This window comes from Devosia sp. Root635 (assembly GCF_001427605.1).
In the GTDB taxonomy this organism is placed as follows: Bacteria; Pseudomonadota; Alphaproteobacteria; order Rhizobiales; family Devosiaceae; genus Devosia.
Window position 1 is genome coordinate 1 of the sequence record NZ_LMGZ01000012.1, and the last position, 110,659, is coordinate 110,659.

A 110,659-nucleotide genomic window follows, 5' to 3' on the forward strand; every position below is an offset into this window, starting at 1 on the left:
CTTCATGATGACCCATTCCAAATACGACCCCTACAATACCGACCACATGTATGTGTCGCAGTGGACGCTCGAATGCCGGGCCATCGCCCAGGCCTGGGGCCACAATCCGGGGCAGAAGATTCTCGGCGCGCCGCAGGTCTACCTGTTCGAGCCGCACCAGACCGAGCAGATGCACTGGACGCCCGACGTGTTTCTCGACATCACCGATGTCTGGGACAAGAARTGGGCCGCCATCCAGGCCATGGAAGGCCAGGAACACCTCTGGCACTACTATAAGAATGTAGCCGAGAACCGGGCCAACCATTTTACCCGCAATTCCGGCGGGCAGTCGGGTGGCCGGGCCGCCAAATATGCCGAAGGCTTCCAGTCGATCTATCCGCGCACCGTGGATGAACTGTGATGGCTGTCGTGGTCCAGAATATCGCGCGGGCCGACCAGTCGGTTATCGATCGGCTCGCTGTCTGCGGCGTTGCCACCGTGCATGAAGCGCAGGGGCGCAAGGGGCTGCTGGCCAGCCATATGCGGCCGATCTATGCCGGCGCGCGGCTGGCTGCCTCGGCAGTGACCATTTCGGCGCCGCCGGGCGACAACTGGATGGTGCATGTCGCCATCGAGCAGCTGAGGGCCGGCGACATCATGGTGTTGGCGCCGACCAGCCCCAGCGAAGACGGCTATTTCGGTGATCTCCTGGCCACTTCGGCACAGGCGCGGGGCTGCAAGGGGCTCATCATCGATGCCGGTGTGCGCGACGTGGCCGACCTGACCACGATGAAATTTCCGGTCTGGTCCAAGGCCATCTTCGCGCAGGGCACGGTCAAGGAAACCCTCGGCTCGGTCAATGTGCCGGTGGTCTGCGCCAATGAGCTGGTCAATCCCGGCGACATCATTGTCGCCGACGACGACGGCGTCTGCGTGGTGCGCCGCGAAGAGGCCGAGGCGGTGGCCGACAAGGCCGAAGCCCGCGTTGCCGCCGAGGAAGGCAAGCGCCAGCGGCTGGCTGCCGGGGAACTGGGTCTCGACATTTACCAGATGCGCGAAAAGCTCGCGGAAAAGGGCCTGAAATATGTCTNTTCGACGCGTAATCGAGGTCGAGGCGGTGGCCGAAAAGGCCGAAGCCCGCATGGCCGCCGAGGAAGGCAAGCGCCAGCGGCTGGCTGCCGGGGAACTGGGTCTCGACATTTACCAGATGCGCGAAAAGCTCGCGGAAAAGGGCCTGAAATATGTCTGACACTGGTACGCGCGTGATGTGGATGCGGGGCGGCACCTCCAAAGGGGGATACTTCCTCGCCGAGGACCTGCCCACGAATATCGCCGAACGTGACGCGCTGCTGTTGCGGATCATGGGCTCACCCGACCCCCGCCAGATCGATGGCATGGGCGGCGCCAATCCGCTGACCTCGAAGGTCGCCATCGTGAAGAAATCGGCGCGTCAAGGCGTCGATGTCGACTATCTGTTCCTGCAGGTCTTCGTCGACAAGCCCGTGGTCACCGACCAGCAGAACTGCGGCAATATCCTGGCTGGTGTCGGTCCCTTCGCCATCGAGCGGGGCCTCGTCGAGGCGCAGGACGGCACAACCGATGTCCGCATTTTCATGGAGAATACCGAGCAGATCGCGACCGCCTCGGTGGCAACGCCCGCGGGTCGGGTGACCTATGACGGCGTCGCCAGAATTGACGGCGTTCCCGGCACCTCGGCCGCCATGCCGATTGTCTTCGAAGACACGGCGGGATCGAGCTGCGGCGCCCTGCTCCCGACCGGCAATGCGGTCGACATTGTCCATGGCGTTCCCGTCACGCTCATCGACAACGGCATGCCCTGCGTCATTCTCGACGCCGCCGATTTCGGCATATCCGGGCAGGAAACGCCCGCCGAGCTGGAAGCCAATGAAACGCTGAAGGCACGGCTCGAACACATTCGCCTGACTGTCGGCCCAATGATGAATCTGGGCGACGTAGCCAAGAGCTCGGTCCCGAAGATGACCCTGGTCAGCGCCGCAGCAAATGGCGGCGCCATTTCCACCCGCAGCTTCATCCCCCACCGCTGCCACGATGCAATCGGCGTCCTCGCGGCGGTCAGCGTGGCGAGCGCCTGTCTCCTGCCCGAGGGCCCGGCCCGCAAATATGCGGTAGCCGGCGAAGGACGCGCGCGCAGCATGAGTGTGGAGCATCCCACGGGCGAATTCACCGTCATCGCCACACTCGACGAGGCGGGCGCGCTGGTCAGCGCGGGCGTGTTGCGGACGGCACGAAAACTCATGGACGGTCAGGCCTACTGACGCACACCAACGGGAGGGACGCATGGCGAGGCTCGCTTTCATCGGGTTCGGGGAGGCCGGCCAGGCCTTCGCCCAGGGGCTGCGACCCCAGCCCGGCTCCGCGCAAGCCTATGACATCGCGTTCGATACGCCAGAAGGCCAAGTCGAAGAGGCATGCGCCCACTTGGGCATACGGGCTGCCTCGAGCCCAGCCGAGGCCCTGGCAGAAGCCGATCTGGTCTTCTGCCTCGTCCCCACCGACCAATCGATAGCGGCTGCGGGAGCAGGCGCGCGACACCTTAAGCCTGGCGCAATCTGGCTCGACGGGTCTTCCAGTTCGCCCGGACGCAAGCGCGATGCGGCGGCAATTATTGATGGGCGCAGCGGCTACTATGTCGACATGGCGATCATGTCGCCCGTTCATCCTCACCTGCATCGCACGCCGGTCCTTCTCGCCGGCGGCGAGGCACACCAGACCTTGCCCCGCCTCGAAATGCTCGGCATGCATGCTCGTGTAGCCGGCGAAAGGGTCGGTGATGCCTCTGCGATCAAGATGGTGCGCTCGGTCCTGATCAAGGGCATCGAGGCCGTCACGGCCGAATGCATGCTGGCCGCGCGCAAAGCGGGCGTCGAGGGCGCCGTCCTGGCTTCGCTGGAAAGGTCGGACCCCAAGATAGACTGGGCCGCGCGCAGCACCTACAATATCGAACGGATGACCACACACGGGAAAAGGAGGGCAGCCGAGTTGCGCGAAGTCGTCGCCACGCTTGATGAACTAGGCCTGCCCAGCCGCATGGCCTCCGCAACGGCCGAGTGGGAAGACCAGTTGGGCGATCTGCAGCTGGACATTGGCGATGAAGACCTCCTGGCGCGGCTTGATCTGGTCCTGTCTCGCCTCACATGAAGCCAAATCTCCGGCACCTACGCGTCTTTTTGGCCGCCTGCGACTCCGGGTCCATCACCCAGGCCGCAAGCGCCTGCCTGGTCTCCCAACCCGCGGTCACCCAATCCATTCACAAGCTCGAGGAATTGCTCTCGTCCCGGCTTTTCGAGCGCACGTCGCATGGCCTCTACGCAACCGAGGCCGGCCGGACGCTCGCCGAGCGGGTGCGCCGAGCGCTCGACCTGCTTGACGTGGCTCTCGCAGACCTGGCGCCGCGCCTGCGTCTGACGGCCACCACGTCGCAGCTCACCGCGCTGGTGGCCGCCGTCGAAACCGAAAATTTCACCCTGGCGGCCCGCCGCCTCGGCCTCGCGCAACCCAGCGTGCACCGCGCCATCACCGACCTTGAAAAAGACGCGGGCAAGCTGCTTTTCGAGCGGACCTCTCGCGGCGTCGTCGCCACGCGCCCTGCCGCCAAGCTCGCCCAGGCGGCACAGCTGGCCTTCACTGAAATCGAACAGGCCGAGGCCGACCTGGGTGATCTTGCGGGCCGCGAAGTCGGGCGAATCGTCGTCGGCGCCATGCCCCTGTCGCGCTCCTCCATCCTGCCCGATGCCATAGCGCGCTTCCGCAAGCGCCGCGCCAGCCTGCCGGTGCGGGCTCTCGATGGCCCCTATGACGACATGATGACCGCGCTGCGCCGTGGCGAGGTGGATTTCCTCATCGGCGCCATGCGCAACCCGCCCCCGGTGGGCGACGTGGCGCAGGAGACGCTGTTCGACGACGAACTCATCGTTGTCTGCCGGCCCGGCCACCCGCTCCTCGCCCAGCCCCTGCCGGCGGCGACCGTGCTGGCCAGCTTCCCATGGGTCGTCAATATCGAGGGTACGCCGGCTCGCGGCATGTTCGACAAGGTCTTTGCCGACGCGCCGCGCCCGGCAAGCCTGGTGGAAACCGGCTCAATGGTGCTCATGCGCGAGCTGCTCATGGTGTCGGACCACCTGGGGTTCATTTCCCGCGTGCAGATCCGGTCCGACCTCCGCCATGGCATGGTCGTCCAGCTCCCATCCCGCCTCCCCGATACGTCCCGTCCCATCGGGCTGACATATCGCTCCGGCTGGGTGCCCACGCGGGCACAGAGCGAGTTCCTGGGCGATATCCGCGCCGCAACCCTCGACCTGGCCCGCTAAAGCGCGTTGCGATCTTTCAGATTCGCTCGGTGCGCTTTGGCGCTTGTTTTGCGCGTGTCTTTGTCCTGAAACCGGGACCACGTTCAGGAGACGCTTTAGCGGCCTAGAGTGTCTCGGGCCAGTAGAGCCGGGTGGGATTGTCCACCAGCAGGGCCTTGAGGCTGTCAGGCGTCGGGGCGATGATCTTGAGCAGATCGACGAGCTCACCATCGTCGGGCATGTGCACCCTGACGTTGGGATGGGGCCAGTCCGTGCCCCACAACACGCGATCCGGGAACTTATCGACCAGCAGGCGACCATATTCGGCAGCGTCGTGGAAGGGGGGGCCGGAGCGTGAAAGCCGCTCTGAACCACAGACCTTGACCCAGAACCGCTCGTCCTCCATCAGCTCCAGCAGCAACTGGAAGGCCACCTGGTCCGGGCCCGCGCTGGCGTCGATCCGGCCCATATGGTCGATGACGATGGGCAGTTGCAGTTCCCTCAGGAACGGCGCCAGTTCCTCGAGCCGGAACGCGTCGAAATGCACCACGATATGCCAGCCGAGCGGAATGATCCGCTCGACGATGGCGCGCACGTCGTCCTTGCCGGCCGCCTCACCCAGATGCGTCACGAAATTGAAGCGCACGCCGCGCACCCCGGCATCGTGCAGGCGCTGCAGTTCGGCCATGGTGACGTCGGCCGTCACCATGGCAATGCCGCGATAGTTGCCCTTGCCGGCGATCAGCGCATCGACCATGGCCGCATTGTCGGTGCCGTGGCAGCTGGCCTGAACGACCACCGAGCGGGCGATGCCGAGATGCCGGTGCAGGGCGAACAGCTTCTCCTTGGGCGCGTCTTCCGGCTGGTAGGTGCTGGTCGGGGCGAAGGGAAACACAGCGGCCGGGCCGAAGACGTGGCAATGCGCGTCGCAGGCACCCGGAGGCAGGACAAGTTCAGGCTTTTTGGGATTGGGGTGGAAAGGCAGAGCCATGAGGTCAATTGCTCGTGGGTTCTTGGGAAACAACAGCGGCTGGAACGGCGGGCGAGGAAACCACTCGGAACAGCACGGCTCCGAGGAGCAGAATGCCCAGACCGCGCGCGACCAGAGTAAGGGTGTCGGTGGCGTCCACCGGAGTCGGCCAGACAACCAGCAGTGAACCGAGCACGATCAGGGCCCGTTCGCCCCATGTGATGGTGCGACCCAGCCAGCCCGAGAAGCAGACCGTCATTGCTGAAATGGCGATGCCAGCCAGCACGATGGCCAGGGTGATCTGCACGCCATTGCCGATCATCAGGATGCCCGGCATGGTCACGAACAGGAACGGGATCAGCAGCTTGACGAAGCCCAGGCGGATGGATTCGACCGCCGTCTCATTGGCATCGGCGCCCGAAATGCTGGCAGCTGCATAGGCAGCCAGGGCCACCGGCGGGGTAATGGCCGAGACCAGGCCGTAGTAGAAGATGAACATATGCGACGAGATGGCGGGCATGCCCAGCCGCGTCAGCGCAGGGGCAACCAGCACGGCCAACAGCAGGTAGGCCGCCGAAGTCGGCAGGCCCATGCCCAGAACGAACGAGGCGAGCGCCGTCAGCAGCAGGATGGCCCAGACATTCCCCGCCCCCAGTTCGACGATGAGGCTCGACAGCATCAGGCCAACGCCGGTGAGATTGAGCACGCCGATGACCACCCCGGCGGCGGCGACCGCCGCCACGATGGGCATGACCGATGCGAGCGTATCGCGGCACACCTGGACAAGGTCGATCAGGCTGGGACGCGTCTCCTTGCGGAAGGGGCTGATGACCAGGGCCAGAGCAATGCAGTAGACCGCGGCGCGGGTCGGCGTCGTGCCCATGAACAGCAGGGCAATCATGCCGATGAGCGGCAGCAGCAGATAGCCGCGGGTCTTGAGCGTCTGCCCCAGGAAGGCGAGACCACCCGCCACGTCGCGCTCGAGATTGAGCCGTCCCGCTTCGAGGCGGATGGCGATCATCAGCGCCCCGACATAGAGCAGGCCCGGCACAAGCGCGGCCAGGGCAATCTGCGAATAGGGAACGCCGACGATTTCGGCCATGAGGAAAGCGGCAGCGCCCATGACCGGCGGCAGGATCTGCCCCGCCGACGAGGCCGCGGCCTCGATGGCGCCCGCCGTCTTGGCCGAATAGCCGACGCGTTTCATCAGCGGAATGGTGAACGTGCCCGTGGTCACGACATTGGCGACAGCACTGCCGTTGATGGTGCCGAAGAGCGTGCTCGAAAGAGCTGCGGAAAGGCCCGGGCCGCCCTGGATGCGGCCGGTCAGGCCGCGAGCGACATCGACGAAGACCTCACCGGTCCCCGTCTTCATCAGCAGGGTGCCGAACAGGGTGAACAGGAAGATATATTCGACCGCCACGCCCATCGGCACACCGAAAAAGCCTTCGGTTGACAGGAACAGGGTCGAGCTCAGGCGCGCCAGGTCATAGCCGCCATGGCCATACTTGCCGGGGATGAGGTAGCCGAACCAGGCATAGAGCAGCGCGAAGCTGGCAATGAGCAGCAGCGCCCAGCCCAGATGCTTGCGCACCAGCGTAAATGTCACCACGCAGAGGGCAACGAACATCACATTGTCGAGCGGATTGGACATGGCCCCGCGCGTGATGATGTCGAGATAGGAATGCCAGAGATAGGGTCCGGGCACGATGGCGACGACCGCCAGCGCATAGCAGACCATGCGGCCCGGTGCGGAGCGGGCCGACAGGCCAATGGCCAGCAGGCCCGCCGCTGACACCAGCGAATAGAACATGGAGCGGAGCAGCAGCGCCGTGATGCCGCCGTAGAAGGCCCCGTAGATCACGAGGACGGTGGTGGCGACCGCCAGCAGGGCGTAGAGGAGCGACACGGTGGTCGCTCCTCGGCCCGAGCCGGTCTGATGACGCAAGGCGAGCTTGTCGTGTGCTTCAGACATCAGGGACATTGCTTGGTCCGCCCTTACTGGGCCGCCTCATCAAAGTAGCGCTGCGCGCCGGGATGCAGCGGGATGGGCGTATTGGTGGCGGTGGGAATGGCAATCTCGGCCGCCTGCGGGTGGATCGTGGCGAGTTCGGCCAGGTTGTCGAAAATGGCCTTGGTGATGCCGTATACCGTTTCCTCGGGGGCCGAGGTGACAGTGAAGATCGTCGCAGGATCGTTAATGGCCAATACGGCCTCGTCCTGGCCGGCATAGGTCCCCGCCGGGATTTCGTAGTACTGGTAGAATGGGTACTGGGCGATCATCGGCGCCGCCGCGTCGGCATCGATCGGAATGAGATGCAGGTCACGCTGTGCACCCAGGTCGATGAGCGCGGCGGTCGGGGCGCCGGCCAGCACAACGGTAGCGTCGAGCGTGCCGTTCATCAGGGCGGCAGTGCCTTCATTGTAGGAAATGAACTGCACATTGGACGGATCGAACACGCCATGGGCCTCAAGCAGTCGCTGGCCCAGAACGGCCGAATTTGAACCGGGGGGGCCGAGATTGATCCGCTTGCCGGCAAGGTCGGCCATGGTCACGATGCCGGTATCGGCAGTTGTCGCGATCTGGAGCACGGCCGGATAGAGATAGGCCATGGCGGAAACCGGCAATGCGGCGTCGAACGGGCCTTCGCCAACACTGGCTTCATAAAGGGTCGAGCTGGACGAGAAGCCGAAGGTCATCTGCCCCTCGGCGACGCGGCGGATGTTTTCCACCGAGGCGCCCGTCACTTCGGCGCGGGCAGAGGCGTTGGGCAGGTGCTTGTTGAGCATGTCGGCCATGCCAGCGCCGATGATGTAGAACAGGCCGCCGGTGCCGCCAGTACCGATGGAGATACGCTCCTGCGCGGCTACAGGCGTCATGGCCAGGCTCAAGGCCATGCCGGCGCCGATGATGAGTTTCGAAAGTTTCACTGGTTTCCTCCCTAATGTGAAGTCTTGTGTGGTTGGTGTTCAGGCCGGCTGAGGCTGCTTCGCTTCCATTCCGGCGGACAGGTCGCGGAAGCTGGCAAAGCTCGCCGCGACGATCTGCACGACCGCCTGATCGCGGTCGTTCCCGTCGACGGCGCCGCCGGACAGGCGGGTGACGCGTTCGGGATTGATAAGGGCGTAGTAGAGAGCGCCCAGCAGGAACTGGCTCCGCCAGACCAGGTCGGCCTTGCTGGCACCGGGCAGGCAGCCGGCAATGGCGTCCATGAAAGCGTGGCTCGTGCTGTCGAAGGCGCCGGCGATGATCTCGCGGGCATCTGCATTGCCTTCGGCGGACAGCACGGCGCGCATGCGGGTAAACTCCGCGCCACCGCCGTCATGGTCCGAAGAAGACGAAAATGCCGGAATGACATAGGCCCGCAGAATGGCCATGAGCCGCTCTTCCGGATCGATCAGCCGCTTGGCCTCCCCAAGCAGTTCCATGCGTCGGCTGTTCATGGGCTCAGTGTGGCGCTGGTAGATTTCGCGCAGCAACACCGCCTTGGAGCCGAAGTGATAGGTGAGACTCCCGACATTGGCATCGGCCGCCTTGGCGATCTCGCGCAGCGACACGGCATTGTAGCCGTTCGAGGAAAACAGCTTCACCGCCGCAATGAGCAGCGCTTCGCGTACGTTCGCCCTGGTCATGTCCTCATCCAAATCTTGTACGAGCGCCCTTCTGTCTTGTACAAGTGTACAAATTGAATTCTAGAGTCAACAGGTTTTGTCGACGCGGTGGAAAGAGCCTCCAATGGGCCAGGTCCTCGCCGGCCTTTTCGATCACCAGCACAGACCGCCCCGCGCTCCGCGCCGCGATGGCCGCGCACAACGCCGCATTGCCGGACCCGACCGCCAGAACATCAACCGCCATTCATTTCTCCGGGGCCGCCCCGGACAGTTGCGAGTATGGGGAATTGCCGCCGCATGAGTTCGGGGACCACACGCGGGCACGATGCCTATCGCTCCATCGTCGAAGCCACGCGCCGTGGCCTCTATAAGCCGGGGGACGCCCTGCGCGAGGAGGAGGTCGCCGAGCTGGAGGGCATCGTGGCGCGCTTTGCTGCCCACCACGCCACAGAGGCCGAGATCATGCACCTGCGACAGCTAAACCATGCTTTTCGGAATGCCGGAACGGCCGCCGCCGCTTACGAGCACAACCGCAGCTTTCATACCCAGCTCTACGACGCCTGCCGTAGCCGTTATCTGCGTCAGACCGTCGAGGACCTGCAGGACACGATTGCCATTCTCCCTGAAACGACTTCAAGGATGGTCCAATGGCCCAGCAACTGGCCATGGATCATATCAGGGCGTCGCCCGCCGTCCGCCTTGAACTCATTCGTGAGCAGAAACAAGGTGATACTGACACCAGGAGAGCCCTCTGACCGGCATGTCCTGAACTGTCGCAAACTAGCCAATACTTATGCCGACGCCGCTGAATCGAATTGTTTCGGTTCAGGCGGCCGGATGATCATACCCTCCGCTCCGGAACGCGGCAAAACTGGCCACGCCGGGAGCCCAGGGAGAAGACCAGATGAAAATTCGCAAGCTGGCCGCATCGGCGGTACTGGCATTCATGGCTGCAGGTTCGGCCGGCGCAGCAGAACTCAACTTCGCCAATTTCATGGCCCCGACCAATCCTTATGAAGCCGGCGCCTTCCAACCCTTCGCGGCCATGGTCGCGGAAATGACCGGCGGCGAAGTCACCGTCCGCGTGCGGTCCGGCGGTGAGCTCGGTGCCGGTCCGGTGGAACAGTATAATCGTGCGCTCGACGGCGTGGCGGACCTCGCAATCGGTTTGCCGGGCTATACTGCCTCCACTTTCCCGATCACGCTGCTCTCCGAGTTGCCCGGTGTGCTCACCGAAGACACCGGCACTGAGACGCTCTGGAACAATATTGATCTGTTCGCCGACGAATACCGCCGCGTCGAGCTGATCGGCCTCTGGAGCAACGCCGAGAACGTGCTCTATATGCGCGGCGATGCAGTGCGGACGCCGGCCGATATAGCCGGCAAGAAAATCCGCGTACCCTCGCGCAATGCGGGCCTGATCGTTGAGAGCTGGGGCGGATCGCCCGTCTCCATGCCGGTCTCGGAAATCTACAATGCCCTGCAGACCGGCGTCATCGACGGCGCCATGATCGACGGCACCGCGACCGATGCCTTCAAGCTCGGCGAAGTTGCCGACTCCCTCACCTTTGGCATGAATACGACGATCTCGCCCTTCTTCATCGTCATGAACCGCGACAGCTTCGATGCTCTGACCCCGGAGCAGCAGACGGCCATCAAGGAAGCCGGCAGGCAGGCCTCGCGCCTCGCCAACACGACGCAGATCGATGCCGGCCGTGCCGGCATCATCGGCTTCGGCAATCTCGAGGGCAAGGAACTGATCGAGCTGACCGCCGATGAGGCCAAGGCCTTCGACGACCTTTCGGCCTCGGTACTGGCACAGGTCGTGGACGAGTCAACTGCCGCAGGACTTCCCGCGCAGGACGTCATCGACGCCCTGATGGCGCAGTGACGTGAGCGCTCCTGCAAGTCAGAATGCCGGGTGGCTGGTCCAGTTGGACCGGGCCACCCGGCTGGTGGCCGGAGCGGCAGGACTTCTGCTTTTGCTCCTGGTCACCCTCGTCAGCGTGGCGGTCATCGCCCGCTATGTGTTTGCCCGCCCCATAGTGGGCGTTAACGAGATCATCCAGATGGTCTCGATCGCCGTGGTGATGCTGGCCTTGCCGTGGTGCACGTCACAGGGCGCTCATGTTCGCGCCGACGTCTTCGACGAAGCCATCGGCCGCTATGGCCGGTTCATCGGCGATGTGGTCTCGCGCCTGCTCTCGGCCAGTGTACTGGCGGTGCTTTGCCAGCGCGCCTGGCTCAAGCTGCTCGACACGCTCGAATATGGCGACAAAACCAACATGCTGGGCCTGCCCGTATGGCCGCTCTATGGCCTTCTGGCCCTGGGCGTCGCGCTCTGCATTCCCATTCTTCTCGCGCAGGCGGCGGCTCTCGCCGTCGACTTCAGGAAAACATCGAAGTGAGCGGTCTCCTTATCGGCCTGGTCGGCATCGCCGCGCTTTTCGGCCTCCTCATCCTGCGCACGCCCGTCGCTTTTGCCATGTTGATTGTCGGCTTTGTCGGCACCTGGCTGGTCCGTGGCTTCGGTCCGGCCGGCGGCGTGCTCATCACCGAAACCTTTTCAACCGTCGCCAATGACTCGCTGATCGTCGTGCCCATGTTCATCCTGCTGGGCAATGTTGCTTCGGCCGCCGGCTTCAGCCGCGGACTTTATGACGCGGCGAACGCCTGGGTCGGACGCATGCGCGGCGGACTGGCCTCCGCCTCGGTTCTGGGCTGCGCCGCTTTCTCGGCCGTCAGCGGCTCCTCGGTGGCGACAGCAGTCACCATCGGCAAGGTAGCGCTCCCCGAAATGCGGCGCCTAGGCTACTCTTCAGGCCTGGCCACCGGTGCGGTGGCTGCGGGCGGCACTTTGGGCTTTCTCATCCCGCCATCCACCGGCTTCGTGCTCTACGCCATCCTCACCGAGGAATCGATCGGCCGCCTGTTCATGGCCGGCATTCTGCCCGGGCTGATGCTGACCCTGCTTTTCATGCTGACTGTATGGCTCGTCACCCTGGCAGACCCCAAGGCAGGCCCCAAGGGCGAGAAGCTCACCCTGCGCGAAAAGCTCGCGGCCACCGTACCGTCGGCGCCGCTCATCGCTGTCATCCTTCTCTCCATCGGCGGCATCTATGCCGGCGTCTTCACGCCGGTCGAAGCCTCGGCAGTGGGCGCTGCCCTCGTCATTATCCTCGCCTTTGCCCGCCGGGCGATTGGCTGGAAGCAGCTCTGGGAAGCCGTCACCGAGACCGTAAAAACCTCTGCCATGCTCTACATGATCATGGTGGGTGCCAATGTGCTCAACCCCTTCCTGGCGCTGACCGATATCCCAACCATGCTGGGCGAAACGCTGACCGGGCTGGGCCTTGGCGCTTATGGCACGCTGGCCCTAATTCTGCTCACATACGTGATCCTGGGCATGTTCCTCGACGGCCTTGCCATGCTGGTGCTCACTGTGCCGATGTTCTTTCCCATCGTGACCGGCCTCGGCTTTGACCCAATCTGGTTCGGCGTCGTTGTCGTTATCGTCATCGAGATGGGCATGATCACGCCGCCGGTCGGGCTCAATGTCTTCGTTGTGAAATCCGTCGCCGACGACGTTCCCATGGCCACGATCTTCAAGGGGGTCACGCCGTTCCTGATTGCCATGCTGCTGGGGCTGCTGCTCATTATTGCCATGCCACAGATCGCGCTGCTCCTGCCCAATTCCATGTATGGCTGAGCGGGAGCATCCCAACGAGCGTTGTTGCCACCCTCGACTCGGTGGGCAGCAAAAACCTGTTGCCAGGGCGATCGCGACAAGGTCCAGGCGATGGTCGGTTCCTGATCGACCATCCCAGCGGATGCGTGTTGGTGTTCCGCGACCCCGACGATGCTAGGGACGTGCGCGGCGCCGACACGTCCGCGGGAATGGTCTTCGACGGCCTGATACTTACCAGGGAGAGACGGCATCCCAATAGGCATAGTTTATGAGACGGTGGGCAAACCGAATTGTCCCGCCGCCGACAACAACCCTATCGTCCTCCCATAACAGGGAGGACCTCATGACTAACCTCATCCGGCGCAATACCGTCGTCCGAGCCACATTCATCAGCGCGATTGCAGCAGCCATGCTCACGACAACTTCCATACCGGCGACGGCGGCCGGGGCATTCGACGACGCCCTGCGCTTCGACGCTGGCGCTTTTGATACGCTCACCGTTGACCTCGACGGCCAAGCGGTGGAGGTGCGGCGCTATGAAGTCGTCTATGTCGGCAAGCCCATCGAGATGGACGCAATCCAGCCCTCCCGCGGCGTGCCTCCGAATGGCGCTCCCGACAATGGCGAAGGCCGACCGCTCGAAGACCCGCTCGCCTTCCACAAGATGATCGTCTACGTCCCGACGACGTCGGTCGACAATGCCGACAACGCCATCATTCTGCACGTCAATAATAGTGGCTGGTTCTCGAGCCCGGTGGCCGACCGCATCGAAGAGGGCGGGTCCTACTCCAGCACGAGTGACACTGACCCGATCGGCGCCGCCCTCCGCGCCGGCTACGTCATCGTCAGCGCAGGCACCCGCAGCCGGAGTGCATTGGCCGCCGATGGCACTTTTGCCGGCAAGGCACCGGCGCCTGTCGTCGACGCCAAGGCCATCGTTCGCTACCTCCGGTTGAACGACGATGTGATTCCCGGCTCCGCAGAACGCATCGTCATCTCCGGAACCAGTGGTGGCGGCGCGCTGTCTGCTGCCGTCGCTGCCAGCGGCAATGACGCCGACTACTATCCCTATCTGGCCGAGATCGGCGCCGCCGGCATCGATGCCGAGGGCAACAGTTCGCTGGCCGACGATGTCTTTGCGACCATCGCCTATTGCCCGATCACCGATCTGGGCCACGCCGACATTGCCTACGAATGGCAATTCGCTGGAATCCGCACGGCCCAGAACACTATCGCCAATGACTATACCGAGCTTGCGCAGGAAGCCTCGAAGACACTGGCCGACGCCTATCCTGCCTATCTGGAAAGCCTGAGCCTCAAGACCGAGGACGGCAGCCCTCTGACGTCCGAGACGATGCAGCAGGCTATCCTTGCGGCCGTGCGCCGAGAGACCGAGGACGCCATTGCCAGGGGCGTGGCCATTCCGGCCATCGGCGAGGATTTTGAGCTGCCCAACCGGGACCAGACCATGGCGGTCGTCAATGACTGGCTCACCGTCGAAAATGGGGCCATTGTCGACATCGACTATGAGAAATACCTGGGGTTCGTGACGCGAGCTGCCGCGCTCAAGATCGTCCCCGCCTTCGATGCCACGGCCAATACCGACCATGAAGGCCTGCGCGGCGAGAACTCGCTATTCGGCGGCCCCGATGTGCCCTATGCCAATTTCACGGATTACAGCTGGAACAATAACCAGGTCCAGGGTGACGGCGCCGGTCCGGATGACACCGGCCTGCAATGGGCTGACTATGTCGCCCAGGACGACGCCCTCGTTGCCGAGCAGCTGCGGCTGATCGATCCAATGTCACACCTCGGTACGGAGTCGGATGCGGCCCCATACTGGTACCTGCGGCACGGCATGATCGATCGCGACACCTCGTTTGCCGTCGAACTCGGCCTGTATTACGCCGTCCTGAATGACGAGACGGTGGAAGACGCAAACTTCAGGCTGACCTGGATGCGGCCCCACAGCGGCAATTACGACGTCCAGGAAGCCTATGCGTGGCTCGCGAGCAAGCTCGCAGAAGCCGGCAACCCCTAGGCGGCACATTGGTCAGATCGGTCGGCTCCCTGAGCCGGCCGACGCATCCCACCGTGGTTCGCAGACAGTCCGCAAGCGACCCCGTTGCAGCCATTTGACGTGAATTCCCAGAGCCCACAGGCGGCCATACTGGCCACCGCGCAGGTGGATCTCAGCGGATCAGTTTCGCCACGGCCCGGTCACCCGCATCGGGGCTTGCGGCCAGCCCGTTCGCCACACCCTGGCGATCGACCTCACTGCGGTTCTGGCTCATCTTCACTTTGCCTTCGATGCGGCTGATCTTCAGCCTCAGGCCGACGATACCCCTGAGCTGCGCCGCGATGAACGGCTCCGGCGCATCGTCCACTCCCCATGGATCGGCGCGGGGCGTCTCATGAAGCTGGGTCAACCGCGACACGGCATCATGCAGCCGCGCTTCGTCCATGAAGAATTCCACCGCGCCATAGGCGTGCACCGCGACATAATTCCAGGTCGGCACGACTTTGCCGTGCTCGCGCTTTGACTCGTACCAGCTAGGCGTCACGTAGGCGTCGGGCCCATTGAAGATGGCCATGGCCTCGCCAATCACCGGTGTTGACCACTGCTGGTTGGCCTTGGCGAGGTGGCCATAGAGCACGCCATGCTCGCCCTCGGTTTCGTCAAGGATCAGCGGCAACGGCGTGGCCATGATCCCATTGGGCGTCGCCGTCGCCAGCGTCGACAGCCGCGCCGCACGCATCAGGCGACGGAGTTCAACGGGATCGTCCTCGCGGAATGCCGGTGGCGAATACATCTACCCCTCCCTATTTGCCGAATTTTCGTGCGCCGGCGACGCAGACGATCACCGCGATCGTCACCAGCAGCATGGCTGGCGTCACCGGTTCGTGCAGCAGGCCCCAGGCCAAAGCCAGGCCGAAAAACGGCTGCAGCAATTGCAATTGGCCAACAGCGGCAATGCCGCCCTGCGCCAGGCCGCGGTACCAGAACACGAAGCCGATCAGCATGCTGAACAGCGAGACATAGGCGAGGCTCAGCCATGCTGGCGCCGCAATGCCAGAAAGGGTTGGCGGCCAATAGAGAACCGTGAGAAGCCCCATGACCGGCAGGGACAGCACCAGCGCCCAGGAGATCACCTGCCAGCCGCCGAGCGTTCGGGACAATTTTGCGCCTTCGGCATAGCCCAGCCCGCAGACCACGATGGCAGCCAGCATCAGCGTATCGCCCAGCGGCGACGCGGCCAAACCCTGGGACATGGCAAAGCCTGCCACCAGCAGGCTGCCGAGGATGGAAAAAATCCAGAAGGCCGGCTTTGGCCGCTCACCGCCCCGCACCACGCCAAAAATGGCTGTCGACAGGGGCAGCAGGCCAATGAAGACGATCGAATGGGCCGAAGTGATGTGCTGCAGCGCCAGGGCGGTCAGCAGCGGGAAACCGAGCACCACACCGAGCGCCACGATAACCAGCGACAGCAGATCCTGCCGACCCGGGCGACGTTCCCGGAAGATCAGCAGCAAACCAAGACCCAATATGCCGGCAATGGCGGCGCGGACAACGGTGAGGAAGACGGGATCGAATGCCTGGACGGCGACCCGCGTGGCCGGCAGCGAGCCGCTAAAGATGATGACCCCGATCAATCCATTGATCCAGCCGCTCGTCGATCGGTCCATTTCACACTCCATTGCCCACTGGATATGCGCGAAGTCGGTTGCCGCGCCCAGCTACAGTCCGGTACGATTGTGCCAAACTGTTATGGTATATGGAGCAGTACGGATGGATGTGTCGCGCATTGCCATGGTCATGGCGACGATCCAGCAGCGCATCGCAGGCCGCAGCCTGACCGTCGGGGCCAGGCTCCCTTCGGTGCGCAGCCTCGCCAAAACCCTCGCGGTTTCGGTGTCGACTGTGGTCGAGGCCTATGCGCGGCTGGCGGCCGAAGGCGTGATCCAGTCCCGGCCTGGCTCCGGCTTCTACGTCGCCGCGCATACGGCGCCGCTGGCTCTGTCCGAGGTCGGACCAAAGCTCGATCGGGCGGTCGATCCCTTCTGGGTGTCCCGGCAGTCGCTGGAAGCCAATGACAGTGCGCTGAAGCCGGGCTGCGGCTGGTTGCCGCCGTCGTGGCTGCCGGAGGACGCTATCCGCCGATCGCTGCGAACCCTGTCGCGCGCCGACAGCTTTTCGCTGTCGGAGTATGGCACGCCGCTCGGCCTGCCGGCACTGCGCCAGCTGATCGCGCGCCGCCTTGCTGAGCGTGGCGTCGAGGCTGCCCCAGACCAGATCATGCTGACCGAAAGCGGCACCCAGGCCATCGACCTGCTCTGCCGCTTCCTGCTCGAGCCGGGCGATACGGTGCTGCTTGACGATCCCTGCTATTTCAATTTCCAGGCACTGCTGCGCGCCCATCGTGCTCGTCTCATCAGCGTGCCCTATACGCCCCACGGGCCGGACACAACGGCGCTGGCAGCCGTGTTGGCCGAGCACAAGCCGCGCCTCTACATCACGAATTCCGGCATTCACAACCCCACCGGTGCGACGCTGTCGCCGGTGGTGGCGCATCGTGTGCTCAAACTGGCCGATCAGCATGGATTGACCATCGTCGAGGACGACATCTTCGCCGACTTCGAGGACAGCCCGGCTCCTCGCCTGGCCGCTTTTGACGGTCTCGATCGGGTCATCCAGATCGGCAGCTTTTCCAAAACGCTGTCCGCAGCCTCACGTTGTGGCTTCGTCGCTGCCAAACCCGATTGGATCGAGGGCCTCACCGATCTCAAGATTGCGACGAGTTTTGGTGGGGGCCGGCTCAATGCCGAACTGGCGCTGAACGTGTTGAGCGACAGCAGCTATCGCAAGCATCTCGAAGGCCTGCGCAGAAAATTGGCCAGGGCCCGACACGACGTCGGTCGCAAATTGCGCGCTTTGGGCATCGAACCCTGGATCGAACCCCAGGCCGGCATGTTCCTGTGGTGCAAGCTCCCCGATGGCCTCGATGCCGCCGATGTGTCGCGGACGGCCCTCGCCCACAATGTCGTCCTGGCACCGGGAAACGCCTTCAGCCTGGCCCAGAGCGCATCCAGCCAACTTCGATTCAACGTGTCGCAATCCGACGATGATCGCATTTTCGCGGTGCTGCAAACCGCAGCAATGCTGCGAACCTGGTGACCCGCATACGCCAGGCAAGAGCACTTGCGCCACCTCTGCCATTGCCCATGGCTCCGCATGTGCTGAGGGATGGATCACCCGGACGAGCCGGGTGATGACGATGGAGGGGAGGGTCTTGTGCGCGGCCTCGACGCCGGCACGACCTCGTCAGCGAGAAGGGACGCCGCCGAAGCAGGCGCGGCGGAGGGGCATTTTGCCCGCCATACCATGTTCATAGTATTCTTCCGGCGACCTCCGCGCGCATAGGGTCCGCCCGCCACGGGCCGGCGATGCCGGTTCGGCACGAGCGCAAGGGGACAGAATATGGACGGCACGGGCCTGCTGCAGACACTGACTGCAGCCCAGAGGGAATTGCTCATGGCGCATGCGCATAGGCGCATGCCGAGGCGGGGCGATGTGCTGCTGCGGGCGGGAGAGCCGAGCCATGTCTTCTTCATCGTGCTGCGCGGGGTATTGGCCGCGTCGGGCAATGGCGAGCTGACGGTCTATCGCGAAGTCGGGACCGGGCAAGCGGTGGGGGAACTCGCCTTTTTCTGCCACGGCGACCAGAGCGAGACGGTCACGGCCCTGCGCGATTGCGAGGTGCTGGAAATCTCCCACCTGGCCTATGCACATGCGCTGGAGGCCGATCCGGGGCTGGCCGCCGCCTTTCTTGGGCTCGTGGCCGCGAAGCTGCATCGCAAGGATGGGCGCCGCGAGCGCCGGCCGGGTGGGCAGCGGCGCGCCATCGCCTTTGTCAGGGGTGGGCACGAGCCGGTGCCGCCGGCCTTTTTCGAGCGACTGCGCCTTCGCCTGAGGCGCGAGGGCCTTGTGACGCTCGACCGGGCCGTGATCGCCGACCGGTTCGGCGGACGAAGCCTGGGCGATCCGGCCGTCACCGAATGGCTCGACCGCATCGAGCAGGAGGACGCGCCGGTGTTTTATTTCGGCGATGACGGGCTGAGCGACTGGACCGAATTTTGCCTCCGACAGGCCGACGAAGTGGTCATGGTCACCAGTGGCGACGCGCCCAAGGCGGAGTTGTCTTCCGTCGAAAGGCTGGTGGAGAAGCTGCATCCGCAATCGGCTTGCCGGCTGGTCCGCCTGCATCGGCGCCGCGCCGGCATTGTCGAGGGCACGGCCGCCTGGCTGGCGCGGACGCCGGTTTTCCTGCACCACCATGTCTCGCTGCAGGACAATGCCGATGTGGATGCGCTGATCCGGTTCTTGACCGGAAAGGCGGTGGGCTTCGTCGCTGGCGGAGGCGGCGGCTTCGGTCCGGCGCATGTGGGCGTCTATCGCGCCTTTCGCGAGCAGGGCGCGACATTCGATGCCTTCATGGGCACCAGCGTCGGGGCGGCCATGCTGGCCGGCTTCGCATTCCTGGGGGAACACGACACGCTGACAGCCGGCACCGAGGACATCTTCGTCAAGAGCCGCAGCTTCAAGCGGCTGACCTGGCCGCGCTATGCCTTGCTGGACCACAAGGCGTTCGATGACGCGCTGGCGCGCGTCTATGGGCCCGAAACGCGGGTGGAGGATTGCTGGAAGCCGTTTTTCGCCATCGCCACCAACCTGTCGGACAATCGCATGGAGGTGATCCGCTCGGGCCTGCTGTGGCAGGCGGTGCGCGCATCGAGCGCCATTCCCTGCGTGCTGCCGCCTTTCTATACGGCGGACGGCAAAATGCTGGTCGATGGCGGCGTCATGGATGACGCGCCACTCGGGCCCATGCAGCAGATCAAGGCCGGCCCCAACCTGGTGGTGCATTTCGGACGCAATGGCGGCCAGCGTTTCAATGTGTCCTATGCGAACCTGCCCGGTCGCGGCAAGCTGCTGGCAGCGCTGCTCAATCCGCGCCGGCGGCTGCCGCGGGCGCCGCGCCTGCTGAGCATATTGTTCCGCACCATGCTGGCGCATCAGCGCTACGACTTGCCGGTGACGCCACAGGACCTGGTGCTGACCCCGCCGGCCTTTGCCGGCGCCAATGTGATGAACTTCGACCGACATATGGAGGTGTTCGAGGCGGCCCATGCCTGGGCACAGCGGGAAATCGAGACCCGGCTGGGCAATAATGACGTGGCCACGGACGCGATCTTTCGTCGTGTCGCGGCGGACCAGGCTCCGGAGCAGGCTCCCCCGATGCAGGCGGTGGCATAGTGCCCCGCTCAGTCGGGCGCGATATGGGGATCGGGCGGTAGCGGCAGCAGGTCGGGAACGTCCCTATAGGCCTTGGCGTCGCAGCGCCGGGCGGCTTCTTCCACCAGCAGGCGTATGACTTCGCCGCCCTCGACCGGCATGATGGCCAGGGCCTGCAGCAGATGATCGCGAGCAGTTTCGTAGCGGCGGTCAGGCAGCGAGGTCATGGCGGCACTCCACGCCCCTCCCCGCCGCTACAATGAGCAGGAGGGGAGGAGAGGCTATTAACGGCCGGGACACAATTTGAGGCGGTTTGTAGGGGTGGCGCTTTGGGGCGCCGATATCGGGGGGAAACACTCCCCACCCTTGATCCAGCCATTCGGGCACAGCCCTCATGGCCTTGTTCACTCAAATCGCTCCACTGGAGCGATTTGACCCTTCGGGTCGCTCCAAGCCCTGAAGCATTGTGCCCGCCAGTTTTCGCGGGCATCTACGCCCGCAGCGTGCCGCCGGATGTCTTGGTGACGGCGGCGACAATGCCTGCGGAAATCCTGTCGATATCTTCCTCGGTGAGTGTCTTGTCCGAGGGCTGGATGGTCACTTCGATGGCGACCGACTTCTTGCCCTCGCCGACATGGCTGCCTTCGAAGACGTCGAACACCGTCACGTCCTTGATCAGCGCCTTGTCGGCGCCGCGGGCGGCGCGGAGAATGGCGGCCGCCGTGACCGCCCGGTCGACGACGAAGGCGAAGTCGCGGGTGAGCGGCATCAGCGCCGACAGATCGAGCGCCGGCTTGGTGCGGGTGGCTTTTTTCCGCGGCTCGGGCAGCGCATCGAGATCGAGCTCGAAGGCGACGACGGGGAAGTCGATATCGAGCTGGGTGGCCCAGGCGGGATGCAGTTCACCGAACCAGCCGAGGGTCTTGGGGCCCTGGGCGACGCGGCCGCCGCGGCCGGGATGGCTCCACGGCGCGGGTTCGGCGAAGAGCTGGACCTTGTCGATGTCATAGCCCAGCGCATCGAGCACGGCGCCGAGATCGGCCTTGGCATCGAAGACGCCCACGGCTTCGGGCTTGCCGGACCAGTGGCGGCCAGCACCGGTCAGCCTTGCCGTGCCGGTGCGGATGCCGGTGGCATAAGTGTGCTGGCCTTCGGGCGCATCGCTGAGGAAGACCTGGCCGACTTCGAAAATGGCCAGATCGGCAAGGCCGCGATTGGCATTGCGGCGGGCAGCCGCGAGCAGGCCCGGCAGCAGCGACGGGCGCATGTCGGTCATGTCGGAAGCGATGGCATTGGCCAGTTGCAGGCCTTCGCTGCCGCCGCCGAAGCGGGTGGCTTCGTCATGGCTGATGAAGCTCCAGGTGACGGCTTCATCAAGGCCGCGCGCGGCCAGGGCCCGGCGGGCGATGCGGCGGCGGTTCTGGATATTGGTCAGCATGCGCGGGGCGACATGGCTGAGGCGGGCCAGCGGCTCGACCGGGACATTATCGACGCCGACCATGCGCATGACCTCTTCGACCAGGTCAGCCTTCTGCGTCACGTCGGGGCGCCACGAGGGCACCTTGACCGAAAGCACATCGCCCTTGCCCGAAATCTCGAAACCGAGGCGGGTCAGGATGGCATTGATGATCATCGGCTCGACCGTGAGGCCAGTGAGGCGGCGCACTTCGGCAAGCGGGAATTCCACACCGGTATTGGGGAACACGTCTTCACCCGATATCGCCGGCTCCATCGGCTCGCCGCCGCAGAGGTCCATGACGAGGCGGGTGGCCAGTTCCAGGCCCGGCTCGGTCAAGGCAGGATCGACTTGGCGTTCGAGGCGATAGCGGGCATCGGAGACGATGCCGGTCTTGCGGCCGGTGCGGGCGACCAGTTCGGGGTCCCAGCTGGCACATTCCATGAAGACATTGACGGTCTCGTCGGTGGTGCTCGAGCGGATACCGCCCATGATGCCGCCGAGGCAGAGCGGCCCGAGATCATCGGCGATGACGGTCATGGTCTCGTCGAGCGAGTAAATCTTGTTGTCGAGCGCGTCGATGGTCTCGCCGGGGCGGGCATTGCGCAAAACCGGCTGGCCCACAATCTTGTCGGCATCATAGGCGTGGAGCGGGCGGCCCCAGCCGAGCGACACCCAATTGGTGATATCGACAATGGCATTGACCGGACGCAGGCCCACGGCGCGCAGGCGCTGCTGCAGCCAGGCGGGGGACGGGCCGTTCTTCACATTCGCAATATAGCGGCCACCGAATTTTCGGCTGGTCCTGGGCTCATCGGCCCCAAAAAGCTGCGGCAAGGGCGCAATGGGGCTCTCGCCCTTCGAAGGAACCGGCGACATGTCGGTGGCTTTGAGCGTGCCGAGGCCGAAGGCGGCCAGATCGCGCGCAATGCCGTAGACTCCGGTGGCGTCGCCGCGATTGGGGGTGATCGAGATATCGAAGACCACGCCATTGATGCCGGCATAGTCGGTGTATTTCACGCCGACGGGTGCATCCTCGGGCAGTTCGATGATGCCGTCATGATCGTTGCTCAGTTCCAACTCGGCATTGGAGCAGAGCATGCCATTGCTGACCTGGCCCCGGATATTGCCCTTGCCGATAGTCATGTCCTTGCCCGGAATATAGGTGCCAGGGAAGGCGAAGACCGACTTGAGGCCGGTGCGGGCATTGGGGGCGCCGCAGACCACGTCGATCAATTCGCCGGTGCCGGCATCGACCTTGCACACGCGCAGCTTGTCGGCATTGGGATGTTGCTCGGCCGAGACGATATGGGCGGTGACGAAGGCGGAGAGCGCCTTGCCCTGGTCTTCCATGCCTTCGAGTTCGAGGCCGACCTTGGTCAGCGTCTCGCCGATTTCGGTGGCGGACGCATCGGTATCAAGGTGCTCCTTGAGCCAGTCGAGGGTGAATTTCATGGTTTTGGCACCTTAGCGGAAATCGGACTTGCTGCCCGAAATGGGCGGCAGGGCATGGGAAATCTTGAACAGTTCGACGAGGACATTGGCGAAGCCATTGGCATCGTCGATAGCCTTGTGGGTATGGGCGATGTGGCCGTAAAACTCGGCCGGCAGCTTGCTCATGCCCCAATCCAGATAGGGCGCGCCGCGCAATGTGCCGGCCATGGTATAGAGGCAGATGCCGCCGCCGCGGAAAATCTGGCGGTCCTTGAACGGGCCGGAAAGCGCCCGCGTACCTGCATACTCATCGAGATAGTGGTCCATCCACAGCCCGTCGAAGATCATCGGCGCGGCGACGAAGACTTTTGGGCCGGGCAGGTTTTCCACCCAGTCGGCATAGCGCGGCATGACCTCGGCCGGGTCTTCGGCATTGGCCGTGGTCGCGGCCCAGGCCTCGGGCTGGGTGGCCCACCATTCCATGGTCTGCTCATTGGTGGTGCGGTCCGGGCGTTGGAGGAGTTGGGCCTCGAATGTGCCATGGCGCGTGCCGTCGGCCTCTATGGCGACCGAGGCAAAGCTCAGCATGGAATTGTGCAGCGGCGTCGGGCCGTCGGATTCGATGTCGGTGACGATGAAGATGGGCGTGGCGACCTGATTGTAGACCGGACGCCCGGCGGGCAGCACGGTCACCAGACGGAAAGTCTCGCAGACAATGTCCATGTCTGGCGAGAAGCCGCCATTGCGGGCGAAATAGGCCTCGTGGCCGGCGCGCCAGGCGGCGTAGTCGCCCTCGCCTTCGCGGTCGGTGAAATCGGGGGTGATGGCATCGAAGCGCCGCGTCTCGACGGAGAGCGTCTCGATAACCGCCGCTTCTTCGCCCGCCCCGTTGAGCACGATGTCTCGCCTTCCGGCCACGGGCATGGGCTCGCCAGCCGCGCCATAGTCGCGTAGCGCACCGCAGGTGGCGGTCTTCCTGCCGGCAAGCACCAGCGCGAGCAGGCTGTCGGCCAGCTCCGGCGCGTCGCCGAAGCTGAACCTGATCGGCTCTGGTCTGGTGCCCTGGTCAGTCACTTTAGCTGCTCAGCCCCCCAAACAGCGTCGGCAAATCCAGCGGCCTGAACCCATAGTGGTCAAGCCAGCGCTGGTCACCATCGAAGAAGGCGCGCAAATCCGGCATGCCGTATTTCAGCATGGCGATGCGGTCGATCCCCATGCCCCAGGCGAAACCCTGGTAGATATCGGGGTCGAGGCCGGCATTGCGGATCACATTGGGATGGACCATGCCGCAGCCCAAAATTTCGAGCCAGTCGCTGCCCTCGCCGATCTTCACTTCCGAGCCGGAGCGGTCGCATTGCACATCGACTTCCATGCTCGGCTCGGTGAAGGGGAAGAAGCTGGGGCGGAAGCGCAGGGTGACGTTGGGGATTTCGAAATAGGCCTTGAGGAATTCCTCGAGCACCCAGCGGAGCTGGCCGATATGGCTGGACTTGTCGATGACGAGGCCTTCGACCTGGTGGAACATCGGGGTATGGGTCTGGTCGCTGTCATTGCGATAGGTGCGGCCGGGCATGACCACGCGGATGGGCGGGTCCATGGCGGGGGTGATGTAGCTCGCCGCCGGCTTCTCGTTGGTCTTCTGCATGACGCGCATCTGCACCGGCGAGGTGTGGGTGCGCAGCACCTTTTTCACGCCATCGGCGCCCATCTTCATGAAGAAAGTGTCGTGCATCTCGCGGGCCGGGTGGCCTTCGGGGAAGTTCAGCGCGGTAAAATTGAAATAGTCGGTCTCGATATCGGGGCCTTCGGCGATGGAGAAACCCATATCGGAGAAAATGGCGGTGATTTCGTCGATGGTCTGGCTGACCGGGTGGATGCGGCCCCTGGCAGTGGGCGCGGGCCGCAAAGGCAGGGTGATATCGACGGTTTCGGCCTTGAGGCGAGCGTCGAGCGCGGCGGATTTGAGGGCGCCGCTCTTGTCCTCGATCAGGCCGGCAATCTCGGCCTTGAGCCCGTTAATGGCGGGACCGGCGCTCTTGCGCTCTTCGGGCGCCATGGAGCCGAGCGAGGCGAGGAGGGCGGAAACGCTGCCCTTCTTGCCGAGGGCCGAAACGCGCACGGCGTCGAGCGCGGCTTCGTCTCCGGCGGCGGCAATGGCGGCCGAAAGGTCGGCGCGGAGGGTGGCGATCTGGTTCTCGAGGGACATGGCGGTCTCGTGGGGCAATATTGCGGGCGGTTAGAGCATTTTGGGCGGGCAGAGTCAGGCCAAAAATCGTGTCTTGTGGCCCGATCTTGAAGTCGGCCTTCCCTCCCCCTTGAGGGGAGGGATCGAGGGAGGGGGTCGTTGGGTGATCCACCGATGGCCCCCCACCCCCGCCTCTCCCCTCAAGGGGGAGGGGAGCCGACGTTCAGCGCGCCCAAAACAAAACGCCCTGCGCCAGCCCTTTCGGGTCGGCGCAAGGCGTCAATTCGGGCCTCAGCGAAGCTGGGGAGTTAGGCGGTGACGCGCTCGTGGGTCGTCTTGTCGACGCTTTCGAGATACGCGAGTGCTGCCTTGGCCTTGGCGACCAGCACGCCGAACGCCTCGGGCTGGGTGATCGCGAGATCGCTCAGCACCTTGCGGTCGACGGCAACCTCAGCCTTGCTGAGGCCGTCGATAAATCGGCCATAGGTCAGCCCGTAATCGCGCACGGCGGCGTTGATACGCTGGATCCAGAGGGCGCGGAAATTGCGCTTCTTGATGCGACGGTCGCGGTAGGCATACTGGCCAGCCTTGTCGACGGCCTGCTTGGCGATACGGATCGTCGACTTGCGGCGGCCATAATAGCCCTCCGCAGCCTTCAAGACCTTCTTGTGACGGGCGTGGTTGGTAACGCCTCTTTTAACGCGTGACATGTGTCAGCTTCCCTTCAGCGTTAGCGGTTGTACGGCATGTACCACTTCACCAGACCTTCATCGCCCTTGGCGAGGATCTTGGTGCCGCGGTTGGTGCGGATGTACTTGGCGTTGTGGTTGATCAGGCGGTGACGCTTGCCGGCGACGCCTGCCTTGACACGACCGGTCGCTGTGAAGCTGAAGCGCTTTTTGGCGCCAGACTTCGTCTTCATCTTGGGCATTTTGCGGGTCCTTATAAGAGATCGGATGGATTTGGGCCCATCGCATTCAAGAACCGCCACGGCATGCCTTTTGGCCGGGCGATCCGGAGAAGTCGGCTCTATAGGGGGAAAGAAGGCCTATGGCAAGCCCCGGCCGGCCGCCGCGAGCATGGGTTGCAGGTGATCCTCGAACAGCAGGCCGGGATGGGCCGCCAGCGCCGCCTCGTAGCGGGCTTCGGCCTGGAGCGAGATGCGCAGGAACGCGGCGCAGCCTTCGGCTTCCTCGGCGGGGAGGCCATAATGGCCGGTTTCGAGGCGGCGCAGGATTTCGGTCTTGCTGGCGATCATGCCGGTGGCGACATTCTTGCCGTTGCTCATCGAGCTGGAGCGCTTGATATAGTCGTGCAGCGGCGTGCCCAGATGCATGGATGTCGGCGCGGTGCGGTAGAGCTGCAGCAGGAATTCGAGATCGGTCATGTTGCTCATGGTGGGGTCGTAGCGGCCATCGGCGCGGCGGCGGTCCCAGACGATCATCGAATCCATGGAGAGGCTGACCCATTTGTGGGTGCCGGCACTGAGCACGCGGTCCGGTCCGTCACCGACATGGCGCAGATGGGCAAAATCCTCGGTCATCACATCGAGGGCGGTCGAGACAATGCCGTGCTCGGCGAGCGCCGCTACGGCCTTTTCCAGCTTGCGCGGTTTCAGCCGGTCGTCGGCGTCGAGAATGGCGGCATAGGGCGCGGTGATCCGTTCCAGCGCCACGTTGCGGGCATTGGAGGCGCCGCGGCCGTTGCCGCCGCTGGACAGGAAGCGGATGCGGGGATCGGCTATGCCGGCTTGGGCCAGGAAGCGTTCATAGTCGAAGCCGTCATCGGCGATGAGCCAGAGTTCCCATTCCGCATGGGTCTGGGCCAGGGCGCTGGCGACCGTGGTGACGATGGTGGCCTGGGCGTTCCAGGCGGGGGTGATGATGGCGACGGTCTGATCCATGGCGGCACTCTTGAACGGGACACCGGCTTGTCCCATATCTCTGCTCAGGTGCGCGATGCCAAGATTTGACGGGTCCGCACCGATACGTTGCTTGATACTCAAGGACGGCGTGGATGTCGCGTATTTCAGTGTTTTCCGCTCCCTTTCTCCTCGGCTTCGACAGCTTCGAGGAGAGGATCGACCGGCTGGCCAAGTCCGCCGACGGCTACCCGCCCTACAATATCGAGCGCACGATAGATGCCGACGGCACCGAAAGGTTCCTGATTTCCATTGCCGTGGCCGGCTTTGGCGCCAGCGAGCTCGAAGTGCTGGCCGAGGACAACCAGATCGTGGTCCGCGGCAGGCAGAAGGACGAGCCCGAACGGGAATTCCTGCATCGCGGTATCGCCGCCAGGCAGTTTCAGCGTTCGTTCATCCTGGCTGATGGCATGATCGTGAAGGATGCAACTTTAGGGCATGGTATGCTCGTTGTTGCTGTTGAGCGTCCGCAGACGCCCAAGATCGCCCGACGTATCGACATTCGCTCAATATGAGGAAAGGGCCGACAGATGTTTGAAAAACGCAATGACGAGGCCGCAGCCGAAAAGCTGATCCACCCGCTCAAATCCCTGACGCGCGCCCAGTTCGCTGCGCTGGGCGGCGATGCCGTGGCCTATATGCGGCCGGTCAGCGGGGCCATCCTGTCGACCATGATCCATGACGCCGAATTCGACGCGGCGACGGAATACCAATTGCTCATGTCGGCCGATGGCACGCCTTTGCTGGTGACCGACACCGAAGATGCCGTGGCCGACTGGCTCGGCGACAAGAATCTGGGCCTGGCGACGCTGCACTGAGCGGCAGGCCCCACCGACATTGCTGGATTGCAGCATCACCCGGCTTGTCCGGGTGATGCATTTTCTGAACCCGGAAGATGGATTGGCCGGGCAATGACGATGATGGCGGGCACTGGCCGCGCCAGCGATCAAGCCGCGTAGTGCGTCGCGACCGGGGCCGTGAAGATGGCGCGAAGCTGCACCGGGTCCTCGGCGCGGCGCAAATCCTCGACCACGGCTTCGGTGCGCAGCAGCCGCGCCACGCGCGACAGGGCCTTCAGGTGATCGGCGCCGGCGCCGGTGGGCGCCAGCAGCATCACCACGATATCGACCGGCTGGTCATCGACCGAATCGAAATCGATCGGCTGGTCCAGCCGCGCCACGAGGGCCGTGACGCCCTTGAGGCCGGCTATCTTGCCATGGGGAATGGCAATGCCATTGCCCAGCCCGGTCGAGCCCAGTTCTTCGCGCGTGGTGATCGACTCGAGGATTTCGGCGGCCGCATGGCCGGTGATCTCCGCTGCCCGCTCGGCAAGGTCCTCAAATAACTGGCGTTTCGTTGTGACGCCCATGCAACAAAGCACGGCGCGCTCAGCCAGGATATCGGCCAATTCCATCAAGTCTGCCCTAGAATAAGCTACGCTGAATGTTGGCGTCGGGAGCCATCAATTCGTCCCGAGGGCTGGATCAATCCAGCCTATATTTCCGTCGGAGCGGCGGTAGACCACATTCAGCCCGCCATGTCCAGCGTGGCGGAACATCACAACCTGGCTACCGATCAGGTCCAGTTCCATGACGGCCTCCTCGACGCTCATCTGGCGCAGGTTCCTGGTGGTTTCGGCAATCACCGGGGGCGCGTAATCCTCGTCGAGTTCGTCGATATCGCCGGCAGCGCCGAACACGGTATATTGCGCGACCACGCCATCGGCATCGCCATTCATGCCGCGCGGACGCTGCTTGAGCTTCCTGTTGTAGCGGCGCAGGCGCTTTTCGATATTGAGCGCCATGACCTCGTAGGCGCTGGTGGCATCGCCCCCCTGGGCGCTGGCCTGCAGCGTCGCCCCGGAATCGAGGTGGACGACGCAATCGGCCCGAAAACCGATGCCATCGGGGGTGAGGGTCAGATGTCCGTCATAGCCGCCGTCGAAATATTTGCCGACCACGGCCTCGAAATGGTCCTGCGCCTTGCCGCGCAGGGCATCGCCGACATCCATGTTCTTTCCCGAAACGCGTAAGGTCATGGCTTGCTCTTCCTTCTGTCGTTCTGATGCGACGCAAGGATCCCGAAAGCCGGCTCCCGGTTTTCGGGATCACGTCTGCAGCCTGCCACTTGGATGTGGGTAGCCTGCAGCCACGATGCTAGCCCTGCGCGCGCCGCAGATGCAATGCGCAATGCCCCCCACCGGGTCGTTTATCCTTTGGACATCGCCACACAATGGCCTTAGCCTTCGCGGGCGGTTGAGGGGCGGGTGATTTGTTGGTGCCATGGACCCCGCGCCCGACGCGATATGCCGCGTTTTGCGGCTTGGGCCGCTTACCCACACCCTTCACCGGCCGTCACCCTCGGGCTTGACCCGAGGGCGTTGCACTTACGGAAAATGCAGCAAGTACAGAGCCCTCGGGTCAAGCCCGAGGGTGACGATCCGGGATGGGGAACGTGCTGTGGATTTGCGGGGGCAGCCGCAGGTATTCCAGCCTACCCCACCGCTTCCAGGTTTTTCTTCTGGCGCCGTCGGATCACGGACGAGGGGATGTTCATGCCCTCGCGGTATTTGGCGACGGTGCGGCGGGCGACGTCGATGCCCTGCTCTTTTTTCAGCATGTCGGCGATGGTGTCGTCGGAGAGGATGTCGCTCAGCGCCTCGGCCTCGATGAGCTGGCGGATGCGGTGGCGCACCGCCTCGGCCGAATGCTCGCTGCCGCCGTCGCTGGAGGCGATGGCGGTGGTGAAGAAGTATTTCATCTCGTAGAGGCCGCGCGGCGTCGCCATGTATTTATTGGAGGTGACGCGGCTGACCGTCGATTCGTGCATGTCGATGGTTTCGGCGACCATCTTGAGCGTCATCGGCTTGAGATGGGCGATGCCGTGGGTGAGGAAGCCATCCTGCTGGCGCACGATCTCGGCGGCGACCTTGAGAATGGTCTGCGCCCGCTGGTCGAGGCTCTTGGTGAGCCAGTTGGCGGTGGCCAGGCAATCGGACAGGAACGACTTTTCCGCCGGGTCGCGGGTCTTCTTGGTCACGCTGGCATAGTAGACGCGGTTGACCAGCACGCGCGGCAGGGTTTCGGTATTGAGCTCGATCTGCCAGGCGCCATCGGGCCCGCGGCGCACGAAGACGTCGGGCACCACCGATTCGACCGGACCGCTGTCGAAGGCCAGGCCCGGCTTGGGATCGAGCTGGCGGATTTCGCCCAGCATGTCCATCAGGTCTTCGCGGTCGCAGCCGACGGCGCGCATCAGGCCGGCCATGTCATGCTCGGCCAGCAGGCCGATATTGTCGAGCAAAGCCTGCATCATCGGATCGAGGCGGTCGCGGTCGCGGAGCTGGATGGCCAGGCATTCCGGGACGGTGCGTGCAAAGACCCCGATGGGATCGCAGCCCTGCAAAGCCTCGAGCACCGCCTCGATATCGGCCGGTTCGGCTCCAAGCTGGGTGGCCAGGGCATCGAGATCGGCGGTGAGATAGCCGGCCTCGTTAAGGCCGTCGATCAGGTGGCGGGCGATGAGGCGATCCGTAGCGGTGCGCAGAATCATGTTGGCCTGCGCTTCCAGATGCTCGCTCAGCAGGGGCCGGCTGGCGACAAACTGGTCGATATCGGGCGCTTCGCCGCCTTCGCCGGCGCCATTGCGGTCGAGCCGGCTCTGCGGATTGAGCTGGTCCTGCGCGCCCTGGTCGGGAAAGACGTTTTCGACCGCGGTATCGTAGCCATCGGCGATGGAGGTGGCATCCTGGATGCGCTCGCCGCGATCCACCGTATCCTCATAGGCACTGATTTCGGTGGAGCGCTCGGGGATTTCGGCCGGCTCGACCTCGCCCGGCTCGGCGCCGTCCTCGCGTTCGAGCAAGGGATTGCGCAGCAGTTCGGCATCGACGAAGTCGTTGAGTTCGAGGTGGCTGAGCTGCAGCAGCCGGATCGACTGCATCAGTTGCGGCGTCAGCGTCAGGCTCTGGGCCTGGCGGAATTCGAGACGCGGCGAAAGTGCCATTCAATCGGGACCCTTGGCGGATAGCGCTGCCGCCTCTGCGGCTTCCGGGGGGACCATGACTGATTTACGGGAGGCGGGCAAGCTGAAGGGCAAGTTCCGTGCCAAGTTGGAGAACGGGGTTATGGGGCGTGTCGTGCCACGCCCTCGTGGTTCGAGGCTCGCGATGGGCTCGCACCTCACCATGAGGGCTACTGGAACGCCGGGCTAAAAGTAGCCCTCATGGTGAGGTGCGCTTCTTCAACGCCTCGAACCACGAGGGCGTGGCACGATTCTAAAGCTCGAACCCCTCGCCCAGATAGACCCTTCTCGCATCGGGATCGGCGCTGATGGTTTCGGGGCGCCCCTGGATCATCACCTTGCCGCCATGGATGACATAGGCGCGATCGACCAGGCCCAGCGTTTCGCGCACCGCATGGTCGGTGATCAGCACGCCGATGCCCCGGCGGGTGAGCTGGCGCACCAGGCCCTTGACCTCGCTGACGGCGATGGGATCGACGCCGGCAAAAGGTTCGTCGAGCAGCATGAAGGCCGGATCGGCGGCCAGCGCGCGGGCGATCTCGACACGGCGGCGCTCGCCGCCGGACAGCGACAGGGCATTGGTATCGGCCAGGTGGGCAATGGAGAATTCATCGAGCAGGGCATCGAGCCGGGCCTGGCGCTCGCCCCTGCCCTTCACATGATTTTCGAGTACGGCCAGGATATTGCCGCGCACCGTGAGGCCACGGAAGATCGAGGGCTCCTGGGGCAGGTAGCCGATGCCGAGCTGGCCGCGCTGGAACAGAGGCAGGCCGGTAATGTCGCGGCCATCGAGGCTGATGGAGCCGCCATCGGGCTTGACCAGGCCCATGATCATGGTGAAGACCGTGGTCTTGCCGGCGCCATTGGGGCCGAGCAGGCCGACAGCTTCCCCCCGGCGCACGGCGATGGAGACATCGCGCACCACGACGCGCTTGCCGAAGCTCTTGGCCAAGCCATGGGCCACCAGCCAGCCGGTCTGGTCGATGCGCGGCTTGCCCGAGGTCATTGCGAGGTAAAGACCCCGGTGACGCGGCCGCCATCGCCGCTATTGGTGAAGGTCGAGACGTTGGTTTCCAGGTTCACCACCAGTTCGCCCGCGCCGATCGTGCCGCCGGAATTGGTGACCAGCACATTGCCGGTCAGCCGCAGCAACTGGTCGCCGGGGGTAAAGACGGCGCGGTCCCCGGTGGCATCCTGCTCGGTGGTCAGCAGGCGCACCGAGCCGGTGGCGATGAAGCTCTCGATGTCGCTCGGCCCGGCCTCGCCATAGATGGCGACCACCTTGTCGGCCCAGACCTTCACGGTGGGATGAACCACCACGACATTGCCGGTGAACACGGCTTCCTGCGTATTCTCGTCGACCGTGAACAGGTCGGCCGTGATTTCCACTTGCTGCTGCGCGCAGGCCGGCTGGGCGGATAGCAACAAAACGAGCAACAGCGGCAGGGGGGACTTGCGCAAGGATGACATCATGGGGCGGACCGGGCTCCGGGCGTATCGGGCAGGGTGACGGTGGCGTGGGAGAATGTCCAGACCAGCCCCACCGGATCATAGGTCACGCCCCCGGCCACGATATGGGTGCCATCGGCATGATCGAGAGTCACGGGGCCTTCCCCCACCAGCTTCTGGGCCACATAGTCGAAAACCGAGTCATAGATGGTTCCGGTCGTGCCCTGCGAATTGCCGACATGGGCCACGTCCTCGACGACGACCAACTGATTGGTGGTGTCGAGCAGGGCCCGAGGCGCCCGCACCTCCATGCTGACGCCATCGGGCCGCTTCATGGTGAGATGGGCATCGGTCAGCCCGATGCGGTCGGTGGCATCGACCGCGGCCTGGGCGGCGGTGGCCGAGACGCGATAGGCGGTGCCATTGTCGAGCAGGCCAGAATATTCCGGCGCTTCCACCATGACGCTTTCAGCGGAAACCACGATCTGGCCGATGCCGAAGCGGCTGGTCTGGCTCGATATGTAGATCTGCAACAGCAAGGCGGCGAGGGCGACGACGCCGAGAGCCGGTATGGCGAGGCGCAGGATCGCCACCACGCGGTTGCGGGATTGCAGCCCCCGGTAGACGGCCAGCCTTTGGGCCGCGTCGGCATGCAGGTCCATGCGGCTCTCCGGCTGCTAGCTATGGGCGAAGATGTCGGTTTCTTCCCAGCCGAGCAAATCGAGTTCGCAGCGCGTCTTGAGGAAGTCGAAGCAGGACTGGGCCAATTCGGTGCGCCCCTCACGCCGCAGCATGCGATCGAGATGACGCTTGAGATCGTGCAGGTAGAGCACGTCGGAGGCGGCATAATCGAGCTGGGCATCGCTCAGCTTGTCGCTGCCCCAGTCCGAGCTCTGCTGCTGCTTGCTGAGATCGACATTGAGCAGTTCGCGCACCAGATCCTTGAGGCCATGGCGGTCGGTATAGGTGCGCACCAGTTTACTGGCGATCTTGGTGCAATAGACCGGGCCGGTGACCACGCCGAAGCGATTGCGCAAAGCGGCGACGTCGAAGCGCGCATAATGGAAAATCTTGGTGACACCGTCATCGCCCAGGAGCTTGACCAGATTGGGCGCCTCGGTGGCGTCCTGGGGGATCTGCACCACGTCGGCGCTGCCATCGCCGGGCGAAAGCTGGACGACGCAGAGCCGGTCGCGATGCGGGTTGAGCCCCATGGTCTCGGTATCGATCGCCACTTCGCGGCCATAGCGGGACAGGTCGGGCAGGTCGCCGCGGTGCAATCGGGTAGTCATGGCTGGCTCCTGCAATTTGATATGTATTTCTCTTGGCACAGCAAGAGGGCGTTGGAAAGGCGGCTAGACACGCCTGCGCCGGCCATTGCGGGCAGCCACCAGCGAGACGAGCAGCCCGGCAAAGAGGGCGATCAGCAGCGGCCAGTAGCGCAGCTGGGAGAAGACCGTCGCCGCCAGCCGCTCATGCGGGCGCACATCGAGGGCGGCCATCTGCTGCGGCGCGATCTGGGCGGTGATGCGGCCGAGCGGATCGGTGGCGAAGGTCAGCCCCGAATTGGCCGATCGGACCAGGCTCATGCCCTCCTCGACGGCGCGCACGCGCGCATGATGGGCATGCTGGGCCGGGCCGATGGAACCATCGAACCAGGCATCATTGGTGATGTTGAACAGGAATTGCGCGCCCGCCGTATCGCCCAGATCGCCGGAAAACAGGATTTCGTAGCAGATCAGCGTCAGGAAGGGGGGCGTCGCGGGCAGGCTCATCAGCCGGCGGCGGGCGTCGCCATGGGCCCAGCCATCGGCACCGGGCACGAACTGCTTGATGCCGAGTTGGGCGAAGAAGGCACCAAAGGGCAGGAACTCGCCGAAGGGCACCAGGTGGGACTTGTCGTAGCTGGCGATCACCTCGCCATTGGTGTCGATGGCGAGGACGGCATTGAACGGCGGGCCGGATGGCTCGGTGGCGCCGGGCTCGTATTGCTGGCGCGGCGCGCCGGTCAACAGGGTCGCGCCATCGGGCAGGAGGCGCGCGATGCGGGCCAGCGCCTCGGGATAGGTGGCGAGGAAGAAGGGCAGGCTGGATTCGGGCCAGACCAGGTGGGTGATGTCGGCCAGGCCCTGATCGGTGGGGTCCATGCGCATGTCACTCAGCATCAGCAGGCGATCGATCAGCGCCACGGGGTCGACATTGCCGAAATCGGCATGCTCGTAGACCAGCGGCTGCACGAGGCGCAGGGCGATATCGGTGCGTTCGGTGGCGATGGTGCCGGTGAGGCGGTTGTAACCGAAGCCGAGCTGGCCGGCGATGACGGCAAGCGCCAGGAAGAAGGGCAGCAGGCGCCGGGAAAGGCTGCGGCCATCGGCGGGCCAGATCAGCGCCGGCGTCATGGCGAGCAGCGCGGCCAGCAGCGTCAGGCCATAGATGCCGATGACGGCGGCGAGCTGCATCATCTCGTCGGTGGGGGTCAGCGCATAGCCGAGCAGATCGAAGGGGAAGCCGGTCAGCACATGGCCGCGGGCCCATTCACCCATGGTGAGGAAGGTGGCGAGGGTGACGATGCGCCAGGGGCCGTGGCTCCACAACAGATGCGCCAGCGCACTGGCCACGCCCCAGAAGAAGGCGATCAGCGCTGCCAGCGCCAGGATGGCGAAGGGCATGAGCACGATCATCATGCCGCCATCGACGAAGAAGGCGGCGCCCAGCCAGTGGAAGGCGACGGTGAAATAGCCCCAGCCAAAGGCAAAGCCGATGGTGAAGGCCGGGCCGAGGAACCGCCGCCAGCCGCGCTGCCTGCCGGCGCCATCCAGGCACCAGACCCAGACGGGGAAGGCGACGAACAAAGCCGGCACCACAAAGAGCGGCGGAACGGACAGGCCGGCAATGGCCCCGGCCAGCACCAGCAGCGCAAAGCGCCGCCAGCCATGACTGAGCATGGCGGTCTCGGCCAGCCAGGTCATGTCGGGGCTTTCGGCGAATCAGGGCGCATGGCGGCAAGGTCGCCGTGACAACGGGAGGCGTCAAGGCAAGGTTGGTGGCACGCCCTCGTGGTTCGAGGCTCGTAAAGAACTCGCACCTCACCATGAGGGCGTGGCGAGATGGCAGGCTCGACACCGACTGCGCCCGGCGCTAGAGCGGAGGCATGACCATCACCCTCGCCATCGATACCGCCGCGCCGCGCCTGCAACTGGGTCTGCTGCTGGCCGATGGCCGTGTGGATGTGTCAGTGGACGAGGTCGCCACCGGGCATGCTGAGCTGATCTTCGGGCGGATCGCGGAACTGCTGGCACGCAACGGCATCGGCTATGCCGATCTCGAACGCGTGGTGACGACGACGGGGCCGGGTTCGTTCACCGGGCTCAGGATCGGGCTCAGCGCCGCACGCGGAATCGCGCTGGCGCGCGGCATTCCGGTAGTGGGCCTATCGAGCCTCGTCGCCCTGTCGCTGGCTGAGGAAGGTCCATCGACCGTGCTGCTCGATGCGCGGCGGGACGAGGCTTACTTCCAGGTCTTTGCCGGGCCGGGGCAGCCAGGGACAGCGGGCGACCTGCTGCCCATGGCCATCGCCCAGGCGGCGATCGTGCCGGGAACCACGCTGATTTCATCGCCATTCGTCGATATCGGGCTGGTGGCGCGCCATGGCGCCACGCTCGACCCCTCTACCAATCCGCCCGAGCCGAACTATATCCGCGATGCCGATGCCAAGCCGCAGACGGCGGCGCGGATCGAAAGGCGCGGAGCATGATCAAGTTGTGGATGGCGCCGGCAGGGCTGCATATCGAGCCCGGCAGGATGGCCGACGCGAAGGAACTGGCCCGCATCCACGCGCTGGGCTTCTATCGCGGCTGGCCGGTGGGCGAGTTCGAGAGCTTCCTCGGCGATGCCAATAGCCCGGTCTATGTCGCCTGCGATGCCCGCCGGCGCATTGCCGGCTTTGCGCTAGTCCGGGTGGTGGAAGACGAGGCGGAACTGCTGACCATCGCGGTCGATCCGAAATGGCGGGGCAAGCGCATCGGGCAGGCGCTGATGAAGGCGGTGTTCGATGACCTGCTGCTGACGCCGGCGCGACGCATGTTCCTCGAAGTCAGCGAGGAGAATGCGCCGGCCATCAAGCTCTACCAGCGCGAGGGCTTTGCCAGCATTTCCACCCGCAAGGGCTATTATCCCAAAGCCGACGGGTCGCAGGCGACCGCGCTTGTCATGGCACGCGATCTTGGGTAACCCCGTCGCTGGATAGACCGGTTGGGAGTTCAGGCGTGAGCAGAAGCCAGACTGATCCGACGCTGGAGGAAGCCTGCGTCTCCAAGGGCATGCGCATGACCGACCAGCGGCGCGTCATCGCCCGGGTGATCGAGCAGGCAGACGACCACCCCGATGTCGAAGAGCTCTACCGCCGCGCCTCCGCCGTGGATGCGCGCATCTCGCTCTCGACCGTCTACCGCACCGTCAACCTGTTCGAGGAAGCGGGGCTGGTGACCAAGCACGACTTCAAGGATGGCCGCGCCCGCTTCGAGCTGATCCCCGACGAGCACCACGACCACCTGATCGATATCCGCAGCGGCACGGTCATCGAGTTCCGCAACGAGGAGATCGAGGCCATCCAGGAGGTCATCGCCAAGCGGCTGGGCTACCGGCTGGTCGACCACCGGCTCGAACTCTATGCCGTGCCCATCGAAGGCTCCGACAGACTCAAAAAATGATCTTCCGCGTGCTGTTCTTCATCTTCGTGCTGGTGCCGGCGATGATCCTCATCATCCCCGCACAGGCGCTGATCAATGCGCTCAGGCTGCCCTTCTGGAGCGTGCTGCCGCGCCTGTTCCACCGCATCGGGCGCGTGTTTCTCGGCATGCGGGTAACCGTCATCGGCCAGCCGGCGACCGGGCGGCCGACGCTGCTGGTGTCCAACCACATTTCGTGGACCGATATCATTGCCGTGGGCTCGGTGGCCGATGTGACCTTTGTCGCCAAGCGCGAAGTGGGGGAGTGGTTCTTCGTCGGCATGATGGCCCGGCTGCAAAAGACCATCTTCGTCGATCGCACCCGCCGCTCGGATGCCGGCCGCACCGCCCAGGAAATGGGCGCCCATATGGCCGGCGGCAATGCCGTGCTGCTGTTTGCCGAGGGCCAGTCCGATATCGGCACCCATGTCCTGCCGTTCCGCTCGGCGCTGGTCGGCGCAGCGCAGCATGCCATGGTGGAGGCCGGGGCCAGCGACGTGATGATCCAGCCGCTGACCATCGCCTATACCAGGCTCCAGGGCCTGCCGGTGGGGCGCACCGAGCGCTCGCTGATCGCCTGGATCAAATCCAAGTCGGTCGGGCAGAATATTCGGGAAATTCTCGGCGGGCCGGTCAAGGAGGTGACGGTGGCCTTTGGCACGCCGCGCCCGCTGCGCGACACCGACAACCGCAAGCTCGTCACCAAGGCGGCCGAAAACGACGTACGCGCCATGCTGGTGGCGCTCAACCGCGGCCAGAAACTGCCGGTGGTGGCGGGGTAGCTTTCTTCACCTCGCCCCTGAGGGGAGAGGTCGACCCGAAGGGTCGGGTGAGGGGTTCAGTGTTGCGTGGGGCATCGGGGCTTTCATCGGCGATGAACCCCTCACCCCACCCTCTCCCCTGAGGGGAGAGGGAGCCCACGCTCGGTGCCACCCGATCCATAAAACTTTACCCGGTAATCCTAACGGGTGCTTCCGTTTGGCCGTAAAGGATTTGTTAGCTATCACCGTCCGGTAACGCGGAGGCGGAAATGGCTTGGGAAGTGCTGGCAATCTGGGGGATCGTGATCGCGACCACCGTGTGGTTTTTCCGCGATGAGCGGCGCCTGCGCGCCGAAGCCGATTTGAAGCAGGCCGCCCGCTACTATGCCCACGCCCCCAAATATCGCCATGTCTCGGTCGAGCCGGCCGAAGCGCCCGCTCCGGCGCCGCAGCCCCGCACCGGCGGCCTCAACCGCGAGCAGCGCGCCTTCATCGCGGCCCTGACGGCTCCGAAGGCGTCGGCATAACCCCAAGGCTCGCCTTGAGCCGGGACACGATATCGGCCGCCTTGAGCATCAACGCCATGTCGGCATCCGCGTCGCTGGCGCCTTCGGGCACATCGGCCCAGACCGGGATGGTCAGCTCGTGGGTCTGCTCCTGCTCGCCCAACTGTTCCACCAGCACCGCCCGGACATGACCGGTCACACGCCCGGCAAGGCGTGGATGCGCCTGCTTGTCGCGCACGGTGATATCGATGAGCTGCAAAGTCATACCGGCCCCTATCGGAGCCCCCATCCGGACGCTAATCCGGCATGGTTCCCAGGACGTTAACGCGCGTCACGGAATCGTGTTCTCCACAGGCGGTAATGCCGGACAGGAAGAAAGGGTTCCGTCCGCTCCATTCCCCGATCCTGCACGGATTGCCATCACCGGCCGGATGAGGGCACAGTTTCGACGCGACCGGCCGGAGTGAGGGTGTCATGACTTTGTTGGGAAAAGGCGTGGTGGCCATATGGAACGGCATCGCGCCGGGCCTCGAAGACGCGTTTCTCAACTGGCATGTGCATGAGCATATGCGCGACCGCGTCGGCCTGCCCGGTTTCCAGCGCGGCCGCCGCTATGTTTCGATCGACGGCAGTCCTGGCTTCTTCAATTTCTACGAGACCGAATCACTCGCCGACCTGACGTCCGAGGCCTATATGGCCGCGCTCAATCACCCGACGCCCTGGACCGGCAGGGTCATTCCGCATTTCACCCAGATGTCGCGCACGCTGTGCCGCGTGGTGGCGTCGTCGGGTCGCGGGGCAGGCGCCGTCATCGAGACCGTTCGCCTGGCCAGCCGGGTGGCGCGCGACGCTTTCATCGCGGACATGACCGCCAACATCATCGAGCCGGCCGTGGGCCGATCCGCCATTGTCGGCGCCCACCTACTGGAGGGCCAGTCGGCTGCACAGCCGGTCGAGACGGCCGAAACCAGGCTGCGTGGCGCGGGCGAGGTAGCCGACTGGATCATGCTGGTCGAAGCGGCGCGCCATCAGGACATTGTCGCGCTGCGCCGCGACCTGATCGGCGACGACGCCATCATCGCCTGTGGCGCCGCCCCCGCGATCCGTCGCGGCGCCTATGGGTTGCAGTTTGCGCTGTCCCGCACCGACCTGGAGGCGGCCCCTAGACCTTGACCGGGTGTTCGACCCGGCCGGTATCGCCGAAGATACGGACATAGCGGGCGATTTCGTCCGGCATGCCGGTGGCCTTGGCCGGGTTGTCGCTGAGCTTGACCGCGGGATGGCCATTGGCCTCGCTGACCTTGGCGACGATGGAAATCGGGTCGAGCCGCGGATTGGGCCCATCGGGCGCGCAGCCCTCGAAATCGTTGGTGAGATTGGTGCCCCAGCCGAAGGCCATGCGCACCTTGCCGTCGAAATGGAGATAGGCTTCCTCGATCATGTCGACATCGAGCCCGTCCGAAAAGATCAGCAGCTTGTCGCGCGGGTCGCGGCCGCGTTCCTTCCACCAGGCGATGATGCGCTCGCCGCCCTCGATGGCCGGGGCGCTGTCAGGGCGAAAGCCGGTCCAGTCGGCGACCCAGTCCGGCGCGTTGCGCAGGAAGCTGTCGGTGCCGAAGGCGTCGGGCAGCACGATCTTGAGGTTGCCTCCGTAATAGCTCTCCCAATCGGTCAGCACCTGATAGGGCGCGGCCAGCAGGGCGTCGTCGGTCTTGGCAAGGGCCGCCAGCACCATGGGCAGCTCATGGGCATTGGTGCCCAGGGCTTCGAGGTCATTGTCCATGGCCAGCTTGACGTTGGAGGTGCCGGTAAAGGCCTCGCCGATGCCTTCCTTGAGCGCCTCGACGCACCAACGCTGCCACAGGAACGAGTGGCGGCGGCGGGTGCCGAAATCGGAAATCCTGAGCTCGGGCAGTTTCTGCAGCCGCTCGACCTTTTCCCACATGCGCGCCTTGGCGCGGGCATAGAGCACGTCGAGCGCGAAGGGCCCGTAGTGCTTCATGGCGGCGCGGCTGCGCAGCTCGTTGATGATGGCGAGGGCCGGGATTTCCCACATCGTGGTTTCCAGCCACAGACCGGGAAATTCGAGCACGAACTGGCCATCCCGCTTTTCCAGCCGGTATTCGGGCAGGTGAAAATCCTCCAGCCACTTGAGGAAGGCCGGCTCAAAAATCTGCTTGCTGCCATAGAAGCTGTTGCCGGCCAGCCAGATCATCTCCTTCTTGGTGAAGCGGAGCGTGCGGACATGGTCGAGCTGCGCGCGCAATTCCTCGATGTCGATCTCCTCGGCCAGCCGCACCGATTTCGTGCGGTTGATCAGCGAGAAGGTGGCGTTGACGCGGGGATAGAGCCCCCAGATCATCTGCAGCATCAGCAGCTTGTAGAAATCGGTATCAAGCAGGCTCCGCACGATCGGATCGAGCTTCCAGGTGTGGTTATACACCCGCCGGGCAATATCGGTATAAGTCGCCATAGGTGGCCCCTAGTTCGCGGCAAGGCTTTTAGCGCGGGGATGGGGGGATGGAAAGCTTCGAGCCGGCCGAAGGCAAAATCGCTCCAGTGGAGCGATTTTAGGTGAGAAGGCCATGAGGGCTATGCCCGAATGGCGGTGGCGCGGACGAATGCGTTCGGTGAGCCCGCCCTCGCATATGGGCAGGCACGACCTCGCCAAGTCCGCCGCGCGGCTCCTCCCCCTTGACGGGGGAGGTTGGGAGGGGGTGTCGGTTGGCCCGGATATCGGGGCTAAACCACCCCCACCCTTGATCCCTCCAGCTGAAACGCCTCGAACCGCCCCAGAGCCTCGTCCACCGCTGTCCGCCCCTCGGCGCCCACATCCTCCAGCCAGGTGGCCCGCTGGATCAGCAGCTTTTTCGCCGCGCGGTCGGTCTTGAGGTCGAAGGCGGCGACCACGCGGTCGCCCATGAGGACGGGCAGGGCAAAATAGCCGAGCTGGCGCTTTGCCGCCGGCAGATAGGCCTCGAACAGGTGGTCGTAGCCGAAGAACAGCTTGAGCCGCTTGCGCTGGATGATGAGCGGATCGAAGGGCGAGAGGATATGGACCAGCGTGGGCGGCTCGCCGGCGTCGGCTGCGATGGTTTCCGGCTCAGCCCAATGCGGCACCTTTTCGGCGCCCTCGATGACAACAGGCACCAGCAGCTTGCGGCGAACGCGGCTGTCGATCAGTTCCCTGACCGCCTTCTTGCTCGGCGCATCGAGATGGCAGATGGAATCGAGGCTCACCACGCCCTGGCTGCGCAAGGCGCGGTCGAGCTGATAGGCGGTGACCTGCCTGGGCGTCGCGGCTTTGGGCGCAGCGCCGAAATGGCGCGCCATCAGGTCATAGGTCTTGACCATGCCCTGGCGTGCGCCCACGGTCACCAGACCCTGGAAGAACATCATTTCCAGCACCCGCTTGCTCGGCTTGCGGCTGGCCCAGGGATGATCCTTGTCAACCAGTTCATCGTCGCCGATATCGCGGATGGAGAGAGGGCCCTCGCGACGCAGCCGCTTCAGCATTTTTTTGACTTCGTCCGGCGTCACCGAGCCGAACCAGCGGCTGGGCGTGTCGCGATACTGCTTCATGGTCGGCACGAAGAAGGGTAGGTCGGACGTCGGCACATAGCTCAGCGCATGGGTCCAGTATTCGAACACCGACTTATCTGATGACTGGACCTGGGCGAGATCGGCGCGGCGGTAACCGGGAATGCGCGAGAACAGGATGTGATGGTGGCAGCGCTCGATGACATTGATGGTGTCGATCTGCACATAGCCCAGATGGGCAATGGCCGCGAGCGTGGCGGCAGGGCCATCGCCAAAGGGCGCGGCGGAATCAAGCCGCTGGGCGCGTATCCAAAGATGGCGGGCGCGGTTCTGGGAAAGGGTGATGGGCTTCCTGGGCACGGTGCATCCGAATCTGGAACGAGACCAGAAGAACCAAGCACCATGCCGGCGTCAATTCATGGCAGCAGCGATGTCGTGGGCGTGGTGCCGTTCGGAGGCAGGTCCGACGTATCAGCCTTCGCTTCTGAGAATTCCCGCTAAGTCTCAGCAGAGCCACGAGGGCTTGCCGAGCCGAAGCTGCAGAGCAGCGAAGGCTGGTGGAGCCAAGCGGGATCGAACCGCTGACCTCTTGCATGCCATGCAAGCGCTCTCCCAGCTGAGCTATGGCCCCATTCCTTTGGGTCTTCGAGAGGCTCAAGCCGTCCGAAGCGAGGCGGAACCTATTGGATGATTCCGACCGGCGCAAGTGCCTAAATGACACTTTTTCGTTCAGCCGGCTGACGAGATCAGCCGGCCAAAATCTCTTTTCAAATCAACGGTCTTCGTCGCCGCCGACGTCGAAGCCGAGTTCGTCGTCTTCGTCTTCGTCTTCCTCGAGGAAGACGTCGGCATCGTCATCGCCGAGCTCTTCGTCGACTTCCACGTCCTCGGTCTCGGGAATATCTTCCTCGCCCGATTCCTCGGCATCGGCATCCTCGAGCGAGACGATCTCGGGCGCTGCCGCGTCCTCGACCTCTTCTTCGACATCCTCTTCGTCCTCGTCGGCCACCTTGCGGGCGGTCGCGGGGGAGGGCTTGCCGGTCAGAACCTGCTCGAAATAGGAGCGCGGATAGCTCTTGCCGGTATAGGGCGAGACGATCGGGTCATTGCCGAGGTCGTAGAACTTCTTGCCCGTCTCGGGATCGGTGCGTTTGGTGCCGCGTTCGGAACTGGCCATCGATGTTCCTCGTCGTAAAGGTTTTGCGGGGCTTCTGGCCCCGGTTCGGTCAGTCCGGTTATGGACAAACACCGCCCCTGTCAAACCGAAAATGTGGAGAGCTGGTTCCCGCTCGCGCGGGGTGGTGGCCTTGCCGCGCCGGGCCGTGCTAAGCCGACTCCGCCCATGAACGAAATTGCCCAGCAGATTCCGGCCCAAACCGCCCCGCTCGCCAGCCACGGCGCCCACCCGTTGAGCGGGCGCTTCGTGACGCCCGGTGACAGGGCGATTTCCCACCGCTCGCTGATCCTGGGGGCGCTGGCGGTGGGCCAGACCAGCATCGAGGGCCTGCTGGAGGCCGAGGAGGTGCTGGCGACCGCAGCGGTCTTGCGCCAGCTCGGCGTGCGCATCGAACAGCGCGATGGCGCCTGGCATGTCCATGGGCTGGGGGTCGGCGGCCTACTGGCGCCGGAAGGCCCGCTCGAGCTGGGCAATTCGGGCGCCGGGGCACAACTGCTGGTGGGGTTGCTCGCCCCCTACCCCTTTGCATCGCCCTTTGTCGGGGGAGCGACTCTGACGCGCCGGACGATGGAGCCGTTGCTCGTGGCGCTGGCACAGATAGGGGCGACGGTGCGCGAGGCGGAGGATGGCGGCCTGACCTTGCATGGTCCGCTCATGCCGCTGCCGCTGCGCCATGTCATGGCGGCGCCGTCCGAGCCGATCAAGTCGGCGCTGCTGCTGGCCGCGGCCCAGATTGCCGGCACGACCACCATCATCGAGCCGGTGGCGACGGGCGATCATACCGAAACCATGCTGGCCGATTTCGGCGCTGCGGTAACGGTGGTGAATGACGAGGCGGGCGGTGCGACTATTTCCATCACCGGGATCGCCCCGTTGCAGCCGCGCCGCGTGGTGGTGCCGGGCGACCCGACCTCGGCCGCCTATCCGCTGGTGGCGGCGCTGATCGTGCCCGGCTCGGAGCTGGTGATCGAAAATGTGCTGGTCAACCCCAACCGCACCGGGCTCATCGACACGCTGCTCGAAATGGGCGGCGACATCGCCTTTCTCAACCAGCACGAGGCCGGCGGCGAGCATATTGCCGACCTGCGGGTGCGCTCGTCGCGGCTTCGGGGCATTGGCATTAGCGCCGCGCACGCGGCCGGCATGCTGGATGACATTCCGACGCTGGCCGTGGCTGCCGCCCATGCGCAGGGCGAAACCACGATCGAGGGCCTGGGCGCGTTGCGCCATCAGGAATGCGACCGGCTGGCGGCGATCGCCGCCGGGCTTGCCGCCAGCAAGGTGACGGTAAACGAAGGCGAAAACAGCCTGACCATTGGCGGCATCGGCAAGGTCGAGGGTGGCGGCATGGTGGCCAGCCGGGGCGACCACCGCATCGCCATGAGCTTCCTCATGCTCGGCCTCGCCAGCCAGAAGCCGGTGACGGTGGACGATACCGGCGCCATTGCCGCGCATTTTCCGGGCTTCGTGTCCGCCATGACCGCGGCGGGCGCCCGGTTCGAACCGGTGAAAGGACGCCAGAAATGATCATCGCGGTCGATGGACCCGCAGCTTCGGGCAAGGGCACGCTGGCCTCGGGCCTGGCCCGCCACTATGGCCTGCCCTATCTCGATACCGGCCTGCTCTACCGCGCCGTCGGGCGAGCGGTGGAGGCTTATGAGAACTCGCCCGAATTCGAGACGCGCGCCATCGCTGCCGCACAGGCGCTGGACGAAAGCGATGTCGAACCCGAATTCCTGCTTTCGGCCAAGGTGGGCACGCTGGCCAGCAAGGTGGCGGTGATCGGGGCAGTGCGGTCGGCGCTGTTCGACTATCAGCGCCAGTTCGCCACCCAGAACGGCGGCGCGGTGCTGGACGGGCGCGATATCGGTACTGTCATTGCCCCCGAGGCCGATGTGAAGCTGTTCATCCAGGCCGACAGCAAGTCGCGCATGGAGCGGCGGGCCCGCCAGCTCGAAGCGCGCGGCATGGTGGTTGACCGCTACGCCCTCTATCACCAGATAGAGGAGCGGGATGCGCGTGACATGCAAAATCCCAATGGCGGCTTCTACAAAGCCGATGACGCGCACTTGCTCGACACCACGCTTCTCGATATAGAGGCCGCACTCCGCGCAGCCATCGCGATTGTCGATGGGACCATGGCGTCCAAGGCAGGGTCTTAAGACCTTAATCCAACCTTGGATGGTTCGGCCCCGGCACTCACCCAGCGATCAGCCGGAAACTACCGCAAATCAACTTTTCGATCGGGCGCTCGCGCGCCGGCATTTCCATTTGGGAATGGCGGGCTTTCGGTCTTCAACCCCAACAACCGGTGCAACGGAGAAGATATTTGGCACAGCAAACTGTGACGAAAGAAGATTTTGAAGCCCTCCTGATGGACAGCTTCGTCGACAACGAGCCTTTGGAAGGCGCCGTCGTCAAGGGCACGGTCGTCGCCATCGAAAAGGATCTGGCGATCATCGATGTCGGTCTCAAGACCGAAGGCCGCATCGCGCTCAAGGAATTCGGCCAGGCCGGCCGTGACGGCACCATCACCGTTGGCTCGGTGGTCGAGGTCTATGTCGACCGCGTCGAGAATGCTGCCGGCGAAGCCGTGCTCAGCCGCGAGAAGGCCCGCCGCGAAGAGAGCTGGGTCAAGCTCGAAGAAATGTACAACAACAATGAGCGCGTTGAAGGCACCATCTTCAACCAGGTCAAGGGTGGTTTCACCGTCGACCTCGAAGGCGCCATCGCCTTCCTGCCGCGTTCGCAGGTCGATATCCGCCCGATCCGCGATATCGCCCCGCTCATGAACGTGCCGCAGCCGTTCCAGATTCTGAAGATGGACAAGCGCCGCGGCAATATCGTCGTGTCGCGTCGTGCCATTCTCGAAGAATCGCGCGCCGAACAGCGTTCGGAAATCGTCCAGCAGCTCGAAGAGGGCCAGGTGGTCGACGGCGTGGTCAAGAACATCACCGATTACGGTGCGTTCGTCGACCTGGGCGGCATCGACGGCCTGCTGCATGTCACCGACATCGCATGGCGTCGCGTCAACCACCCGTCCGAAGTGCTGACGATCGGCGAGACCATCAAGGTCCAGATCGTCCGCATCAACCACGAGTCTCACCGTATTTCGCTCGGCATGAAGCAGCTTCAGGCCGATCCGTGGGATGGCATCGAAGCCAAGTATCCGATCGAGGCCAAGTTCACCGGCCGCGTCACCAACATCACCGACTACGGTGCTTTTGTTGAGCTGGAGCCGGGCATCGAAGGCCTGATCCACGTCTCGGAAATGAGCTGGACCAAGAAGAACGTCCACCCCGGCAAGATCGTCTCGACCTCCCAGGAAGTCGAAGTCGTCGTGCTGGAAGTGGACCCCGACAAGCGCCGCATCTCGCTCGGCCTCAAGCAGACCCTGGCCAATCCGTGGGAAAGCTTCGCCGAGAAGTTCCCGGTTGGCTCGGTCATCGAAGGCGAAGTCAAGAACAAGACCGAATTCGGCCTGTTCATCGGCCTCGACGGCGATGTGGACGGCATGGTTCACCTCTCCGACCTCGACTGGCAGAAGTCGGGCGAAATCGCCCTGGAAGACTACAACCGCGGTGACATGGTTTCGGCCAAGGTCCTCGACGTTGACGTCGAAAAGGAACGCATCAGCCTGGGCATCAAGCAGCTCGCGACCGGCGAAACCTCGTCCGACGCAGCCGCTGGTGGCGAAGCCGGCGGCATCCGCAAGGGCGCCGTGGTGACCGGCACGGTCATCGAAGTCAACGATGGGGGCATCGAAGTCCGCATCGCCGACAGCGACATGACCGCCTTCATCCGCCGCGCCGACCTCAGCCGCGACCGCAACGACCAGCGCCCGGAGCGTTTCTCCAAGGGCGAGAAGGTCGATGCGCGCGTCACCCAGTATGACCGCAAGACCAGCCGCATCCAGCTTTCCATCAAGGCGCTCGAAATCGCCGAGGAAAAGGAAGCCGTGGCCAATTACGGTTCGTCGGATTCGGGCGCTTCGCTCGGCGACATCCTGGGCGCTGCGCTCAAGGGTCGCGAAGAGAAGTAATTCTCTTTGCTTCAAACCATCGGGCCCGCGCTTCACAGCGCGGGCCTTTTGCTTTCTAAGAACAGCATGAGAAATGCAATGCACTGGCGGGCCATGACCACGCTCGACCTGCCGGCGATCGAAGCCATCGCGGCACTGGTACACCCGGCATTTCCCGAGGATATGGACGTATTCGTCGAGCGGCTCAGGCTCTATCCCGATGGCGCAAGGCTGCTGGAACTGGACGGGCTGCCCTCGGGCTACATCTTCTCCCATCCCTGGCGCTTTGGGGCGCTGCCGGCGCTCAATTCGCTGCTCGGCGTCCTGCCCGACCATGCCGATACCTATTACCTGCACGACCTGGCCTTGCTGCCGGCGGCGCGCGGCACCGGCGCGGCAGCGATGATCGTCGGCGATATCCTGCGCCATGCCCGGGCCGAAGGCTTCCCCAATGCCAGCCTCGTCGCCGTCAATGGCTCACTGCCCTTCTGGTACAAGCACGGCTTCCGCACCGTGCCGGCGCCCGAGCTGGCGGAGAAACTCGAGAGCTACGAAGACGCCGCGCGGCTGATGGTCAAGCGCTTCTGACTTGCCAAAGCGGCGCTGTGGGCCTACCCGACTGCACTGATTTCGCCCCGAGGCCCCGATGACCGAACAGCCCAGTCCCGACGCCCATGCCATCATCGCCGCCGAGACCTATCGCCGCTCGCGCGGGCTATGGCGGGTGCTGGCCTTCAGCGCGCTGGCCATTGCCATCGTGGTGGGGCTGGGACGCTTTGCCCTGCCGCAGAACCCGACAGGCAACTATGTGGCCAGGCTGGTGATCGACGGAACCATCACCACCGACCGGGCGCGACTGGCGACCATCGATGCGCTGGCCGAGGACGATGCCGTCAAGGCGGTGATCGTGGCCATCAATTCACCCGGTGGCACCACGGCCGGCGGCGAGGAGCTCTACGAGGCGCTGGGGCAATTGCGGGCGGCCAAGCCCACTGTGGCCGTCATCGGCGAGCTGGGCGCTTCGGCGGCCTATATGACCGCCATCGCCACCGATCGCATCTTTGCCCGGCGGCTGTCCATCGTCGCCTCGATCGGCGTGCTGTACCAGCATGTCAATGCCGGCAAGCTGCTGGAGACGGTGGGCGTCGATCTCGACAAGGTGGCGTCGGGTCCGCTCAAGGCCGAGCCCGATTTCGATGAGCCGATGGAAGGGGCGCCGCGCGCCTCCATCGCCGCGCTGGTCGATGACAGCTTCCAGTGGTTCGTCGATGTGGTGGCCGAGCGGCGCGGCCTGACCCGGCCGGCCACGCTGGCACTGGCCGATGGCCGCATCGTCACCGGAAGGGTGGGGGTCGAAAGCGGGCTGATCGACGCCATCGGCGGAGAAAAAGAGGCCATGGACTGGCTCGAAGCGGAGCGCGGCCTGGATGCCGACCTCGATATCCGCACCGTGTGGCCCGAGCCGCAGCAGGGGTTCGACCTGATCGGAACCTTCCTCAACGGACAGGCGCGCGCCGCGCTCGGCCTGCCCGATGGCCCCATCACGCTTGACGGGCTGGTTTCGCTTTGGCAGGTTGGCACCGCTTCCTGAACTAGAGGGAGGCGGCGGCCTGCCAACTGGAGCCCGGGATGATCAAGTCGGAACTCGTCGAGAAACTCGCGGCGGAAAATCCGCATCTGTTCCAGCGTGATATCGAAAACATCGTCAACGCCATCCTCGACGAGATCGGGGATGCCATGGCGCGGGGCGACCGGGTCGAGCTGCGCGGCTTCGGCGCGTTTTCGGTGAAAAACCGCCCGGCGCGTGTCGGCCGCAATCCACGGACCGGAGAGCAGGTCGATGTGGGCGAGAAATATGTGCCGCAATTCAAGGCCGGCAAGGAAATCCGCGAGCGGCTTAACCGCTCGTAACGGGCAACGCCCCATCGGACAGAGCCGCTCATGGTCAATAGAATCGTCGGTTGGGTGGTCCTTGTCCCGCTATGCCTGGGGCTGATCGTCTTCGCCCTCGCCAACCGGCATTTCGTCGTGGTCAATTTCAACCCCTTCGCCCCGGTCGAGACCAGCGTGGCGCCCGGCTATGGCGTGCCCATGTTCGTGGTGCTCTATGTCGTGCTGCTGGTGGGCGTGCTGCTGGGCGGCACCGCGACCTGGTTTGCCCAGGGGCGCCATCGCCGCCGGGAAAAACACTGGCGTCGCGAGGCGCATATGCTGCATGGCGAGCTGGAAACGCTGCGCCGCAATCACGGCCAGACGGGATCAGGTCCCCTGGCCGACGTCGATGACCTCCTGGAGCTGCGCTGAGCGACCCCGATGGCCGAACCCCTGATCATCAAGATTTGCGGCATAAAGACAACTGAACTGCTCGAAGCCACCATCGCGGCTGGAGCCGATATGGTTGGGTTCATGCATTTTCCGCGTTCGTCGCGCCATGTGAGCATCGAGGAGATCGCCACGCTGATCTCGGAAGCCCGCGGGCGGATCGAGACCTGCGTGGTGCTGGTCAATCCGGACAATAGCTGCGTGGCCGAAGTCGCCGCGCTCGGACCGGACTGGATCCAGCTCCATGGGCCCGAAACGCCGCATCGCGTCGCGGCCATTCGCGCCGAGGCGGGCGTCGAAATCATGAAGGCCCTGCCCATCGGCTCGGCCGAGGATGTGACCCATGTCGCCGATTTCCTCGATGTCGCCGACCGCATCCTGCTCGATGCCAAGCCGCCCAAGGGAGCCGACCGGCCGGGCGGGCTGGGCGACACCTTCGACTGGGCGCTGCTCAAGGCGCTTGACCCGTCCATCCCCTTCATGCTTTCCGGGGGGCTGACGCCGCAGACCGTGGCCGACGCCGTCAAGACCGTGCGCCCCTATGGGGTCGATGTGTCCTCCGGCGTCGAAACCGCGCCTGGCGTCAAGGACAAGAGGCTGATCGAGGCGTTCATCCGCAACGCCCGTTCCGCCGGCTAGCACAGGCACCGGGGCTCCCTCGGCGCATCGAGGGGTACCGAAATGGACGGCATCAATTCCCTGCGCAATGGCCCCGATGAAGAGGGTCGTTTCGGGCTCTATGGCGGGCGGTTCGTCGCCGAAACGCTGATGCCGCTGATCCTCGATCTCGAGGCGCATTACCGCGCTGCCAAGGTCGATCCGGACTATCTGAGCGAGATCAAGGACCTGGCGACGCACTATACCGGCCGCCCCAGCCCGCTCTATTTCGCCGAGCGGCTGACCAAGCATCTGGGCGGGGCCAAGGTGTGGCTCAAGCGCGAAGAACTCAACCATACCGGCAGCCACAAGATCAACAATTGCCTGGGCCAGATCCTGCTCGCCAAGCGCATGGGCAAGACGCGCATCATCGCCGAGACCGGCGCCGGCCAGCATGGCGTGGCGACGGCAACGGTCTGCGCCAAGTTCGACCTGCCCTGCACCATCTTCATGGGCGCCACCGATGTCGAGCGGCAGAAGCCCAATGTGTTGCGCATGAAAATGCTGGGCGCCGAAGTGCGCCCCGTCACCGCCGGGGCCGGCACGCTCAAGGACGCCATGAACGAGGCCCTGCGCGACTGGGTGACCAATGTGGACACCACCTATTACCTGATCGGCACCGCCGCGGGCCCGCATCCCTATCCGGAAATGGTGCGCGACTTCCAATCCGTGATCGGCACCGAGCTCAAGCAGCAGTTCCAGGAAGCCGAAGGCAGGCTGCCCGAGGCCGTGGTCGCCTGCGTGGGCGGCGGCTCCAATGCCATCGGCACCTTTTATGCCTTTCTCGACGACCCGTCAGTCAAGCTCTACGGCGCCGAGGCGGGCGGGCATGGCATCGACACCGAGAATGGTCATGCCGCCAGCATGACCGGCGGCCGCCCCGGCGTGCTGCATGGCAACCGCACCTATTTGCTGCAGGACAAGGACGGGCAAATCCTCGAAGGCCATTCCATCTCGGCGGGCCTCGACTATCCCGGCGTCGGCCCCGAACATGCGTTCCTGCATGACAGCAAGCGCGTCACCTATGCGCCGATCACCGACAAGGAAGCGCTCGACGCCTTCCAGTTGCTGACCCGCACCGAGGGCATCATCCCGGCGCTGGAATCGGCGCATGGCCTGGCGCAAGTGATGAAAGTCGCGCCGACCATGGGCAAGGACACTTCGATCGTACTGTGCCTTTCCGGGCGCGGCGACAAGGACGTTGAGAGCGTCGGCAATTATCTGGGGCTGCTATAGTCATGTCGCGTATCGAAAAGCGTTTCGCCGAATGCAAGGCCGCCGGGCGTCCGGCGCTCGTCACCTATGTCATGGCCGGCGACCCTGATCTCGCCACCAGCCAGGCCATCATGGAGGCCCTGCCACAGGCGGGGTCGGACATCATCGAATTCGGCATGCCGTTTTCCGATCCGATGGCCGATGGCGTGGCCATCCAGCTCGGCGGGCAGCGGGCGCTGGCCGGCGGCATGACCCTGCGCGGCGTGCTCGGCATGGTCGAGGATTTCCGCCGCAAGGACGAGACCACGCCCATCGTGTTGATGGGCTATTACAACCCCATCTACAGCTTCGGCGTCGACCGCTTCCTCCTGGCCGCCAAGGACGCGGGTGTCGACGGGCTCATCATCGTCGACCTGCCACCGGAGGAAGACGAGGAACTCTGCATCCCTGCCCTGGCGGCCGGGATCAATTTCATCCGCCTCACCACGCCAACCACCGACGACAGGCGCCTGCCGGCCGTGCTGAAGAACACTTCGGGCTTCGTCTACTACGTGTCGATGACGGGCATTACCGGGGCGGCGATCAAGTCGCGCGCCGCGGTGGGCGAGGCCGTGGCCCGCATCAAGAGCCATACCGACCTGCCGGTGGCCGTCGGCTTCGGCATCAAGACGGCAGAGGACGCCGCCGAGATCGGCAAGCATTCCGATGGCATCGTGGTTGGCACGGTGCTGGTCGATGCGGTGGCCAGGACATTGGTCGATGGCAAGGCCACCGACAAAACGGTCGCCGCCGTGCGCGACCTGGTGGCCGACATCTTCGCCGGCGTGAAGCGGGCCAGGGCCTGACGCATTGCCGGCCCCGCCCCAAAGGGACAGGGCCGGTGCTCCCTGACACGGTGAGGAGCGGGGGAGCCTGTTATTCCACAGTTGTCGCGGCCGGTGCCGTGGTCGATACCGCCCCCGCATCGGCCACTGGCGTCGTGGGCAATGTGCCGAGATCGACCTCCGCCAACTGGTCGGCGCAGAGCCGGGCAGCGCCATCAATGGGGTCTTCACGATCGGCCAGGGTTACCCAGCCGCCATCCTCGAGCACCCCACCGCGCCGATAGCTGCTTTCCTCGTTGAGCGCGGTGAGATTGACGCGGGCATCGGGCGCAGCCAGATAGCGCTTGAAGCAGATATCGGCGGCCAGTTCGGCGACGGCCTGTTGCGCGGCCTTGTCGGCGCGTTCCTGGGCCGAGCCGCCCGTGACCCAGCCGCCCCAGGTGAAACCTACGATCATGGTCGCAACGATGCAGCCGGCGCATGACCATAACAACGTCGCCTTGCCGGCTTTGAAGTCGCGGAATCGTTCAGATATCGAAGACATGATCGCCTCCCCCCTTTGCAGTTTTTCTGGGTTATGTGGTTCCCGGCGAGGCGGGACTATGGTGGAATGGTGGCACATTCCCGCCGGAAGTGCGACACGACCTGTAACTTGCAAGTATATTTCAGAAAGGACAGCCGAACTGTATTCATCCGATCTGTACAATTACAAAATTGTCATCGGATATAACGATGCGGTCGATGGACAACTCTTATTATCGTGTCGTTTCACGCGCACGATTGCGTGATCCATTCGCGCCTGAGTTGTTCACAGCCCCGCGCTTTGGCCAGCATCGCCTTTGCCCTGGACCCAACCCCCTGATAACATTCGCCACAATCGTCCCCTAAGTGACGCGCAGACGCTCGTGAGGCCTTGCCATGAACTGGATCGACAATTTCGTCCGCCCCAAAATCCGCTCGATGCTGGGCGCCAAGCCGGCCATCGCGGAAAACCTCTGGGTCAAGGATCCCGAGTCGGGCGAGATGGTGTTCTATCGCGATCTCGAAGCCAACCAGTGGGTGGTGCCCAATTCGGGCTATCACATGAAGATCAAGCCGGTGGACCGGCTCAAGACCTTCCTCGACAATGGCGACTATGAGCTGGTGCCGGTGCCATCGGTGGCGGTCGATCCGCTGAAGTTCCGCGACCAGAAGCGCTACCCTGATCGCCTCAAGGAAAACCGCGCCAAGACCGGGTTCGACGATTCCGTCATCGTCGCTACCGGCAAGCTCTTCGAGCGCGACATTACCGTCGCCATCCAGGATTTCGATTTCATGGGCGGCTCGCTCGGCATGGCAGCCGGACAGGGTATCATCACCGGTCTTGAAACTGCGGCCAATCGCAAGACGGCCTTCGTGCTGTTCGTCGCTTCGGGCGGCGCGCGCATGCAGGAGGGCGTCCTGAGCCTGATGCAGATGCCGCGCACCACCGTTGCCGTTTTGCGCCTGCGCGAGGCCGGCCTGCCCTTCTTCGTGGTGCTGACCAATCCGACCACGGGCGGCGTCACCGCTTCCTATGCCATGCTGGGCGATGTGCACCTGGCCGAGCCGGGCGCGCAGATCGGCTTTGCCGGCGCCCGCGTCATCGAGCAGACCATCCGCGAAAAGCTGCCCAAGGGCTTCCAGCGCTCGGAATATCTCTACGAGCACGGCATGGTGGACATGGTGGTGCACCGCCACAACCTGCGCTCGACCATCGGCTCGCTCTCGGCCATCCTGACCAAGACGGAGGCCTCGGGCGCATTGACCGACACGGCACCGGCGGTGGTGCGGACCAGCCTGCGCGACGCCGCGGTGGCGGCCGAAGGCGACGATGGCGACCTGCCGCCGGTCGCCGCCGCCCACGCGGAATAGCATTGCGGTATACACTTTTCTCTCCCTCCCCCTTGAGGGGAGGGTAGCGTCGCTCGGCCCGCAGGGCCGTAGCAGAGCTGGGGAGGGGGTAATCCTGTGGGCCACTGAGCGACCCCCACCCTCATTCCCTCCCCTCAAGGGGGAGGGAGGCGAAGGAATCGAGACCTCGCGATATGGGTCCGCCGCAGCCCGCCGCCCTTGCCGACCTGTCGCATCGGCGGTAACTCATCGGCCTCTCCAGCCGGACCTTTCCCATGTCCCGTACCGATGCCATTCTCAGGCGCCTTTCGGCGCTGCATCCCAAGCTGATCGATCTCAGCCTCGACCGCATCCTGCCGCTGCTGGCCGAGCTGGGGAATCCACACGAACACCTGCCCCCGGTGATCCATGTGGCCGGCACCAATGCCAAGGGGTCCACCATTGCCTATCTGCGGGCCTTCCTCGAAGCGGCGGGCCAGACGGTACATGTCTACAACTCCCCCCATCTGGTGCATTTCAACGAGCGCATCCGTCTCGCTGGCAGGCTGGTGGGCACGCGCCGGCTCAACGCGGCGCTGGAGCATGTCGAAAAGGTCAATGCCGGGCGGCCGATGACGTTTTTCGAGATCACCACGGCCACCGCTTTCCTGCTCTTCGCGGAGACGAAGGCCGATTACCTGCTGCTCGAAACCGGCATGGGCGGCACCTATGACACGACCAATGTCGTGGCCCACCCGCTGGGCGTCATCATCACGCCCATCGATCTCGATCATCAGGCCTTCCTCGGCAACACCATTGCCGAAATCGCGGTCAACAAGGCCGGCATCTTCAAGCGCGGCAGCAGGGCCGTCATCGGCCTGCAGCAGGACGAAGGTCGTGCCGTGCTCGACCGGGCGGCCCGGCGGCTGGGCATAGCGCCGATCTGGCAAGGCGAGGACTTCCACGGCAGCGCGCAGGATGGACGGCTGGTCTATCAGGACGAAGCGGGCCTGCTCGACCTGCCACCGCCGGGTCTGCTGGGCGCCCATCAGTTCGACAATGCAGCCCTGGCCATCGCGGCGGCGCATCATTTCGGTCTGCCGGTGGATGCCGAGGCGATAGCGCGTGGCTTGCGGCAGGTGCGCTGGCCGGCCCGCATGACCCCGTTGCAGAACGGGCCCCTGCGCAAGCTGCTCGGACCTGGCGCGGAACTCTGGCTCGACGGCATCCACAATGCCCATGGCGCGGCGGCCGTGGCCACGACCCTGCGCGAACTCGATCAGGCCCGTCCCGCCCCGCTGGTGCTGATCATGGGCCTGATGAATACTCGCGCGCCATCAGCCGTGCTGGCGCCGTTTGCCGGTATGGCGCAGCAGGTGCTGACCCTCACCATCCCCGGCGAGGCCAATGCGCACAAGGCGGCTTATATTGCCGAGGAGGCCCGCAAGGCGGGCTTCGAGGCGCGGCCGATGCGTTCGGTGACGGCGGCGCTCAAGGCCGCTGCGGTGGTGCCGAATGCGCGGGTGCTGATCTGCGGCTCGCTTTACCTGGCGGGTGCCGTATTGGCGCAGAACAAGACGCCACCGGACTGAGTGGCACGCCCTCGTGGTTCGAGGCGCTGAAGAAGCGCACCTCACCATGAGGGCTACTTTTAGCCCGGTGCTCCAGTAGCCCTCATGGTGAGGTGCGAGCCCTTCGCGAGCCTCGAACCACGAGGGCGTGCCTCAATACTTCCCCTGCTCACTCCCCACGAACGGGTCTACGGGGCTTACCCCGGCAAACGGCGCCCGGCCCAGGATACAGTCCACCACCGCTTCCTGCATGGCCTCACTCGAGCCATAGGCGTTGACATAGGCCGGCACACGCGGGGCGTCATGGAGATAGTAGGGATAGCCGAAAGAAATCATCAGCGTCGGTACGTCGTGCCACAGCCGGCTCATGGCGCCGAACACCGAGCCGGTGAGCTTGGTCCAGTCGAGGAAGATGCGGCTGCGGGTCAGCAGGGTTTCCTCGGCGAAAAGATAGAGCACGAGGTCAAAATTCTTCGGGTTCACATCCATACCTGACGCGAAGACGGTGACCTCGAAGCCCTCCTTTTCCAGCCGCTCGGGCAGGCTGAGCGGCAGGGGATGGGGCACGAAGGGCAGGATGACGCCGCCGGAATAGACCAGCACGCGCTTGTGCCTGGCCGGCGACAGCGGCAACAGGTTCCTCACGTCCTTGACCAGGGTCGGCACCCGCGCTGTCACCGCCTGCGCCACGGCGCGGTTTTCTTCGGTCGCCACCACTCTGTGCGCCGTGTCGAGATTGGGCTCGGGGCGGTCCGCCTTGTGCAGGCCGAGAGCCGCCTTGAGCGCCAGCACGCGGGTCACCGCCTCATCGACGCGCTCCTGGCTCAGGCGGCCATCGGCCACGGCCTTGACCAGCCGCATCAGGTCGCCATTCGGATCGTCGGAAAACAGGATCACGTCGCAGCCGGAAATGATGACTTCGGGCAAAACCTCGTCGCGCGGCCCCCAGTCGCCCATGCCGGCCATGGGCGTGGCGTCCGAGACGATGAGGCCGTTAAAGCCCAGTTCGCGCCGCAGCAGGTCCTCGTTGAGCACCTTGCTCAGCGAGGCGGGCCGGAAGGCTTCGGCGCCGGCATCGGGATCGAGCGCCAGCACGAAGGCCGGCAGCGCGATATGGGCGGACATGACGCTCATGACGCCGGCCTCGATGGCCTTGCGGTAAAGCTGGCCGAAGCTCGCCTCCCATTCGGGCATGGACAATGGATTGACCGTGGTCACCAGGTGCTGGTCGCGGTCGTCATAGCCCTCGCCGGGCCAGTGCTTGACCGTGGCGGCGACGCCATTGGCCTGGAAGGCCGCGATCTGCGCCAGAGCGTGGCGCTCGACCTTGGCGATGTCGCTGCCATAGGAGCGCGTGCCGACAATGGCGCTGCGCCAGGCCTGGTTGATGTCGATGACCGGGGTAAAGCTCCAGTTGAGCCCGACGGCATGGGCCTCGCGCGCCATGATGGCGGAGATGGCCGTGGTGGCTTCCACATCGTCGACGGCGGCCAGCCCCAGCGGGTTGGGAACCGAGGTGCCGAAGGGCAGGCTCATGCGGCTGCCTTCGAGATCGGCGCTGATCAGCAGCGGCACCGCGCTCAGCGTGCCCAGATTGCGGGCCAGGCCGATCTCGGCGGCGAGGTCGGGCGAATAGATGCGGGTAATGCCGCCCGGCTTGAAGCCGCGGACGGTTTCAGCCACTTCGGCGGGGCTGCCGCGTTCCAGCAATACGAAGAGCTGGGCCAGTTTATCGCGCGGGGTAAAACCATCGCGAGTGGCACCCACCCAGGCAATCGCCTCGTCATCGAGGTTGAACGGAGCGGCGGAAAGGTCGATCGGGGCCAATTGGGCATCCTTCGGTAGTCTTCTTATGCCCCTTTTCTAGCAGGTGATTGGGGTAAAAGCAGCTATGCACGATCCCGCCTCGTCCACGGAGTCCCCTTCTCCCCTCGTGGGAGAAGGTGCCCGAAGGGCGGATGAGGGGGCGCCGGGCCATTCGCAAACATTGAAGCATAGGATGACGCAGTACCCCTCACCCGCAATTTCCTCTGAACGAGGAAATTGCCCCCCTTTCCCACAAGGGGCGAGGGGGAGCGCCACTCTCTGGACTGGATCCTGCTCAGGCCGCGTGCATTTCCAGCCACTTGATCAGCTGCACGCGCGACTGGCCGGCGCCGACCTTGAGGTCGATGGGCTCGCCATTCTTGAACACGATCAGCGTCGGCATGGCGCGGACATTGTATTGCGTGGTGATGCCCGGATTGGCATCGACATCGAGCTTGACGATCTTGACGCTGTCGGCGAGCGTTTCGGCCAGTTCGTCGATGGTCGGGCTCATCGCCTTGCAGGGCGGGCACCATTCGGCCCAGAAATCCACCAGCACCGGGCGGTCCGACGCCAGCACTTCAGTTGCGAAATTGGCATCGGTCACGTGCAGGGCCATCGGCTATCTCCATCGGTATCGGGCGATGGAGCCTAGAGAGAGTCGGTGGACTTGGGAAGGCATACAAGATGTGGTGGGTAGGGGATGGCTAGAAAGTCATGCTCCGGCGCATCTCGCGCGCGATACGGCCCCGCCCCACGCTCGATACCGCCCTCGGACTTGATCCGAGGGCCACTCTCAACTCGGCACAAGCGGCCAATGGTCCTCGGGTCGAGCCCGAGGACGGTACGGTGAGTGGGAAACGCGCCGTGCCCACCCCCAAACAAAAACACCGCCGGGCTGCCCCAGCGGTGCTTTCCTATTCTTCAGGCCCGGTGATCAGGCGGCGTGGCCTTCGAGCCACTTGGTCAGGCCCGCCTTGGGGGTGCCGGCGCCGATCTTCATGTCGGCGGCTTCACCGCCCTTGAACAGGATCATGGTCGGGATGGAGCGGACGCCATACTGGCTGGCAATGCCCGGATTGTCGTCGACATTGAGCTTGACGATCTTGACCTTGCCGGCCAGCTCGGTCGAGAGCTCATCGAGCACGGGGGCGATCGCCCGGCAGGGCCCGCACCACTCGGCCCAGAAATCCACGAGGACGGGCTCTTTGGAGTTAAGGACTTCCTCGCCGAAATTGGCGTCGGAAACGTGAGTAGTCATGGGTTTATTGCCTTCTGGGTTAAAGCGGCGGTCTCTGTGCGCCTAAAGCTGGGTAGAGTCCAGCCTGGGGGCAAGCACACTCACCGCATGGTGAAGCCCCGTGCCCCTGCCGCCAGTTGGTCCGATGGCAGAAACATCAATGATTCCAGTCGTGTCCACAGTATTGCCGCACGTACATCTCGTCCGGGGAAAAGCTGACCTGCAACCAACGCATATAATCCGAGCTGGGTAAGATAGTTCCCCGGCACATCGCCCGGCCCCCCAGGCACCGATGCGTCGGACTTGTAATCCACCACCGTTACCCCCGAGTCGTCAATGACAAGCCGGTCGATGCGCCCGGCGAGGCGGATATCCTCGCCGTCGCGCCTTGCCTCGACGAGAAACGGCACTTCGGCGCGGCTGCCGGGCCCGAAGAGGAAGCGGAGTTCGGGACGGGTCAGGATGGCGACGGCCTTGGCGCCGAGCGCGGCATGGCTGGCGGGCGCGTCGGGCAGCAAAGCCGACAATGCCCGCGGCACGATTTCAGCCCAGAGGTCGGGGTCGAGCCGCCCCAGATGCTGCAGCAGGGCATGCAACGCGATGCCCTCCTGGCGCGCCGCGTCGGCGTCACGAACCTGTTCGGCAAGGCTGTCGAGCGCCAGGATCGGCGCAACATGGGCACCGACGCGCGACGGGGATATCACCGGGGCGGTGACGGGCGCCGGCACCGGATCGAGGCGGACCGGCGCGCGGGCGGGCGGCGCGGCAGGGGCCATGCTGGTCACGGGCTGGGGCATTACCCGGTCGCGCGGATAGATCAGCGCAATTTCGCGGCCCTGGTCATCGACCTTGCTTTCCGCATGGGGGCGCAAAGCCGCTTCGATGGCCTGATACCAGGTGCCGTCGGTCTTGCCCTTGGGCGTCAGCGCGCCGGTGATATAGAGCTCGTCCTCGGCCCGCGTCATCGCGACATAGAGCTTGCGCCAATATTCCTTGGCCAGGCCGGCCTCGATGGCGTCGCGCGCCGCCTTGCTGCCGGTCACATGCTGCCGGCTGCCCGAGGCATGCATGAGCAGCGGGCCGGGCGCCTTGTCCAGCACATAGACGGGGCGGTTGACCTGATTGCCCTGCGGCTTGCTGGCGGCGTCGGCCAGGATGACCACCGGCGCCTCCAGCCCCTTGGCACCATGCACGGTCATGACCCGAACGCCGCCGCCGGCCTCGTCGAGATCCCGCTTGATCGAGATTTCGGCCTGCCGCAGCTCGGCAACAAAACCCTGCAGCGAGGGTTGGGCGCCCTGCTCGTGCTTGAGCGCCAGCTCGAGCAGTTCGGCAAACACCTCGTCCACCTCGTCGCCCAGCCGGCCGTGGAAGCGGCGCAGGCCATCGCCGGCATAGAGGACTGCGGTGAGAAACTCGAAGGGCCGCTCGAAATCGAGTTCGCCCCGCCAGGCGGCCAGCTGCTCATAGGCGCGACGGCAACCGGGCTGATTGCAGGTTTTCATAGCCCGCCACAGCGAGGTATCCGGCTCGCGCTGCTGGGCCAGGGCGTAGAGCGCGTCCTCGTCGACATCGAATAGCGGCGACCGCAGCAAAGCGGCCAATTGCAGGTCGTCGCCCGGATTGAGCAGCACATCGCACAGCGCCAGCAGGTCGAGCACGGCGATATGGGTGCTGACTTCGAGCCGGTCGGCGCCGGGCGTAGGCAGGTTGCGCTTGCGCAGCGCGCGGATGATTTCCTGGAACAGGGCGCCGCGCGACTGCACCAGGATCAGGATATCCTGCGGCTTGACCGCAACGCCCCGATTGGTCAGCGGCCGCTTGCCTGCAATCCATCCGGCGATCTCGCCGGCAATACGCTCGGCCACCTGGCGGGGCGCGGTGCGCTCGCCGCCCTGCGGTTCGACCGGCCAGTCGGCGGCATCGCTGGCGCCGGCAAGCTGCTGGATTGGCGGCCAGAGCGTGACCAGCCCGCCCGTGGACTGGCGCGCCGTATCGTGATGCACCTTTTCGTCCGAGAGCAGGGCCGCCTGGATATCGGGCTGGTCGCTGACCAGGTCGACGGCCTTGAGAATTTCGGGCAGCGTGCGGAAGCTGGTATGCAGCGGCAGCTTTTCGAACGGCAGGGCATGCTGCCGGGCCCGGACGCTGAAATCGCTGCCGGTCTCGGCAAACAGGGTCGGCTCGGCCCCCTGGAACGAATAGATCGACTGCTTCTGGTCGCCCACCGCAAACAGCGAGCGGCGGCGATCGGCGCCCGACGCGCCGGCGAAGAATTCCTCGGCGATCGAGCGCACCACGCGCCATTGCTCGGGATTGGTGTCCTGGCTCTCATCGACAAGAACATGGTCGATGGCGGTATCGAGCTTGTACTGAACCCAGGGGCCGAGGGCGCTGTCGCCGAACAGATTGCCCAGCCGCTCCACCAGATCGTCAAAATCGAGCAGCGAACGGGCGCGCTTGCGGGCTTCGTAGCGCAGGGCGATGGCGGCCACGACATCGAGCAGGGCCTCGCTGCGCTCGATCAGCTGGGCGCTGCGCAACTCGGCGAGCAGGCCGACGAGGCGTTCCGCTTCATCAGCCACGGCCTGTGCCAGCGCCGCATCGGCCGTCCACACGGCCTTGGCCGGAAAATTCTTCGGCAATTCGTCGTCACTGGTCAGGAAAATCCCTTTCCAGTCGGCCGGGCGGGGATGATCGGGATCGACGCCCTGCATCTTCTTGAGCAGCGCATCGTTGGCAATCGCCAGCAGCCGGCGGCAGTCATTGCCATCGAGCAGGCGACCATCGACGATTTCGGCTTCGATAGCACCCGTCGCGCGCGGGAAGGACACGTCGGCGATGTCACGCAACCTGGCCTTGGCCGCGGGCAGATCGGCGAGAACCGCACGCAGCTTGCGGCCATCCATCAGTGCCAGCTCGATGGCCTGGGCAATCTGGAAATCGCTCAGCAGCGCGAAGAGCGTTTCGACGGCGTCGGCCGGCCCAATGCCGCGCAGGCCATCGGCCAGCACAGCCTCGCGGACCGCCAGCACCATCTGCTTGCGCTCGACGTCCTCGATCACCGAAAAATCGAAAGGCACGCCGGCCTCGAGCGGAAAGCGATGCAGCACGCTTTCGCAAAAGGCGTGGATGGTGAGGATTTTCAGCCCGCCGGGCGTTTCGAGCGCCCTTGCGAACAGGGTGCGGGCCCGTTCGACCATGCCGGGCACAAAATCCTTGCCTTCGATCTCGCGCAGTTCCTTGACCAGCGCGGCCTCGTCCATAGTGGCCCACTCGGCGAGCCTGTCGGCCACCCGGCTGCGCATTTCGGCGGCCGCCGCCTTGGTATAGGTGAGGCACAATATGGCCTGCGGCCGCACCCCGCTCAGCAGCAGGCGCAGCACGCGGCGGGTGAGAACATAGGTCTTGCCCGAGCCGGCATTGGCCTCGACCCAGATGGACCAATGCGGATGAGAGGCCAGCGCCTGGTTCCGGCGCGTTTCGGGCGGGACGGCCATGGTGCCGCGATTTGTCACCACCATTGGATGATATCCTCGTCATCCTCGTCGACCGCCGTCCACTCCGCCATGCGCATCAGGTGATCATAGGCGCCGGGAAAGCGCTGCTGCTTGACCGGCAGCAGCCGGGGCGGCATCGGCGTCTGCCGGAACAGGAACAATTCGACATGGCGCTGCATGCGCCGCACGATTTCGTCGGCCGCGCCCATGATGGTGTAGCCGTCTTCGAGGCCGAACCCCCTGTCGATGAAGGCATCGGGGCCTAGGCCGATCTTGATGTAATGCAAAGCCGCGGTATCGCTCGGGGGCACCGGGGCCAAGCCGCCATGCTTGGCCATGGCCACTTCGAGCAGCATTTGTGGCGCCTCGAAAGCCCGCATGGTGCCGGGGGTCGGAACCGAGCCGGTCTTGAAGTCGATGATTTCCAGATCGCCGTTGTTTAGTTCGTCGACCCGGTCGGCCCGGCCGGTCAGCGCGAAGCCGATGGGCAGGTCCCAGCGGCCATCTATTTCGGCATGACGTTGCTTCACCCGCTCGTCGCGCGCGCGCTCGAACGCCAGGAACTGCTGCGCCGCTGCGGTGAAGCGCCGGACCCAGATGTCGCGGCGCTCGGCAATGGCCTCGAAGCCGGCGAACTTCTCCAGCGCGATCGCCTTGATTATGTCGAGGGCGCCGGGATCGGTGACGGCGTGACCCGCCAGGATGAAATCGGAGAAGATGTCGTGGACGGCATTGCCCCGGTCGCGCGCATCGGCGGACGCGCCCAGGGCATCGATCGGCCGAAGGCGCAATACGTGCTTGGCATAGATATCGTAGGGCGAGCGCATCAGCGTCTCGATCTCGGTCACCGAAAGTTTGCGCGGCCGCACATCGGCTGGCGGATTGGGTGCCGGTCGCGGGGCGCTGGCCATGCCGGCAACAGCGTCGAGACGACCGGCCAGATCCAGCCATGGCGCGCCGCGTTGCCGCCAGTCACCCGCCAGTCCGGCGCCGGCAAAGGCTTCCAGCCGCTGCAGCAGCCGCGAGGGCAGCGACGGGCTGGTGCCGACACGATGGGCATAGGCGAGGATGACGCGCTCATTGCCCATGCCCTGGACGAAATCGTGCGCGGCCTGTCCCTGCCGCCGCTCGGGCGGTTCGAGCCCGGCCGCCAGCCGCATGCCACGGCTGAGCCAGGGCCCCGGATCGGCGGTTTCGGGCCATTTGTCCTCGTTGAGGGCGGCCATGATCAAGAGATCCGGGTTTTGCAGGCGTGCTTCGAGCTGCCCCCAGATCGCAATATCCTGCCGCCGGGTCTCGCGGGTTCGCACCTGGAAGCCCACCATCAGCGCCTGCAATACGCGATCGAGTCCGCGCGGCGCGAAGGGGTGGCCGGCATCGGTCTGCGCCGCCATCTGTGCCGCCCACGCGGCCAGTTCTTCCCGGCCCGGACTGTCGGCGCCATCGGCGGTCAATTCGAAACTGCGGAACAGCGCCTCGGCAAAGGCGCCGGCAGTGATGCTGGGCTGGGCCATGAGCGCCAGCAGGGGCGCCAGCGCCGCCTCGATCCGGTCGAGCAGCGCCTCGATGGGCTGGCGATGATGTTCGTGGAGCCGCTTGGCTGGATACTTGGTGACCTTGGCAATATTGGCATCGAGCAAGGCCCGCAATCCTGCCAGGCCCGGCGGCGACCGCTGACCGCGCAGCAGGCCCAATTCGATATTGTCGGCCAGCCGGGAGACCTCGTGGCGCGGCAGGCCGAACAGGGCAGCCCGGTTGCGCAGCAGGGCGATAAGGTCCACCGGGGAGCAGCCGCTATCGGCAAGGCACACGATCTGGCGCAGCAGCCTTCCCGCCGCAGACTGGAACAGCGGGGTGCCGGCGGCATCGTCGACCGCGATATCGAAGCGCCGGAGTTCGGCGGCGATGCGGCGCGCCAGGTTGCGGTCGGGCGTGACGATGCCTACACTCTGCCGGTTTTCCAGCGCCTCCCGCGCGGCGAGCGCCACGGCGCGGGCCTCCTCATCCTCGTTGCGGGCGGCGATGATCGAGACCCCGACCGTGGCCATGCCATCCTCGATGGGCATGGCATGCGCCTTTTGCGCGGGCCAGCGCGTCGTGTCCTTGGCCAGGGCCATGGCGCGGTTGACCATGGTGGTGCGCGGACTGGGCATGTCGGCCAGTTCCACCACGGCGGTCGCCGGACTGCCTAGCTCGGCCAGCAATCGTGCCAACTGATATTGCGGATGGCCTTGCGGATTATGCTCGCCGTCCAGCAGGTCGGCCTGGTCGGCGGCGCTCATGGTCGTATCGAGTCCCGGCAGCACGACGGCGCCGCGCGGCAAGGCATTGATGGCCTTGAGCAAGCGGGCGGTGGCGGGAATGGAGCCGGTCGAACCGGCGGCGATGACGGGCCGGTCGCCCCAGAGCAGGGGCGCGGCCTGCGCCTGCCGGTCGAGCCGCTGGCCGCGCAGGCGGGCGCCGTCCTCATGCGCCTTGTCACGCAGACGCTCGGGCCAATAGGTCAGCGCGATATCGAGGAAAGCCAGCGTCTGCTGCCAATAGGCGCCGAGATCGCCCGCCAGCTTGGGCACGATGGCGCGGATATCGGCGGCTTTGCGTTCCTCGGTCAGCAGGTCATCGATCAGCAGCCCGAGCGATTCGGACATGGAGAGAATTTCGGCGGCAGTGGGCGGGCTGGAAAAGGCCCGGCGGCCCTGTGGCGTATCGGCCCAGGCCGCCACCAGCCGCGACAGCACCAGCCGGCGTTCAAGCGGGCTCGCCGCCGGCAGAGGCGGAGTAACGTCGAAGGGCGGCAGGAACGGCTCTTCGTCCTCCACTTCGCCGCCGAAGGTGCGGATATCGGGCAGCAGGCCGCGATTGTCCTTGTGGCCGGCAAAGGCGTCGGCCAGAGCCAGCCGGGCGCGCCGGGTGGGCACGACGATGGTGACGTCGCTGAGCCAGAGCGGCTGGCTGCGATCCCAGCCGGCCAGCACTGTGCCATCCATCACCTTGTCGGCGAGGGTGGCAAGGAACCTGGCATGGGGGGCGATGGAATAAAGCGTCATGGCGCCAGCAGCCGTTCGGTTTCGGCCAGGGCCGCCGCATCGCCGACATGGAACCAGGGCGCATCGAGCACCACGCCGAAGAGCGTCTCGCGCTCCAGCGCCGCCTCGAACAGATCGGTGAGCGGGAAGGCGCCATCGGGCGTGCCCTCGAACAGGCTTTTGCCGAGCAGGGCCACCCCGGCATAGATCACTGGCGCGCCATAGTCGCGGGTGACTTCGCCCTGCGGCGACAGGCAGAAATCATGGCTGCGGGCAAAGCCGGTGGCGTTGCGCGGATGCACGCAAAGCAGCACGATATCGTGGGGACCGCCATAGCGGGCGAGCATCCGCGCCAGCGGCGCATCGCTGCCCGGCGGCCAGAAGGCGTCGGTATTCATCACCAGGATGGGGTCGGAATGCAGCATGGGCAAAGCCCGCTTCACCCCGCCGCCCGTGCCCAGCAAGTCATCCTCGCGGCTGACCTTCAGCAACCCGCCGAAATGGGCGAGAATCTGGTCGGCGCGGTAATGGGCATTGGCGACGAAGCGTTTCGCCCCCTCTGCCCGCGCATTGGCCATGATGCGCTCGATGAGGGGAATGCCCGCTACCGGCACCAGCGGCTTGGGCAGGTTCTCGGTGATCGGCCGCAGCCGTGTACCGAGGCCCGCGGCCAGCAGCATCACGTCGGGGAATCGGGCGGCTTCGGTCATGAGCGGATATGACCGGGGGAAGGCCGGGATGTCCAGTCCACTGACCCCACCCTCCCCCTTGAGGGGAGGGTAGCGAAGCTGGGCCGATAGGCCCTAGCGGAGCTAGGGAGGGGGTGTCGGCGCTGGCCGCAAGCATTGCGTTCGCGGATAGCTCGACACCCCCTCCCTGCTCGATTCAACGGACTTAGCTGAAGCTAAGTCCTATCTCGCTTCCCTCCCCTCAAGGGGGAGGGTGGGTCTGGTTGTTGCGGAGCCCTCAATTATCATTGCTCCGCCGCCGATATTCACTCCCCAGATACATCAGCACCAGCGAGAAAACCACGCCGATACCGACCTGGGTCCAGTCGACCCGGTTCAGCAGGTCGGTGGCATAGAGCAGGCCGTTGAACGGCGCGGTGCCGGCGAACCAGGCGTCGATATAGCCATCCTCGATCAGCGGGAAACTGGAGCGGTAGCTGAGATAGTCCCAGGTGCGGGTAGTGAAGGGGTGCAGCCCGCCAAGCGTCACCCATTCTAGCGTGGCGACGATGGCCGGCAGCACCAGCGATACCGGGATAGCCCAGCGGCCGATGGCCGTGGCCAGGCCCCCCACCAGCGCCAAATAGGGCAGATACCAGATGAGCCCGACCGCGAAGCTGACCAGGATGGCCAGCGCCACCTGAACATAGACCATGGCGATGCCGCCCAGGGCAGCAACCGTGCCGGTGCCGTTGATCAGCATGGTGACATAGGCCACGCCATAGAGCAGCAACCCACTGAGCAAAGCCACGGCATAGACCGTGCCCGGCAGGATGGTGAGGGCCGCCACCAGCTTGGAGAGCAGCATCCTGAAATCGCCGACCGGCATGGACTTCCAGAACAGCATGGCATTGTTGCGCTTGTCGGCGGCAAAGCCGTCGGCCGCGTAGAAGAACAAGGTCGCCATCAGGTAGAAGGACCAGCCGACGCCGAAGCCGAGAAAGCCCATTTCATAGATGCGCAGGGGCGCGACCGTGAGCATGGCGCCGGAGAAACGCGCATCGACCCGCCCGACCGTGAAGGCCAGGATGGTGGCGCCGAACAGCACCGCCACCAGCAGCAGCGGGCCGATGAGGAACGCCCCGCGATGCTCGATCAGCTCGCGGTGGACCAGAGCGGTGAAAGCCTTCATCGGGCACTCTCCGGGTTGGCGGTCGGCCGCTGCATCAGGGCGACGAACAGGTCGGAAAGGGTCGGGGTCGAGAGCTTGCCCAGGGGTTCGAGCAGGTCGCGATCGACGCCGTCGAAGATCATCACCGTCTGGCCGAAGCGGGTTTCCTCATAGACCGGATGATGGGCGCGAGCGGCGGCCTGGCCGTCGGCATCGTTGACCACCAGCTGGGTGAACTTGTCGTTCACGGTTTCCATCTGCATGTGCAGGATCAGTTCGCCATCGCGGATGAACATGATGTCGGAGAGCATGAACTCGATCTCGTCCACCTGGTGGGTGGTGATGAGCAGGGTGCGCTCCTCGGTCATGTAGTCTTCCAGCAGCCGCCGGTAGAAGCGCTTGCGATAGGTGATGTCGAGGCCGAGCGTCGGTTCGTCCAGCACCAGGAGCTTCGCGTCGATGGCCATCACCACCGCCAGGTGCAACTGGGCGATCATGCCCTTACTGAGGTGCTTGATTTTCATCTCGGGCTTGATGTCGGTGCCTTCGAGGAAGCTGCGCGCCTTGTCCTGCGAAAAATTGGGATGGATGTTGGTGAGCAAGGCGAACAGCTCGCGCACCCGCAGGAACCGCGGCAGGCTGGCCACGTCGGAGATGAAGGCGACATTCTCCATCAGCTTGGCGCGCCGGGCGAAGGGGTCTTCCCCCAGCACCCGGATAGTGCCTTCGCAATTGGTCAGGCCCAGCATGGCGTTGAGCGTCGTGGTCTTGCCCGCGCCGTTATGGCCGATCAGGCCATAGATGCGGCCGGGGGGAATGTCGAAATCGAGCCCATGCAGGATTTCCTTGCGGCCGAAGCTCTTGCGCAGGCCGCGGGCGGAAACGATAGGCTCGATATCGAGGGAAGCGGTGGAAAGGTCAGTCATTTTTCCGCACCTTTGGTGGCAGTGGAACCGGACAGCAGGGTCTGGAGATCGAGATCGAGCGCCTTGATCTGGGCGGCGATGCGCGGCCAGTCCTCTTTCAGAAACTTGTCGCGTTCATGAGCGAGCAACTCGGCCCGCGCTCCGGTTTTTACGAACATCCCCAGTCCTCTGCGTTTTTCGACCACGCCGACATCGACCAAAGCCTCGAAAGCCCTGGTGACCGTGAGCGGATTGACCGAAAGATCGGCGGCGATCTGGCGGACCGAGGGCAGTGCCTCGCCCTCCCCGACCGATCCGCGCAGGATCATCTCGGCAAGCCGCTGCCGGATCTGCACGAAGATCGGCTGGCTGGTGTGAAAGTCATCCATGTGTGGTGCCTATGTAGTGTGATAGTCTTGTAGCACACTAAAACGATGAGTCAAGAGGTGTCAGGATCGCGGCTCTGCCAAAAGCACCGGCCGGACTCCCTCCCCCTTGTGGGGAGGGAGTGAGGGTGGGGGTGTCGAGCTGTCCGCAAATTCGATGGGCGACAGACCGCCGACACCCCCACCTCAGCTCTGCTACGGCCCCGCGGGCCGAGCGGCGCTACCCTCCCCACAAGGGGGAGGGAGCGAAAGAGCCGGCGGTCAAGCGTCGAGCAGCCTTTGCGGCAGGGTCAGCCGCAGCAATGCCCCGCCTTCCAGGCGTTCGAAGCTGGCAGCGCCGCCAATGGCGCTGGCGCGGCGGTGCATGTTGCTGAGGCCGTGGCCGGGCCGGGCGGGCTCGCCGGCGACGCCGTCATTGACCACGGCGATCACCGCCGCGCCGTCGCTGCCCGCGCGCCCCTCGATGCGGATATGGCGGGCCGGGCCATGCTTGAGCGCATTGGTCACCGCCTCCTGCATGATGCGCAAAACCGACAGCGCATTGCCCGGCGTCACGCCGCCGATTTCGGGCAGTTTCTCCATCGACCAGTCGAGGCCCACGCCGAGCCGGCGCAGTTGCGGCTCCAGCCGCTCGCGAAAGCCGGCCAGAGCCAGCGGCAAATCCTCCTCGCCGATATCGAGCGAATTGATCACCAGCCGCAGGTCATCGAGCGCCGCGCGGGCCGAGCGCTCGATGGTGGGTGCATCGGCGCCGCGCTCGCTGAGAGCGATGATGGAGACCAGATGCCCGCTCAATCCGTCATGCAGATCCCGCGTCAGCCGCTGCCGCTCCTCCTCGCGTACCGCCTCGGCGGCGCGGCGGCGTTCGCGCTCATGCAGGGCCGACAATTGCCGCTCCTGTTCCGACAGCTTGTGGCGCAGCACATCGTTGGCCAGGTCGAGGCTGTTGAGGCTGTTGGCCAGCCGCCGCATCAGCACCACGACGATGGTCAGCAGGGTCAGCGGGCGCACGTAGTTGGTCAGCAGGAACGGCGCTTCGCGCAGGCCGGTCACCACCAGCAGGTCGCCCAGGCCGATCCAGGCGACGAGAAAGAAGGGCACGGCGAGCAGGCCCTGGTCCCAGCGCCGGGTGCGGACGAAATTGGCCGCCAGCAGCACGCTCGCCACCACATGGCCGCCAATGGCGATCATGGCGCTGATGCCGGTGACCAGCAGCGGGTTCGGCGCCAGCAGCAGCCCCAGGCCGAGCAGCAGCAGCGGCAGCACGCAGATGGCCGGCATCAGCCAGCGCGGCACCGGCCGTTCGGCTACCGCAAAAGCCACGCCGAGCGCCATGAGGCCGAAGGCGCACATCAGCACATGCTGGGCCGGGGCCAGCGCGTCGAGCCCGTCCAGCACATGGCCGAGATCGAGCAGGGTGGCCAGCAGGGTCGTGCTGCCGATCAGCGCCAGCCAGCGGAATAGCGGATCGTGCCGGCGCGCGCTCCACAGCGTCAACAGGCCCAGCAGCACCACCAGATGCAGCACGAAGGCGGCGATGCGCCCCTGCCCGGCCATGGCCAGCGTCAGCCAGGGCGAACGGCCCAGCCCGGCGCCGGATTCGAGATAGACCGGGCTCAGGTAGAACGGGATGGAGGCGTCGTTGCGCAGCAGGGTCAGCACCATGCGGTTCTGCCCGGCATGCAGGAAATCGGGCGGCACGCGCAGGAGAGCCGTCGCACCCTGGGACGGTTGCTGCCAGGGCGAATCGGGCGGCATCTGCACCGCCCGGCCGTTCACCGTGACCGAGAGCTGATGCCGCACCGCCGGGACATACAGCGTCTGCGGCCGATCGGGGGCCGATGGCAACTCGAAAGCCAGCGCATAGCGGGCGACCGAGCGCCCCGGCGCCACTGTCCGCACGGTATCGGGCAGGGTCACCGCCTGTACCGGACCGTCATCGAGCACCAATGCCGCCTGATCGATCCTCAGCCCGCCCGCCGGCAAAGGCAGGTGCAGCCAGGCCGGCATGGTGGCCAGCAGCAGCGTCAGCAGCAACAGGAACGCCGCCGGCCATGCCAGTCCGGCCGGCCTCACAGGCGGATCAGCCCCAGCCGCGCCGCCTCGAACACCGCCTCGCTGCGGTTGGAGGCTTGCAGCTTGCGGTAGATATTGCGGATATGCACCGGCACGGTCTGGCGCGACATGCCCAGCCGCTCGGCCAGCTCGCCATAGGTGAAGCCCTTGGCGACGCCCCACAGAATGTCCATTTCGCGCGGTGTCAGGCTCGGCCTGTCCTCGACCGGCGCGGCCATTTCGCCGCGCTCGGACAGTCGCCGCACCAGCACGCGGGCGATGCGCGAGGAAATGGGCGAGCGCCCGGCCATCAGGTCGGTGATGGCGTCGATGAGATCAAGCGAATCGGCATCCTTGAGCAAATAGCCCGCCGCCCCCGCCTCGATGGCGTCGAGCACCGAGCGTTCGTCGGTGAGCACCGATATCACCATGGATTCGGCCTGCGGGCGCAGCTTACCCACCAGCCGTATCGCCTCGATGCCATTGCCGTCGGGCAGCTTGAGGTCGGTGACCAGCAGGTCGAAGCTCTGCGCCTCTATCGCCGCCACCGCCTCGGCCAGCGTGGCGCAATCGGCGACCAGCGTGGCGCCCGGCCAGCCGGTGATGATCGCGGCCAGCCGGCGGCGGATCGGCTCGTCATCCTCGACCAGAACGATCCGCAACGGTTCAGTCGCGCGCCGTGCGTCCGTCATGCCTCCCGCGTCCCCCAGAGCGTCGTTCAGCCGAACTATAGTCAGCCGGACCGACTGCCGCATACCCCTTTCATGGTATGCCGCCGCTGACCACGCGCGCCTATGGTCCGGCCCCAGGGCCTGATTGGCCAAGGGGGGATGGGACCATGATCGGATTTATGCGGCGCATGCGGCTGCGGCTGCTGGGGGCCTTCAGCGCCTGGCTACCGGCCAGCGACACCACCATCGTCACCCTGCGGCCGATGCCGGGGGAACTGCATCGGGACGGGCGGCCCACCGAGGCATTCTGGCAGCAGCTGGTCGCGCTTTGCGGCGAAGCCTGGCTGGTCGGCGCTGGCCATTCGTCGCTGCTGCCCACCAGCCCGACTATGGATTTCATCTCGGCAACGGGGCGCAAGCCGCTGCGGCCCTTCGGCAAACTTGTCGTCGTCACCGAACTCGCCATGTTCGATCCCGAGGGGCCGCGCCTGCTGCATCTGGTCTGCACCACCGATGGCGTGGCCGTGGCCACGGCGACAAGCCAGGTGACGCTGGCCATGCCCATGCTGGCGCAACCGGCGACCCGGACGCTGGTCCGGGCGGGCGACCGCGTCGGCAGCCAGCTCAAATCGGTATCGGTCCTGACCCGCTAGGAGACTGTTAGCCGACCAGCACCGGATGGGTGCAACGAACGCCATACACGGTGACATCGGCTTCGCCCAGCGACAGGCCCACTGCTTCGAGCAGCCGGGCCAGGGCGAGGTCGAGCGTCGGGGTCAGCGGCATGAGGATGGTCTTGAGCAGGCTGGTGAGGCTGGTCAGATTCAGCCCCAGGCCGAGTATGGGTACGTTCAGCACCAGGTTGCCCAGCAGCGAGCCGGTCAGCGAACTCACCATGGTCGTGGTCGTGGCGGTCTTGACGGCGCCGGCGGCGATATCGCTCGCGGAAAAGCCAAGCGGGATCGGCGTGGTCTGGGCGACTTCGACCAATGAGGAGGCCAGCACCCGCAAGACGGTGATGCCGAGCAGCCTGACTTCGACCAGCGGCGCCGGGCCGATAACGGGCGTGGTGTTGAAATTGCCGAAGCTGGCGGCATCGACCTCGCCGATCATCAATCGCAATATGCCGGGCCGGGTGAGAATGGTGGCGCTGCCCGACGGGGCCGCAGCGGTGGGGCAGGCCGCGGCGCCGACAACGGCCTCGGCCTCGGCCAGTTCGAGATAGATGGGCAACCGGATCGGGGCGCCGGCCAGCGCGCCGCTGCCGGCCATTTCGGCGACAAGGCGCAGGCGAAGCTGGCTGGTGCGAACCACGGTGCCCATGCCGCCAATGGCGAACCAGGCGCCGCCCTGTGGCGGCTCGCCCACTGCAAGGCTGGCGGTGATCCCGATCAGGCCGGGGATGCCGGCGGTCAGCGCCAGCGATATCTGGCGGTTGCCGTCGCCGAGCGCGGCGCTGGCCGTCAGCAGGTCCAGCGCCGAAATGGCGGTAAAGACTCCTTGCCCCGTGCCCGCCCCTATGGCCAGCGCCCCGAGGGCGCCGAGATCGAACAGTTTGCCCAGCGGCACGGCACCATTATGGCCGGCCGAGCCGGCCAGCTTGAGCATGGCGGTGCGCTCGACGCCGGTCAGCAGGTCGGCCAGGGCACCCGCCAGCGCGCCGTGATCGGCCTCGAGCGCCAGCAGCTCGTCATAGGTGCCGACGGTGACGCCGAGCCGGGTAGCCAGCGCATCGAGGAAAGCGAAGGCATCGACCTGGGCGCCCAGCAGGTTCTGATAGTCGAGGACCGTCAGGGCGACGCTGGTGCCGAGCAGGCCGTTGAGCACCGCATTGGCAATGCCGCCATCGAGGCTGGCAAGGCGCGAGCCGAGCGAGAACGAAACCTGCGGCGTGACCGAGGCGATGGCCGTGGCGCCCAGGGTGGGCGGCTCGGTCCAGCCGCGGGCGAAATGCAGCGCCCCCGGCCGCCCGAAGCGCACCGCCACGGCATTGAGCGGCGCCAGTCCCGGCGTGAAGCGATCGGCAGGGGCAATGGCGGGATCGGGATTGTAGTGGCCGGCGACCACGACCAGGCCGGCGCTGGAATCCACCGGCAGCAATCCGGCCTCGACCAGCACGTCGCGCGCCAATGTCGTCGCGGCGGCGGGGTCGCTGGCCGCCGACAGGGCCGCCAGGTCCACCCCGTTCTGGATCATGCGGCGCTCGTGATAGAGCGAGGCGGCATCCACCGCAACGGCCGAGACCACGGCGGAAACGGCAAAGCCCATGGCGAAGAGCACCGCCATATTGGCGCGCGTATCGGCCCGGAAACGCTGCCACAGGCTCATATGCCGCCCCGGCGGATGGTGGAGCTATAGGCGATCTGCTGGCTGGGCAGCGGCAGCGGCAAGGCAAGGTTCCAGATCGGCAGGTTGCCGGCGTCATAGGAGAGGACCACCCGGTAATGGTCGGGATCGCCGGGCTTGTCGCCGATGCTGACGCTGAGCCTGTTGGCGTCGATCAGCGCATAGCTGTCGGCATTCTGCGCGAGAAAATCGGCCACCAGCACATTGCGTTCGGTTTCGTCGAGCCCGGCAATGGCCGTGCGGGCTGCGTCGGCCGCCAGTTGCTGCAGCGAATGGGCGGCGCTGAAATAGATGCCATAGGCCAGCATGCCGGTCAGCAGCAGCAGGAAGACCGGCGTCAATATGGCGAATTCGACGGCCGATGTGCCGCGTCGGTCGCGGATACAGGCAGCAATGATGCGCATGGCAAATCCTCCGGACCCAGCATGCGCGGGACTGGCTCACGGGACGTGAGCGGATCGGTGCGGGTTAGTGCGGAGAGCGGATGAGGAGATGACGGAGGAGACCGGGCTCGCTCCCACCCTCCCCCTTGAGGGGAGGGTAGCGACGCTAGGCCCGCAGGGCCGTAGCAGAGCTGGGGTGGGGGTGTCGTATACGCTGAGTTCGCGGAGCCCTTAACACCCCCACCCTGCTCGATCACGGACTTAGCTGACGCCAAGCCCTATCTCGCTTCCCTCCCCTCAAGGGGGAGGGTGGGTCCGGTGGTTGTGCCGCTATCATGCCCCTTGCCGCCATTGCCCTGTCACACTACCAATACCGTACCAATTGGAGACCACTCATGAGCAAGCACCCGTTCAAGATCGAGATTTGTGTCGAGGGCATCGATGGCCTGGTGGCGGCGCAGACGGCGGGGGCCGACCGGGTGGAACTCTGCGCCAGCCTGCTCGAAGGCGGATTGACGCCGAGCCTGGGCGTGGTGCGCGAGGCTTTGCGCGTCGCCACCATTCCCTTCCACGTCATCATCCGCCCGCGCGGCGGCGACTTCCTCTATTCCGAGCTCGAATTCGCCACCATGATCGATGATGTCAAGGCGATGAAGGCGCTCGGCGTGGCCGGCGTGGTCATCGGCTGCCTGACGCCGGATGGCCGGATCGACGAGGCCCGCACCGCGGCGCTGGTCGAGGCCGCGCGGCCGCTCAAGGTCACCTGCCACCGCGCCTTCGACATGACGGCGGACTATCGCGAAGCCATCGAGGCGCTGGTGCGCTGCGGCGTCGACCGGGTGCTGACCAGCGGCCAGCGCGATACCGCCGTGGAAGGCATCGATATCCTCAAGGATACCCGGACCATCGCTGACGGCCGCATCGTCATCATGGCCTGCGGCGCACTCGACGCCGGCAATATCGCCGGGATACGCCAGGCGACCGGCGTCGATGAAATGCACTTCGCGGCGCTCCACACCATCAAGAGCGGCATGGTGTTCCGCAATCCGCATGTCGGCATGGGCGGCACCGCCATCGAGCGGGAATACGAGATCACCCTGACCGATGTGGATGCCGTGCGCGCCACGATTGCCGCGGCGCGCGCCGCCGGCTGAAAATCCTGTGCTGACAGGACGCTCGCCGCTTGTCTGCGGCGGGATGTCGCAGGAAGGCTAAGCAAGTCGGGCCGTGATTCGGCGCCGGCATGGGAAGTCTTTCTGGAGAGACCAAGCGTCATGAACAAACTGATTGCGGAATTCATCGGTACGGCCGTGCTGGTGCTGATCGGCTGCGGGGCAGCCGTTCTGGGTGGCGACGCCATCGGGCAGGTCGGCATCGCCTTTGCCTTTGGCCTGGCCATCGTGGCCATGGCCTATGCCATCGGCCCGATTTCGGGCTGCCACATCAACCCGGCGGTGAGCCTGGCGCTCTATATCGATGGGCGGCTCGAACTGATGAGCATGATCCAGCATTGGGTGGCCCAGTTCGCCGGGGCGCTGGCCGGTGCACTGATCCTGTGGGCCATTGTCGGCAGCAATGCCAGCCTGGGGCAGAATGGCTGGGGTCCGGGCTATCTCGGGGAATATTCCATGCTGTCGGCGCTGATCTTCGAAGTGGTGTTCACCGCCATTTTCGTCGTGGTCATCCTGGGTTCGACCGGCGAACGCGCCGCGCCGCATTTCGCCGGCCTCGCCATTGGCCTGACGCTGGTGGCCATTCATCTCGTCGGCATCCAGGTCACCGGCGTTTCGGTCAATCCGGCGCGCAGCTTCGGCCCGGCCATCCTGGTGGGCGGGGATGCCCTGGCCCAGCTCTGGCTGTTCATCGTCGCACCCCTGGCCGGCGGCGCCCTGGGCGGCCTGCTCTATCGCTTCAAGATCCTCAAGGTCTGATGCAACCCCGCCGCCGGAGCCATCCGGCGGCCTTTCCTCGCGCGCGGCGCGGGGGTAGAACCCCGCCATGGCCCGCTCCTTCCTTTTCGCGCAAGATTCCGCCGATGCCGCCACGACGCGGCTGATCGCGACAGCGGCGCAGGTCACCGGCTTCATGAAGGGCGAGCCCGGCGCGGCACGGCCGGGCTGGTATCGGCCCGGCGCCGACAACCAGGTCATGCTGGCCGAGTTGCATGCCGCGCTCGCCACCACCTATCCCTCGGCCGGCCCGGCCTTCTATGCCGTGCGGCTCTGGACCAACCTCATCTGGCAGCCCGCCTATCTTGCCGTCATCGCCGCCCATATCCATGGCGCCATGCCCGATCTCACCGGCCTCAGCCAGCAAAGGCGCGGCATCTATGTCGATGGCTATAGACTGGTTCCCGGCGCGCAGCAGACCGGCTCGGCCGAGATGCTGATCGAAAAGGCGGCGGCCCAGCTCAAGCCCATGGCAGCGACCATGCTCGGCGAGGTCAATCTGCTGGTCCGGCTCAAGCCCCTGCCGGCGCGTCGCCTGTTCGCCGACCGCATGCTGAGCCTGATGGTCTGGCTGGGCCAGCGCCGCCGCGACCTGCCGCCGGAGGCGATCGCGACCTATTCGGCGCAATGGCTGGACGCCCTGGGGCTGACCGGGCAGGGCGACCTGGAGCCGGTCGAGGCCGAGGGCCACCGGCTGCTCATCGTCAGGCGCAAGGGGTGCTGCCTCGATTATCGCATCGATCCTGATCGCTACTGCGCCACCTGCCCCAAGCAGGACAACGGGATTCGCCTGGCGCGCCAGACCGCCAATGCACTGGCCGAGCTTTAGTCACACATCGGGCGTGTCGATGCTAACAGTGTGTTAGCATTTTCGGGTGGGTTGCCAACTAGTCGAACACTTCGTCGGGGTAGACGCCCCAGAGCTCTTCCTGGCGCAGATAGCCGGAATAGACGCTGCCGGGCTGGCCGGTGGCGCTGACCTGGCACCAGGTGCCATCGCATTCCGATATGGTCACCTTGAGCCCGGCCCCGAGCCGGGCGCGGGTGCCGGATTCGTCCGACTGGCTGGCGCGCAGGGCGATTTCGCCATTGGCAATCAGCGGGGTCACATAGCCGGCGCGCGTGCCTGCCAGCAGGTTCTGATGGATCCAGCCTTCGTCGCCATCGACATCGCGAACCTTGCGCCAGGTATCGAATTCCTGGACGATTTCCACCGGAATGCCCGACTGGAGGTAGGTCCAGGCGATATCGTATTTCTGACCGGGACCGACCCGTACATTGATCGGTTCGGAGCGGGTGCTGGCAAAGCGCGGCAAGGGCAGGCCGCTGGGATTGCCGGCTTGCGCCAAAGCCGGCGGCACCAGCAGCGCCAGTGCCAGCGCCGCCCAGAGCAGGCGGCGGCAAAGAGCCTCGAAGATGCGGCCAAAGGCGCCGCTGCTGGTCTTGTCAAACATGACTTTGCAGAACAAATGGAATTGCCCTATCACTAGCCAATGATCCTTAATGGGCGCTAAAGGGTGGGGTTTCCACATGTCGCCCACCCCCGATCCGGGACTATATGACCAGCCATAAACCGCACATTCTCGTGACCCGGCGCCTGCCCGAGACCATCGAGGCGCGCATGGCGACGCTGTTCGAGACCCATGTCAACGAGGGCGACGTCAACCTGACCGGCGACGACATCATTGCCGGGCTCGAGGGGCAGGATGTGCTGGTCTCCTCGATTACCGACCGGATCGATGCCGCGCTTATCGCCCGCCTGCCCAAGAGCGTGCGGCTCATCGCCCAGTTCGGCAATGGCGTGGACAATATCGATATCGAGGCGGCCTGGGCGGCGGGGCTGACGGTCACCAATACGCCCTCCGTCCTCACCGAGGATACGGCCGACATGGCCATGGTGCTGATGCTGGCTTTGCCACGGCGGCTGGTGGAAGGCACGCAGATGCTGGTGCGCGACGGGGTCTGGGCCGGCTGGTCGCCCACTTCGATGCTGGGCCATCGGCTGCGCGGCAAGGCGCTGGGCATTGTCGGCATGGGCCGCATCGGAACCGCGGTGGCGCAGCGGGCCAAGGCCTTCGGGCTCAACATCCATTACTTCTCGCGCAACCGGCGGCCGCCGGGGGTCGAGACCCCGCTCGAAGCCACCTATTGGCACGATCTCGACGCCATGGTGGAGGCGGTGGACATCGTCTCGCTCCACACCCCGCATACGCGCGAAACCTTCCATATCCTCTCGGCCGAGCGCATTGCCCGCATGAAGCCGGGGAGCTTCGTGGTCAATGTCAGCCGGCCCGAACTGGTGGACGAGGTGGCGCTGGTGGATGCCATCGAAAGCGGGCATCTGAGCGGCGCGGCGCTCGACGTCTTCGAAAACAAGCGCGGCATCGATCCGCGCCTGCTGGCGCTGGCCGAGGCCAACAAGGTGGTTCTCACGGCCCATATGGCCTCGGCGACGCTGGAAGCCCGCATCGAGATGGGCGAGACGGTCATCGTCAATATCCGTGCCTTCATGGACGGCCATCAGCCGCCGCATCGCGTGCTGCCCGAAGGCGTGCATGGCGGTCGAAGCAAGCTGCGCGACCAGGGCTGACTACGCGATCGCGGGGCGGGAGTGTTGCAGCAAATACCCATATGCTTGCTGTAGTAGACCCGGTGCAGGCCGCCCCCTTGCCTGATCGTGGCGCGCCGCATAGTTCTGCGGCGTCAGGCATCCATCGGGGGAAGGTGCCGCGACCCATGTCCAGGTTTCGGGTGGAGCCCGCCATGCCATTGCCCCGCAACATCCTCAGCCTTGCCGGCCTGCCGATGCTGTTCGCGCTGCTGACCCTGCCGGTCGCGGCGCAAATCCGTAGCGAACCGCCACTCGCGGCGGCGGATGGCGGGCTGGTACTGACCACAATGGGCCAGCGCCTCCACCTGCCGGCGCCGGACTGGGTCGCCGCCAACATCGAGGGCGAGGCCGTGCTGTCATCCTTCGAAGCGGTCTTCCGCTCCGGCGATGTCGAGGCCGATCTCGAGCTTTACGGCAATGGTGCGGTCTATGCGCTGGCCACCACGCGCTATGGCGCCCATGTGGTGCGCGATGCCGAAGCCGTGCCCGCCAGCTATCGCGACGCGGTTGTCGATGGCTTCGGGCGCGCCTGCGTGCCCGGCCTCGTCGCCTTCATCCAGTTGGGCGACGATCCTGATGACGTGCTGGCGCCGCTATTGCTGGTCTGCGGCGCGCAGACGGCAGATACCCGGCATGGCGAGATCATGGCGATCAGCCTGAGCAAATCGGAAGCGGGCCTTGCCATTGTCCACCAGCAATGGCGCGGCGCCGCCTTCGATCCAGCCAGGGCCGAGGACTGGCCGGCCGCACCCGAGGCGATCGAAGCGCGGGCCCGTGCGCTGCAGGCCGGAACCACGCTGACCCTGGCCGATTGACGGCGGCGCGGCGAGGGCATATCTCCCCGCAATGAGCAAAGACAACAAACCAACCGGCCCCAGCCAGCGCATGCTGCGCGTCGGCGAACTGGTGCGCCACGCGCTGGCCGCCATGTTCGCGCGGGGCGAAATCGAGGACGATGCGCTGCGCGGTTCGGTCATCACCGTGCCCGAAGTGCGCATGACGCCCGACCTCAAGATCGCCAATGCCTATGTCATGCCGCTGGGCGGCCAGCATGCCGAGGAAATCGTCGCGGCCCTCAACCGGCACCGCAAATTCGTGCGCGGCCGCGTGGCGCCGCAGATCAACATGAAATATGCGCCCGAAATCCGCTTCTATGTCGACGACACCTTCGAGGAAGCCGGGCGCATCGATGCGCTGCTGCGCTCGGACAAGGTGCAGCGCGACCTCGACGATGACGGCGAGGCCGAGTGAACGACAAACCCAAACGCATCAAGCGCGCCATTTCCGGTTGGGTGGTGCTCGATAAGCCTTATGACATGACGTCCACCCAAGCCGTGGGCAAGGTCCGCTGGCTGTTCAGCGCCGCCAAGGCGGGCCATGCTGGCACGCTCGACCCGCTGGCGACGGGCATCTTGCCGATCGCTTTGGGCGAGGCGACCAAGGCGGTGCCCCAGGTGCAGGACGGCACCAAGATCTACCGCTTCGCCATCAAATGGGGCAGCGCCACCACCACCGACGATGCCGAAGGCGAGGTGGTTTCCACCTCGGATATACGGCCGGAGCGGGCGGCGCTGGAAGCGGTGCTGCCGGCTTTCACCGGCACCATAATGCAACGCCCGCCGATCTATTCGGCGCTCAAGGTGGATGGCGAGCGCGCCTATGACCTGGCGCGGGCGGGCGAGGCGGTGGACTTGCCGCCGCGCGCGATCGACGTCGATGCAATCGAGCTGATCGAACATGGCGGCGAGCAATCCGTGCTCGAAGTCACCTGCGGCAAGGGCACCTATGTCCGCTCTCTGGCCCGCGATATTGCCGAGGCTCTGGGGACGCGCGGCCATGTGAGCGTGCTGCATCGCGCCGCCGTGGGACCATTCCACGACCAGGATGCGCTGACCATCGACCGGCTCGAGGCGCTTTCGCTGGAAGAGCGCGACGCGTTGCTGAAGCCCGTGGCGGCCGGCTTTGCCGGCCTGCCGGAAATCCGTCTCGATGCGCAGCAGGCAAATGCGGTGCGGCATGGCAATGCAGTGCTGCTGACCGGGGCAGGATCGCCGGTATCGCTGGACGAATGCTGGGTGAGCTTCCGGGGCGAAGTGCTGGCGACGGGCTGGGTGGAATTCGGCCAGTTCAAATGCCGGCGCGTGTTCAACTGACCTTATTCCTCTCCCCGTCGGGGAGAGGGTGGATCGGCCGGAGGTCGAGACGGGTGAGGGGTATTTCTCTCACCCACCGAGTCCCCCTCATCCGGCGCTGCGCGCCACCTTCTCCCCGACGGGGAGAAGAATAAGAAAAGGCGGGACTTTCGCCCCGCCTCCATCTTCCTACCTGAGGAAGAAAATGATGATGATGATCAGCCAGATCGGCACGCCGAGCAGCCAGAGACCGAGAGCACGAAACATGGTGTTTTCCTTTCCCTGACTAGAAGCGACGGAATACGTCAGCAAAGACGGTGTTGCTGTCGCGGTGATTGCCGCCCTTCTGGGCCGCCCAGTAAGCGCCGATGGCCGAGATCAGTAGCGATGCCGCCAGCAGGAACGCGCCAATGATCGCGGTATTGCGGGCGATGCGCGCCGCTTCGATGGCGTCCTGGCGGGCGGCTTCGACATTGGCGATCACCTGGTCGACGCGGGCCTGGGCCTCTTCCGGCGCCAGGCCGGTATTGGCGGCGACTACATTGGCGAGATAGGTGCGATCCTCCTCGGCCACCGTGCCGTCGCCCAGCGCCGCCTGGGCGAAGATGCGACCGGCTTCGTCCCGCGCCACGGCAGCATCCACCGGCTGGGTGCTGCGGAACAGCGTATCGACGAAATAGGCATTGGGGTCCAAGGCGTCTTCGGCCGTGGTCGCGGCTGCGGTGGTGACGGTCGCGGCAGCCGAGCCAACGGCATTGGCTGCAGCGCCGATACCACCGACGGCGATCACAGCGCCCAGAATGGCCGCACCGGCCCAGACCAGCAGGCCATGGGCGCCGTCACGCAGGTCGCTTTCATCTTCATTGGCGTCGAAATGGCGGCGGCGCAGGCGGCCGGTGAGATAACCGCCCGCCATGAAGCTCGAGATTTGCACCCAGAGAAACCAGGAGGCGGCAGCAATGCCGACGAAGATCGGCGCGGCTGTGGCGGACTGGTTGTAGCCGAAATCGAGGAAGTTGAGGCCGACGGCCGAACCGAAGCTGATCAGCACCAGGCTGATGGCCGAGGCCAGCACGATGCCGGCGATGATGGCGGGCCAATCGACATAGGAGGACTGGTCGCGATTGGTAGCTGCTGTTTCGACGACGGCGACGCCCGCAGGCGCATCGATACTCATGGCGGCTTCTCCTGTCTTGCGTGTTGCTCTGGCCATGGGATCAGGCGAGGCCGATGAAGGACAGGATGGCCATGACGATGACGACGAGGCCGACGAGATAAATGATGGAGTTCATGGGAGTTAGCCCTTGTGGTTGACGCAGGTGGCAGATCAACCAAAGGGGGGCGGAATCGTTCCCGCCGGCTGCACAGATTTGGGCAGGGCATTGCCCCATCGTCATCACCCGGCTTGGCGCATGTGGCGTCCATGGATTGCTCGGACCAGCCGGGCAATGACGATGGAGGACGTGCTTTGCCAGGGGCATGAAATTCCTATCCCCAAGCAAAAAGGCGGGGATCGCTCCCCGCCTTCATGTACAGGCAATGCTGCGTGGCCTAGAGGCCGTCGGTGACCACGGTCGTATAGGCACCTTCCGGCTCGGCCTTGATGATCGACTGGTCGAGCAGGGCCTTCACCGTCCGCTCATAGGTGGCCATGTCGAGCTTGGGGTCGGTGGGATCGACCAGCTTGGCGACTTCGCCGGTCATGTAGAGCTGGTGGTCGAGGGTCGCGGCGCCGGTATCGTCCATGTCGACGACGATCTGGGCGGCTTCTTCCGGGTTTTCGGCGGCATAGGCCCAGCCCTTCATCGAGGCGCGGACGAAGCGGGTATAGGCATCGACCTTGGCCGGGTCGCTGAGGCTGTCTTCGAGGACATAGAGGCCGTCTTCGAGCAGGTCATTGCCCATTTCGGTATAGTTGAAGATGGTCAGGTTGTCCGGCCCGTAGCCGGCATCGAGCGCCTGGCCGTATTCGTTATAGGTCATGACCGAGATGCAGTCGGCCTGGCCCTGGATCATCGGCTGGATGTCGAAGCTCTGCTGCAGCACGGTGACACCGCCTTCCGAGCCGTCGGTGGCAATGCCTTCCTTGTTCATCCAGGCGAAGAACGGATATTCATTGCCGAAGAACCAGACGCCCAGCGTGTGGCCAGGGAAATCGGCGACCGTCTTGATCTCGGTTTCGGTCGGACAGATCATCATCAGGCCGCTTCGCTTGAACGGCTGGGCGATATTGACCAGCGGCACGCCGCTTTCGCGGGCAGCCATGCCGGCCGCCATCCAGGTCACGATGATGTCGGCGCCACCGCCGGCAATCACCTGTTCGGGGGCAATATTGGGGCCGCCGGCCAGGATGGTGACGTCGAGGTTTTCCTCGTCGTAGAAGCCCTTGGATTCGGCAACGAGATAGCCGGCAAACTGCGCCTGGGTCACCCATTTGAGCTGCAGCGTCAGCGCGTCCTGTGCAAAGGCGGGTGCGGTCGAAAGCGCCAGGGCGCCGACGAGCAGACCTGCGATAGTATTCTTCATTTTCGTTCCCTTTTCCCTGTTACGCCCGTCCACCACGGACAGACGGATGCCAGAAGGTGACGCCCCTTTCTATGAGGGCGATCACCCCGTAGAAGGCGGACCCCGCGATCGCTGCAACGGCGATCTCCGCCCAGACCAGATCGATGGCCAACCGGCCAACGCCTGTCGATATTCGGAAGCCCATTCCCACAACGGGCGTCCCGAAGAATTCCGCTACGATTGCGCCGATCAAAGCCAGAGTCGAGTTGATCTTGAGGGCGTTGAAGATGAAGGGCCCGGCGGCGGGAAGTCGTAGCTTCAGAAGGGTTTGCCAGTAGTCGGCAGCATAGGTGCGCATCAGGTCGCGCTCGATGCTGGAACTGGCATTGAGGCCGGCCACGGTGTTGACCAGCATGGGAAAGAAGGTCATCGCCACGACGACGGCGGCCTTCGACTGCCAGTCGAAGCCGAACCACATCACCATGATCGGCGCGATGCCGATAATGGGCAGCGCCGACATGAAATTGCCGATCGGCAACAGCCCTGCCTTGAGGAAGGGCGACCGATCAACCAGGATTGCGACGACGAGGCCCGACAGGCACCCGATGGCAAAGCCGGGCAGCACCGACTTGATGAAGGTCTGCACGAAATCGGCCCACAGGATCGGGGCTGAATTGGCCAGTTGCGCGCCGATCGCCGAAGGCGCGGGCAGCAAAACTGGCGGCACATTGGCGCCCCGCGTCACCACTTCCCAGATGACCAGCAGGGCCGCCCCGAAGACCACGGGGATCAGCAGGCCCAGCCCGGCATTGTCGCTAAGGCGCGGCGCCAGGCTCTTGCTGAGGCGTTCCACGAACAGCCAGGCAAACAGCCAGGCCACTACCACCGCCATCCAGAAAAATGGCAGTGGCGGCACAAATGCCCCGATGCTGGTGAGCACGGCCACGGCCCCCAGCAGCGCAAGGGCGCCATCGACCCACAGGCCCAGCGGCACGAAGAAGCGGATCAGCGATAGGCAGCCCAGAGCCAGGAAGGCCTTGAGCAGCAGCGCCTGCTCGAACGGCGTGACGAAACTATAGGCAAGGGCTGCGGTGGCGAGGCCGCCCGCGACAAGAGCCAGGAAGTATTGCAACTGGCTCATGCGGGACGCACCCCCATGCGGGCATTGACCATGCGTTCGGCCGCGCCGACGATCATCACCAATATGGCCGCCAGCGCCGCGGCGATGAACAAGGCGGCCCAGATCTGGATGGTCTGGCCATTATAGGAGCCGGTCAGCAGCCGGACACCCAGCCCGCCGCCAGCGGCGTTGGAGAGCTCGCTCACCACCGCGCCGACCAGCGAAATCGCAATGCCCACCTTCATCGAGGCGAAGAGGATGGGCATGGCGGCGGGCCAGCGCAGCTTCCAGAAGGTCTGCCACGGCGAGGCGTCATAGGTATGCATCAGGTCGAGCTGGATGCTCTCGGGCGAGCGCAGGCCCTTGACCATGCCGACCACGACCGGGAAGAAACTGAGATACATCGAGATCAGGGCGCGCGGTACCGTGCCGGTAATGCCGACCGAACCCAGCCCCACCACCACCATGGGCGCGATGGCCAGGATGGGAATGGTTTGGCTGGCGATGATCCAGGGCATCAGCGAACGATTGGCCGCCTCGTTGTGCACGATGAACACGGCTAGGACGACGCCCAGCGCGGTGCCCAGCACGAAGCCCAGCAGCGTCGAGCTGAGGGTGATCCAGCCGTGATAGGCCAGCGAGCGCTTCGAGGTCAGCTCCAGCGCCACGGTGGCATTCCAGATTTCGCCGACGACCTGATGCGGCGCCGGCAGCACCGGCCGGTCCTGCGCCCAGGTCTGCAGGGCGAATTCAGTGAAGGGCACGTCGGTGAGATTGGCCCGCGTATTGAGTGTCGTCTGCCATGGCGCGTTCATGCCGATGGCGGCAGCGTACCAGACCACGATTATGGCGAGCAGGACGACGATGACCGGCCCTGCGCGACGCATCACAGCGCCTCCTCATAGCTGTGTCCGGCCCGCAACCCGTCGCGTACCCGTGCCGCGATCGCCAGAAATTCCGGTGTTTCGCGGATGTCGAGTGGGCGCTCCCCGGGCAGGTCGCTCTCGATCACATCGGTCACGCGACCGGGGCGAGGGGACATGACCACGATCTTGGTCGACAGATACACCGCCTCGGGAATGGAGTGGGTCACGAAGCAGATGGTCTTGCCGGTGCGATCCCACAGCTTGAGCAGCTCGGAATTGAGGTGGTCGCGCACGATTTCGTCCAGCGCGCCGAAGGGCTCGTCCATCAGCAGCAGGTCGGCATCGAAGGACAGGGCTCGGGCGATGGAGGCGCGTTGCTGCATGCCGCCCGACAATTGCCAGGGATATTTCTTCTCGAAGCCGGCAAGGTTCACCAGGTCCATGGTGCGTTTGACGCGCTCGGCTTGCTGGGCCGACGTGTAACCCATGATTTCGAGCGGCAGGGCGACATTCTTCTCGATGGTGCGCCACGGATAGAGCGCCGGCGCCTGGAACACATAGCCATAGGCCCGGTCCTTGCGCGCCCGCTCGGGCGCCTGGCCATTGATGGTCAGGCTGCCCGAGGTGGGTCGCTCCAGATCGGCAATGGTGCGCAGGAAGGTGGTCTTGCCGCAGCCCGAGGGGCCGATGAAGGAAACGAATTCCCCCTTCTCGATGGTGAGATTGACATCGCTCAGCGCAACGACGTCGCCATCATTGGTCTTGAAGGTCAGGCCAAGATTGGTGGCGGAGACGACGCTGGTCAAAGCAAGGCCCCCTCACCCGCCGCTGCGCGGCGACCTCTCCCCCAGAGGGAGAGGTGTCGCTGCGCGACCAGACTGTTCTTTCTAACCTCTCCCTGGGGGGAGAGGTCGGTTGCGAAGCAACCGGGTGAGGAGGCCTTGGTCCAGTCCATCAAAACCATCAAACCCCCGACGCCGGAATACCCGATCGTTCCACCTTGCGGGGCGCGACGATTTCTTTCCACTGGCTCAGCGCCCGGTTCACGGGATTTTTCGCTTCGCGGGCGACGAATTTGCCATGGCCCGGCTCGGCCTTGACCTCGTTTTCGACAATCGAGACCTTGCCGCGGGAGAGCACGAAGCGCGGCAGGCCGGTGACCTTGAAACCCTCGAACACATTGTAGTCGATGACCGACTGCTGGCTCGAAGCCGAGATGGTCTTGCTGCGCTTGGGATCCCACACCACCAGGTCGGCGTCGGCCCCCACCAGCACGGCACCCTTTTTCGGGTAGAGGTTCAGGATCTTGGCGATATTGGTCGAAGTGACGGCCACGAATTCGTTCATGGTCAGCCGGCCGGTATTCACCCCCGCCGTCCACAGCACCGGCAGGCGATCTTCGAGACCCCCGGTCCCGTTGGGTATCTTGGCGAAATTGCCGATGCCGGTCCGCTTCTGGTCGGTGGTGAAGGCGCAGTGATCGGTGGCGACGACCGAGAGCGAGCCCGATTGCAGCCCGGCCCACAGCGAATCCTGATGGCTCTTGTTGCGGAAGGGCGGCGACATCACCCGGCGGGCGGCGTGGTCCCAGTCGGCGTTGAAATATTCGCTTTCATCCAGCGTCAGGTGCTGGATCAGCGGCTCGCCATAGACGCGCATGCCCTTTTGCCGCGCGCGACGAATGGCTTCGTGGCTCTGCTCGGCCGAGACATGCACCACATAGAGCGGCACGCCGGCCATGTCGGCGATCATGATGGCGCGATTGGTGGCCTCGCCCTCGACTTCCGGCGGCCGGGAATAGGCATGCGCCTCGGGCCCGTTATTGCCCTCGGCGAGGAGCTTGGCCGTCATCGCGGCGACGACATCGCCATTTTCGGCATGCACCAGCGGCAGCGCGCCCAGATCGGCGCAGCGCTGGAACGACGAGAACATCTCGTCGTCATTGACCATCAGGCTGCCCTTATAGGCCATGAAATGCTTGAAGCTGGTTATGCCGCGATCGACCACCTCGGCCATTTCCCGCCACACCTGCTCGCCCCACCAGGTGATGGCCATGTGGAAGGAATAGTCGGCGCTCGCCTTGCCGGATTTGTTGTCCCACATCGAGAGGGCCTCGAGCAGGGACTGGTTGGGATTGGGCAGGCAGAAATCCACCACCATGGTCGTGCCGCCGGCCAGGCCGGCGCGGGTGCCGGATTCGAAATCATCGGCCGAATAGGTGCCCATGAAGGGCATTTCGAGATGGGTATGGGGGTCGATGCCACCCGGCATGATGTAGCAGCCCGTGGCATCCAGAGTCTCGTCGCCGGAGAGGTTCTGGCCGATCTCGACGATCACGTCGCCCTCGATCTTGACATCGGCCTTGTAAGTCAGATCAGCGGTGACAATGGTGCCGTTCTTGATGACTTTGCTCATGCTGCATTCCCTATAATTCCATGTCTCGCGCGCCCTGTTTCCCTCGGCACCCGCAGACAAAATTGCTTGCTATTCGACGATCTCCGCCGTCTCCACCACCGCGTGGAACAGCACATCCGCTCCCGCCGTGGCCCATTCCCTGGAAATGTCCTCGGCTTCGTTATGCGACAGCCCGTCGACGCAGGGGCACATGACCATGGTCGATGGCGCCACCTTGTTGGCCCAGCAGGCGTCGTGGCCGGCGCCGGAGATGATGTCCATGTGGCTATAGCCGAGCTTCTCGGCCGCAGCGCGAACGCGACCCACCAGGGTCGCATCGAAGGTGACGGGGTCGAAATGACCAACTGCCTCCATCGCATAGCCGACGCCGAGTTCGGCACAGATCGCCTGTGCCTTGCTTTCGATCTGCCCGCGCATGGCATTGAGCTTGCCCAGTTCCGGCGAGCGGATATCGACGGTGAAGATTACCGCACCCGGCAAGACGTTGCGCGAATTGGGCGCGAACTTCATCTGGCCGACACCACCGACGGCGCCGGGCTGGTGATCCATGGCGACGGCCTGAACCATTTCGAGAATCCGCGCCATAGCGAGGCCCGCATTGACGCGCATATTCATCGGGGTGGAACCGGTATGGGCCTCCTTGCCGGTCAAAGTGAATTCGAGCCACCACAGGCCCTGACCGTGGGTGACGACGCCGATCTGCTTGTTCTCGGCTTCGAGGATAGGGCCCTGCTCGATGTGATATTCGAAATAGGCGTGCATCTTGCGGGCGCCGACCGGCTCCTCGCCGACCCAGCCGATGCGCTGCAGCTCGTCACCGAAGCTCTTGCCCTCCTGATCCTTGCGGTCATAAGCGTATTCGAGCGTGTGTATGCCGGCAAAGACACCGGAGGCCAGCATCGCTGGTGCGAAACGCGCGCCTTCTTCATTGGTCCAGTTGGTGACGACGATGGGGTGTTTCGTCTTGATGCCGAGGTCGTTCATGGTGCGCACGAGTTCGAGCCCCGCCAGCACGCCCAGCACGCCATCATATTTGCCGCCGGTCGGCTGGGTATCGAGATGGGAGCCGACATAGACCGGTAGCGCATCGGGGTCGGTGCCCGGACGGGTCATGAACATGGTGCCCATCTTGTCGACGCCCATGGTGAGACCGGCATCCTCGCACCAGCGCTGGAAGAGCGCGCGCCCTTCCTTGTCGCTGTCGGTCAGCGTCTGGCGATTATTGCCCCCTGCTATGCCGGGGCCGATCCGGGCCATGTCCATGAGGCTGTCCCAGAGCCGATCACCATTGATGCGAAGGTTTTCTCCTGGGGCAGACATGGGCAAGGTCCTATTTCACGCTCGGGAAGCTGAATTCGGCGCCACCCTTGATGCCGGCGGGCCAGCGGGTGGTGACGGTCTTGAGGCGGGTGTAGAAGTGGACGCCTTCGGGGCCGTAGATGGAGTGATCGCCGAACAACGAGCGCTTCCAGCCACCGAAGGAGTGGTAGGCCACCGGCACGGGAATGGGCACGTTGACGCCGACCATGCCGACCTCGATCTTGTCGGCGAATTCGCGGGCGGCGTCGCCGTCGCGGGTGAAGATGGCAGTGCCATTGGCATATTCATGGTCGTTGATGAGCTTGACCGCAGAATTGTAATCATCGGCGCGCACCACCGAGAGGACGGGGCCGAAGATTTCTTCCTTGTAGATGGTCATGTCCGGCGTGACATTGTCGAACAGGGTGCCGCCGACATAATAGCCGCCTTCATAGCCCTGCAGCTTGAAGCCGCGGCCGTCGACGACCAGTTCTGCGCCCTGCTCGACGCCCGAGTCGATGTAACCGACAATCTTGTCGCGGTGCATCTTGGTGACGACAGGACCCATTTCGGCGTCCTTGTCGGTAGCCGGACCGATCTTCAGCGACTCGACGCGCGGCTTGAGCTTGGCCACCAGCGCATCGGCAGTTTCCTTGCCCACCGGCACCGCAACGGAAATCGCCATGCAGCGCTCACCGGCCGAGCCATAGCCGGCGCCCATCAGCGCATCGGCGGCCTGGTCGAGATCGGCGTCGGGCAGGATGACCATGTGGTTCTTGGCGCCGCCCAGGGCCTGCACGCGTTTTCCCGCTTTCGTGCCGCGCTGGTAGACGTACTCCGCAATTGGGGTCGAACCGACAAAGCTCACCGCCTTGATATCGGGGTGGTCGAGAATGCCGTCGACCATTTCCTTGTCGCCATGGACGATGTTGAGAATGCCTTCGGGCAGGCCGGCTTCCATGAAGAGGTTCCAGGCCAGCATGGAGGCGCTGGGGTCGCGTTCGGAAGGTTTGAGGATGAAGGCATTGCCGCAGGCAATGGCCGCCGGATACATCCACATCGGCACCATGGCCGGGAAGTTGAACGGGGTGATGCCCGCCACAACGCCGAGCGGCTGGCGATCGGAATAGGTGTCGATGCTGGGGCCGACATTGCGGGAAAATTCGCCCTTGAGCAGTTGGGGAATGCCGCAGGCGTAATCGACGCAGTCGATGCCACGCGCCACTTCGCCCAGGGCATCGTCATGCACCTTGCCATGCTCGCGCGAGATTTCGCGGGCGAGATCGTCGGCATATTGATCGAGCAGGGCCTTGAACCTGAACATGACGCGAGCGCGCTTCATCGGTGGGGTATTGCCCCAGGCGACCTGCGCCTTCTTGGAGGAGGCGACGGCCTCGTTCAGCTCGGCCATGGTGGAAAGCGGCAGTTCGGCCGATTGCTCGCCGGTGGCCGGATTGAACACCGGCACGCGGCGGGTGGAGGCAGAGACGTAGCGTTTGCCGGCAACGGCATTTTCGATGACAGCCATCAGTCGATGCTCCTCAACACTTTGCGCAGGGCGTCGATCAGTTCGGCAATCTGATCCTTGCTGACGATCAGCGGCGGGCTGAGCGCGATGATGTCGCCGGTGGTGCGGATCAGGTAGCCGTCCTCGAAGGCCTTCACGAAGGCCGAGAAGGCGCGCTTGGTGGGCGAGCCGGCAATGGGTTCGAGCTCGATGGCGCCGACCAGCCCGATATTCCTGATATCGATGACATGCGGCTCGCCTTTGAGCGAGTGCAAAGCATCCTGCCACACCGGGGCCAGCTCGGCGCCGCGGGTCAGCAGGCCCTCTTCCTTGTAGGTCTCGAGCGTGGCGAGACCCGCCGCCGAGGCGATGGGATTGCCCGAATAGGTATAGCCGTGGAAGAACTCGATGACGTGTTCGGGGCCACCCATGAAGGCGTCGTGGATTTCCGAGCTGACCAGCACCGCGCCCATCGGGATGACGCCATTGGTGAGACCCTTGGCGGTGACCATGATATCGGGGGTGACGCCGAAATAATCGGCGCCGAAGGGGGTGCCGAGACGACCGAAGCCGGTAATGACCTCGTCGAAGATCAGCAGGATGCCGTGCTTCCTGGTGATCTCGCGCAGGCGCTGGAGATAGCCGGCGGGGGGGATCAGGACGCCGGTCGAGCCGGCCACCGGCTCGACGATGACCGCAGCGATGGTCGAGGCATCGTGCAGGGTAACGATGCGCTCGAGCTCATCGGCCAGCTCCACGCCATATTCGGGCAGGCCCTTGGAGAAAGCGTTCTTTGCCAGGTTATGGGTATGCGGCATATGGTCGACGCCGGTGAGCAGGCTGCCGAACATCTTGCGGTTGGTGACGATGCCGCCCACCGAAATGCCGCCGAAATTGACGCCGTGATAGGCGCGCTCGCGGCCGATCAGGCGGGAGCGGGCGCCGTCGCCCTTCACCCGGTGATAGGCGAGCGCCACCTTGAGCGCGGTTTCCACCGATTCGGAACCCGAATTGGTGAACAGCACATGGTCGAGCCCCTTGGGCGCGATATCGACGATGCGGTTGGCCAGCTCGAACGCCTTGGGATGGCCCATCTGGAAGGCGGGGGCGTAATCGAGTTCGGCCGCCTGTTTGGCGATGGCTTCGACGATCCTGGGGCGGGCATGGCCGGCATTGACGCACCACAGGCCCGCCGTGCCGTCGAGCACCTGACGGCCATCGGAGGTGGTGTAGTGCATGTCCCTGGCAGCGACGAACATGCGCGGGGATTTCTTGAACTGGCGATTTGCCGTAAAGGGCATCCAGAACGCATTCAGGTCGTTCGGCACCACGGCATTTGAATTGGACACGAAACCCTCGCTCCCGTTGATTCTGCACTGATCCGTCATTTGTCTCTTGACGTGGGAGCATGAAGTTCCCAAAAATTTTGACCAGTTGGAAAAATGTTAGCACTCCCAAACTTTCTAGCAAGGCGAAAATGCCGCCGAACAAAGTGAAAAGTGCCGAGCCGGCAATGCCCCCGAAACGCCAGCACAAGGCTGACGCCAAGGCGGCGGCGCATCCGCATGCCAAGCCACGTCCGCTGACGCGCATCCAGCGCGAGAAGCAGGACCTCATTCTCGAAGCGGCGCTCGACGTGTTTTCGATGCACGGCTTCCGCGGCTCCACCATCGACCAGATCGCCGAGGTGGCCGGGATGAGCAAACCCAATCTGCTCTATTATTTCCCCCGCAAGGAGGAGATCCATCGCCGGCTGATGTCGGCTCTGCTGGACACCTGGCTGGCGCCGCTCAAGGAAATGGATGCGACAGGCGATCCCTTCCCCGAAATCCGCTCCTATATCCGGCGCAAGCTGGAAATGGCACGCGACTTTCCGCGCGAAAGCCGGCTTTTCGCCAATGAAATGCTGCAGGGCGCACCGCGCATCATCGAGATGCTCGAAGTCGATCTCAGAAACCTCGTCGACGAAAAGGCCCAGATTCTGCTCGGCTGGATGGACCAGGGCAAGCTCGCCCATACCGATCCCTATCACCTGATCTTTTCGATCTGGGCCACCACCCAGCATTATGCCGATTTCGACGTGCAGGTGCGGGCGGTGCTGGGCAAGGACCGCGGCGGCGAAGGCCGCTTCGAGGACGCCGCCCGCTATCTCGAACAACTGTTCCTCTTTGGGCTGACGCCACGAAGTACAGCCCCTCGCAAAAGCTAAAATTGCAGGTAAAGGCACCGTGATCGATTCAGCAGGCAACGCTAGGCTTATCGCGAACGGAGCCAGCCATGACCCTGCAGCAGATTGCCGTCCTGTTCGATGCCGAGAATATCGACTGCGTTACGGCGGGCCGCGCACTGAACACGCTGGCGGCGCGCGGCCGCATCGTCGTCATGCGGGCAGTGGGCGATTTCTCCGCAGCAACCCTATCGAACTGGGTCGAATGTGCCCGCGCGCATGGCATCGAACTGGTCATGCAGCCGGGCCTGGGCAAGGGCAAGAACGCCGCCGATATCCGTCTGACCATTGAGGCGATGGACATCGCCCATGCCGGCAAGATCGACACGATGGCGCTGGTCACCCATGACCGCGATTTCACCCCGCTGGCCCTGCGCTTGCGCAATGCAGGTCTCACTGTCCTGGGCATGGGTCGCGTGGAGCCGAGCGCCACGTTTCGGGCTGCCTGCTCGGCATTTGAACTTTTCGCGCCGATGAAACCCATGGCGGAGAAGGCCATTGAAGCAATCCAGCTCGACAAAGGCGAGATGGCGCGGCTCCAGCGGGCCGTTGCGACGGCGAGCAAGCAGGGGCCGATTTCGCCGGTCAACCTGACACGGGCCATCATCGCAGCGGAGCCTGCTCTGGCCACGCGGCTCAGCGGTCGCGGGAAATTTCTCAAGACGCTAGTCGCCCACGGACTGGCGGAACGGGTGGGGAGCGGCCCGGAAATGATGGTTCAGGCGCCGCGCCTCCGCGACGCAGGCTGAATTGTTAAGCGTCCACTTGACAATCGCCTTTCCGTGCCGCATTACTTAAGTTATAAATTAAGTGATGGAGCCGGAAATGACCCAGCAAGTCCACGCCCATATGAGCCTGTCGCTCGACGGTTTCGGCACGGGCCTTAACCAGACACGAGAAAAGCCCTTCGGCGACATCCCCGAGGGGGAACCCCTGCATCGCTGGATGATCGAGGACGCCGAGAACAACAAAGCCGAGATCGATGCCATCTGCGACTATGGCGCCTTTCTCATGGGGCGGAACATGTTTGCCGCACCGGGTCCGGACGCCTGGGAGGCCGAGTGGAAAGGCTGGTGGGGCCCGAATCCGCCCTATCATGCGCCGGTCTTCGTGTTGACCCATCACGCGCGGCCGCCAATCGAAATGGAGGGCGGCACGGTGTTTCACTTCGTGACCGAGGGGCCGGAGGTGGCGATGGCGCGGGCCAGGCAGGCGGCGGGCGGGCGCAATGTGGTGATTGCCGGCGGAGTCAGCACATTGCGGCACTATCTCAATGCCGGTGCGGTGGACATGCTGCACCTGCAGATCGCACCGGTGGTGCTCGGGGCGGGCGAATGCCTGTGGCACGGGCTGACGGCGACGCTGGAACCCGCCGGCGCGCGGGCGACGCGGTTCACCACCCACATGGATTATCGCGTGGCGAGGGACTAGCGGCTGCGGCCCGCCTTGCCGATGGGACCGAGATGGGTCGCTTCGAAGCTGTCGAGCTTGAGACCGTAGCCAAGCAGGCGATCGAAGCCAATATGGGCGACCCAGATGGCAGCAAGGCCATAGGCCAGCGGACCGACGGCCAAGCCGGCCAGCGCCAGTAGGGCAGGCGCGGCATAGGTGTGGCCCAGATTGTAGCTCAGCGCGCCCAGACGGGCCGAACGCAGGTAAGCCAGCATGGTGATGTCTGGCACGAGGAACAGCAGGGCAAAGACCCACCAGGACTGGCCGAGCCAGATATAAGCGGCCACGGCCAGGACGAGGGCGGCAAGGCCTTCGAGGCGCTGCAGCAGGATGGCGTCGGCGGCGGGATGATTGGTAGCGGTCATGGCGAACTCTCCCTTGCGGTGACATAGACATAAGACCATTCATCGATGCGCTGAATTGGCCAAAAACGGGCGCTTCTCATTCAAAATTGAATAGCGACATCCGCCACAATCACGCCATAATCGGGCCGCGCGGGCCACTGGCGGGCCTCGATTGTCGATGGAACCTGCCGCAATGACCCGTTTTGGCACAGTTGACGCGGAACCGTGACATCATGGCCACAGGGCGCAAGGTGAATCCCAAAACCCCTGTTCTTCACCGGCATGAATCCACGAATGAGGCCTATTCCGGATTCATTTCCTCCAATTGTGCCGACCCGCTCCGCAATCGACCGTCAATAGAGCCGGAATTGCTGCGGCAGATGGGCAACACAAGGCGCCGGCAGGCCCATTGCGGCCAATATGGGCACAATGTGGCCCGCCCTTCCCATTACTCGGCGCTCACCTTCCAACTGACGTGAGTGCCTGAGTTTGATTAGCAAAGCCGTTTCCGCCGCCGCCATTGCTGCAGCTTTCCTTTCCCTCTCCACTGCAGCCTATGCCCAATGCGGCGGCGCCTCCTGGTACGGTCCCGGTTTCAACGGGAAACGGGCCGCCTCCGGAGAAATCTTCAACGAGAACGCCATGACGGCGGCGCATCGCTCCCTGCCCTTCGGCACCAGGGTCATGGTCACCGACCAGCGCACCGGCGCCGAAATCGAAGTCACCATCAATGATCGCGGGCCGTTCCATGGCAGCCGCATCATCGATCTCTCCAAGGCCGCGGCCACCAAGCTGGGCTTCCGCAATCGCGGCACCACCTCGGTCTGCATCAGCCAGCTCTGAGCCGACGGATGGGTTAAACAAGGACCGCTCCGATGGGGCGGCCCTTGTTGTTTGTGACATGTGCCTCAACGCACCTGGTCTTGAGGAGGGGCACCCTATGTAGCTGGCGCGATCTCACCACATCCACCGGGCGGCTCCTCCCCCTTGACGGGGGAGGTTGGGAGGGGGTGCTGGGAGCCACGATATCGGGGCTAAACAGTCCCCCACCCTTGATCCTTCTCGCCTAAAATCGCTCCACTGGAGCGATTTTGCCTTCGGCCGGTTCGAAGCCCGCAAGGGGGAGGGAGACGACTGAAACATTGCCCCTCCATGCCTCAGCGCAGGCCCAGCGCGTCGATGGCTGCCATCTGCTCGGCATCGAGCGGCCCCTGCCGCTCGGCGGCGAGCGCCTGGTCGAGCTCGGCGACATTCTTGACGCCCAGCACCAGCGTATCGACGCCCTCGATGCCCAGCGCATAGCGATGTGCCACAATGGCCGGGTCCTCGCCCCATTGGGCGCAGAGGGCCCGCCAGGGCGCGGCGCGGCGGAAATCCTCGGCTGTCGGCGACGTATCGGCGCGATCGAGCCCCGCGGTCAGCGCCCCGGCCTGCACCGCCCGCACCCCCATGACGCCGACGCCATTGGCCTGTGCGGCCGCAATGACGCTGCGCGGGCGCGGGGCGAGGCCGGTGCCGTTCATTTCGCCCGGACTGTCGAGCAGGTTGGCGATGGCCTGCACGGCGGCAGGCCTGGGGCCAGCCGAGAGCGCATCGATGGTGGCGGCGGCGTGATTGATGCCGGTAATGCCCCAATGGCCGATCAGCCCTTCGGCCACCAGCCGGGCAAAGGCCGGCCGCACCGCCTCGCGATAAAGCGACAGGCTGGTCGAGCGCTCGTCCCTGGGCGGCTGTCCCGCCGGATATTCGAAGTCATCGGGCCGGATTTCGCTGTGCAGCAGCAGCATATCGACCCGCTCGAGCCGCATCGCCTTGAGGCTGGCTTCGAGCGAGACGCGCAGCCGGGGATAGACCTCTGCGGCGGGGACCGTGCCCAGGCCATGCTTGGTGGTGACGCGGACACCATGCGGCAGCCTGCCCTCGAAGGCGCGACCGATCATGGCCTCGCAAATCTTGTAGCCGGGGGCGGCATCGATCAGGTCGATGCCGCTGTCGACGGCGTGGCGAAGCGTTGCCACCGCGTCCTCCTGCGAGGTCAGGCCCCAGACCTGGCCGATGCCGCCGCCACCAAGGGTGAGGCGGCTGACCGAGCCGACCGGGCCGAGCGTATTGAGTTTCATTTCCGTCACCTCAGCGCGTGGTTTCGTCGACAAAGCAGGCGATCTTATCGCGCTCGGTGCCGATATCGGCGAGCATCCGGTCATCGAATGTATGCAGCTTGCGGATGGCGATCCGGCGCAGGCGCCAGTCATTGAATTTGCGGGTCAGCGGTCCAAACATGTCTCGTCTCCTTCGTAACGGGCAAAGCACGGTCAGCGCCGAAACGCGGGCGTTTCGGATTTTCATGTCTGGATGTATCGGCTTTGCGCAACAACGCCCTGTCGGCGCCGTCTGGGCATACCTTGCTCATTTTGCTGCGTTTTCGCTATAGTCGAGTCTGCAATGAGCTTTGCAGAAGTGAAAAATGGACTTCAGTTGGGACGATCTGCGGCTGTTTCTCGACGTGGCGCGGCTGGGCGGGCTCAGCGCCGCCACCGAGACGACGCGGCTGAGCGCCGCCACTCTGGGCCGGCGCGTCGCGGCGCTGGAACGGCAGGTCGGCGAGCCGCTGTTCCATCGCAGCCAGACCGGCTATCGGCTCACCCAGGCGGGCGAAGACCTGCTGGCCCGCGCCGAGGATGTGGAGGCGGCCATGCTGTCGCTCCGGCGCTGGAAGGAAGGGGCCATTGGCGAGCGGGTGGTGCGGCTTTCGGCCGGCTCGTGGACATCGGCCTTCGTCGCCAGCCATATCGGCGACATCTGGACGGTCGAGGACCGCTTCGGGCTGGAATTCGTCACTGCGATGCAGAAGGTCGATATCGGCCGGCGCAATGCCGATCTGGGCATCCGCAACGAGCGGCCGACCGAGCAATGGCTGGCCGGGCGGCTGATCGGCACGGTGGCCTATGCCATCTATTCGGGGCTTAACCTCGTCAACGGCATCAAGGCCGGCTATTTCGTCGGCGTGGCGGGCGAAAGCGGACAGACCCATTCGTCGCGCTGGATGCAGGCGCGCCATGGCGACCGCATCGCCGTGCGCGGCAATGACGCCATGGGCGTGCGCGAACTGGTGGCGGCCGGGGCGGGGCTTTCGGTCTTTCCCTGCTTCGTGGGCGACAGCGATCCGCGCCTGGTGCGTGTCGCCCCGCCCATTGCCGAGCTTGAAACCGACCAGTGGCTGGTGAACCATCACGAGGAGCGGCACGAGCCGTCGGTGCGTGCCGTCGGCGACCGCATCGTGGCGCTGATGAAGCGGCATGGCGCGTTGTTCAGGGGCGAGACGCCTCGTCATTGAGCCCTGTCCCAGGCTCAAAGCGTGCCGGCGTTAGCCCTCCCTTAGCACTCGACCCTTACCATGCGCGCCGGGAAAAGACCGGAGTGGCTGGGGCATGAAGGCCGCCGCTTACATTGTCGGGCCAATGGACGGGCCGGGCGCCGCATTGATGGATCTGGCACGCCGCCTCGGTTTTTCGGCGGTGCTGCCCTATGCCGGGGTGGCGCAGGCCGAACAGCAGTCGGCCCGTACGCCTGTCTGCTATTTCCTCTTTGCCGCCGTGCCCGATGTGGGGACGCTGCGCAGCGTGGCCGAGGCCATCCGCTTCTGCCCCAGCCGGCGCGTGCGCTTCTCGCCGCTGATCTATTTCTCCGAAAGCCCCTCGATCGAGACCATTACCCGCTGCATCAATATGGGCTTCGATGACGTCATCACCATGCCGTTCACCCGCGCCCGCGTAGCCGAACGCATCGACCGGCAGGTGGGGCAGAGCCATGTCTATTATGAAACGCCGGGTTATTTCGGCCCCGACCGCCGCGACCGCGTTACCGGTCCCAAGCGCGCTGCCGAGACCCGCGCCGGCGGCCAGTTCCGCCGCCTCGAAATCGTCCGCAACCTGATGAGCGGCGTCACCGTGTTGCGCGACGACTTCTACATGGCGCCGACGGGGTGATTTTGGTCTTTCGGGCGGCAGGCCTGCCCCTTCCCGGGCACAAACTCTCCCACCCCACAATCGCTTCCCGCGGACTTGATCCGCGGGTCACTGTCAATCCGGCACAAGCGGCGGGAGACCCCCGGATCAAGTCCGGGGGAAGCGCGGTGATGGGGGCGATAAATGGTTCTGCCTTAGCATTCAGGGAACATCCTGCGGCACAATTGCAACGTTGCAAAAATCTCCCGAAAACGTTTCTCCCCGCTATTTCCCGAACCCTGATTTTCGCATAGCTTCGTGCCGATAATTTCACGAGTTTTCAGCCATGAGATTCGGCATTGACCTGCCGCCCCAGATCAAGGTGTTCGGGGCGTTTTTTGTTTATTCGTTCTGCATGGGCAGCATGTTTCCGCGCCTGCCCGACATCCAGACGGCCATGGGCGTCGGCGAGGGCCAGCTTGGCCTGGCGTTGATCGGCTCTGCCGTCGGCACGCTGATCTCGCTGACCTTTGCCGGCCGCTTCATCGAGTCCTTCGGCTATCGTCGCGTGCTGCTCACGGCCATTCCGCTGCTGTCCGTCTTTTATGCACTGGCCATGTGGGCGCAGGGCCCCCTGATGTTCTTTGTGGCGCTACTGCCGGTCGGCCTCACCATCGGCTGCATCGAGATCATCATCAATATCGAGGCCGATCGCGTCGAGCATGCCATCGGCAGGCGTATCATGAGCCGGGCCCATGCCTTCTGGAGCCTGGGCTTTTTCACGGCCGGCATGGTCGGCTCGTTCATCGCCCAGACAGGCCTTTCGGTGCAGCATCACCTGCTGGCCATGATCCCGGTCATCATCGTGGCCACCCTCGTCGTGCTGGGCCGCTTCGAGCCGGCTCCGCACCGCACCGGGTCAAGCACCGATGAAACACCGCATCTGGCGCGGCCGACCCTGGCCATCATGATGCTGGTGGCCGTGTGCCTCTCGGCCATGCTGATGGAGGGCGCCGGCATCGACTGGTCGGCCATCTATATGCGCGACATGTTCGCCGCCACCCCGTTCTGGGCCGGCATTGCCGTGGCCACTGTCGCCGGTTCGCAGGCCTTTGCCCGCTTCTTCGCCGATGGGTTCGTCGATCGCTACAATCCGGCGATGGTGGCGCGGACGCTGCTCACCATCATGGGCGCGGGCGTGCTGCTGGTCTTCTTCGCGCCAGTCGCCTGGTCGGCCTATCTGGGCTTTGCCATGATCGGCGTGGGCTCGAGCGCGCTGTTCCCGCTGGCCATGTCTGCCGCGGCGCAGCAGACCGACCGGCCAGCTGCGATCAACGTCGCGGCCCTGGCGCAATTCTCCTTCACCGCCTTCCTGCTCGGGCCGCCGCTGCTGGGCTATGTCGCCGAGCATTTCGGCATCCGCTGGACCTTCGGCGTCGGCTTCCCGCTGGTGCTACTGGGCCTGGCCACCGCCCAGGTGCTGGCGCCCCGCCGTGCCAACAAGGTCGTCACCCCATGATCGCCCCCCAATATCGTATCTATGCCTGCTTCTTTTCCTTTGCCGTGAGTACCGGCGCGCTGATGGCGCGCCTGCCCGATATCCAGACCCATCTGGGGGTCTCGGAAGGCCAGCTCGGGCTCACCATGATCGGCATGGCCATCGGCTCGCTGATCTCGCTGACCATCGGGGCGCCCCTGGTCGACAGGCTGGGCTTCCGCACCTCGGCCTTCATTACCACGCTCGGTTCGGCCATGCTGTTTGCCGTCATCCCCTGGCTCCCCTGGGCACCGGCGGTGTTCGCCGTGCTGTTGATGGTGGGGCTGCTGGCGGGAGCGCTGGAAATCAACCTCAATGTCGAGGTCGACAGGCTCGAAACCCTGACCGGCAAACGCTACATGAACCGCGCCCATGGCTTCTGGAGCGTCGGCTTCTTCTTTACCGCGCTGTTCGGGGCGATGATCCGCCAGTCAGGCCTGTCTGCCGGGCTGCATCTGGCGATCGTCGCCACCCTTATTGTCGTGATTACGGGCTACCTGATCCATGGCGCGACCAATGCGCCGCGGACGGCGCGCAGCCAGACAGAAGCGGGCGGCCATCGCTTCGCCTTCCCCAATTGGGGCCTGTTGCCGCTCTGCCTTATCGGCTTTGCCGCGTTTCTCGTGGAGGGCGCCGGCATCGACTGGTCCGCCATCTATATGCGCAACGTCTTTGCCGTGGAGCCCTTGGTGGGCGGCATGGGCCTGACGCTCTTTGCCTTCTTCATGGCGCTGATGCGGCTGACCGCCGACCCGATCGTGGCCCGCTACGGACCGCGCAGGGTCGCCATGGTCATGCTGGGCTTTGCCAGCCTGGGCGCCCTGCTGGTGGGCGTGGCGCCGCAGCCGGTATGGGCCCTGCTGGGCTTTGCGATGATGGGGGGCGGCTGTTCGGCAGTCTATCCGCTGGCCGTCTCGGCGGCCGCCCAGCGCACGGACAGGCCGGCGAATGTCAATGTCGCGGCCATCGGGCAGGTGAGTGTCGTGGTCTTCTTCCTGGCCCCGCCGCTGCTGGGTTTCGTTGCCGAGTTCATCGACATCCGCGCGTCCTACTTGATCTGCCTGCCGCTGCTGCTGGCCGGGCTGTGGGCATCGAGCTTTGCGCTCGGCAATCACAAGGTGGACACACCGGCGGGCCTGCCGCCCGAACCCGTTTCGCCCCATGGCTGACTTGCCGCCCCAGAACCTGCCGCCAATCGTCGACCTGCGCCAGTCGGCAACGGCCTTGCGGGTGCAGCGCGGCGTGATGCGCCTGCTGCGCGAGACCCATGACATGGCCTGCTATGCCGAAGTGCCGCTGGCCAATGGCAGGCGGGCCGATGTGCTGGCGGTGGGGCCCAAGGGCGAGATCTGGATCGTCGAGATCAAGTCGAGCCTCATCGACTTCCAGGTCGATCGCAAATGGCCGGAATACCGGGAATTTTCCGACAAGTTCTTCTTTGCCAAGCCGCCCGAACTGGAGGCGGAAATCTTTCCCGCCAGCGAGGGCCTGATCGTCGCCGACGGCCATGGCGGCGCCATCCTGCGCGACAGCCCAGATACGCCGCTGGCCCCGGCAAGGCGCAAGACATTGATGCTCAAGCTCGCCCGCATGGGCGCCGACCGCATCCACATCCTCATGGATCCCGGACCCAAATAGTGACTTCCTCGCGCTGGCGCATCATCGCCGTCTTCGTCCTGCAGGCGCTCGGCATGGGCGCCATCCAGACCCGCATCCCCGATATACAATTGGCGATCGGCCTCAACGATGCCCAGCTCGGGCTGGCGCTGATGGGCCTGCCGGCGGGGGCGCTGTCGGTCTTCCTGTTTTCGAGCCACATCATCGCCCGCTTCGGCCCGCGCCGCACCGTGCTCACCTTCCTGCCGATCCAGACCATCGCGGCCAGCGCCATTGCGGTGGCGCCCGGTTTCTGGAGCATGGCCGGCCTGTTCTTCGTCATGGGCATTGGCAGCGCCGTCACCAATATCGCGATGAATGTCGAGGCCGACCGCATCGAGGCGGCCAGCGGCAGGCGGGTGATGAATACCTGCCACGGCGCCTGGAGCATCGGCTTTCTCGCTGTGGCTTTGCTCGGTTCGCCCATCCGGGGGCTGGGCATTTCGTCGGCGCTGCATATGGGCGTCGCCGCGCCGCTGGTGCTGGGGGCCATGCTGGTGGTGGTGCTGCCGATGACCGATGCGCCCGAACGCGCCCATAGCGGCGGCAGCGGCCGCCGGCACCTGTCCTGGCCGACGCTGATGACGCTGGCGCTGGTCGCCTTCGGGCTCGGCGGCGAGCTGCTGGAAGGCGCGGCGCGCTCATGGTCGATCATTTTCCTGCGCGACAGCTTCGCCATTCCGGCCTGGCTGGAATCGCTGGCTTTGCCGGCCCTGCTCGTCATGATGGCGGTCGGCAGGCTACTCGCCGACCGGCAGATCGACCGCTTCGGCCCGGTGCGGGTGGCGCGTGTCATGAGCGCACTCGCCTTTGCCGGGCTTTGCGCCGTGGTATTTTCCAGCAATGCCGGCATGGCCCTTGCCGGCTTCGGCCTCGTGGGCCTTGGCATCTGCGTGCTTTATCCGCTGATGCTGTCGGGCGCCGCGGGCCTGGGCGACCGGCCGGCGGCCGAGAATGTCGCGGCCATGACGCTGGTGGTGCAGATCATCAGCCTGGGCGCGCCGCTGCTGATCGGCGCGGTGGCCGAAGGCTTCGGCATCCGCTACGCCTTCGGCATGCTGCTGCCGCTATTGGCGCTCGGCTGGGCCATGGCCGGAGTACTGGCGCCGAAGCGATAGCGCGGATCCGGGCACGCCCTCGTGGTTCGAGGCTCGCAAGGGCTCGCACCTCACCATGAGGGCTACTGGAACACCGCGCTAAAAGTAGCCCTCATGGTGAGGTGCGCTTCTTCAGCGCCTCGAACCACGAGGGCGTGGCACCGCCTATTCGTCAAAACTCTGGCTTTCCACCGGGGTAATCGGCGTCGCCACTGGCGGCGGGGTGGGCGCCGCGCCCAGGGTGTCGAGCTCCTTCTGCAAGGCCCGCATCACCGCCAGCTTTTCCGCTTCCGAGCCGGCCTGCAGGCGCTGGCTCAGGCGGATGGTGAAATCGGAAAAGGCATTGTGCCAGTCCGAATGGACCTGCAACGGATCGATGCGCTGGGTCGCCGGCTTTGCCTTGGCGGCGATACCGGCCGCCGTCAGCTCGAAATAGTCGTCGAGCAGCGGCAGGATGATCTGGTCGCCGGAAATGCCGGTCGCCATCAGGGCGGCGCGCAGGGCGGCGCGTTCCTCGTCTTCGCCATGGGTCAGGAAGATGGCGCCATGGGCCGGCAGGCGCTCCCTGATCCACGCCATCAGTTCGGAATGGTCGGCATGGGCCGAGTAATTGCCCATCGAGCGGATGGTGGCGCGAACAGGCACCAGCGTCGAATGGATGCGCGCCTCCTTGGCGCCGGAGAGAATGACATGTCCGAGCGTGCCGGGCGCCTGGTAGCCGACGAACAGCACGGTGGCGTTGGAGCGGATCAGGTTGTTGCGCAGGTGGTGCTTGATGCGCCCGGCGTCGCACATGCCCGAGGCGCTCATGATGATGGCGCCGCCGCGGATGGAATTGATGGCCTTGGATTCTTCCACCGACTCGATGATGCGGAAGCGCGGATCGTTGAACAGCTCGTCGGCGCCCAGTTCGACATCGTCGAACATTTTCGCATATTTGCGGTAGACGCCGGTGACCTTGCTGGCCAGCGGACTGTCGAGGAAGACCAGCCGCGGATCGATCTCGCCGGTCTTGATCAGGTAGCCGATGTCATGCAGCAGTTCCTGGCTGCGCTCGACGGCAAAGGTGGGGATGACAAGATTGCCGCCGCGCGCCAGGGCGGTATTGATCTCGGCTTTCAGCGCTTCGCGGCGCTGCACCAGCGTATAGTCCTGGCGCTCGCGCCCGCCATAGGTGCTCTCACTGAGGATATAGTCGAAGCCCGAGGGGCCCTCGGGCTCGTTGTAGAACACTTTCTCGTCCGGCCCGATATCGCCGGAGAACATCAGGCGGATGGTCTTGTCGCCGTCCTTGACCTCGACCTCGATGGAGGCCGAACCAATGATATGGCCGGCATTCCAGTAGCGCGTCCGCACGCCCGGCCCCGGGGTGATCCACTCGCCATATTGGCAGGTCTGGCGATGCTGCAATGCCTCCTCGGCATCCTCCATGCCGTAAAGCGGCCTGGCCGGTTCATCGCCGCGCCGGGCATGCTTGCGCGTCTCGCGCTCCGCCTCGCTTTCCTGGATGCCGGCGCTGTCGGGCAACAGGTATTCGAGCAGGCCAGAGGTCGGTTCGGTCATCCACATCGGCCCGCGCCAACCCTCGCGATAGAGCTTGGGCAGCAGGCCCGCGTGATCGATATGGGCGTGGGTGAGCAGCAGGAAATCGATGGTCTTGGGGTCGAAGGGCGTCGGCTTGAGGTTGAGGTCGCGAACCGACTTGTTGCCCTGGAACAGCCCGCAATCGACGAGGAACTGCCCGCCGGAATGCACAACCCTATAGCAGGAGCCGGTCACCGTACCCGCCGCGCCATGGAAATGAAGGGTGACGGTCATGGCGGCGCTCCTCGGTTTTATGCAGTGTTGGTCGGAGACTAAGCTCAGCAGATCGCTAGAGTCGAGGTATAGGCGCGGGAAACTCACCTCTCCCTGAGGGGGAGGGGGCTATCGCATATATGGGCTGGCACGACCTCACCCCGTCCACCGCGCGGCTCCTCCCCCTCGACGGGGGAGGTTGGGAGGGGGTGACGGTTGGTCCGTATATCGGGGCCAAACACCCCCCACCCTTGATCCCTCCCCGCAAAGGGGGAGGGAGACGACTGAAACATTGCGGCCTGCCCGTTTTCATAGCCTTGCCTGAGGGGCGAGGAGTCGCAGGGCACCTGAAGCTCATGGCATCAGCGTGGCGCGCGCTTGGCGAGGATCCGCTGCAGGGTCCGCCGGTGCATGTTGAGCCGGCGCGCGGTTTCCGACACGTTGCGGTCGCACAGCTCATAGACGCGCTGGATATGTTCCCAGCGCACCCGGTCGGCCGACATCGGGTTTTCCGGCGGCTCGGGCTTGTCCTCGCCGGTGGCCAGCAGGGCGTTGATGACATCGTCGGCATCGGCGGGCTTGCTGAGATAGTCCACCGCGCCGAGCTTCACCGCCGTTACCGCCGTGGCGATATTGCCATAGCCGGTCAGCACCACGGCGCGCGCATCGGGGCGGCGCGTATGGAGCGCCGAGACCACGTCGAGACCGTTGCCATCCTCAAGCCGCAGGTCGACCACCGCATAGGCCGGCGGCTTTTCGGCGACGGCAGCCAGCCCGTCGGCGACCGAACCGGCTATGCGGACATCGAAGCCCCGCCGCGCCATGGCGCGCTCAAGGCGCGAAAGGAAAGCCGCGTCATCATCGACAAGCAGCAGGCTGGGGTCAGTGGCCAGGAGATCTTCGATCGTGCTCATGGGTGTCATTTACGGGTTTGGCGCGAAAAGGTCAAAATGTGGCTGCAGCTAACCCTCCGCCTCCACCGCATTCCGCGGCCAGACGATCCGCACCCGCGCATGGCCCTCGGCCGCGATATTCTCGAAAGCCAGCCTTCCGCCGGTGCGCTCCAGCAGCGTCTTGGCGATGAATACGCCCAGCCCCAGCCCGCCGGGCTTGTTGGCGTCAGGGCCCTGCGGGTCGCGCGGGCGGCTGGTGAGGTAGGGCTCGCCCAGCCGGGCGATCAGTTCGGGGGCAAAGCCGGGCCCGTCATCGGTGATCGAGACCGAGACCGCATCGCGATCCCAGGCCGCCTCGACCCGCACCGTGCCGCGAGCGAAATCGGCGGCGTTCTCGATGAGATTGCCCAGCCCATAGAGCAGGCCGACGCTGCGCTGGAAGACCGGCGCCGGCCCGGCGGCCTGTTCGTAATAGAACAATATCGCCTTGCCGCGCCCCTCATGCGGCCGCGCCACTTCGGCCAGCAGGTCGGTCAGCGGCACGGCTGCAAAGGGATCGCCGCCATCGCTGCCCAGATTCCTGAGCTTGGCGAGGATTGCCCGACAGCGCGCCGCCTGCTCGATGATGAGTTCCACATCGTCGGCCAGGTCACTGCCCGGCTCGGCCTCGACGCGCATTTCCTTGGCGGCCAGGGCAATGGTGGAGAGCGGGGTGCCCAGTTCATGTGCGGCGGCGGCGGCCATGCCGTCCAGCGCCGACAGCTGTTCCTTGCGCGACAAAGCCAGTTCGGTTGCCGCCAGGGCGTCGGCGATCTGGCGGGCGTCATGGGCCACGCGGTTGGTATAGGCGGAGATGAATACCACGCCGCAGACGATGGAAACCCAGATGCCGATGACATAGATGCGGTTGAAGACGATGCGCTCGCCCGGCGCCCAGGGCAGCGGCAGGTGCCAGACCGAAAGCACCGAAGCGATCACCGCCGCCAAAAGCGCGATGAGGAAGGTCGCCCGCTGCGGCAGCGTCGTCGCCGACACCGAAACCGGGGCCAGCAGCAGCAGCGAGAACGGGTTCTGCAGCCCGCCGGTCAGCGCCAGCAACCCCCCGAGCTGCAACAGGTCGAACGCCACCTGGCTGGCCGCCGAGAGCGAGCTGGGCCGATGCGATACGCCCAGCTTCAGCACCAGCCACAGATTGACCGCGGCAGAAAGCCCGATCAGCACGAAACATTCGAGCAACGGCAACGGAAAGCCGAGCCCAAAGGCCACGAACAGCACGCCGATGGCCTGGCCACCCACCGCCAGCCAGCGCAACAGCACCAGGGTTTGCAGGCGCAAAGGCCGCCAGGTCGAGGGCAGAGGCAGGCCATCGGCCTGGGTCATGGTCATATCGGGCCCTTTCGGGGCATAAACCGGTCGCCCCATAGTGAGGCAAAAACTTCATTTCAAGGCCCAAAAATCCATGGGCACAGCATTGATCCCGCCCCGGCACGGGCCACGTAAGGGTCATCGTGACTGGGAGAATGAAACCGAAATGACCACAGCAATCATCAAACCTCAATGGTCCCCGCTGACCATCGCCCTCATGGTTTTGGGCTTTATCGTGTTCTGGCCGCTTGGCCTTGCCGTCCTGGGCTACATCCTGTGGGGTGAAAAGTTCGGCGGCAGCCAGGAAAAGGCCCAGGCCTACTGGAACAAGGGCCGCGACTGGTGCGCCCCCAACCGCCACCGTCACCACGGCTGGCACAACCATCGGAGCTACGGCATGAACTCGAGCGGCAATGCGGCCTTTGACGACTATCGCGCCGAACAGCTCAAGCGCCTCGAAGAAGAACGCGCCCGCCTCGACGCCGAGATCGAAGCCTTCCACGAATACATGGCCAATCTCAACAAGGCCAAGGATCGCGAAGAGTTCGATCGCTTCATGAACGAACGCCGCGGTTCCCGCCAGGGCTACGACCAGCCCAAGCCGGACAATGGCGACCAGAACAACAATGGCTGGGGCAACAATAACGGCTGACCCCGGCCAACGACCTCCCTCCCCAAGCCGGTCGTTCCCAACGACTGAACTGGCGCCCTCGCAAGGGGCGCCATTTTTTGTTGGGGATGTCCGCTCACATTTCGTCCAGCCGCCGGCTCTCCTTCTCCCCTTGTGGGAGAAGGTGCCCGAAGGGCGGATGAGGGGGCGCCATGCCCTCCAAAGCACCGAGGCATAGGCGAGCGCAGCACCCCTCACCCGGTTTTCCGCTGAACGCGGAAAACCACCCTCTCCCACAAGGGGCGAGGGGTAGTTCGGTGGCTGGGGGAGTCACCGACACAAAATCCCGCTATTATCGCCCTGCGATTCCCGAGCTGTCATGAACCTCTTCTTCCGCGCCAAGCCCAGCATTCCCAGCCGCACCGTCATCGAGATCGATGGCGCGCCGGTCACGGTCACCGTGCGCGTCAATGCGCGGGCGCGGAGCTATCGGCTCTCCATTCCCCATAGCGGCGGGCCGCTGCTCACCCTGCCGCAACATGGCAAGTGGAGCGAGGCCGAAGCCTTCCTGCAGCGCCACCACAACTGGCTGGCCGCGCGCATTCGCCGGGCACCGCAAGCCACCAGCTTTTCCGATGGCGGCACGGTGCCGTTGCGCGGCGTCGATCATCGCATCGTCGGCACCGGCAAGCTGCGCGGCCGCGTGGAAGTGGCCGAGGACGATGGCGCGCCGGTGCTGCTGGTGCCGGGCGATCCGGCGCATCAGGCGCGGCGGCTGACCGACTGGCTCAAGGACGAAGCACAAGCCGATCTCGCGGCCCGCACCGCCATTCATGCGGCCCGGCTTGGCGTCACGGTCAAATCGGTCAGGATGCGCAGCCAGTCGAGCCGCTGGGGTTCCTGCTCGTCATCGGGCAATATCAACTACAATTGGCGCCTGGTGCTGGCGCCGCCCTTTGTGCTCGACTATGTCGCCGCTCACGAGGTCGCCCATCTGGTCGAAATGAACCATTCCGCCGCCTTCTGGGCCACGGTCAAGCGCACCCTGCCCGACATGGAAAAGGGCCGCGCCTGGCTCAAGGCGCATGGGCGGCAATTGATGGCGCATGGGGGATAGGGCTTCACCTCTCCCTTCAGGGGAGAGGTGAAGTATCCTAGTTCTCGCCGCTGCCGAAGATCAGGTCCATCAGCGTGCGCTGGCGCTGCGGCTCCTGATAGACGGGCTGCTGGCCGACGCCGGCCGGGGGCTGCATCTGGGCCGGGGCGCCCGGCACCCAGACCTGCTGGCCGGTGGCCGGGTCGACCACCAGCACCATGGGCTGGCCGGTTTCGGGATCGATCGGCGCCTGGCTGACACCATTGGTCTGCTGCTGCAGCGGGTAGCCGGTGACCGGATCGATGGCCTGGGCCGGCGCGCCGACCACCTGGCCCACCGGCATGCCGGTCGTCGGATCGATCTGGGTGCCATTGGCATCAACCAGCATGCCGCCGGCATTGCCGATGGGCATGCCCGTGGCGGGATCGATCTGCGCGCCCACCACCATGCCGGTGGCCGGGTCGACCATCTGCCCGGTCTGGATGGGCTGGTTGGCGGTGGCGGCCTGGGCGGCCGTTGCCGGCACATATTGGCCCGTCGCCGGGTCGAGCTGCATGAGTTGTCCGGTGGTCGGATCGGTGGTGGTCTGCACCGGCTGGCCGGTACCGGCATTGACATATTGGGTCATCGGCTGGCCCGTCGCCGGGTCGATCACCACCTGCCCGGTGGCCGGATCGATGACCTGCTGGGCCACCAGCTGGCCATCATAGCTACCGCCCGGAATCGGGGCGATGGACTTGCCGGCATGCGCCTTGGTCATGAATTGCGACCAGATCGCCGCCGGCACATTGCCGCCCGACAGCGTGGTCTTGGTGTCGTTGTCATTGCCCAGCCACACCCCGGTCACCATGGCCGAGGTATAGCCGATAAACAGCGCGTCGCGGGCATTCTGGCTGGTGCCGGTCTTGCCGCCAAATTCCCAGCCGCCCACATTGGCGCTCCGGCCGGTTCCGACCTCGACGGCGGTTTCCAGCATGTCGTTCATCTCGGCCAGGATATTGGGGGCGACCACGCGGCCGGGGCCGGCATCGGAGGCCTGGTAGAGCTGCTCGCCATCCTTGGACGTGATCGAGGTGATGACATTGGGGATCACCCCCATGCCACCATTGGCGAATGGCGCATAGGCGCTGGTCAGCTCGAGCAGGTTCACTTCCTGCGTGCCCAGGGCGATGGACGGCACCGCCGTCAGCGGCGAGGAAATGCCCATGCGCGTGGCCACATCGATCACCGCCTGCGGGGTGACGTCGATGGCGAGGCGCGCCGCGATAGTATTGAGCGAATAGGCCAGGCCCTGCCGCAGGGTCACCGTGCCGGCATACTTGCCCGAGGCGTTGCGCGGGCTCCAGCCGTTATATTCGAACTGGGCGTCCTCGGCCAAAGTTTCGGGCGTATAGCCCTTTTCCATGGCGGCCATGTAGACGAAGGGCTTGAAGGTCGAGCCGGGCTGGCGCTTGGCCGTCACGGCGCGGTTATACTGGCTCTGCTGGTAGTCGACGCCACCCACCATGGCGCGCACCGTGCCGTCCACATCCATCGCCACCAGGGCGCCCTGGCTGAAGCCGCGCTTGGGGCCTTCGGAGGCCACCAGTTCCTTGACGATGAACTCGGCGTCCTTCTGCATCTTCCAGTCGATGGTGGTCTGCACCACCACATCGCTTTCGATCTCGCCGATATAGGCGGTCATCAGGCTCTCGACCCAGTCGGCGACATAGGATTCCGAACCCGCCACGCGGGTCCGCACCGTCTGGTTGGGGTCGATCTGGGCGGCCTGCGCCTCTTCTTGCGTGATATAGCCTTCCTGCGCCATGAGATTGAGCACGATGCGCTGGCGTTCGATGGCCTTTTCCGGATTGCTCTTGGGATTATAGGCCGACGGCGCGGGCAGCAGGCCCACCAGCATGGCTGCCTGGCCCAGCGAGAGGTTGCGGGCCGAAACGCCGAAATAGGTCTGTGCCGCGGCCTCGATGCCGGTCGCCCCGGCGCCGAAATAGACGCGGTTCATATAGAGTTCGAGGATCTCTTCCTTGGTGTAGTTCTGCTCCAGCCATACGGCCAGGATGGCTTCCTGCACCTTGCGGCCCAGGGTCTGGTCGGGGGTGAGGAACAGGTTCTTGGCCACCTGCTGGGTAATGGTCGAGGCGCCGCGGGTCACGCCGCGCGCCTGTACCGATTCGATGGCCACCGAGAGCAGGCCGATCGGGTCGACACCGAAATGGCTCATGAAGCGGCGGTCTTCGCTGGCGATGAAGGCTGCCGGAACATAATAGGGCAATTCGCGATAGGTCACCGCCTCGCCGCCGGTCTGGCCGCGATTGGAGATCAGGCTGCCATCGGCGGCGAGGATGCGGATATTGGGCGGCCGCTCGGGGATGGCCCAGGTATTGGACGAGGGCAGTTGCGCCCCGTAATAGACCACGATGCCGATGGCGGCGATGCCGCCCCAGAGGCAGGCGACGAACCCCCACCACAAGAGGCCCATAAGGAAGCCGCCGCTGCGCGAGCGCTTCTTTTTGGCGGCCGGCTGGGCCTTGCCGCGTCGCGGCTGCCTGGGGGGCTTGGGCGGCTTGCC

General features: G+C 65.0%; 108 protein-coding genes, 1 tRNA gene and 2 pseudogenes (1 of these 111 cut by a window edge). 52 read left to right on the plus strand and 59 right to left on the minus strand.

Annotated features, from left to right (window positions below):
* From ASD80_RS06645 to ASD80_RS06665, 5 genes are all read left to right on the plus strand, one after another.
* The coding region (locus ASD80_RS06645) for a PIG-L deacetylase family protein (protein WP_413813365.1) at positions 1 to 400 on the plus strand (400 nt) is incomplete at its 5' end.
* A partial coding sequence (locus ASD80_RS06650) for a 4-carboxy-4-hydroxy-2-oxoadipate aldolase/oxaloacetate decarboxylase (protein WP_244488954.1) occupies positions 400 to 1,069 on the plus strand: 670 nt, incomplete at its 3' end. The genes ASD80_RS06645 and ASD80_RS06650, both read left to right, overlap by 1 nt.
* Before the next feature lie 151 nt (positions 1,070 to 1,220).
* Positions 1,221 to 2,276: a 4-oxalomesaconate tautomerase gene (locus tag ASD80_RS06655; RefSeq protein ID WP_156460364.1), complete on the plus strand. Its 1,056-nt coding sequence runs from the start codon at positions 1,221 to 1,223 to the stop codon at positions 2,274 to 2,276.
* Between the two features lie 22 nt (positions 2,277 to 2,298).
* Positions 2,299 to 3,159 (plus strand): DUF1932 domain-containing protein, encoded by an 861-nt coding sequence (locus tag ASD80_RS06660; protein WP_056230620.1) that lies wholly within the window; start codon positions 2,299 to 2,301, stop codon positions 3,157 to 3,159.
* A complete protein-coding gene (locus tag ASD80_RS06665; RefSeq protein WP_056230621.1) occupies positions 3,156 to 4,328 on the plus strand; it encodes a LysR family transcriptional regulator in 1,173 nt (390 codons plus the stop codon). Before ASD80_RS06660 ends, ASD80_RS06665 begins: the two co-directional genes overlap by 4 nt.
* Before the next feature lie 103 nt (positions 4,329 to 4,431).
* On the opposite strand, the gene ASD80_RS06670 is transcribed toward ASD80_RS06665, so the two are convergent.
* The 5 genes and pseudogenes from ASD80_RS06670 to ASD80_RS19035 all read right to left on the minus strand — a co-directional run.
* Complete coding sequence (locus ASD80_RS06670) at positions 4,432 to 5,298, minus strand: amidohydrolase family protein (RefSeq protein ID WP_056230626.1); 867 nt, start codon at positions 5,296 to 5,298, stop codon at positions 4,432 to 4,434.
* A gap of 4 nt (positions 5,299 to 5,302) precedes the next feature.
* Complete coding sequence (locus tag ASD80_RS06675) at positions 5,303 to 7,252, minus strand: TRAP transporter permease (protein ID WP_200950253.1); 1,950 nt, start codon at positions 7,250 to 7,252, stop codon at positions 5,303 to 5,305.
* Between the two features lie 23 nt (positions 7,253 to 7,275).
* On the minus strand, positions 7,276 to 8,208 hold the full coding sequence (locus ASD80_RS06680) for a TAXI family TRAP transporter solute-binding subunit (protein WP_056230631.1): 933 nt from the start codon (positions 8,206 to 8,208) through the stop codon (positions 7,276 to 7,278).
* A 39-nt stretch (positions 8,209 to 8,247) separates the two neighbouring features.
* Positions 8,248 to 8,910, minus strand: a complete 663-nt coding sequence (locus tag ASD80_RS06685) for a TetR/AcrR family transcriptional regulator (RefSeq protein ID WP_056230633.1) — start codon at positions 8,908 to 8,910, stop codon at positions 8,248 to 8,250.
* 121 nt (positions 8,911 to 9,031) lie between these two features.
* Positions 9,032 to 9,133: pseudogene (locus ASD80_RS19035) on the minus strand (FAD-binding protein); the annotation flags it as partial.
* A gap of 53 nt (positions 9,134 to 9,186) precedes the next feature.
* On the opposite strand from ASD80_RS19035, the gene ASD80_RS18460 reads away from it, so the two are divergent.
* The 5 genes from ASD80_RS18460 (at position 9,187) to ASD80_RS06710 (ending at position 14,618) form a co-directional block, all read left to right on the plus strand.
* Complete coding sequence (locus ASD80_RS18460; protein ID WP_162247328.1) at positions 9,187 to 9,906, plus strand: FCD domain-containing protein; 720 nt, start codon at positions 9,187 to 9,189, stop codon at positions 9,904 to 9,906.
* Positions 9,794 to 10,780, plus strand: a complete 987-nt coding sequence (locus ASD80_RS06690) for a TRAP transporter substrate-binding protein (protein WP_056230634.1) — start codon at positions 9,794 to 9,796, stop codon at positions 10,778 to 10,780. Before ASD80_RS18460 ends, ASD80_RS06690 begins: the two co-directional genes overlap by 113 nt.
* 1 nt (position 10,781) lies before the next feature.
* On the plus strand, positions 10,782 to 11,297 hold the full coding sequence (locus ASD80_RS06695; protein WP_200950255.1) for a TRAP transporter small permease: 516 nt from the start codon (positions 10,782 to 10,784) through the stop codon (positions 11,295 to 11,297).
* Positions 11,294 to 12,598, plus strand: a complete 1,305-nt coding sequence (locus ASD80_RS06700) for a TRAP transporter large permease (protein WP_056230636.1) — start codon at positions 11,294 to 11,296, stop codon at positions 12,596 to 12,598. Before ASD80_RS06695 ends, ASD80_RS06700 begins: the two co-directional genes overlap by 4 nt.
* Before the next feature lie 322 nt (positions 12,599 to 12,920).
* The gene (locus ASD80_RS06710) at positions 12,921 to 14,618 is read left to right on the plus strand and encodes a subtype B tannase (RefSeq protein WP_082555114.1); all 1,698 of its coding nucleotides are present in this window, start codon (positions 12,921 to 12,923) and stop codon (positions 14,616 to 14,618) included.
* A 151-nt stretch (positions 14,619 to 14,769) separates the two neighbouring features.
* Here the strand turns inward: ASD80_RS06710 and ASD80_RS06715 are convergent, their stop codons facing one another.
* Complete coding sequence (locus ASD80_RS06715) at positions 14,770 to 15,390, minus strand: FMN-binding negative transcriptional regulator (protein ID WP_056230641.1); 621 nt, start codon at positions 15,388 to 15,390, stop codon at positions 14,770 to 14,772.
* 10 nt (positions 15,391 to 15,400) lie between these two features.
* Positions 15,401 to 16,264 carry a DMT family transporter gene (locus ASD80_RS06720; RefSeq protein ID WP_056230643.1) on the minus strand — a complete coding sequence of 288 codons (864 nt, stop codon included), beginning with the start codon at positions 16,262 to 16,264 and terminating at the stop codon, positions 15,401 to 15,403.
* 82 nt (positions 16,265 to 16,346) lie between these two features.
* Here ASD80_RS06720 and ASD80_RS06725 point away from each other — a divergent pair, with 82 nt between their 5' ends.
* Positions 16,347 to 17,753: a PLP-dependent aminotransferase family protein gene (locus ASD80_RS06725; RefSeq protein ID WP_056230645.1), complete on the plus strand. Its 1,407-nt coding sequence runs from the start codon at positions 16,347 to 16,349 to the stop codon at positions 17,751 to 17,753.
* A gap of 303 nt (positions 17,754 to 18,056) precedes the next feature.
* Entirely contained in the window at positions 18,057 to 19,892 is a 1,836-nt protein-coding gene (locus tag ASD80_RS06730) for a cyclic nucleotide-binding and patatin-like phospholipase domain-containing protein (protein ID WP_056230646.1), read from the plus strand.
* 8 nt (positions 19,893 to 19,900) lie between these two features.
* Here the strand turns inward: ASD80_RS06730 and ASD80_RS06735 are convergent, their stop codons facing one another.
* From ASD80_RS06735 to ASD80_RS06765, 7 genes are all read right to left on the minus strand, one after another.
* A complete protein-coding gene (locus ASD80_RS06735; protein ID WP_056230648.1) occupies positions 19,901 to 20,098 on the minus strand; it encodes a hypothetical protein in 198 nt (65 codons plus the stop codon).
* Positions 20,099 to 20,361: 263 nt separating this feature from the next.
* A complete protein-coding gene (gene pheT, locus ASD80_RS06740; RefSeq protein WP_056230650.1) occupies positions 20,362 to 22,782 on the minus strand; it encodes a phenylalanine--tRNA ligase subunit beta in 2,421 nt (806 codons plus the stop codon).
* Positions 22,783 to 22,794: 12 nt separating this feature from the next.
* Positions 22,795 to 23,835, minus strand: a complete 1,041-nt coding sequence (locus tag ASD80_RS19240) for an ASCH domain-containing protein (RefSeq protein ID WP_082555115.1) — start codon at positions 23,833 to 23,835, stop codon at positions 22,795 to 22,797.
* Position 23,836: 1 nt separating this feature from the next.
* Positions 23,837 to 24,967, minus strand: a complete 1,131-nt coding sequence (gene pheS / locus ASD80_RS06750) for a phenylalanine--tRNA ligase subunit alpha (RefSeq protein ID WP_056231317.1) — start codon at positions 24,965 to 24,967, stop codon at positions 23,837 to 23,839.
* A 287-nt stretch (positions 24,968 to 25,254) separates the two neighbouring features.
* Entirely contained in the window at positions 25,255 to 25,656 is a 402-nt protein-coding gene (rplT, locus tag ASD80_RS06755) for a 50S ribosomal protein L20 (RefSeq protein ID WP_056230652.1), read from the minus strand.
* Between the two features lie 20 nt (positions 25,657 to 25,676).
* Entirely contained in the window at positions 25,677 to 25,877 is a 201-nt protein-coding gene (gene rpmI / locus ASD80_RS06760) for a 50S ribosomal protein L35 (protein WP_056230654.1), read from the minus strand.
* Between the two features lie 117 nt (positions 25,878 to 25,994).
* Positions 25,995 to 26,849, minus strand: a complete 855-nt coding sequence (locus ASD80_RS06765) for a glycosyltransferase family 2 protein (protein WP_056230656.1) — start codon at positions 26,847 to 26,849, stop codon at positions 25,995 to 25,997.
* Positions 26,850 to 26,962: 113 nt separating this feature from the next.
* Here ASD80_RS06765 and ASD80_RS06770 point away from each other — a divergent pair, with 113 nt between their 5' ends.
* A complete protein-coding gene (locus ASD80_RS06770; protein WP_056230658.1) occupies positions 26,963 to 27,382 on the plus strand; it encodes an Hsp20 family protein in 420 nt (139 codons plus the stop codon).
* A gap of 15 nt (positions 27,383 to 27,397) precedes the next feature.
* Complete coding sequence (locus ASD80_RS06775; RefSeq protein WP_056230660.1) at positions 27,398 to 27,685, plus strand: DUF1150 family protein; 288 nt, start codon at positions 27,398 to 27,400, stop codon at positions 27,683 to 27,685.
* 128 nt (positions 27,686 to 27,813) lie between these two features.
* On the opposite strand, the gene ASD80_RS06780 is transcribed toward ASD80_RS06775, so the two are convergent.
* From ASD80_RS06780 to lnt, 8 genes and pseudogenes are all read right to left on the minus strand, one after another.
* The gene (locus ASD80_RS06780; protein ID WP_056230662.1) at positions 27,814 to 28,281 is read right to left on the minus strand and encodes a PTS sugar transporter subunit IIA; all 468 of its coding nucleotides are present in this window, start codon (positions 28,279 to 28,281) and stop codon (positions 27,814 to 27,816) included.
* A gap of 48 nt (positions 28,282 to 28,329) precedes the next feature.
* Positions 28,330 to 28,905 (minus strand): HPF/RaiA family ribosome-associated protein, encoded by a 576-nt coding sequence (locus ASD80_RS06785; protein WP_056230664.1) that lies wholly within the window; start codon positions 28,903 to 28,905, stop codon positions 28,330 to 28,332.
* 455 nt (positions 28,906 to 29,360) lie between these two features.
* Positions 29,361 to 30,872: an RNA polymerase factor sigma-54 gene (rpoN, locus tag ASD80_RS06790; protein ID WP_056230666.1), complete on the minus strand. Its 1,512-nt coding sequence runs from the start codon at positions 30,870 to 30,872 to the stop codon at positions 29,361 to 29,363.
* Between the two features lie 271 nt (positions 30,873 to 31,143).
* A pseudogene (gene lptB, locus ASD80_RS06800) lies at positions 31,144 to 31,926 on the minus strand (LPS export ABC transporter ATP-binding protein); the annotation flags it as partial.
* Complete coding sequence (locus ASD80_RS06805) at positions 31,893 to 32,363, minus strand: LptA/OstA family protein (protein WP_082555117.1); 471 nt, start codon at positions 32,361 to 32,363, stop codon at positions 31,893 to 31,895. The pseudogene lptB and the gene ASD80_RS06805, both read right to left, overlap by 34 nt.
* On the minus strand, positions 32,360 to 33,001 hold the full coding sequence (locus ASD80_RS06810) for a hypothetical protein (RefSeq protein ID WP_056230674.1): 642 nt from the start codon (positions 32,999 to 33,001) through the stop codon (positions 32,360 to 32,362). The genes ASD80_RS06805 and ASD80_RS06810 overlap by 4 nt, the downstream gene beginning before the upstream one ends.
* Before the next feature lie 15 nt (positions 33,002 to 33,016).
* Positions 33,017 to 33,631, minus strand: a complete 615-nt coding sequence (locus tag ASD80_RS06815; protein ID WP_056230676.1) for a ribonuclease D — start codon at positions 33,629 to 33,631, stop codon at positions 33,017 to 33,019.
* Between the two features lie 63 nt (positions 33,632 to 33,694).
* Entirely contained in the window at positions 33,695 to 35,308 is a 1,614-nt protein-coding gene (gene lnt / locus ASD80_RS06820; protein WP_056230677.1) for an apolipoprotein N-acyltransferase, read from the minus strand.
* Positions 35,309 to 35,490: 182 nt separating this feature from the next.
* Between lnt and tsaB the strand changes: the two genes are divergently transcribed.
* The 5 genes from tsaB to ASD80_RS06845 all read left to right on the plus strand — a co-directional run bounded on the left by tsaB (position 35,491) and on the right by ASD80_RS06845 (position 38,354).
* Positions 35,491 to 36,093, plus strand: coding sequence for a tRNA (adenosine(37)-N6)-threonylcarbamoyltransferase complex dimerization subunit type 1 TsaB (tsaB, locus tag ASD80_RS06825; RefSeq protein WP_056230680.1), 603 nt, complete (start codon positions 35,491 to 35,493; stop codon positions 36,091 to 36,093).
* Positions 36,090 to 36,569: a ribosomal protein S18-alanine N-acetyltransferase gene (gene rimI / locus ASD80_RS06830; protein WP_056230682.1), complete on the plus strand. Its 480-nt coding sequence runs from the start codon at positions 36,090 to 36,092 to the stop codon at positions 36,567 to 36,569. Before tsaB ends, rimI begins: the two co-directional genes overlap by 4 nt.
* An 89-nt stretch (positions 36,570 to 36,658) precedes the next feature.
* A complete protein-coding gene (locus tag ASD80_RS06835; protein WP_082555149.1) occupies positions 36,659 to 37,048 on the plus strand; it encodes a Fur family transcriptional regulator in 390 nt (129 codons plus the stop codon).
* Positions 37,045 to 37,848: a lysophospholipid acyltransferase family protein gene (locus ASD80_RS06840; RefSeq protein ID WP_056230685.1), complete on the plus strand. Its 804-nt coding sequence runs from the start codon at positions 37,045 to 37,047 to the stop codon at positions 37,846 to 37,848. The genes ASD80_RS06835 and ASD80_RS06840 overlap by 4 nt, the downstream gene beginning before the upstream one ends.
* Before the next feature lie 248 nt (positions 37,849 to 38,096).
* Positions 38,097 to 38,354, plus strand: coding sequence for a hypothetical protein (locus ASD80_RS06845; RefSeq protein ID WP_056230687.1), 258 nt, complete (start codon positions 38,097 to 38,099; stop codon positions 38,352 to 38,354).
* Here the strand turns inward: ASD80_RS06845 and ASD80_RS06850 are convergent.
* Complete coding sequence (locus ASD80_RS06850) at positions 38,317 to 38,598, minus strand: hypothetical protein (protein WP_156460365.1); 282 nt, start codon at positions 38,596 to 38,598, stop codon at positions 38,317 to 38,319. The two genes, ASD80_RS06845 and ASD80_RS06850, sit on opposite strands and share 38 nt — an antisense overlap.
* 209 nt (positions 38,599 to 38,807) lie before the next feature.
* Here ASD80_RS06850 and ASD80_RS06855 point away from each other — a divergent pair, with 209 nt between their 5' ends.
* The gene (locus ASD80_RS06855) at positions 38,808 to 39,506 is read left to right on the plus strand and encodes a hypothetical protein (RefSeq protein ID WP_056230691.1); all 699 of its coding nucleotides are present in this window, start codon (positions 38,808 to 38,810) and stop codon (positions 39,504 to 39,506) included.
* On the opposite strand, the gene pncB is transcribed toward ASD80_RS06855, so the two are convergent.
* The 4 genes from pncB to ASD80_RS06875 form a co-directional block, all read right to left on the minus strand.
* Positions 39,496 to 40,806 carry a nicotinate phosphoribosyltransferase gene (gene pncB, locus ASD80_RS06860; protein WP_056230694.1) on the minus strand — a complete coding sequence of 437 codons (1,311 nt, stop codon included), beginning with the start codon at positions 40,804 to 40,806 and terminating at the stop codon, positions 39,496 to 39,498. The genes ASD80_RS06855 and pncB overlap by 11 nt on opposite strands.
* 269 nt (positions 40,807 to 41,075) lie before the next feature.
* Positions 41,076 to 42,233, minus strand: a complete 1,158-nt coding sequence (locus tag ASD80_RS06865) for a winged helix-turn-helix domain-containing protein (protein ID WP_056230696.1) — start codon at positions 42,231 to 42,233, stop codon at positions 41,076 to 41,078.
* A 195-nt stretch (positions 42,234 to 42,428) separates the two neighbouring features.
* Positions 42,429 to 42,504: transfer RNA gene (locus ASD80_RS06870), tRNA-Ala, on the minus strand.
* Between the two features lie 141 nt (positions 42,505 to 42,645).
* Positions 42,646 to 43,050 carry a TIGR02300 family protein gene (locus tag ASD80_RS06875; protein WP_056230698.1) on the minus strand — a complete coding sequence of 135 codons (405 nt, stop codon included), beginning with the start codon at positions 43,048 to 43,050 and terminating at the stop codon, positions 42,646 to 42,648.
* Positions 43,051 to 43,215: 165 nt separating this feature from the next.
* Between ASD80_RS06875 and aroA the strand changes: the two genes are divergently transcribed.
* The 10 genes from aroA to trpA all read left to right on the plus strand — a co-directional run bounded on the left by aroA (position 43,216) and on the right by trpA (position 52,110).
* Entirely contained in the window at positions 43,216 to 44,577 is a 1,362-nt protein-coding gene (gene aroA / locus ASD80_RS06880; RefSeq protein ID WP_082555118.1) for a 3-phosphoshikimate 1-carboxyvinyltransferase, read from the plus strand.
* The gene (gene cmk, locus ASD80_RS06885; protein WP_056230700.1) at positions 44,574 to 45,212 is read left to right on the plus strand and encodes a (d)CMP kinase; all 639 of its coding nucleotides are present in this window, start codon (positions 44,574 to 44,576) and stop codon (positions 45,210 to 45,212) included. The genes aroA and cmk overlap by 4 nt, the downstream gene beginning before the upstream one ends.
* 167 nt (positions 45,213 to 45,379) lie before the next feature.
* The gene (gene rpsA, locus ASD80_RS06890) at positions 45,380 to 47,092 is read left to right on the plus strand and encodes a 30S ribosomal protein S1 (protein ID WP_082555119.1); all 1,713 of its coding nucleotides are present in this window, start codon (positions 45,380 to 45,382) and stop codon (positions 47,090 to 47,092) included.
* 78 nt (positions 47,093 to 47,170) lie between these two features.
* A complete protein-coding gene (locus ASD80_RS06895; protein ID WP_244488955.1) occupies positions 47,171 to 47,659 on the plus strand; it encodes a GNAT family N-acetyltransferase in 489 nt (162 codons plus the stop codon).
* Between the two features lie 58 nt (positions 47,660 to 47,717).
* On the plus strand, positions 47,718 to 48,662 hold the full coding sequence (sppA, locus tag ASD80_RS06900; RefSeq protein WP_056230705.1) for a signal peptide peptidase SppA: 945 nt from the start codon (positions 47,718 to 47,720) through the stop codon (positions 48,660 to 48,662).
* A gap of 38 nt (positions 48,663 to 48,700) precedes the next feature.
* Positions 48,701 to 48,982, plus strand: coding sequence for an integration host factor subunit beta (locus ASD80_RS06905; protein ID WP_035099264.1), 282 nt, complete (start codon positions 48,701 to 48,703; stop codon positions 48,980 to 48,982).
* A gap of 30 nt (positions 48,983 to 49,012) precedes the next feature.
* Positions 49,013 to 49,375, plus strand: a complete 363-nt coding sequence (locus tag ASD80_RS06910) for a lipopolysaccharide assembly protein LapA domain-containing protein (RefSeq protein ID WP_056230707.1) — start codon at positions 49,013 to 49,015, stop codon at positions 49,373 to 49,375.
* Between the two features lie 9 nt (positions 49,376 to 49,384).
* A complete protein-coding gene (locus ASD80_RS06915) occupies positions 49,385 to 50,032 on the plus strand; it encodes a phosphoribosylanthranilate isomerase (RefSeq protein WP_056230709.1) in 648 nt (215 codons plus the stop codon).
* Positions 50,033 to 50,074: 42 nt separating this feature from the next.
* Positions 50,075 to 51,286: a tryptophan synthase subunit beta gene (gene trpB, locus ASD80_RS06920; protein WP_056230710.1), complete on the plus strand. Its 1,212-nt coding sequence runs from the start codon at positions 50,075 to 50,077 to the stop codon at positions 51,284 to 51,286.
* Between the two features lie 2 nt (positions 51,287 to 51,288).
* Positions 51,289 to 52,110, plus strand: coding sequence for a tryptophan synthase subunit alpha (gene trpA / locus ASD80_RS06925; RefSeq protein ID WP_056230712.1), 822 nt, complete (start codon positions 51,289 to 51,291; stop codon positions 52,108 to 52,110).
* Positions 52,111 to 52,180: 70 nt separating this feature from the next.
* Here trpA and ASD80_RS06930 read toward each other — a convergent pair whose 3' ends face one another.
* Positions 52,181 to 52,633 carry a hypothetical protein gene (locus tag ASD80_RS06930; protein WP_200950257.1) on the minus strand — a complete coding sequence of 151 codons (453 nt, stop codon included), beginning with the start codon at positions 52,631 to 52,633 and terminating at the stop codon, positions 52,181 to 52,183.
* A gap of 374 nt (positions 52,634 to 53,007) precedes the next feature.
* Here ASD80_RS06930 and ASD80_RS06935 point away from each other — a divergent pair, with 374 nt between their 5' ends.
* Both ASD80_RS06935 and ASD80_RS06940 read left to right on the plus strand, forming a co-directional pair.
* Positions 53,008 to 53,982 carry an acetyl-CoA carboxylase carboxyltransferase subunit beta gene (locus ASD80_RS06935; RefSeq protein WP_056230713.1) on the plus strand — a complete coding sequence of 325 codons (975 nt, stop codon included), beginning with the start codon at positions 53,008 to 53,010 and terminating at the stop codon, positions 53,980 to 53,982.
* A gap of 254 nt (positions 53,983 to 54,236) precedes the next feature.
* Complete coding sequence (locus ASD80_RS06940; RefSeq protein WP_056230715.1) at positions 54,237 to 55,532, plus strand: bifunctional folylpolyglutamate synthase/dihydrofolate synthase; 1,296 nt, start codon at positions 54,237 to 54,239, stop codon at positions 55,530 to 55,532.
* A 132-nt stretch (positions 55,533 to 55,664) separates the two neighbouring features.
* On the opposite strand, the gene ASD80_RS06945 is transcribed toward ASD80_RS06940, so the two are convergent.
* The 11 genes from ASD80_RS06945 to ASD80_RS06995 form a co-directional block, all read right to left on the minus strand.
* Entirely contained in the window at positions 55,665 to 57,338 is a 1,674-nt protein-coding gene (locus ASD80_RS06945; protein WP_056230717.1) for a glycoside hydrolase family 3 protein, read from the minus strand.
* A gap of 274 nt (positions 57,339 to 57,612) precedes the next feature.
* Positions 57,613 to 57,936, minus strand: coding sequence for a thioredoxin (gene trxA, locus ASD80_RS06950; RefSeq protein WP_056230718.1), 324 nt, complete (start codon positions 57,934 to 57,936; stop codon positions 57,613 to 57,615).
* A 318-nt stretch (positions 57,937 to 58,254) separates the two neighbouring features.
* Positions 58,255 to 58,578 carry a thioredoxin gene (gene trxA, locus ASD80_RS06955; protein ID WP_056230721.1) on the minus strand — a complete coding sequence of 108 codons (324 nt, stop codon included), beginning with the start codon at positions 58,576 to 58,578 and terminating at the stop codon, positions 58,255 to 58,257.
* Positions 58,579 to 58,658: 80 nt separating this feature from the next.
* A complete protein-coding gene (gene addA, locus ASD80_RS06960) occupies positions 58,659 to 62,081 on the minus strand; it encodes a double-strand break repair helicase AddA (protein WP_056230722.1) in 3,423 nt (1,140 codons plus the stop codon).
* Positions 62,072 to 65,104 carry a double-strand break repair protein AddB gene (gene addB, locus ASD80_RS06965; RefSeq protein WP_056230725.1) on the minus strand — a complete coding sequence of 1,011 codons (3,033 nt, stop codon included), beginning with the start codon at positions 65,102 to 65,104 and terminating at the stop codon, positions 62,072 to 62,074. Before addB ends, addA begins: the two co-directional genes overlap by 10 nt.
* A complete protein-coding gene (locus tag ASD80_RS06970; RefSeq protein ID WP_056230726.1) occupies positions 65,101 to 65,793 on the minus strand; it encodes a nucleotidyltransferase family protein in 693 nt (230 codons plus the stop codon). Before ASD80_RS06970 ends, addB begins: the two co-directional genes overlap by 4 nt.
* 256 nt (positions 65,794 to 66,049) lie before the next feature.
* Complete coding sequence (locus ASD80_RS06975; RefSeq protein WP_056230728.1) at positions 66,050 to 66,943, minus strand: hypothetical protein; 894 nt, start codon at positions 66,941 to 66,943, stop codon at positions 66,050 to 66,052.
* Positions 66,940 to 67,848 (minus strand): ABC transporter ATP-binding protein, encoded by a 909-nt coding sequence (locus ASD80_RS06980; RefSeq protein WP_056230730.1) that lies wholly within the window; start codon positions 67,846 to 67,848, stop codon positions 66,940 to 66,942. Before ASD80_RS06980 ends, ASD80_RS06975 begins: the two co-directional genes overlap by 4 nt.
* Positions 67,845 to 68,216, minus strand: coding sequence for a GntR family transcriptional regulator (locus tag ASD80_RS06985; protein WP_056230732.1), 372 nt, complete (start codon positions 68,214 to 68,216; stop codon positions 67,845 to 67,847). Before ASD80_RS06985 ends, ASD80_RS06980 begins: the two co-directional genes overlap by 4 nt.
* 258 nt (positions 68,217 to 68,474) lie before the next feature.
* Positions 68,475 to 70,250, minus strand: a complete 1,776-nt coding sequence (locus ASD80_RS06990; protein ID WP_162247330.1) for a sensor histidine kinase — start codon at positions 70,248 to 70,250, stop codon at positions 68,475 to 68,477.
* A 35-nt stretch (positions 70,251 to 70,285) separates the two neighbouring features.
* Entirely contained in the window at positions 70,286 to 70,960 is a 675-nt protein-coding gene (locus ASD80_RS06995) for a response regulator (protein ID WP_056230734.1), read from the minus strand.
* Between the two features lie 146 nt (positions 70,961 to 71,106).
* On the opposite strand from ASD80_RS06995, the gene ASD80_RS07000 reads away from it, so the two are divergent.
* Positions 71,107 to 71,592 (plus strand): hypothetical protein, encoded by a 486-nt coding sequence (locus ASD80_RS07000; RefSeq protein WP_056230736.1) that lies wholly within the window; start codon positions 71,107 to 71,109, stop codon positions 71,590 to 71,592.
* A gap of 7 nt (positions 71,593 to 71,599) precedes the next feature.
* Here the strand turns inward: ASD80_RS07000 and ASD80_RS07005 are convergent, their stop codons facing one another.
* Positions 71,600 to 73,267, minus strand: a complete 1,668-nt coding sequence (locus ASD80_RS07005) for a TadG family pilus assembly protein (protein WP_056230737.1) — start codon at positions 73,265 to 73,267, stop codon at positions 71,600 to 71,602.
* Positions 73,264 to 73,689, minus strand: coding sequence for a TadE/TadG family type IV pilus assembly protein (locus tag ASD80_RS07010; protein ID WP_056230739.1), 426 nt, complete (start codon positions 73,687 to 73,689; stop codon positions 73,264 to 73,266). The genes ASD80_RS07005 and ASD80_RS07010 overlap by 4 nt, the downstream gene beginning before the upstream one ends.
* A 374-nt stretch (positions 73,690 to 74,063) precedes the next feature.
* Here ASD80_RS07010 and ASD80_RS07015 point away from each other — a divergent pair, with 374 nt between their 5' ends.
* The 3 genes from ASD80_RS07015 to ASD80_RS07025 all read left to right on the plus strand — a co-directional run bounded on the left by ASD80_RS07015 (position 74,064) and on the right by ASD80_RS07025 (position 76,446).
* Positions 74,064 to 74,822, plus strand: a complete 759-nt coding sequence (locus ASD80_RS07015) for a copper homeostasis protein CutC (protein ID WP_056230741.1) — start codon at positions 74,064 to 74,066, stop codon at positions 74,820 to 74,822.
* A gap of 120 nt (positions 74,823 to 74,942) precedes the next feature.
* On the plus strand, positions 74,943 to 75,599 hold the full coding sequence (locus tag ASD80_RS07020; RefSeq protein WP_056230742.1) for an aquaporin: 657 nt from the start codon (positions 74,943 to 74,945) through the stop codon (positions 75,597 to 75,599).
* A 67-nt stretch (positions 75,600 to 75,666) separates the two neighbouring features.
* The gene (locus ASD80_RS07025; protein WP_056230744.1) at positions 75,667 to 76,446 is read left to right on the plus strand and encodes a siderophore ferric iron reductase; all 780 of its coding nucleotides are present in this window, start codon (positions 75,667 to 75,669) and stop codon (positions 76,444 to 76,446) included.
* Positions 76,447 to 76,504: 58 nt separating this feature from the next.
* On the opposite strand, the gene ASD80_RS07030 is transcribed toward ASD80_RS07025, so the two are convergent.
* Positions 76,505 to 77,071 carry an SH3 domain-containing protein gene (locus ASD80_RS07030; RefSeq protein ID WP_056230746.1) on the minus strand — a complete coding sequence of 189 codons (567 nt, stop codon included), beginning with the start codon at positions 77,069 to 77,071 and terminating at the stop codon, positions 76,505 to 76,507.
* Positions 77,072 to 77,175: 104 nt separating this feature from the next.
* Here ASD80_RS07030 and ASD80_RS07035 point away from each other — a divergent pair, with 104 nt between their 5' ends.
* The 4 genes from ASD80_RS07035 (at position 77,176) to truB (ending at position 80,381) form a co-directional block, all read left to right on the plus strand.
* On the plus strand, positions 77,176 to 78,207 hold the full coding sequence (locus tag ASD80_RS07035; protein ID WP_056230747.1) for a 2-hydroxyacid dehydrogenase: 1,032 nt from the start codon (positions 77,176 to 77,178) through the stop codon (positions 78,205 to 78,207).
* Between the two features lie 173 nt (positions 78,208 to 78,380).
* Entirely contained in the window at positions 78,381 to 79,043 is a 663-nt protein-coding gene (locus tag ASD80_RS07040) for a hypothetical protein (protein WP_056230749.1), read from the plus strand.
* A 31-nt stretch (positions 79,044 to 79,074) separates the two neighbouring features.
* Positions 79,075 to 79,479, plus strand: a complete 405-nt coding sequence (gene rbfA, locus ASD80_RS07045) for a 30S ribosome-binding factor RbfA (RefSeq protein ID WP_056230751.1) — start codon at positions 79,075 to 79,077, stop codon at positions 79,477 to 79,479.
* The gene (gene truB, locus ASD80_RS07050) at positions 79,476 to 80,381 is read left to right on the plus strand and encodes a tRNA pseudouridine(55) synthase TruB (RefSeq protein ID WP_056230752.1); all 906 of its coding nucleotides are present in this window, start codon (positions 79,476 to 79,478) and stop codon (positions 80,379 to 80,381) included. The genes rbfA and truB overlap by 4 nt, the downstream gene beginning before the upstream one ends.
* A gap of 265 nt (positions 80,382 to 80,646) precedes the next feature.
* Here truB and ASD80_RS07055 read toward each other — a convergent pair whose 3' ends face one another.
* The 10 genes from ASD80_RS07055 to ASD80_RS07100 all read right to left on the minus strand — a co-directional run bounded on the left by ASD80_RS07055 (position 80,647) and on the right by ASD80_RS07100 (position 91,373).
* Positions 80,647 to 81,537: a hypothetical protein gene (locus tag ASD80_RS07055; RefSeq protein ID WP_056230754.1), complete on the minus strand. Its 891-nt coding sequence runs from the start codon at positions 81,535 to 81,537 to the stop codon at positions 80,647 to 80,649.
* 40 nt (positions 81,538 to 81,577) lie between these two features.
* The gene (locus tag ASD80_RS07060) at positions 81,578 to 81,841 is read right to left on the minus strand and encodes a hypothetical protein (protein WP_156460366.1); all 264 of its coding nucleotides are present in this window, start codon (positions 81,839 to 81,841) and stop codon (positions 81,578 to 81,580) included.
* A gap of 70 nt (positions 81,842 to 81,911) precedes the next feature.
* Entirely contained in the window at positions 81,912 to 82,886 is a 975-nt protein-coding gene (locus ASD80_RS07065; protein ID WP_056230757.1) for an ABC transporter substrate-binding protein, read from the minus strand.
* A gap of 19 nt (positions 82,887 to 82,905) precedes the next feature.
* Positions 82,906 to 84,006 carry an ABC transporter permease gene (locus ASD80_RS07070; RefSeq protein ID WP_082555122.1) on the minus strand — a complete coding sequence of 367 codons (1,101 nt, stop codon included), beginning with the start codon at positions 84,004 to 84,006 and terminating at the stop codon, positions 82,906 to 82,908.
* A complete protein-coding gene (locus tag ASD80_RS07075) occupies positions 84,003 to 84,872 on the minus strand; it encodes an ABC transporter permease (protein WP_056230758.1) in 870 nt (289 codons plus the stop codon). Before ASD80_RS07075 ends, ASD80_RS07070 begins: the two co-directional genes overlap by 4 nt.
* Positions 84,872 to 85,657 carry an ABC transporter ATP-binding protein gene (locus ASD80_RS07080; protein ID WP_056230760.1) on the minus strand — a complete coding sequence of 262 codons (786 nt, stop codon included), beginning with the start codon at positions 85,655 to 85,657 and terminating at the stop codon, positions 84,872 to 84,874. Before ASD80_RS07080 ends, ASD80_RS07075 begins: the two co-directional genes overlap by 1 nt.
* 157 nt (positions 85,658 to 85,814) lie before the next feature.
* Entirely contained in the window at positions 85,815 to 87,266 is a 1,452-nt protein-coding gene (gene hydA, locus ASD80_RS07085; RefSeq protein ID WP_056230762.1) for a dihydropyrimidinase, read from the minus strand.
* 69 nt (positions 87,267 to 87,335) lie between these two features.
* Positions 87,336 to 88,586, minus strand: coding sequence for a Zn-dependent hydrolase (locus tag ASD80_RS07090; protein ID WP_056230763.1), 1,251 nt, complete (start codon positions 88,584 to 88,586; stop codon positions 87,336 to 87,338).
* A gap of 10 nt (positions 88,587 to 88,596) precedes the next feature.
* Positions 88,597 to 90,093 (minus strand): CoA-acylating methylmalonate-semialdehyde dehydrogenase, encoded by a 1,497-nt coding sequence (locus tag ASD80_RS07095; RefSeq protein ID WP_056230765.1) that lies wholly within the window; start codon positions 90,091 to 90,093, stop codon positions 88,597 to 88,599.
* Positions 90,093 to 91,373, minus strand: a complete 1,281-nt coding sequence (locus ASD80_RS07100) for an aspartate aminotransferase family protein (RefSeq protein WP_244488966.1) — start codon at positions 91,371 to 91,373, stop codon at positions 90,093 to 90,095. The genes ASD80_RS07095 and ASD80_RS07100 overlap by 1 nt, the downstream gene beginning before the upstream one ends.
* Positions 91,374 to 91,585: 212 nt before the next feature.
* Between ASD80_RS07100 and ASD80_RS07105 the strand changes: the two genes are divergently transcribed.
* From ASD80_RS07105 to ASD80_RS07115, 3 genes are all read left to right on the plus strand, one after another.
* Positions 91,586 to 92,281 (plus strand): TetR family transcriptional regulator C-terminal domain-containing protein, encoded by a 696-nt coding sequence (locus tag ASD80_RS07105; protein ID WP_056230766.1) that lies wholly within the window; start codon positions 91,586 to 91,588, stop codon positions 92,279 to 92,281.
* A gap of 68 nt (positions 92,282 to 92,349) precedes the next feature.
* Positions 92,350 to 93,048, plus strand: a complete 699-nt coding sequence (locus ASD80_RS07110; protein WP_056230768.1) for an NYN domain-containing protein — start codon at positions 92,350 to 92,352, stop codon at positions 93,046 to 93,048.
* A gap of 76 nt (positions 93,049 to 93,124) precedes the next feature.
* Complete coding sequence (locus ASD80_RS07115; RefSeq protein WP_056231329.1) at positions 93,125 to 93,730, plus strand: dihydrofolate reductase family protein; 606 nt, start codon at positions 93,125 to 93,127, stop codon at positions 93,728 to 93,730.
* Here the strand turns inward: ASD80_RS07115 and ASD80_RS07120 are convergent.
* Positions 93,727 to 94,116 carry a DUF4260 family protein gene (locus tag ASD80_RS07120; protein WP_056230769.1) on the minus strand — a complete coding sequence of 130 codons (390 nt, stop codon included), beginning with the start codon at positions 94,114 to 94,116 and terminating at the stop codon, positions 93,727 to 93,729. The two genes, ASD80_RS07115 and ASD80_RS07120, sit on opposite strands and share 4 nt — an antisense overlap.
* A gap of 468 nt (positions 94,117 to 94,584) precedes the next feature.
* On the opposite strand from ASD80_RS07120, the gene ASD80_RS07125 reads away from it, so the two are divergent.
* On the plus strand, positions 94,585 to 94,938 hold the full coding sequence (locus tag ASD80_RS07125) for a septal ring lytic transglycosylase RlpA family protein (RefSeq protein WP_056230770.1): 354 nt from the start codon (positions 94,585 to 94,587) through the stop codon (positions 94,936 to 94,938).
* A 314-nt stretch (positions 94,939 to 95,252) separates the two neighbouring features.
* On the opposite strand, the gene ASD80_RS07130 is transcribed toward ASD80_RS07125, so the two are convergent.
* Together ASD80_RS07130 and ASD80_RS18470 are read right to left on the minus strand one after the other, a co-directional pair.
* Positions 95,253 to 96,215, minus strand: coding sequence for an aldo/keto reductase (locus tag ASD80_RS07130; RefSeq protein WP_056230772.1), 963 nt, complete (start codon positions 96,213 to 96,215; stop codon positions 95,253 to 95,255).
* 10 nt (positions 96,216 to 96,225) lie between these two features.
* Entirely contained in the window at positions 96,226 to 96,375 is a 150-nt protein-coding gene (locus tag ASD80_RS18470; protein WP_162247331.1) for a DUF1127 domain-containing protein, read from the minus strand.
* 184 nt (positions 96,376 to 96,559) lie between these two features.
* Here ASD80_RS18470 and ASD80_RS07135 point away from each other — a divergent pair, with 184 nt between their 5' ends.
* From ASD80_RS07135 to ASD80_RS07160, 6 genes are all read left to right on the plus strand, one after another.
* Positions 96,560 to 97,429, plus strand: coding sequence for a LysR family transcriptional regulator (locus tag ASD80_RS07135; protein WP_056230774.1), 870 nt, complete (start codon positions 96,560 to 96,562; stop codon positions 97,427 to 97,429).
* A gap of 94 nt (positions 97,430 to 97,523) precedes the next feature.
* Positions 97,524 to 98,081, plus strand: coding sequence for a hypothetical protein (locus ASD80_RS07140; RefSeq protein ID WP_056230776.1), 558 nt, complete (start codon positions 97,524 to 97,526; stop codon positions 98,079 to 98,081).
* Positions 98,082 to 98,385: 304 nt separating this feature from the next.
* Positions 98,386 to 99,558, plus strand: a complete 1,173-nt coding sequence (locus ASD80_RS07145) for an MFS transporter (RefSeq protein ID WP_056230777.1) — start codon at positions 98,386 to 98,388, stop codon at positions 99,556 to 99,558.
* Entirely contained in the window at positions 99,555 to 100,745 is a 1,191-nt protein-coding gene (locus tag ASD80_RS07150; RefSeq protein ID WP_082555124.1) for an MFS transporter, read from the plus strand. The genes ASD80_RS07145 and ASD80_RS07150 overlap by 4 nt, the downstream gene beginning before the upstream one ends.
* Positions 100,738 to 101,214, plus strand: a complete 477-nt coding sequence (locus ASD80_RS07155; protein WP_056230779.1) for an MmcB family DNA repair protein — start codon at positions 100,738 to 100,740, stop codon at positions 101,212 to 101,214. The genes ASD80_RS07150 and ASD80_RS07155 overlap by 8 nt, the downstream gene beginning before the upstream one ends.
* Positions 101,214 to 102,350, plus strand: coding sequence for an MFS transporter (locus ASD80_RS07160; protein WP_056230780.1), 1,137 nt, complete (start codon positions 101,214 to 101,216; stop codon positions 102,348 to 102,350). The genes ASD80_RS07155 and ASD80_RS07160 overlap by 1 nt, the downstream gene beginning before the upstream one ends.
* A 144-nt stretch (positions 102,351 to 102,494) precedes the next feature.
* Here ASD80_RS07160 and ASD80_RS07165 read toward each other — a convergent pair whose 3' ends face one another.
* The 3 genes from ASD80_RS07165 to ASD80_RS07175 all read right to left on the minus strand — a co-directional run bounded on the left by ASD80_RS07165 (position 102,495) and on the right by ASD80_RS07175 (position 106,405).
* Positions 102,495 to 104,147 carry an MBL fold metallo-hydrolase RNA specificity domain-containing protein gene (locus ASD80_RS07165; RefSeq protein ID WP_082555125.1) on the minus strand — a complete coding sequence of 551 codons (1,653 nt, stop codon included), beginning with the start codon at positions 104,145 to 104,147 and terminating at the stop codon, positions 102,495 to 102,497.
* A gap of 341 nt (positions 104,148 to 104,488) precedes the next feature.
* Positions 104,489 to 105,040 (minus strand): ActR/PrrA/RegA family redox response regulator transcription factor, encoded by a 552-nt coding sequence (locus ASD80_RS07170; RefSeq protein WP_156460368.1) that lies wholly within the window; start codon positions 105,038 to 105,040, stop codon positions 104,489 to 104,491.
* Between the two features lie 48 nt (positions 105,041 to 105,088).
* On the minus strand, positions 105,089 to 106,405 hold the full coding sequence (locus ASD80_RS07175) for an ActS/PrrB/RegB family redox-sensitive histidine kinase (RefSeq protein WP_244488956.1): 1,317 nt from the start codon (positions 106,403 to 106,405) through the stop codon (positions 105,089 to 105,091).
* A gap of 145 nt (positions 106,406 to 106,550) precedes the next feature.
* On the opposite strand from ASD80_RS07175, the gene ASD80_RS07180 reads away from it, so the two are divergent.
* Together ASD80_RS07180 and ASD80_RS07185 are read left to right on the plus strand one after the other, a co-directional pair.
* Entirely contained in the window at positions 106,551 to 107,036 is a 486-nt protein-coding gene (locus tag ASD80_RS07180; RefSeq protein WP_056230786.1) for a DUF2852 domain-containing protein, read from the plus strand.
* 337 nt (positions 107,037 to 107,373) lie between these two features.
* A complete protein-coding gene (locus ASD80_RS07185) occupies positions 107,374 to 108,111 on the plus strand; it encodes a M48 family metallopeptidase (protein WP_056230787.1) in 738 nt (245 codons plus the stop codon).
* A 37-nt stretch (positions 108,112 to 108,148) separates the two neighbouring features.
* On the opposite strand, the gene ASD80_RS07190 is transcribed toward ASD80_RS07185, so the two are convergent.
* Positions 108,149 to 110,659, minus strand: the 3' portion of a protein-coding gene (locus ASD80_RS07190; protein WP_056230789.1) for a transglycosylase domain-containing protein. Its footprint extends 168 nt past the window's final position; the window shows 2,511 of its 2,679 coding nt (coding positions 169-2,679); the start codon falls outside the window, past its right edge; its stop codon occupies positions 108,149 to 108,151.

What these genes read in the sequence shown, in the direction of transcription:
- ASD80_RS06940 (WP_056230715.1), top strand. Translation starts at nt 54,237, where the DNA reads ATGTCCCGTACCGATGCCATTCTCAGGCGCCTTTCGGCGCTGCATCCC.
- ASD80_RS07150 (WP_082555124.1), top strand. Translation starts at nt 99,555, where the DNA reads ATGATCGCCCCCCAATATCGTATCTATGCCTGCTTCTTTTCCTTTGCC.
- rimI (WP_056230682.1), top strand. Translation starts at nt 36,090, where the DNA reads ATGATCAAGTTGTGGATGGCGCCGGCAGGGCTGCATATCGAGCCCGGC.
- ASD80_RS06905 (WP_035099264.1), top strand. Translation starts at nt 48,701, where the DNA reads ATGATCAAGTCGGAACTCGTCGAGAAACTCGCGGCGGAAAATCCGCAT.
- pheT (WP_056230650.1), bottom strand. Translation starts at nt 22,782, where the DNA reads ATGAAATTCACCCTCGACTGGCTCAAGGAGCACCTTGATACCGATGCG.
- ASD80_RS06980 (WP_056230730.1), bottom strand. Translation starts at nt 67,848, where the DNA reads ATGACTGACCTTTCCACCGCTTCCCTCGATATCGAGCCTATCGTTTCC.
- ASD80_RS07040 (WP_056230749.1), top strand. Translation starts at nt 78,381, where the DNA reads ATGCCATTGCCCCGCAACATCCTCAGCCTTGCCGGCCTGCCGATGCTG.
- ASD80_RS07115 (WP_056231329.1), top strand. Translation starts at nt 93,125, where the DNA reads ATGACCCAGCAAGTCCACGCCCATATGAGCCTGTCGCTCGACGGTTTC.
- ASD80_RS07175 (WP_244488956.1), bottom strand. Translation starts at nt 106,405, where the DNA reads ATGACCATGACCCAGGCCGATGGCCTGCCTCTGCCCTCGACCTGGCGG.
- ASD80_RS06815 (WP_056230676.1), bottom strand. Translation starts at nt 33,631, where the DNA reads ATGACTACCCGATTGCACCGCGGCGACCTGCCCGACCTGTCCCGCTAT.
- ASD80_RS07170 (WP_156460368.1), bottom strand. Translation starts at nt 105,040, where the DNA reads ATGAGCACGATCGAAGATCTCCTGGCCACTGACCCCAGCCTGCTGCTT.
- ASD80_RS06785 (WP_056230664.1), bottom strand. Translation starts at nt 28,905, where the DNA reads ATGACCTTACGCGTTTCGGGAAAGAACATGGATGTCGGCGATGCCCTG.
- ASD80_RS06725 (WP_056230645.1), top strand. Translation starts at nt 16,347, where the DNA reads ATGGTATATGGAGCAGTACGGATGGATGTGTCGCGCATTGCCATGGTC.
- ASD80_RS07070 (WP_082555122.1), bottom strand. Translation starts at nt 84,006, where the DNA reads ATGAGCCAGTTGCAATACTTCCTGGCTCTTGTCGCGGGCGGCCTCGCC.
- ASD80_RS07110 (WP_056230768.1), top strand. Translation starts at nt 92,350, where the DNA reads ATGACCCTGCAGCAGATTGCCGTCCTGTTCGATGCCGAGAATATCGAC.
- ASD80_RS07140 (WP_056230776.1), top strand. Translation starts at nt 97,524, where the DNA reads ATGAAGGCCGCCGCTTACATTGTCGGGCCAATGGACGGGCCGGGCGCC.
- ASD80_RS06845 (WP_056230687.1), top strand. Translation starts at nt 38,097, where the DNA reads ATGGCTTGGGAAGTGCTGGCAATCTGGGGGATCGTGATCGCGACCACC.
- ASD80_RS07185 (WP_056230787.1), top strand. Translation starts at nt 107,374, where the DNA reads ATGAACCTCTTCTTCCGCGCCAAGCCCAGCATTCCCAGCCGCACCGTC.
- ASD80_RS06995 (WP_056230734.1), bottom strand. Translation starts at nt 70,960, where the DNA reads ATGACGGACGCACGGCGCGCGACTGAACCGTTGCGGATCGTTCTGGTC.
- ASD80_RS06810 (WP_056230674.1), bottom strand. Translation starts at nt 33,001, where the DNA reads ATGGACCTGCATGCCGACGCGGCCCAAAGGCTGGCCGTCTACCGGGGG.
- ASD80_RS06985 (WP_056230732.1), bottom strand. Translation starts at nt 68,216, where the DNA reads ATGGATGACTTTCACACCAGCCAGCCGATCTTCGTGCAGATCCGGCAG.
- ASD80_RS07060 (WP_156460366.1), bottom strand. Translation starts at nt 81,841, where the DNA reads ATGCCCCTGGCAAAGCACGTCCTCCATCGTCATTGCCCGGCTGGTCCG.
- ASD80_RS06850 (WP_156460365.1), bottom strand. Translation starts at nt 38,598, where the DNA reads ATGACTTTGCAGCTCATCGATATCACCGTGCGCGACAAGCAGGCGCAT.
- ASD80_RS06970 (WP_056230726.1), bottom strand. Translation starts at nt 65,793, where the DNA reads ATGACCGAAGCCGCCCGATTCCCCGACGTGATGCTGCTGGCCGCGGGC.
- ASD80_RS07020 (WP_056230742.1), top strand. Translation starts at nt 74,943, where the DNA reads ATGAACAAACTGATTGCGGAATTCATCGGTACGGCCGTGCTGGTGCTG.
- ASD80_RS18460 (WP_162247328.1), top strand. Translation starts at nt 9,187, where the DNA reads ATGAGTTCGGGGACCACACGCGGGCACGATGCCTATCGCTCCATCGTC.
- ASD80_RS07135 (WP_056230774.1), top strand. Translation starts at nt 96,560, where the DNA reads ATGGACTTCAGTTGGGACGATCTGCGGCTGTTTCTCGACGTGGCGCGG.
- ASD80_RS07035 (WP_056230747.1), top strand. Translation starts at nt 77,176, where the DNA reads ATGACCAGCCATAAACCGCACATTCTCGTGACCCGGCGCCTGCCCGAG.
- ASD80_RS06805 (WP_082555117.1), bottom strand. Translation starts at nt 32,363, where the DNA reads ATGATGTCATCCTTGCGCAAGTCCCCCCTGCCGCTGTTGCTCGTTTTG.
- ASD80_RS06720 (WP_056230643.1), bottom strand. Translation starts at nt 16,264, where the DNA reads ATGGACCGATCGACGAGCGGCTGGATCAATGGATTGATCGGGGTCATC.
- ASD80_RS06730 (WP_056230646.1), top strand. Translation starts at nt 18,057, where the DNA reads ATGGACGGCACGGGCCTGCTGCAGACACTGACTGCAGCCCAGAGGGAA.
- rplT (WP_056230652.1), bottom strand. Translation starts at nt 25,656, where the DNA reads ATGTCACGCGTTAAAAGAGGCGTTACCAACCACGCCCGTCACAAGAAG.
- ASD80_RS06910 (WP_056230707.1), top strand. Translation starts at nt 49,013, where the DNA reads ATGGTCAATAGAATCGTCGGTTGGGTGGTCCTTGTCCCGCTATGCCTG.
- hydA (WP_056230762.1), bottom strand. Translation starts at nt 87,266, where the DNA reads ATGAGCAAAGTCATCAAGAACGGCACCATTGTCACCGCTGATCTGACT.
- ASD80_RS07015 (WP_056230741.1), top strand. Translation starts at nt 74,064, where the DNA reads ATGAGCAAGCACCCGTTCAAGATCGAGATTTGTGTCGAGGGCATCGAT.
- ASD80_RS06670 (WP_056230626.1), bottom strand. Translation starts at nt 5,298, where the DNA reads ATGGCTCTGCCTTTCCACCCCAATCCCAAAAAGCCTGAACTTGTCCTG.
- lnt (WP_056230677.1), bottom strand. Translation starts at nt 35,308, where the DNA reads ATGACCTGGCTGGCCGAGACCGCCATGCTCAGTCATGGCTGGCGGCGC.
- ASD80_RS07010 (WP_056230739.1), bottom strand. Translation starts at nt 73,689, where the DNA reads ATGCGCATCATTGCTGCCTGTATCCGCGACCGACGCGGCACATCGGCC.
- sppA (WP_056230705.1), top strand. Translation starts at nt 47,718, where the DNA reads ATGACCGAACAGCCCAGTCCCGACGCCCATGCCATCATCGCCGCCGAG.
- ASD80_RS06840 (WP_056230685.1), top strand. Translation starts at nt 37,045, where the DNA reads ATGATCTTCCGCGTGCTGTTCTTCATCTTCGTGCTGGTGCCGGCGATG.
- ASD80_RS06665 (WP_056230621.1), top strand. Translation starts at nt 3,156, where the DNA reads ATGAAGCCAAATCTCCGGCACCTACGCGTCTTTTTGGCCGCCTGCGAC.
- ASD80_RS07005 (WP_056230737.1), bottom strand. Translation starts at nt 73,267, where the DNA reads ATGAGCCTGTGGCAGCGTTTCCGGGCCGATACGCGCGCCAATATGGCG.
- ASD80_RS07155 (WP_056230779.1), top strand. Translation starts at nt 100,738, where the DNA reads ATGGCTGACTTGCCGCCCCAGAACCTGCCGCCAATCGTCGACCTGCGC.
- ASD80_RS07055 (WP_056230754.1), bottom strand. Translation starts at nt 81,537, where the DNA reads ATGAGTATCGATGCGCCTGCGGGCGTCGCCGTCGTCGAAACAGCAGCT.
- pncB (WP_056230694.1), bottom strand. Translation starts at nt 40,806, where the DNA reads ATGGCGACTTATACCGATATTGCCCGGCGGGTGTATAACCACACCTGG.
- trpA (WP_056230712.1), top strand. Translation starts at nt 51,289, where the DNA reads ATGTCGCGTATCGAAAAGCGTTTCGCCGAATGCAAGGCCGCCGGGCGT.
- ASD80_RS07120 (WP_056230769.1), bottom strand. Translation starts at nt 94,116, where the DNA reads ATGACCGCTACCAATCATCCCGCCGCCGACGCCATCCTGCTGCAGCGC.
- rpoN (WP_056230666.1), bottom strand. Translation starts at nt 30,872, where the DNA reads ATGGCACTTTCGCCGCGTCTCGAATTCCGCCAGGCCCAGAGCCTGACG.
- ASD80_RS06875 (WP_056230698.1), bottom strand. Translation starts at nt 43,050, where the DNA reads ATGGCCAGTTCCGAACGCGGCACCAAACGCACCGATCCCGAGACGGGC.
- ASD80_RS07145 (WP_056230777.1), top strand. Translation starts at nt 98,386, where the DNA reads ATGAGATTCGGCATTGACCTGCCGCCCCAGATCAAGGTGTTCGGGGCG.
- ASD80_RS06655 (WP_156460364.1), top strand. Translation starts at nt 1,221, where the DNA reads ATGTCTGACACTGGTACGCGCGTGATGTGGATGCGGGGCGGCACCTCC.
- ASD80_RS06935 (WP_056230713.1), top strand. Translation starts at nt 53,008, where the DNA reads ATGAACTGGATCGACAATTTCGTCCGCCCCAAAATCCGCTCGATGCTG.
- ASD80_RS07105 (WP_056230766.1), top strand. Translation starts at nt 91,586, where the DNA reads ATGCCCCCGAAACGCCAGCACAAGGCTGACGCCAAGGCGGCGGCGCAT.
- ASD80_RS07025 (WP_056230744.1), top strand. Translation starts at nt 75,667, where the DNA reads ATGGCCCGCTCCTTCCTTTTCGCGCAAGATTCCGCCGATGCCGCCACG.
- ASD80_RS07065 (WP_056230757.1), bottom strand. Translation starts at nt 82,886, where the DNA reads ATGAAGAATACTATCGCAGGTCTGCTCGTCGGCGCCCTGGCGCTTTCG.
- ASD80_RS06895 (WP_244488955.1), top strand. Translation starts at nt 47,171, where the DNA reads ATGCACTGGCGGGCCATGACCACGCTCGACCTGCCGGCGATCGAAGCC.
- ASD80_RS18470 (WP_162247331.1), bottom strand. Translation starts at nt 96,375, where the DNA reads ATGTTTGGACCGCTGACCCGCAAATTCAATGACTGGCGCCTGCGCCGG.
- ASD80_RS07165 (WP_082555125.1), bottom strand. Translation starts at nt 104,147, where the DNA reads ATGACCGTCACCCTTCATTTCCATGGCGCGGCGGGTACGGTGACCGGC.
- trxA (WP_056230721.1), bottom strand. Translation starts at nt 58,578, where the DNA reads ATGACTACTCACGTTTCCGACGCCAATTTCGGCGAGGAAGTCCTTAAC.
- ASD80_RS06685 (WP_056230633.1), bottom strand. Translation starts at nt 8,910, where the DNA reads ATGACCAGGGCGAACGTACGCGAAGCGCTGCTCATTGCGGCGGTGAAG.
- ASD80_RS07000 (WP_056230736.1), top strand. Translation starts at nt 71,107, where the DNA reads ATGATCGGATTTATGCGGCGCATGCGGCTGCGGCTGCTGGGGGCCTTC.
- ASD80_RS07100 (WP_244488966.1), bottom strand. Translation starts at nt 91,373, where the DNA reads ATGCCCTTTACGGCAAATCGCCAGTTCAAGAAATCCCCGCGCATGTTC.
- ASD80_RS07030 (WP_056230746.1), bottom strand. Translation starts at nt 77,071, where the DNA reads ATGTTTGACAAGACCAGCAGCGGCGCCTTTGGCCGCATCTTCGAGGCT.
- rbfA (WP_056230751.1), top strand. Translation starts at nt 79,075, where the DNA reads ATGAGCAAAGACAACAAACCAACCGGCCCCAGCCAGCGCATGCTGCGC.
- ASD80_RS07180 (WP_056230786.1), top strand. Translation starts at nt 106,551, where the DNA reads ATGACCACAGCAATCATCAAACCTCAATGGTCCCCGCTGACCATCGCC.
- ASD80_RS06835 (WP_082555149.1), top strand. Translation starts at nt 36,659, where the DNA reads ATGCGCATGACCGACCAGCGGCGCGTCATCGCCCGGGTGATCGAGCAG.
- trpB (WP_056230710.1), top strand. Translation starts at nt 50,075, where the DNA reads ATGGACGGCATCAATTCCCTGCGCAATGGCCCCGATGAAGAGGGTCGT.
- tsaB (WP_056230680.1), top strand. Translation starts at nt 35,491, where the DNA reads ATGACCATCACCCTCGCCATCGATACCGCCGCGCCGCGCCTGCAACTG.
- ASD80_RS06770 (WP_056230658.1), top strand. Translation starts at nt 26,963, where the DNA reads ATGTCGCGTATTTCAGTGTTTTCCGCTCCCTTTCTCCTCGGCTTCGAC.
- aroA (WP_082555118.1), top strand. Translation starts at nt 43,216, where the DNA reads ATGAACGAAATTGCCCAGCAGATTCCGGCCCAAACCGCCCCGCTCGCC.
- ASD80_RS07075 (WP_056230758.1), bottom strand. Translation starts at nt 84,872, where the DNA reads ATGCGTCGCGCAGGGCCGGTCATCGTCGTCCTGCTCGCCATAATCGTG.
- rpmI (WP_056230654.1), bottom strand. Translation starts at nt 25,877, where the DNA reads ATGCCCAAGATGAAGACGAAGTCTGGCGCCAAAAAGCGCTTCAGCTTC.
- ASD80_RS06855 (WP_056230691.1), top strand. Translation starts at nt 38,808, where the DNA reads ATGACTTTGTTGGGAAAAGGCGTGGTGGCCATATGGAACGGCATCGCG.
- ASD80_RS06915 (WP_056230709.1), top strand. Translation starts at nt 49,385, where the DNA reads ATGGCCGAACCCCTGATCATCAAGATTTGCGGCATAAAGACAACTGAA.
- ASD80_RS07090 (WP_056230763.1), bottom strand. Translation starts at nt 88,586, where the DNA reads ATGTCTGCCCCAGGAGAAAACCTTCGCATCAATGGTGATCGGCTCTGG.
- cmk (WP_056230700.1), top strand. Translation starts at nt 44,574, where the DNA reads ATGATCATCGCGGTCGATGGACCCGCAGCTTCGGGCAAGGGCACGCTG.
- ASD80_RS06975 (WP_056230728.1), bottom strand. Translation starts at nt 66,943, where the DNA reads ATGAAGGCTTTCACCGCTCTGGTCCACCGCGAGCTGATCGAGCATCGC.
- ASD80_RS06675 (WP_200950253.1), bottom strand. Translation starts at nt 7,252, where the DNA reads ATGTCTGAAGCACACGACAAGCTCGCCTTGCGTCATCAGACCGGCTCG.
- addB (WP_056230725.1), bottom strand. Translation starts at nt 65,104, where the DNA reads ATGACGCTTTATTCCATCGCCCCCCATGCCAGGTTCCTTGCCACCCTC.
- trxA (WP_056230718.1), bottom strand. Translation starts at nt 57,936, where the DNA reads ATGGCCCTGCACGTGACCGATGCCAATTTCGCAACTGAAGTGCTGGCG.
- ASD80_RS06765 (WP_056230656.1), bottom strand. Translation starts at nt 26,849, where the DNA reads ATGGATCAGACCGTCGCCATCATCACCCCCGCCTGGAACGCCCAGGCC.
- ASD80_RS06690 (WP_056230634.1), top strand. Translation starts at nt 9,794, where the DNA reads ATGAAAATTCGCAAGCTGGCCGCATCGGCGGTACTGGCATTCATGGCT.
- addA (WP_056230722.1), bottom strand. Translation starts at nt 62,081, where the DNA reads ATGGTGGTGACAAATCGCGGCACCATGGCCGTCCCGCCCGAAACGCGC.
- ASD80_RS06780 (WP_056230662.1), bottom strand. Translation starts at nt 28,281, where the DNA reads ATGGAATTGGCCGATATCCTGGCTGAGCGCGCCGTGCTTTGTTGCATG.
- ASD80_RS06775 (WP_056230660.1), top strand. Translation starts at nt 27,398, where the DNA reads ATGTTTGAAAAACGCAATGACGAGGCCGCAGCCGAAAAGCTGATCCAC.
- ASD80_RS06710 (WP_082555114.1), top strand. Translation starts at nt 12,921, where the DNA reads ATGACTAACCTCATCCGGCGCAATACCGTCGTCCGAGCCACATTCATC.
- ASD80_RS06660 (WP_056230620.1), top strand. Translation starts at nt 2,299, where the DNA reads ATGGCGAGGCTCGCTTTCATCGGGTTCGGGGAGGCCGGCCAGGCCTTC.
- ASD80_RS06735 (WP_056230648.1), bottom strand. Translation starts at nt 20,098, where the DNA reads ATGACCTCGCTGCCTGACCGCCGCTACGAAACTGCTCGCGATCATCTG.
- ASD80_RS06715 (WP_056230641.1), bottom strand. Translation starts at nt 15,390, where the DNA reads ATGTATTCGCCACCGGCATTCCGCGAGGACGATCCCGTTGAACTCCGT.
- pheS (WP_056231317.1), bottom strand. Translation starts at nt 24,967, where the DNA reads ATGTCCCTCGAGAACCAGATCGCCACCCTCCGCGCCGACCTTTCGGCC.
- ASD80_RS07095 (WP_056230765.1), bottom strand. Translation starts at nt 90,093, where the DNA reads ATGGCTGTCATCGAAAATGCCGTTGCCGGCAAACGCTACGTCTCTGCC.
- ASD80_RS07130 (WP_056230772.1), bottom strand. Translation starts at nt 96,215, where the DNA reads ATGAAACTCAATACGCTCGGCCCGGTCGGCTCGGTCAGCCGCCTCACC.
- ASD80_RS06930 (WP_200950257.1), bottom strand. Translation starts at nt 52,633, where the DNA reads ATGTCTTCGATATCTGAACGATTCCGCGACTTCAAAGCCGGCAAGGCG.